Below are 90,764 nucleotides of genomic sequence, written 5' to 3'. Positions count from 1 at the left end.
TCCCCATTAAAAGCAGTAGGATCCACTTCTAAAGCACCGGTAGTTATATTTTGTACAAGTCCAGTTCCAGCTACATCCCCGTTAATAGTTGCAGCATTAACTGCATCAGCAGCAATATCCGCAGAAGCAATGGTTCCATCAAGAATCTTATCAGTGGTTACTGCATTGGCAGCAATCTCGGCATTCCCTACAGCACCAGCTGCAATCTCAAGCGTAACATCTCCAAGTAGTGCATTGACATCACCACCTACAGTTAAATCCCCGGAAGTAATGTTACCATCCCCATTAAAAGCAGTAGGATCCACTTCTAAAGCACCGGTAGTTATATTTTGTACAAGTCCAGTTCCAGCTACATCACCATTAATAGTTGCAGCATTAACTGCATCAGCAGCAATATCCGCAGAAGCAATGGTTCCATCAAGAATCTTATCAGTGGTTACTGCATTGGCAGCAAGTTTAATATTTGTAACTGCACCATCTGCAAGTTCAGCAGTTCCTACAGCACCAGCTGCGATCTCAAGCGTTACATCTCCAAGTAATGCATTGGCATCACCACCTACAGTTAAATCTCCGGAAGTAATATTTCCATCCCCATTAAAGGCAGTAGGATCCACTTCTAAAGCACCGGTAGTTATATTTTGTACAAGTCCAGTTCCAGCTACATCACCATTAATAGTTGCAGCATTAACTGCATCAGCAGCAATATCCGCAGAAGCAATGGTTCCATCAAGAATCTTATCAGTGGTTACTGCATTGGCAGCAAGCTCGGTATTCCCTACAGCACCAGCCGCGATCTCAAGCGTTACATCTCCAAGTAATGCATTGGCATCACCACCTACAGTTAAATCACCGGAAGTAATGTTACCATCCCCATTAAAGGCAGTAGGATCCACTTCTAAAGCACCGGTAGTTATATTTTGTACAAGTCCAGTTCCAGCGACATCACCATTAATAGTTGCAGCATTAACTGCATCAGCAGCGATATCCGCAGAAGCAATGGTTCCATCAAGAATCTTATCAGTGGTTACTGCATTGGCAGCAAGCTCGGTATTCCCTACAGCACCAGCTGCGATCTCAAGCGTAACATCTCCAAGTAATGCATTGGCATCACCACCTACAGTTAAATCCCCGGAAGTAATATTTCCATCCCCATTAAAGGCAGTAGGATCCACTTCTAAAGCACCGGTAGTTATATTTTGTACAAGTCCAGTTCCAGCTACATCACCATTAATAGTTGCAGCATTAACAGCATCAGCAGCGATATCCGCAGAAGCAATGGTTCCATCAAGAATCTTATCAGTGGTTACTGCATTGGCAGCAAGTTTAGTATTGGTCACTGCGTTGTCAGCAAGTTCATTGGTTGTAATTGCATTTGCACTTATCTCCAGGTCAATCTCATCATTCACAATATCATCTGTTACTGTAATTTTTCCAGAGGTCGAATTGATATTCTTAAACTCTAAGTCTACCCCGTTTTTTTGCTTGAAAGTACCTACACCACCTAGACCTACATTTACGGCATTATTATCTTCACCCGCAACCGCAGCAAAACCATCTACTTCGGTTTGTATTTCTTCAATAGCAGCTTGTACATCGGTACTGGTAGTATTACCGGTAGGAGTGAAGGCTACTTGAGCAGCGGTTTGGTTATCCGTTCCTGTTCCGTCTTGTAATCCAGCCAAGTCCACAGTAGTTGAAGTTCCGCCTTCGATATCAATTTGTAAAGATGTCCCTGTAAGAGTTGCACCTGTTAAGTTTTGGTCATCAGAACTTGTAGCAGCCAATGCATCGATAGCTCCTTGAACGTCTGTTGCACCTAATGTAGAAGCTGTGTCATCAAAAGAAACTTCAGCAGCTGTTTGGTTATCTGAGCTTGAAGCAGCTAAATCAGCAATAGCTTCTTCTACAGTAAGTTCATTTACTGTATCCCCATCTACATCGATAGGCGTATTCAAATTAACTTCTGTTGCGTTTTGATTATCAATAGCAGCAAGCGGTACTTGAAGTGTTCCTGCACTATCCGTTATTTCCAGATTGGTTCCATTAACAGCAAAAGCTATGTTGGTTTCATTAGTATCACTCGTATCACCATCAGCAGCATTACTAGCGGCCAAGGCATCAATAGCACCCTGTACATTTGTTGCACCTAAGGTAGAAGCTGTATCATCAAAAGCTACTTGAGCAGCGGTTTGATTATCAGTGCCGACAAAATTAATTGGGCTTCCATTGCCATTATCAAAAGTAAAGGTACCATCTCCATTATTAGTAAGAAAAGCCTTATTAATATTTACAGTAGTTCCAGCTTCGTTCGTATATGAGAAAGTACCGTCATTATTATCGAGCAACAAGGTTGTTGTTTCAATAATACTACACAAGGATTCCCAAGTGGAACCAGTATATTGATACACGCAATCTTGATCTGTATTATATACTAACGCCCCATTTAATGGAGCAATGGCGTTCATCTGAGTAGTATTTACTCGAGACAGTACCAGAACTTTATTTGAACTTTCAAGTTCCAGTAAGGAGTTAGCATCAATTTGATTTGGATTATCTCCAATTTTTACCTGAGCCACAGCTGCGGTAAGATTCAAAAAGATAAGTAGGAGTAGGGTAATTTTAAATTTCATAATGTAAGAAATTTCCTATATATGGATTAATAAAAGTGTATACGTTGATACTATAATCTCAACTATCTGTTTATTTAGCGAAAAATATAGTATTGGTAGCTAAAGTAGTCAACCAATTGATTATTACCACTTACGTCAACAAAAATAATGCTTTTTTTCGATTAAATGCAAATTTTATCGATGAAATTATACGGTTTAACCGTAAATGTACGCATATCAAGTAATAATTTTTGAAGAAATATTTTGATATTTCTTCAAAATGTATACTTTTGCCTTCGTCTTGCGGGAGTAGCTCAGTTGGTAGAGCGTCAGCCTTCCAAGCTGAATGTCGCCGGTTCGAACCCGGTCTCCCGCTCAAAAGCATCTTATAATCTAAGATGCTTTTTTTATGGTTCATGTTTTTTGTTTCCATAGTTCAGTAATTCTATGATTATATACGTAAGAACTTTAACTTCGGTTTTTTTTAAAAAATAGAAAATCCGGTAAGTGTAGTCAAGCGTTCTAACGCATACATCCCCAATTCAGAATTACCTTTTGGATTAAGAGGAGGGCTCCAGACGGATACGGTATACTGTCCGGGGTGTACAGAAGTAATGCCTCCGCCAACACCACTTTTGCCCGGTAGACCTACTCTAAAACTGAATTCTCCAGCTTCATCATAGAACCCACAAGTTTGCATAATGGCGTTAACACGTTTAACCCGTTCCGGGGATAGGATTTTTATTTGATCCACAAGTTTTTTTCCGCGATTGGCGTAAATCATAAAAGCTTGAGACAGCTCTTTGCAGGACATTTCAACTGAACATTGAAATGTATAAAAATCCAGTATAGTGTCTATGTCATTATACACGTTTCCAAAAGATTTCATCAAATTCAATAAGGAGGCATTGCGATAACTATTCTTACGCTCTGACTCATATACTGTATAGTTAACGTTTATAGACGATGAATCTGTGATTTTTTTTACAAAATTTAGAAATTCTTCTTTTGGATTTTCTAATTTAGAGACCAAAACATCTGCAACAATAAGGGCTCCGGCGTTGATAAATGGGTTACGCGGAATCCCTTGCTCATACTCTAATTGCACCAAAGAATTAAAGGGGTCCCCCGAAGGTTCAACATCTACTCGCTCAAAAAGTTCGTCGCCCAAAAGGTTCATCGCCATGGTTAGTGAAAAAACTTTTGAAATACTTTGTATGGAAAATCGCTGTTCACTTGCTCCAAAACTATAATGACCAGAATTGATGCAATACAAGTTCATTCCGAATTTGGTTGGGTCTACTTTTGCTAGTTCCGGAATGTAAGAAGCAACCACACCACTAACCGGTCTTTTCTCTATTTCTGATTCTATAGTGTCTAAAATTGATTGATAATCCATAGTCTTTAATATAGTTTCGATAAAGAGGTTCCGGCACTCATTTCATAGGGTGCTTTGTTTTTTTCAAAAATTCTGGCATCTGGCTTTCCTTCGAGAAGTATGTCATTGTCCTTGACACGTATCCAACTGCCTTCTCGCAGACCAATCACAGGCGGGGTGTTAATGGTGTGAAACTCTTTGATTCTTGTCTCTCTGGTTTCGCCTTTATGTGTTGATGTTGGATCAGGATCCAAATAGTGGGGATTTATATTGAAGGGTAGAATGCCCAAGGTTTTAAAACTGGGCGGGTAGACTATCGGCATGTCATTGGTTGTTTGCATGGTCAGTCCACAAATATTACTTCCGGCACTCGTCCCAAGATAAGGAGTGCCTTCTTCTATTGTAGTTCGCAAAACATCCATCACCTTGTTGCGATATAATTGGTCAACTAACAAAAATGTGTTACCACCACCTGTAAAAACACCTTGTGTTTTCTTAAAAGCATTTTCTATCGTATCGTATTCATGAATTCCTGTTATATTCTTTCCGATTTTGGAAAAAGCTTTTTTAGCTAAGTTTGTATAAGCCGCTAATGAGATTCCGCCGGGTCTGGCATAGGGTATAAAAAGAACTTCATTCGCATTTTTATAAAGTTCGATTAATTCTTTTTCTATATATTCCAAATAAGTACTTCTATGCAGCGTAGAAGTACTTGCTATGACGCAATTTTTCATTCTTTTTTTCAGTAAAGGTAGTTTAACGTTTTGTTATATCTAAATTCGACGAAAAATATAGAAATTGTATGTCAAACACAGGTAGCAATTATGAAAAGATTATACACACTATATTATATTACACTTTCAATATTCATTGGGTTTTCAGGCGTGGTAAATGCTCAAATTGATACCAGAAGTCTTATTTCTGGTGAAATCAATGTTCCTATTGGTGATAATAGTGAAGGTATAACTATTTACAACCGCACTACGAATAAAGGTACGATCACTAATGAAAACGGAGAATTTCAGATTTCAGCCGGTATAAATGATAGAATTGACGTCATTGCCATGCAGTATCAAAAGTTTACCGTAATTGTTGATAAAGGTATTGTTGCTCGTAAAACTTTAAAAATAGTACTTCATGAAGCTGTCAATCAATTGGACGAGGTGGTTGTTTCACCCTACGATTTGGCTGGTAATGTCGATGTCGATGTAAAACGTATTCCTGTAAATGAAGGTAATATCGCCGAGGTTGCAAACGAAACTTCGGGTAGAATAAATGATAGTGACTATAATTTTACGCCGGATCAGCTAACAACGCCCGAGAACGAGGTGATGCTGCAGAATAGGATGAAAAATGGTCTTAACTTTGTAAATCTTTTCAAATTGGTAGTGGGGGATCAAAATGAAGATGAGCAAAAGCCAACGTTTGCCACTGAGAATAGATTGCGTAACTTGTATAATGATGAATTTTTTAAGCAAGAGTTTGATCTCGAGTTAAATGAAATTAATGATTTTATCGCTTTCGCGAAAGAAAACGGACTTGATGATTCGTATCTTAAAGAAGGGAAAGAATTGGACTTGATCGAATTTTTAAGAACACAGCGACTTCAGTACAACGTTCAAAAGCAATAATACTAAAAGATTGCTTGTAACATGTAAGGGATTTTATGGTCTTTTTGTTACCATGAAAATAATTACTTTTTGCATATTCATTATAACATGCCAAGTCTATGGCCAAACAGAGAATTTTCATGGGCAGATACATGCAGATTCCCTAACAGCGTTCACGGTAAATATTATTAACCTAAATCAGTCAAAAGGTACGACAAATGATGAACATGGTTATTTTGATATTAAGGCTAAAACTGGCGACACCATACTTTTTTCATCTATTCAATATCAGCGCTATGAATACGTAGTTACAATAAATGATTTATTCAACAAGTTTACTAAAATTGAATTGATTCCTGCAGTTCAGTCCATGCATCCGGTAACCGTTCTCAGTTCCATGTTTTCAGGATATCTATCAGAAGATCTGACCGAAATTCCTTTACGGCCGACACTAACCGATGATATGCTGGGTGTGAAGCGGTCTTTTAAGAAGCAACCCACACCAATTGAACGTAAAATTTACACAGCCAAATCAGGAATATTAGATCTGCCCATTAATTTGATTAACGGAAAATTAAAACTTCTGCGCCATGTGGAGCAAATAGAAAAATTTGAGGCTTCACTGCAAAAAGTGGAAAAAACAATGGGAACAGAATTCTTTACTAAACAATTGGCTATTCCTGAACTTTATATATATGACTTTATCCGCTATTGCGCAGACGATCCTATCTTCAAAATTTTAAATAATACAGAAGACCGATTTAAATTGATCGAATTTTATAGACAAAAAGTTCAACCCTATAGACTTTGGAAGGATATTTGAAATAAATTAAAAATAATAAAAATTTACAAGTGTAAAAACAGTACTTTTTTATAATATTTGCTAGGTATGAAAAGATTAAGCGCATTACTAGTCCTTTTGGTTCTTTGTTCCTCCTTTATCACAGCGCATAAATTTTATGTAAGTGTGACACAAATAGAATATGTAGCTTCCAAACAGCATGTGCAAATTATCAGTAGAGTTTTTATCGATGATCTCGAAGATGTTTTACAGGCAAGGTATGATGAATCACTTATAATAACTGAAAAAGAAGCAGCGACTATCACACCGGTGGTTTCAAAATATTTCAAAAAGAAACTTAGTATTCAAATAGACAATCAAATTGCAGACTATAAATTTTTAGGCTTTGAGATTGATAACGATTTGATGTTGTGTTATCTTGAAATTAATAATGTCAAGGATTTTAATACAATCACCGTTGACAATCAGTTACTCATGGATCAGTTTGTCGAACAACAAAATATTGTTCATGTCAAAAAAGAAGAAGTCCGTAAGAGTGTAGTATTAGAAGACGGAAACCATAAAGGTATGTTAAATTTTAGTAATTAAATACTAATATTTTTTTTAATAATTAATTTGCATTTTTATCAATTATATCAATACTTCTAGAATGAAAAGAATACACATTGCACTTTCGATGTTGTTTCTTGGTGTTACTTTTACGATGTCGGCACAAGAACAGCAAACCAACAATACAACGCGTCAACTCGGACATACTAATCAGAATAAGTTCAAACAAATGTATGAGGAGTTTTCTACTCCAAATATGTATAGAACTGCTTCCGGAGCTCCGGGGTCGGCTTATTATCAGCAGCAAGCTGATTACGTAATGGATATCGAGTTGGATGACACAAACAAGAAGTTATCAGGTAAAGAAACCATTACTTATTCTAATAACTCTCCGGATAATCTAGAATTTCTTTGGGTACAATTGGATCAAAACATGCGTGCAAAAGATTCAAAAACACCATTGATTCAGCAAAATCCTATTGGGATTGCTGATTCTCCAGAGCGATTTGTAGGAACTCATATGCAAGAGCCTTTTAACGGAGGTTTTAATATTGAGGCTGTCAAAGATGCAAATGGTAAACCGTTGCCATATACAATTAATCAAACCATGATGCGCGTTGAGATGCCTAAGCACCTTAAACCGGGAGAAAAATTTGTATTCTCTATTGACTGGTGGTATAATATTAATGATCACGTGAATGGTCGCGGTAGATCGGGATACGAAGAGTTCGAAGACGGAAACCGTGCCTATGTAATCGCACAATTTTATCCTCGTATGGCGGTCTATAATGATGTAGAAGGATGGCAAAATTCTCAATTTTGGGGACGCGGAGAGTTCGCGCTACCTTTTGGTAATTTTGAAGTGAATATCACTGTACCTGCAGATCATATTTTGGATGGTACCGGTAAATTGACCAATCGTAATGAAGTGTTTAGCAAAGAAATGATGAAGCGTTTTGAAAAAGCTAAAAAATCATATGACACTCCGGTGATTGTAGTCACTCAAGACGAAGCAGACAAGGCATCAGCAGGATTTTCAAAAGACAAGAAAACCTGGAAGTTAAAAGCAGAGAACGTTAGAGATTTTGGATTTGCTACCTCAAGAAAATTTATTTGGGATATGATGGCTGTTAAGATCGGTAATAAAGATGTTATGGCTGTGTCTATGTATCCAAAAGAAGGAAACCCATTATGGGAAGATTGGTCAACAAAAGCAGTAGCAAGTACCTTAAAATCATACAGTCGTATGACCTTTGATTATCCATATCACAAGGCTATATCGGTACATGCCAAAAATCAAGGAATGGAGTATCCAATGATTTGTTGGAACTACGGACGTCCTAATCCTGATGGTACGTATAGTGACCGTGTAAAATATGGGATGATGAGTGTAATTATTCATGAGGTTGGGCATAACTTTTTCCCGATGATCGTAAATAGTGATGAGCGTCAGTGGACATGGATGGACGAAGGGTTAAATACTTTTGCACAATATGTAGCAGAGCAAGATTTTGGTGAGTGGTATCCGGCTGCGATAGCACCTTTAGAAAAATACCCTTCTCGTAGAGGTCCTGCAGATAAGATTGTACCGTATATGAGTGGAGATCAAACATTTTTGTCTCCAATTATGACACAATCTAACAATATACATCAGTTTGGGCCCAATGCATATTCAAAACCAGCTACCGGACTTAATATTTTGAGAGAGACGGTTATGGGTCGTGAGCTATTTGATTATGCTTTTAGAACCTACTCACAACGTTGGATGTTTAAGCATCCAACACCCGAAGATTTCTTTAGAACTATGGAAGATGCATCTGCTGTAGATCTAGACTGGTTCTGGAGAGGTTGGTTTTATACGACCGATTATACTGATATCGGTGTAAAATCCGTTAAGAAGTTTTATGTAAGTAATGTAATGAATGATAAAGTGAAAGCTTTTGTTAAGGAGAAAGGAATTACTGAAAGTGACCTGGGACCAAGAGTTTATATGGTTGAAGAAGGAGCCGAAGATTTTTCTGAAGACATGAAAAAAGGAAATACGACAGAAAACTCTGAAACATTAAAATCATATTTGATGGATAACTTTACACCAGAGCAACGTAAGTCAATGAAAACGCCTAAGTATTTTTACGAAATCACATTTGAAAAACCAGGTGGATTGGTAATGCCATTAATTGTAAAATATACATACAAAGATGGAACTTCAGAAATGATCACGTATCCAGCTCAGATTTGGAGAAAGAATGATGACGAAGTACAAAGAACGTTAGCAACAGATAAGGAACTAGCTCAAGTTATGGTAGATCCTAATATGGAAACAGCTGATATTGATGTATCCAATAATGCATGGCCTCAAGATAAGCAAATGAACAAATTTGATGAGTTCAAGAACAAAATGAAGAGCGAATAGTCCTTCAATCATAAAATAGATAAACTAAAGCCAACTTTTTAAAGTTGGCTTTTTTCTTGCATAGAATTGTTAGTATCTTTGTAGCCTATGATGACACCTTTTTTATTTATCAGTGCGACCGAGATTGCTTTTATAGCATTTATTTTGGTGATGGTTTTTGGAGCAGATAAAATTCCTGAAATAGCCAGAGGATTAGGGAAGGGTATGCGTACAATCAAGGATGCAACCAATGATATCAAATCAGAAATTACGCGTAGTGCACAGGATACGGGTCTAAATAAGGATACTACAGATGCCGTCACTTCAAATTTTAAAAAAGAAATTGATTCGGTGAAAAAAGATATCGAAGAGATAACGGGTCCGATCAAAAGAAAATTCTAATTTCCTAGTATAATCATTTGCTATATAGTTTGCTGTCATGAAGCAACAGCTATGCTGTTTGTTAAAGTTTAAAATTTCTCAATTTTTTTTAATCCCTTGCTTCCCTCAATATCATTGAGCTGAAGGTGCTATGCTTGCATAATACACGAACATAAAATATCTATAATGTAATTTTGAGTATCAAAAATTGATAATAATTTAATACTTTAGGTTAGAATTTATGAAATACTCATTTTAAAGGTATTTTTTAAATCTATCGAATTAACTATTCACAAACTCAAACCTAAGTAAAATGAAAAAAATTACATTGGCTGCAATCGCTCTGATGCTTGCGGCTTCCTGTTCAAACGACAAGGACATCATGGAGCAGGTAGAAACCGAAAACCTGGAAACACAAAAACTATTATCAATTGAAGAAGTAAATCGCTTTATTGAAGGCGAACTTAAACGAACCGGCGATGTAGATTGGACTACCGCTCCTTCTGTAGTGCTTTGGAGTGCAGTTATGCATGGAGACGAAGTATTGAGTGTTGGCTATGGTGACAAGGGCGAAAGCTTTACCGAGCAGCGCTCACCACGACTCAATTCGATCAAGGAGAATATTTACTCTTTGGTAGGTGCACAAGAGGGTGTAACCAAATCATCCACTACGGTGAATGAAGATGCAATTCTCAACGTTGTAGATATTAAAGTTACGCAATTAAAAACCATCAGTGCTTTGCAAAAGGCAGACGACATTCGCTATCTTGAACCTATTGGATATGGTTCATATTTACAAGAAGCTCCGGTAATGGAACGTTCTGGTTCAGGATGTGCACAAAATGGTGAAACTATCAATGCTGCCGACTACCGTGTGATTACACCTAATGCGTGGTTACCGTGGAACTACGATATTCATAATATCTCACAAGCTTGGAATTATAGTACAGGAGCCGGCATTACGGTTGGATTAATCGACACGGGCATTTCGTCTGGTCAATCACTTTTAGGTAGTGGTTTCAACGACGGAGCTTCTAACGGCAGAACTGTAGAGCGTTTCGGAACCTTTATTGATTCCCCTTGGTTTTGGTCAAACAATACTGATGGACCTAATGATAAATGTGGTCACGGTACTTCGATGGCATCTGCTATAGCCTCTCCTCGTAATGATGATTTTATGCCGGTAGGTGTTGCATACAACGCTAATCTGGTATCTTATCGTGGTACAGAGGATGTTGTTTTAAATGACTACCATGAGAAAAAAGGGGTGAGTAATGCGCTTAAGGCTTTGGGTAATAGGAGTAATGTAAAAATCATCTCAATGTCCGTAGGATATCCCTGGTCTATTGGCAATGTAAAAGACGCGGTACGTTATGCCTATAGTAAAGGTAAGATGATCATCGCAGCAGGAGGTACATCCACAACGTTTACCAACTGGTATGGTGTTATCTTTCCCGCAAGTATGAGTGAAACAGTAGCGGTGACAGGTATCAAGGATAATGGATATAGATTATGTGATATCTGCCATGATGGAAACAAAATTGATTTTACCATGGTTATGGAACGTTCAAGTGGATCACGTAAAAACGTACCGGTAATAGGATTTAATAACGGCGATCGCAGTTATGTAGGCGGGTCATCGGTGGCTACGGCAATGACAGCCGGAGCAGCTGCACTTGTATGGGCTACCAATCCTAGTATGACAAGAGATCAGGTGTTGGACAAACTTAAAAGAGCAGGAGAATTTTATCCGAATCGTAACGGCGATTTTGGATATGGTAATATCGATGTATTAAAAGCAGTACAATAGGGAAAATACTAATTAAAATACATATCAATTCAAAAAAGAGAGGCTTGCCTCTCTTTTTTTATGACTATAATTTTCGACTTATTGTCAAACCGTCCCGAATCGGTAAAATCACGGTTTCTATCCTTTCATCCGTTGCCAGTAAGGTGTTATAACGTAGTAATGCTTCAGTCGAGAAGTCATCTTTTGCAAGTTTTTCCAGTACTTTTCCGCTCCAGAGTACATTGTCAGACAGTATAATACCCCCGGAATTTAGTTTGTCAACAATCAATTCAAAATAAGTGGGATAGTTCGGTTTATCGGCATCAATAAAAACCAAATCGAATGTTTCAGTTAGCTGCGGAATTATCTTTGTTGCATCTCCGGTGTGTTGCGTAATTTGTTTTCCGTAAGGAGATAAATCAAAATACTTTCGTTGAAAATCAACTAATTCTTCATTGGTGTCGATCGTATGTAAGTGTCCGTCACGCTTCATGCCTTCCGCCAGACATAGTGCCGAATAGCCTGTATAGGTTCCGATTTCTAAAATAGTAGCAGGATTGATAATTTTTGCCAGCATACTCAATACGCGCCCCTGGTAATGTCCGCTAAGCATCCGGGGTTGTAAGATTTTTTGATAGGTTTCTCGCGTTAATTGCTTCAGTAACTCAGGTTCTTTCTCAGAATGTTTTACAACATAATCATCGAGTGCTTCGGGTATAAAATGCATGCGTTTATTTTTTTTCAAAATTAATTATAAACGCAATACTTAAGAGGGTTTTGGCTTTAGATTTATGTAGAATTGTATATTTTTACTGAAAAACCAGCATGTAGTAATTTATTTTAGCTCTATTAAGGTAGAATTTTTCAAAGACCTAATGATAGATAGGTTCTTCGAATGAAAGAGAAGAAAAAATAGAGTTTTTTTTATCGAATAAATATCCCCTCTCTTTTTAATTAATAATCTAAATAGTTTAGCAAACATTGCCACAAACACATATGTTTTTTGCTGGGCAATATGTTGATTGTTCGCAATTATCATAAATACCATTATCGCAATTGTGTCCACCTCGAATGGTTTTTTGATGGTTTTTACTTAGTTTTTGAACATTGCGTAGATCTAAAATTTTGTGTAACATATTGAACAATTTTAAGATTAATAATATCTGAATAAAATTTATATCCAGATTTGGTTATAGTTCTCAAAGTATTAATATCGTTTTGATTTTCCAAATTTTTGTATGTTTATATGTTTTTTTATCATTAGTAAATTTTGTTTTTGTATCGATTTATTTGCACAGAAGTGTAGTTGATTATTTTTCTCAAATCAACTCTTATGCGTACTTTTACTGAAAAACAAGCATGCAGTTTAAGAATACCAAAGCGTTTGCCGAAGAATTAGATAAAAATGATCCGTTGCGTTCGTATCGAGATCGTTTTTTATTTCCGAAACATAAGGGGAATGATGTCATTTATTTTACAGGAAACTCTTTGGGATTACAGCCCAAAAATGCACAGGAGTATGTCAATGAAATTATGACCGACTGGAGTCAGATGGCGGTCGAGGGTCATTTTTATGCTGATAAACCGTGGTGGGATTATCACGAGCTTCTTGCCGAACCTTTATCCAAAATTGTAGGTGCAAAGCCTTCAGAAATTACGGTGATGAATACCTTGACGATCAACTTGCATCTGTTGATGGTATCATTTTATCGACCCACAGCTAAGCGGTATAAAATTATATGCGAAGAAAAAGCGTTTCCCAGCGATCAGTATTTATTACAAAGTCAAGTACGTTTTCACGGCTATGATCCTAAGGATGCCATTGTCGAAATCAAGAAGCGAGAGGGAGAACATAATTTTAGAACCGAGGATATTTTAAAAACAATCAAAGAGACAGGGGATGCCTGTGCGCTGGTTTTTATTGGCGGAGTAAACTACTATACGGGACAGGTGTTTGACATGGAAACTATTACAAAAGCAGGACATGAGATCGGTGCTTTTGTAGGTTGGGATTTGGCGCATGCTGCCGGAAATATTGAATTAAAATTGCATGATTGGGATGCCGATTTTGCCGCCTGGTGTAGTTACAAATATATGAATAGCGGACCGGGCAATGCGTCGGGTTGTTATATCCATGAACGCTTTCATAACTCAAAAGAAATTCCGCGGTTTGAGGGTTGGTGGGGAACAAAAAAGGAAGATCGTTTCTTGATGAAACCCGAATTTGAACCCATGCCTAACGCAGATGCGTGGCAGGTAAGTAACGCACCCGTTTTGGCATTAGCTCCGTATTTGGCCTCGCTACAGCTGTTTGAAGAAGTAGGGGTGAAGCCGTTATTTGCCAAAAGAGACTTGATTGTCCGGTACTTAGAATTTATATTAAAAGACATCGATGCACAAGTAGCCGGTTCGTTTGAAATTATCACGCCCTCTGATCCCAAGCAACGCGGGACACAGTTGTCGGTATTCTTACACGGTTCGGGCAAATCGTTGTTTACCTATTTGATGGACAACGGGGTGGTGACTGATTGGCGCGAACCGAATGTGATTCGATTAGCTCCGGCGCCTTTTTACTGTTCGTTTGTCGATATGTACAATTTTGGACAACTGCTTAAAAAAGGGATCGAAGCGACTTCGTAGTTTTAAATTCAAGGAGAGTCTGCTTACTTATAGTCCCAAACAGGCACCAAAATCCGGACATATACACGGTAGTATTACCCAGATATGAAGAAAGAACAGTATGAGAAACAGGGCTCCGATCATGAGCGCATGGGTGATATAGATTTCGTCACCAATGGGCCTAATTATTGGCCATAGTAAACCAAAGCTACCGATCACGAAAAAAAAACGGAACGCCCGAAAAGAACACCAGAAATTCTAAGCTGAACTGCTCCTGTACATTCCCGTAAAACGTTGCACCGACTAGAACTGCCAGCATGATTAAGGTCCAGTAAATTCTTTTATTCGTGCCTTTTTTTGTAGTTGTATTCATGGTATGATGGTTTTATAAGAATTAAAGATAGATTGACGATAGGGCCTAAACAATGATATATGTCATCCGTAAAGCATTGATCTAGATGGAGATGTGTGTTAAAATGGTGTATATACTCCCTCAGAAACATGGTTTGAGTACACAGAAATACGTATGCACAGGACAGAAATACCCACTATAGGCACAACAATATCACCTTTAAGTAGAACAATATCGTCTTGAGGTGTAGCAATGCTATCTTTGGGTACAGCAATGTCACCTTTAAGTACAACAATATCGTCTTGAGGTGCAGCAATGTCATCTTTGGGTGTAGCAATATCGTCTTGAGGTGTAACCATATCATCTTTGAGTACAACAATATCGTCTTTAAATGCCGCAATGTCAGGTTGAGGTATAACAATGTTTATTTGGCTATCGAAGTTTTAAGATAGGGTGGGAAGAAGTGATATTTTTGGAATGTGTGGTGCTGAGCGTAACCTCAAAACTCTTATTTGTAGGAGGAAGTTATAAATTTTATGTAGCTTAGTAATCTTAAAACCCATTACCAACCCCACTTAGTATCTTTAGGGTAGTGCTTGTAAAAGAGAAATATAGTTACCAAAGATGACTATATAACATTGTTGTATGCCATATGAAAACAACCTATGAATAAATTTTCAAACATCCCTAAACCTAAAGGAAAAGGTAGGCTTTCAACCAATGATATACTTGGCGGTCAAATAACGCCTGCAATTGAAAGAATGAGAAGTTTATCTGAAGATGAATTCGAAGACTTAGTTCTTGAATGGGCGGACGGGTATTTGAATAACAAATATGACAAGATAAGACAATATGGTGGTTCGGGAGATAAGGGAAGAGATATCGTGGGATTTTATCAGAATGGGGATATTGATATTTATCAATGTAAACATTACTCTGCAATCTTATCGCCTTCTTTATTTTGGGTTGAACTAGGTAAATTATGTCACTATACCTTTTCAAACCAATATGAAATTCCAAAAGCATATTATATAGTAACTACGAAAGGAGTTGGAACAAAATTGTTAGATTATATAAACAATCCAACTGAATTCAATGATTTACTAATTTCAGAATGGAAAGATAAGTGTGAAACTAAAATAAAGTCTACAAAAACCATTCTAACTAAGGAATTTAAAGAATACATTGAAAATTTTGATTTTTCTATAATTAAAGACAAATCGCCTTTAGAGCTTATTAATGAGCATAAACAAACTACTTACTACCCACAGCGTTTCGGTGGTGGTTTAATCAAGTACAGAAATCTAATACCAAAACCAACAAAAACTATTCAAAAACACGAACTGAACTACACTACCTTATTATTTGATGCGTATTCGTCAAAAACGGGTGTAGTTATAAAAAATCAAAAAAATTTAGAAACCGCAAACAAGGATTTAGCTAAACATTTTGAAGAAGAAAGAACTTCATTTTATTGCACGGAATCTTTAGATAGATTTAGTCGCGATAATTTTGCTGATTTGGCAACACCGCCTTTTGAAGAATTGAAAGAAGACTCTTTATTAGTTATTAAATCCAAATTAAGACTAAGTACTTATGTTGAAGATTTAGAAAGACTAGAAGATGCTAAATTGGAAATACTTTCTCAGCAATTTTCTAGCAATCCTTTACATAAGGAAATTCGTAATCTTGACAAAGTAGGAATGTGTCATTATTTGGCTAATGAAAACAGCGTAAAATGGAAAAAGTAAACTCTAAAAACAAAGTATACAATAGTAACTTTGAAATTGCCATTAGGATACTTGTCATTCTTATAAATCTTCCATCTAAAAGAGCATCAACTTATCAATTGATGGTTTTAGACCATATTTCACTTAACACCTATGATGTTGGTGGTCCTGCAAGCCTTCACGCACCAATCCCTAACAGAGGTGTTCAAATATATTCTAGAAAGGAAATATTAAATGAAAGCATAAAGCTATTGATATCAAAAGACTTGATTACTATAAATCCAAATAAGGATGGATTACTTTATGAAATAACTGAAAACGGCATCAATTACTTAAAATATTTTGAATCGAAATATTTTAACCAATTAAAAAATAAAGTTGAGTGGACTTCTGAGAAATTTGGAAAATTCTCAGATAGTGAATTAAAAACTTATGTTAATCAAAATTTATCCAAATGGGGGGAAGAATTTATGACTGACGGCAACCAAGCAAATCAGGTATGAAAGGATTTTGGATTTATAAGATAACCGCAAGTGGTGAAGAAAAAAAGGATTCTTCGATAACACTAAAGAAAGGTGCAAATATTATTACAGGTCCTTCTGATACCGGTAAGTCATACTTGTTTTCAGTCATCAATTTTGTATTAGGAAGAACTAGTCCACCTAAAGACATTCCGGAAGGCATAAACTATGATGTTTTTACAATAGATATTGAGTCTTTTGAAACCAATGATAAATACAGACTTCAAAGAAAATTAGGCAAAAACAAAGTCTCGGTTTGGAATGCTAATGAACCTCAAAGCGGCTTAACTTTAATAGATGTTTTTAGTACTACAGTAAATTTATCTAGTGAAAACCATATCTCTAATTTTCTTTTAAATCTCTGCGGGCTAAAGGGTAGTCTTCTTTTGAAAAACAGAACCAAAGGTGAGAAAATTGCACTAAGTTTTAAAAATCTAATACAATTTACCAATGTTGCTGAAGATAGAATAATTACAGAAAGTTCACCTTTCTATTTCACTAATGTAAATTCTAATCACATACTTGAGCAGTCAATGATTAGTTTAATATTGGAGGGAACAGATTTTTCTAATGTTACAGCAATTGAAGACCCTAAAAAGAAAGAAACTAAAATTTCAGGAAAATTAGAATTTATAGATAAACAAATTGTCGGTTATTCTGAGCAAAGACAAAAGCTCATTGCAAAATATGAAAAGCTCGTTTCAAATAAAACTTCATTGGATAAAGCACTCATAAATGACCAAATCCAAAAACGTCTTGAGGATTCATATAATCTAGAATCCCAAGTAACTAAATATTTAAATGACGTTAACTCTACTACAGAAAAAAAAATCTATGCGTTAGAATTAATAAAAAGATTTGAAATACTCGAAAGACAATATTTGAGTGATTTAGACAGGTTGGCTTTTATACTAGAAGCTGAATCACTTACGTCACAGTTACCTAGTCAATTATGCCCTATCTGTTCTAATCCTATGCATGTTGATGAAATTCAGCATTTAAATGAGATAGAAAATTTTAAAGAAGGAGTAACTGCTGAGATAGCTCTTATTAAAGAAAAATTAGAAGACCTAAAAGAGAGTATCACTGAGTCCAAAGGAAATGTTTTAAAGTTTGAAGCTGAATCAAATGACCTAAAAAGAACTTTAGATAAATTAGAAAACCGCTTAGAAAGTATAAAACCGGAAATTGAAAATTTAAAGACCATTCTTAATGATTATATAGAAATTGAAAAAATTGGAAATTACATAGAGTTTATTGATACGGAAACTGCTACTCTTTATAAAATAAAAGATTCTCTAGAAATTTTAAAATCTGAAAAAGAATCAACAGACATAGTAAATGTTTGCGATTACGATATTTTAAAAAAGCTATCGGAATTTATTGAGCAAAGATTAAAAACTTGGAACTATAACGTTAACCCTAAAGTAGTATTTAACTCAGATTTTAAAACATTTGATATTGTCATCTCTAATAAAAGTAGAGGTAGTTATGGCAAAGGGAGAAGGGCAATTTCTTATACTGCTTGTTTGCTAGGTTTCTTAGATTATTGTTTAAAGGAAGAAAAGAACTTTAGCAACTTCTTAGTTATTGACTCACCTTTAACAACATTCAAAGACAAAGAAATTTCGGAATCTGAAGATGACTCGATTGAATTAGATGACTTATTTTTTGATGACATCAGAAAAACTTCTTTAGAAAGTCAATTAATAATATTTGAAAATAAGATTCCAAAAAAAATAGAAGGCATTAACATAATTGAATTTACAAAGAGTAAGCAACAAGGCAGATATGGATTTTTTCCGACTGAATAAAATACGGCATACAATAACTAAGCATTTATGCGGTCGGTACGACCGAGCATAAAGGCCGTGTTGACTAAACCGGGTCGATAAATGTTAGTATGGGGATTGCTATGTGTTTCTATAGATCTAGATGATGTTGAAGATGTTCAACATACCTTGTTCCTGTGGGTTTATAAACGTCTCTTTCTACTTGTTATAGAGGTTGTGATGATTTTATAACGCATTTGGATCCTTTTTTTGATATTTCTTTTGTTTTTGGACATAAGTATCCTATTACACAATAGTGGTGTTACTTTTTGGGGCAGTATGTTTATTCTTTATCTTTTTGAGCCAGTGATTTGGCGGTCCTCTGCTACCAAAAGTGTGCACCATTACCAGTATTCCTTTCCGCAAACATTGCGCCATAGCATTAAGTAACAACCGAAAAGTTTCTGTATTTTTGGTATGGGGCAATACTTTCGGAAAGAAAAATTCAGCAATCAATATGCAGAAAAAAATCGTCTTCAGACAACCATTTAAAAAAAAATGATCTCTATAAAAATAGTACTTAAATCAAACTCGATGCAAAAATTATTGATTTTAGGAGCTTTGACCTTTTTCCTTTCTTGCGAAACAGTAAAAAACCAACCTGACAAATTCAGCACGGGCTTTAATAAAAACATAGAAACATATTTTCTTGCCGAGATACTCTCTATAGAACATAGAAAAACTAACCAACAATGGGAGAAATACAAACTAAAAACTTGTAAGGTATATCAACCAATAGTAGCGAAAGTTTTAACTGATTTTGGAAACCTGACCCAAAGTGAAATTGCCATTGAAACAGCCAAACTCAATGATACACTCGGGAGTTTTGGGTATGGCAACGATGTTATGATGGGAATCTTATTGAAGCATCCAGAATTTGACCTTTTGCAAAAACCTTCGGACTTTAAATTTTCACAAACCCATTTGAAAAGCGACAAAAAAATAATATTGGAAAGTATAATCTCAAATTATTTACAAATACTTTACAATTTTTATCAAACTGAGAACATTGATAATTTCTATAATAAAAATGCAAATTTCTACAGAGGTTCTATTAACGAGGTCCATACTCACATACCAAAAGGATTTACGGATGCAATGGAGAAATACTATGGAGATAGTAGAGAAAAATACATTGCTTTGGTAAGTCCTATGATGATTTGGCCAATCGAAGACAATGAAGGACGTGGAATTGGAGCAACGGTCAAAAAGGACAACAAAAAAATTGTTTATGAAATTATGAGCCCTTATGTTCAAGTGCCAGTCGACTCAATTAAAAATGAGTATAACCAATTTGGATTTGATTATCAATACAGAACAAGAACTTTAACAATACACGAATTCGGACATTCATTTGTCAATTCAGAGCTTGAACCTTACCAAAAAAAAATTGAAAGCTCCTCCTATTTATTTACTGACCGTTTAAAAGAAATAATGACAACGAAAGGCATCCAAAATTGGAATGTCTATGTCATTGAAAGTTTTGTACGATTAGGTGAGATTAGGATAGCTGAAATTCAAAATGATAAAGAAAGAGCCGATTATCTGCGGAATTACCATACCAATTTGGAGCATTTTATTTTTCTTCAACAATTGGAGGAAAAAGTAATTGAATTCGAGAATAACCGAGAAAAATATCCGATGTGGAAAGACTTTATTCCCGAACTTTTGAATGTGTTTACGAAAAGCACACCAGAATTTGTAAATAACAAATTAAAATAAAAATGTGTCACAATAACTAAGCATTTATGAGGTCGGTACAACCCAGTATGAATGCCGTGTTAACTAAACCAGTCTGATTTGTTATTACTATGGGGATTGCTAAGTGTTTTTATAGGTGTAAAAACTTTAAGTCAGACGTATTAATGAAAGCGAATTACAAGCAGCTACTGTCACCTTTATATACCCAAAAATTAATATGCTGTTGGGTAGTTTCTTAATAAATTTGAATTACCTGTTACAATGTGTTACATTTATAGTCATTTGTAACACGTTGTGACATGAAAATCGAAAAGCCTCCCTTTATTAAAAGTTTAGACTTCAATAAATATATTGAATGTACTAATCAGAATGGAATGGATTCTTTTTTTCAAGAAACGGACAAAAGATATTTTTATTGGTCCGAAATAAAACATCGTCCGAACTTACCTTTCGACAGTCCCAAGAAGGTCTGGGAAATGATTAAAATACATAGATCAATCAGGGCTAAACGATTGGATTTTGGAAATCATAGATTTTTATATAATCTAACATCATTCATTCAAGAAGATTTACACAATTTTGATTTAAAACTCATAGGAGGTCTACATAAAAATTCAATTACACCTCAAGAACAACAGGAATACTTTAAAAATTCTCTTATAGAAGAAGCTATTGCCTCTTCACAAATTGAAGGAGCAGCTACCACTACTGATGTTGCAAGGGATATGATAAAATCTGGAAGAAATCCAAGAACGGAATCTGAACAGATGATTATTAATAATTTTAGAGCTATTAAAGAAATAGTAGACAGATTGGATGAGGATTTATCCATAGAATTAATATTAGAGATTCATCAACTAATGACTGTTAAGACTGATGCTTCAGTTTATGCAGGAACCTTTAGAAACCATCCAATATATGTCAAAGACCATATTGACGGAGAAATTGCTTTTACCGCACCTGATCATTCAGAGGTAAATGAAATGATAGAGCAACTTAGAAACTTTATAAATAAAGAAGATGAGTTTTATCATCCTATTATAAAAGCCTCTATACTTCACTTCATGGTGGGATACATTCATCCCTTTGGCGATGGAAATGGACGAACAGCAAGAGCTCTTTTTTACTGGTATTTAATGAAAAAAGGATATTCTTTACTAAGGCATATTTCCATTTCAAGAGCGATTCTTAATTCACGAACCAGTTATGACAAAGCATTTTTAAAAACGGAGAACGACGACAATGATTTGACATATTTTATAATGTATTCTATGAAAAGTTTGAGGGTGGCTTTTCAAAGTTTAGTAAGCTACCGAGATAAAAAGAGAGAAGAGCGTCAAAAAGCATCTAAAATAACTTTTCAATTAATTCAAAAAGGATTTAACAGACGACAAGCTGATTTGCTTGGTTATTTATTTATTAAACCGCACACAAAAATGACCGTACCAATGTACTCTGAAAGACACAAAATTGTTAGACAGACCGCGAGTAGAGATTTAATAGATTTAGAGCAAAAAGGAATTGTTATAAAAAGTAAAGAAGGAAAAACCATGGTTTATGAATTAGTAGGTGTAGAAAAAATAAAAAATTATTTAAAGCAATAAAACCTTGACTCAAATACTTTATGTAGATGTCAATCTTACTATGTTAAACGTTACCCTGATTTTATGATGTAACGACATGCAGCATGAAACCTCTACCAACAATAAATAATCCTCATTAAACATTATGAATCACACCATCAAAGACATTGCACCACACGAGACTTTACCGATTCGTCATAAGGTGATGTGGCCAGATAAGCCTTTGGAGTATGTAAAAGTACCCAATGACAACGAAGGAAGACATTTCGGTTTGTTTATTGACGAAAAGTTGATTTCTATCATCTCTCTGTTCGAAGAAAAAAAGGAGATTCAATTTAGAAAGTTTGCTACCTTACATGCCTATCAAGGTAATGGATATGGATCTCAATTATTAAAGTTTATTATAGAGTTGACAGCACAAGGGGGAGTACAAAAAATATGGTGTAATGCGCGCGTGGATAAAGCCGGGTATTATCGTAAGTTCGGCCTAAAGGAGACAGATAAGCGTTATGAAAAAGGCGGAATTCAATTTGTGATTATGGAAAAAATAGTTGCGTAAAACAGTTTGATGTGCCTCTTTAACTACTGCAAACTGTACTTAGCACAAGGAACGATTTTTAGAAGTATTAATTAGTAACGATAGGAATACCTAATTTTTAATGTCAAGTATTAACAAGAGATTTTCGAACCCTATTATAAAAGATGAAATAGAGATTCTCTATGAATCTGATGAAAAATTGGTATTTAGAACCTGTCTGCAAGCCGATGGAGGTCAGTCGGGACTGCATTACCACACCAAGATAAACGAAAGATTTAAAATAATCGATGGCGAATTAACTATTACCGTAAACAAAACTAAAAGTATAATAAAATCAAACGATGAGGCAACCATTCATCCCTTTGATGTGCATCGATTTGAAAATACATCAAACACAGCGGTAGTTTTTGAAGTAACCATTACTCCGCCGCTGGAAATAAAAAAAGCGTTACAAATATTTTATGGCTTAGCTAAAGATGGTAAGGTCTACAGCAACGGTTTGCCGAGAAATATCTTGTATATGGCCATCGGATTACATATGATGGACGCTTACATTCCGAATGTTTCAAGAAGTATGCAACGTTTAGGTATTACAACGCTTGCGGTAATGGGCAAAGCTTTTGGACTGAAAAAGAAGCTGATCCAGCGATACTGTTCTTAACTTGGTATCCAGATAAAAAGTAGCGTGTCACTACAGCGGTGCTAAATATATTTAAGAGCCAACCAAGAGACTACAATAAAATGCTACGCATTGCTACTTTGCGCTTTCCCAATGCTTTGAAAACCATCATAAATGTATCATGTGAAGTTTAGAATGCTAATTGAAACTGTAACAATTCACATAGAAATACATCTAATTACTAAACCTATTCCATATGATTACTATTAAAACCACAGCCATAAGCATACTTTTCTTTGTCTCTCTACTGTTCACAGGATGTGATAATGAAACCAAAACTTCGGCGCGCAATACTTCGAACTCAGAAGTGAAACCAGATACACTCTTTGTGATTAAAAACGTGAACATCATTCCGATGACGGTAGATAATACAGTTATTGAGAATGCAACTGTTATCATTGATGATAAGAAAATTGTAGGAATTAATACAACCATTCCAGATGGAGCAACAATAATTGATGGCAAAGAAAAATGGTTAATTCCGGGGCTTGTTGATATGCATGTGCATACGCATGCTGATATCAATTTCAAAGAAAATAAACCAACTCAAGGTGCTACAGTTTTTTTCAATACACAAGATGTAATGGGATTATATGTTGCGAACGGTATTACCACAACATTCAACCTTGATGCAAGAGTAGAGCACTTTGCTCAAAGAAATGAAATTGCTAGCGGAAAAGTTATGGGTCCGAGAATGGCATTGGCCGCTTTAATTGATGGTGGCGAAGGTTGGGGAAGAAAAGCTAATACAGCTAGTGACGGTCGTCAAGCTGTTAGAAGTGCAAAAGCAGAAGGCTACAATTTTATTAAAGTATACTCTTTTCTTAACGCTGATACTTTTAAGGCAATTGTTGATGAGGCAAATAAGCAAGGACTAAAAGTTGTGGGTCACATCCCAGATGTATTTAGAGGGAATCTGGAAGAAGTTTTTGTTCCACATTTTGATTTGGTTGCACACGCTGAGGAATATTCAAAACATTCAAAAAACAAAACTGTTGAAGATGCCCAATATTTTGCAAAGCTAGCGAAAGAAAACAATACGTGGCTTATTTCGTCATTAACAACAATGATTTGGATAAGAAGTCAATTGAAGTCGCTGGATGAAGTCCAAAATTCTGAATATATCAAATATTTGCATCCTATATTACAAGACAGATGGTTGAATCCAAGCACAAATCATTATTACAAAAGAACAAGTCCTGAATTTATAGCAACAATTGATGCTTATATTGATTTCCACAAGAAATTGATTAAAGCTTTTAACGATGCAGGAGTTCCTATTGTTGCAGGAACAGATTCAGGTATTCCAGTAATCATACCGGGTTTTTCATTACACGATGAACTAGGGCTGATGGTTGAAGCTAGTATGACAAATGAGAAGGTGCTTTTGTCTGCTACGCGCTTGCCCGCCGAGTGGTTGGGTATTGATAAAGAGACAGGTACTGTAGAGGTTGGAAAGTATGCAGATCTTATTTTATTAGATAAAAATCCTCTTGAGGATATAAAAAACACGCGTACTGTCAATGGGGTTTTTGTCAGCGGTACTTGGGTTGATAAAAAGAGACTTGATACAATGCTTTCAGGATTAGCACAGTACAATGAGAAAAATAAAGAAAACTTTAAATGGGAAAAGCGAAGAGAATATTAGTGAATAGGACTAAAAATATACTCTTGAATCCAAAACTATTTAGCATGAATACTTATAAACTCTTAAAAATTGGCTTTTTTTTCTTAGCAGTGTTGCTCTTCACAGGATGCACAAGTGAATCCAAAACTTCAGAAAACACAATTACGATTCCAGAAGTGAAACAAGCGTCACTTTTTGTAATTAAAAACGTAAATATCATTCCGATGACGGTAGATAATACAGTAATTGAGAATGCAACTGTTGTGATTGACAAGAACAAAATAGTTGGAATCAATACAGCTATTCCGGAAGGAGCAAAAGTGATTGATGGGACAAACCAATGGTTACTTCCCGGGCTTATTGATATGCATGTGCATACAAATGCAGATTTAAATTTCAGAGAAAATTCACCAACTCAGGGTGCTACCGTTTTTATGGATACGCAAGAGGTTATGACTACACATGTAGCAAATGGCGTAACGACAATTTTTGAGCTTGGAGCTAGAGTGGAGCATTTTGGACAACGAAATGAAATTGCAAAAGGAAAAGTAATCGGCCCTCGTATGGCATTGGCTGCACTTATAAATGGGGGTGACCCAAATGAGGGAGGCAGAACAGTAACAAATGAATCAGATGCGAGACAGGCTGTTCGAAGTGCAAAAGCAGAAGGGTATAATTTTATTAAAGTATATTCTCAGTTAAACAGAGAATCGTTTATCGCCAGTATCGATGAAGCTCAAAAACAAGGTTTAAAAGTGGTTGGGCATATACCAGATGCATTTAAGGGGGCTACTGAAAAGGCTTTTATCCCTAATTTTGGATTAGTAGCACATGCAGAAGAATATTCTAAACAAATAAGAAATAAAACCAAAACTAAGAAAGATGCTGAGGTCTTTGCTAGAATGACTAAAAAAAATAATACCTGGGTTACTCCCAATTTATTAGCTATTGTCAAGATTAGGGATCAGGTGCAATCCCTTGATTCGATTCGGTTAATGAAAACCTTAAAATATGTGCATCCCTTGCTACAGGATAAATGGTTGACTTCAAATAATTATCATAAGGATGCCAGTCCGGAATTTATAGCGTATTTGGATAGTATCATTTCTTTTCATAAAGAGTTGGTAAAAGCTTTTAAGAAAGAAGGCGTTCCCATGGTAGCGGGTACTGATGCAGGAACATCGGGCATAGTGACCGGTTTTGGACTCCACGATGAATTGGCGTTATTAGTAGATGCAAGTCTAACGAATGAAGAAGCATTGCTTGCGGCGACACGTCTACCGGCAAGCTGGCTTGGAATAAGTGATAAAATAGGAACCGTGGAAGCAGGTAAGTTTGCAGATTTGATATTGCTCGATGCCAATCCGTTGGAGGATATCAGGAACACCCGGCAAATTACAGGGGTCTTTGTAAACGGTCGATGGCTCAATAAAGAAAAAATAGACATGATGCTCTCAAATCTGGCTGAAAAAAATGAAGCGAATAAAGAGAAGTATGAGTGGAAGAAGCGAAGAGAATATTAATTATTAATAAATGTATTATTTACTTTTATCTAAAATATTTTCTTTAATTCAAATTGTAAGAAGGTAATAAAAAGGTGTAACTTTAGAGATAGTTACGCATAATTCATTGCAAAAAAGTATATAGAAATTGTCTTTTATAACTAGTTATGGAAACTTAGAAAGTAGCTTAAAAAAAATGATTGAAATAAAGAAATATAATGAACTATCTGAGGAGGTTAAAAATCAATTGAATTCATATATAGAAGATGAATTTGGGCATATTGCTATTGTGAAAGAAACGGAATGGGCAGCTCCCAATTGGACAATAATATATTATGACAATTTACAAATCGTTACTTTTTACAATATTGTTGAAAGAGAAATTACAATCGACACTAAAAATTATAGAGTTAGTGGAATTAACAACCTAATCACGCCAAAAGAATTTCGTGGAATGGGTTATGCTTCAAAGATTTTAAAGGAAACGGAAAATCTAATCTTTGAGGACTTAAAATGTGACATGGGGGTCTTACTTTGCGCTGATGATTTGATTCCTTTCTATGAAAAATTACATTGGTATCAAATAGATTGTCCGGTGTATTTTGAACAGTCAAACGTAGAAAAATTATGGAAAGGAAACATTATGGTTTTGACCAGGGATGAGAAAATGAATCCTGACAAAATTGAATTAAACGGATTGCCATGGTGAAAAATATCACCATAACACCTGCTATAGTTACTAAGTATTTAGGTGTTGACTCAATGTTGATAGTAAAATAGTCGTAATACGTATTAAATCATTATGAAATATAAACCTGAAGATGGCTTCCTATATTATTTTGATTTTGTAAAGAAGATGGATTGTAAATTTCTATTTTCTTCGTTATCTACAAGTGTATTTCTCGGTTCAATCAGCGAGAAAAAAGCTTTTTACCGCTACGAACCAACTAAATGGTGTATTAAACAAATTGTTGGACATATAACCGATCACGAAAGAATTATGATATTTCGTGCATTTTTAATGAGTAGAAAAGAATTGGTAGAACTATGGGGCTATGACCAAAACGTTTTAGTAGATAATAGTCGTTTTGAAGAGTTGACCTTAAAAGATTTAGTAGCTTACTTTATAAATGTAAGAAAGGCATCTATTAGCTTTATTGAGACATTGTCTGATAATCAATTAAAAATAAAAGGGTTGGCTAGGCACTGTGAAATTACTCTTGAAGATTTTCTAAAGTCTATAATTGGTCATGAAATACACCATATAAATATTATTAAAGAAAAATACATTCAATAAAATTGCGACTATTTTTATTGTGACTTAAACTTCCTAAATATTACTTTATACAAATATCAAACACCTTTGTTTCATGCTAAAATTTAATTAATGGAAATGATTAATAGCTATCAATCCATATAAGTCAAGACAAGGTTCAATTTTAATTCGTAGTTTAGTTTTAACATAACGTTCGGTAAATAGTGCTTTTTGAGTGGTTTGAAAAGAGATACATTTTAGGTGCCGACGCAATTACTAAGCATCGCGATTATGAAAAACTTGAAATCAAACATTTATTTTAAAGTAGGAATTATCATTTTCCTAATATTGATTCTGATGATCCCAACGTCTATGGTTGAGAACCTAATCCATGAAAGAGAGGGAGTGCAGCTAACAGCAATTCAGGAGGTAAGTGCAAAATGGGGGAAGGGTCAAACGGTTTCAGGACCTGTTCTTTCGATTCCATTTGATAAATATATAAGAAAGTATAATAAGAAAGATTCTATCGAGGAGCTAATCAAACTCAAAGAATGGGTTCATTTTTTACCGGAAACCTTAAAGATTACCGGACGCATAATGCCTGAGAAACGTTATCGAGGAATTTATGAGGTAGTAGTTTATGACTCCAAATTAAAAATTGAAGGGAATTTTTCGGATCTCGATTTTAAAAAACTTGATATTGCAACAAAGGATGTACACTTTGATAAAGCAACACTCAATTTTGGGATAAATGATTTAAAAGGCATAGAGAAGCAAGTAACGGTTAACTGGAATAATAAGAACATTTCATTTAACTCGGGAACAGCTACAAAAGAGGTTATTTTAAGCGGAATACATGCTGTTGTTCCAATAAGCACGGACAGTATATCTGCACACTCGTTTACAACTGAAATTGATTTAAAAGGTAGTCAGTATCTTTACTTTACCCCTGTGGGCAAAACCACAGATGTAAGTATTCGTTCGAACTGGAATACTCCAAGTTTTACAGGGACATACCTGCCGGATGAACGAGAGATCTCGGAGAAGGGTTTTACCTCTAGCTGGAATATACTGCATTTAAATAGAAACTACCCTCAAGAATGGATAGGAAGAACATATAACATTGATTCGAGTTCGTTTGGAACGGATCTACTGTTACCGGTCGATAATTATAAAAAATCTTACCGCGTAGCGAGATATGCAATTCTGTTTTTGGTGCTAACCTTTATTACTTTTTTCTTTGTCGAAGTCATGAAAAAGGTTTTTATTCACCCAATGCACTATTTACTAGTTGGAATAGCAATTATAGTTTTTTATACGCTCTTACTATCCATCAGTGAACATATCAAATTCAACCTGGCATATATTTTGGCGTCCATTTTGACCATATCTTTAGTGTCGCTTTATACCATTGCAATTCTTAAATCAAAACAGATCGGGTTTTTATTATTCGGAATTTTACTAATAATGTATTCCTTTATTTTTACAATCATTCAGCTTCAGGATTATGCATTATTAATTGGTAGTCTAGGCATGTTTGTAATACTGTCTATTATTATGTTCTATGCTCGTAAAATTGATTGGTATAATATCAAACTTGGTAAATAAATAGTCAAAAATCTAACAACTACTTGCGAACAGTTTTTTGACCTGATCTTTTATTATTTGATAGATTAAACATGCAATATCACTTAATGCACTCTTACAAATCAAGCCGAGCAGAAAATATAAAACTTCAGCTATGTAGTGATCTAAAAATGTAGTACCTTTTGTTTGCTACATGCTGTTTGCAAGAGCGTTATGTAGTGTTAAATCGATCACATGGATACGTTAAGAGGGTTTTTAGAATTTGAGCTGATTAGTGCAGGGGAGTATACAATACGGGTGTATACTATAGTTATTGTCTTATTAATTTACCTAACTACCAAATTGATTTTATGGGTAATTAAACAGGCACTCTTTAGAAAGCGTAGATTTAAAAAGCTTAATAAAGGAAGTGCGTATGCGTTACTCCAAATTATAAGATATGTGCTATGGATTATTGCCATCGGATTTATTTTGGAAACCGTTGGAGTCAAAGTAACTGTACTAATTGCAGGTTCGGCGGCTTTACTTGTGGGAATAGGATTGGGATTACAGCAAACTTTCAATGATGTGATATCCGGAATCATCTTACTTTCAGAACAGTCTATAAAAATAGATGATGTCTTAGAAATTGACGGAGATGTTGTGAAAATTCAAAGTATTGGTTTACGAACCTCCAAAGGTTTGAATACCAGTGATATCTCTATCATCATTCCAAATTCATTAATTACGACGAATAAAGTAATAAACTGGAGTCACCAAACAAGGAAGACTCGATTCAGAATTGATGTGGGGGTTGCCTATGGGAGCGATGTAGATTTAGTAATTAAAATTTTAGAAGAAAGTGCGTTCGAGCATCCGGACATTTCTGACAGGGAATTAACAGAAGCGCGGTTGGTGAATTTTGGAAATTCATCATTGGATTTTCAAGTGTTATTTTTCAGTAAGAATATTTTTAGAATCAATAAGGTAAAAAGCGATATCCGCAGAATTATTAACAAAAAATTTCTTCAAAACAAGATCGCTATTCCATTTCCGCAAATGGACGTCCATGTGAAATCAAAGCCAATTGATGTGGCTAAAGAGGACAGATGATACTGCTATATATACTATCTTTCAAAGCCTGTTATTGCCGTGAAACTTCAAACAAAATTCTCGATTTAAAGGGGAATTTTATGAGTTTTGTCAAAATAAAATCCATAAAAAAATGTAGTTTTGGGGACCTTGAATGATAAGAGAAACTAATCAGAATTTAAAAATTACTCTAGTATCGTATTAATTATGAAAAGAAATTTATTAGCAGCTGTTGTATGTGTCTATTGTATGCTTCCAAATATAGGAAATGCTCAAATTGATGAAGATAAATTGGGGGCATGGTATATGTACTTCTTTAATACGACTTTTAAAGAAAGTGCATGGGGAGTACAGGGGGATATCCAATATCGTAACTTTGATTTGGGTGGCGATCTTGAACAATTGTTGATTAGAGGAGGATTGACTTATGCGCCAAAAAGTGCTGCTATCAAATTTACGCTTGGATATGGTAATATTACCACAGGAACCTACGGATCACAGGATGCAACAAGTCAGGAAAGTCGTATCTATCAGGAAGCACTATTTCCGGTTCGTTTCGGAAAAAGATTTTATACGAATCACAGGTTTAGATTCGAACAAAGATTTGTAGAAGATCAGGACTTTAGAACGCGATACAGGTATAATATATTTTTAAATGTAGCCCTTAATAAAACGGAGATGGAAAAAAACACCTTGTATCTCGCATTTTACAATGAGTTATTTATAAATGGGCAACGTGATATTGGTAATGGACGATCGGTTGAGATTTTTGATAGAAATAGATTTTATGCTGCTATGGGATATATTATTAAAAAAGAACTCAAAGTGCAACTGGGTGTTATGAACCAAACTACAGATGGTTTAAATAAAAATCAATTGCAATTAAGCTTACATCATAGCTTTTAGAAGCATCAGTTAAGCATATAATTTAGTTGAATCAAACTGTTTTTAAGCAAAGCTTTAAAAAAAAGTTTTTTTTCATTAAAGCATGGGTCTCTTATTTAGTTGTCACAAAAAATAAATAACCGGATTTAAAATTTATAGATTGTTTGTGACCTGAAATACGGAGTACACAGCAAGTGAGAATAACAACGTCATTTTTGAGAACTTCTTTTGAATAAAATTCACAATTATACCTAGCTGTAATACAAACAAAAAAATGCCATAGCTATAACGCTATGGCATTCTCTTTTTAGAATAATTGGGTCTATTTTTTTACACTAATATTGGTAAAATATAATTTGAAAGAACCCGCTTCATTTTTATGCATGGTTGGGATTTTAATACCTTCAAAATCCTGTTCGTTTTCCCAAGTAGTTATCATAGAAGGCTCGTTACCATTTTTGGCTCGATAAACCCACTCTGTAATTTTATAGTCATCAGTATAGAAAAAATCGTATGCATCGCCTGGAGTATATCCACCGCTTTCATTGGCATACGTAAGTGTCAGTTGATTTAGCGTGTCTTTCTGTATCGGGGCGATTTTTTGGGTAGTGTAGTTTACCGTTGTTCCTTCATCTGTTGCGATATTAAAAGGGGTTAGCAACCAATACACGTCATTTACAAAAGCCTGATCTGTTTTCTGAGTTGTACTATCCACGCTAGCTCGATTGTAGGTGATGGTATCTGTTGCCGTGTGTGAGGTAACTTCGTTTTTTTTGCGATTCCAATGCCAGGAGCGTTCAAAGTGATTGCCGTCGCGATCTACATTAAAGGTAAAGGAAATTTCACGTACGTCATCCCATTGTTCATGACCATAGGCATTAGCGATTTTTTGAGCTTCTGTAAGTTCCTTAGGTGTTTCTACTGTCTCATTGCTTGTTTGAGCAGCATCACTTGCACTAGTGTTGTCTTGTTTTGTAGTAGTATTGCATGAAATTGTCAATGCAATTACTAGAATGGTTAAAAAAGTTTTCATAGGTGTGTTAGTTTAAAAGTAAAAGTACTGAACCTTATTGATATAGATCATAAAGACTCAGTACTTTCTTAAATTATTATAACTACTTCAAATTTTAGTTTAATGAAGTCATTTCCAATAGTTTCTCTGCTGCTTTCACAGAAGACTGCGGATTTTGTCCGGTAACTAAATTACCATCCAGGACCACATATTCATTCCAATCTTCAGCTTTGGTATACACACCACCTTCATTAATTAGTTCGGTTTCCAATAAAAAAGGAACTACATCGGTTAATTGAACGGCATCCTCTTCAGAATTGGTAAATGAAGTGACTTGTTTCCCTTTTACAAACATAGTTCCGTCATCATTCTTGATTCCTTTTAAAGCTGCAACACCGTGGCAAACGAGTCCGATTGGTTTTTGCTTACCATCAAAAGCTTTTACAATCTTGGCAATTTCGTCATTATCTCCCATATCCCACATAGGTCCATGTCCTCCCGGAAAGAATAACACATCATAATCCTCCGGTTTAACTTCGCTAATATTCAGGGTGTCTTTTATAGCTTCAGTAGCTGTGTCATCTTTGTAAAAACGTTGCGTATGCTCTGTTTGCCAATCTTCTTCCTCACTCTTTGGGTCTAATGGCACTGCGCCCCCTTTTGGTGAAGCGATAGTAACGTTGGCACCTGCATCTTTGAAGGTATAATAGGGTCCGGCAAGTTCTTCCAACCAAACTCCGGTTTTTTCTCCTGTTGAACCTAGGGTGTCATGCGATGTTGTTATAAAAAGTACATTTAATTTTTTCATAGTATTTCAGTTTTGTTTCTTTACAAAGATCGTAAAATACTAAGAGCTAAAGGGTTGATCTATGTTATCTTAGCCTGTTAATATTTGTTAAGATTATAGCTTTTAAAGATTTGAACCGGGTGTAACGAGCATTTTTCGTATCCTGCTCAAGCTTTCAGGTTTGATGCCTAGGTAGTTTGCAATAAGGTAATTAGGAATGCGTTGCTCAAGAGTAGCATATGTTTTCAAAAATTCGGTATACCGTTCGGTGCTATTTTTCTCAAGACTGGATAGAATACGATGCTGCATAGAAACAAAAGCATTGGTTAATTTGATTCTGAAAAACCGTTCTAATTTCGGGATTTCATGATACAGTGCTTCTAAATCTGTTTTCTTTAGCGCTAGTACTTCAGTGTTTTCAACACATTCTATCGTTAATTCTGCAGGTTGCTCATTAAAAAAAGCTCTAAAATCACTAATCCACCAATCTTCAATAGCAAATTGAACAATATGCTGATTTTCTTGTGCGTCTTTAGTATAAGCTTTGAGACATCCTTTAATTACAAAATACTCCTGAGCTACAGTGTCTCCAACGGTGATAAGTTTTTCCTTCTTCCTTAATGCAATATGTTCAAAAGCAGAAGAGAACTGATACCATTCTTCATCTGTCAAGGTTATATGAGAGAAAATATGTTTTTTTAAAGTAGAATTCATGTGAGCAGCACTTATTTTTAGATCGAAAGTATGACAAAAATAATGAAAAAATGAAGTGCAGAAGGAGCTCAACTTATTCTTTTACCATCTCAGGCTAATAAGAAAATTGATAACCTTTAAGGTTATCTAATAATTTAAAAAAGGTGTTTTATGAATCCAGTTTGATGAGGTAAACGCAGTGTTCAGAAACACGTAACCTACTAAATTAAATAAAAGAAAAACTCCCTTAAACAAAAAATGTATAAGGGAGTTGTTGTATGATTATTTAAGAATTAATCTACTGAATCCTCAATATCGTCAGCGACATCTTCAAGTTTGTCTTTTGTAGACTTATCTTCTCTACAGCTAATAAAGCTTGTACCAAGAATTCCCATTGCGAATAATACTAAAAATGTTTTTTTCATAATAATAAATTTACTAGTTAATGTTTATAATCTACGCCCGGTTGCCAATCTGTAAATGATGGCAATTACTGCCAGCACCAATAGTATGTGAATGATACTTCCTATGCTTGGGAAAGCAAAATATCCAACTAGCCATCCGATGATTAGTATTACCACAATTAGCCAAATTAAATCTCTCATATTGTTTATTATTTTGATTAGTTACATCTAAATTAGCTTTGATCTAATTATTTAAACTTACATTTAACGGTATTTAACGATAACAAGTTAAAGGATTGTTATACTAGTATTTATAACTTTTTTAAGGGGGTGTCAGGTTGCGCATAGCTAAGACGATATAACAGGTCAGGTATGGCATATCCATCCAATCCAAGGGTAGTCAAAGTTTTTGATTTTTCTAACAAAATATGTCCGCTGGCATCTACCAGATCATCCTCGAGATATAGGTGCTCTATACTGCCTATCATTAAAATAGTACCATTTTCTTTTATTTCATATTCATTGACATAATTGCATCCCAGTCGAATAGGACTATGTTTTACAAAGGGAGCATGAAAATCATGTAAATAATCTTCTTCTAAGGCTGTTTCAGAAAACTCGGACACATTATCCCCATACTTAGCAGCTGTTTGGTGCGCATCCATACTTAATGCTTCAGTTACATGGTTTACCGTAAAAAAACCGGTTTCTTTGATATTGTCATAGGTATGGCGTGCTACCGTAAGCGGCCTCATTATAAAGCCAAGCATAGGTGGATTGCTTCCAATATGCATTACGGAATTAAAAATAGCCGCATTCGTAATTCCCTTACTCGATTTTGTGGCAATGATATTGCATGATTTATATCCGGTGCAGGAATTAATTAAATTCGCGTTAAATCGAGAGGAGTTTTCGGATAGTTGAGCTTTAGAAAAATAGTTCATAGGATGTAGAGGCTTAACATTAGATATCTTAGATAAAAATACTATACTTATTTCAAAGTATCTTTATTCTGATATTTGCGTAGTAAAAAATTGATTTTTTCTAACAAAGTATCTTGTTTATCCTTCAGCTTTTTCAAGGTTCTAATTTTAAGCCTCATTTTATTCATTTTTGCAATCCCGTTTTAGCTGTCGATGGTTTCTTTATATTCCGGATAGTCTATATAGCCTTCTTTTGTAGAAGCATAAAACAAATCCTCGTTCCAATCTGCCATCGGAGCATTTAATGCGAAGCGTGTAGGTAGATCAGGGTTTGATATAAATAGCTTACCAAAAGCTACCAGATCTGCATGCTCATCTTGTATTACTTTATTACCTGTTTCTTGAGTGAAACCATTGTTGATCATTAATGTTCCCTTATAACGTGGACGATATCGTTCGGCAATGTTAGAAACCAAAAAGGATACGTTACTCACATCAGTAAAAGGTTCAGACAAATGTAAATAAGCAAGATCGTAGTCATTTAGCCGCTCTATAATATAATCGAAAGTAGGAATCGTTTCTTCTGTTGCAATGATGCCAAACGATTCGTGTAATGAAGGATTCAAACGGACTCCGATACGATTTTCAGGAAAAACATCTTTTACTTCTTCCAAAACATCGAACAGGAATCGAGCTCTGTTCTCCATACTACCGCCGTATTCATCGGTTCTTGTATTGGCATTTTTATTAAAAAATTGATGAAACAAATACCCATTTGAGGAGTGTATTTCAATACCATCAAAACCTGCTTCTTTGGCGTTGATTGCAGCATTCTTAAATTCTTGAATGGTCTCTTTGATCTCATCCAATGTCATTTCTTTAGGTGTCACGGTATCCTCAAATCCATCAACAGTGTAGGCCTGAGCATCCGGATTTACCGCACTTGGTGCAAGAGGTAAAGCTCCATCATGAAATTTTGGATGCGATATACGACCACAGTGCCATAATTGAATAAAAATTTTACCATCTTCTTGATGAACGGCTTTGGTGACTTTTTTCCAGCCTTCAGTTTGCTCTTTGGTATGTATGCCGGGAGTATTGATATAACCTACTGCCCGTTCTGATACTTGAGATCCTTCAGTAATTAATAAACCGGCTCCGGCTCTTTGTTGATAATATTCCTGATGAATTTCTGTCGGGACATTGCTTGAATTTGTTGCCCGATTTCGGGTCATCGGTGCCATGACGACTCTATTCTTAAGCATGAGATCTCCCATACGATACGATTCTAGTAACGGTTGATTTGTTTTCATAATAATTTTTCTCTAAGATTTATAGTATTTCCATTCAGCAGCATACTGGATTTATGAAATACCGAAAAGCAATTTAATTTTTGTTTAAAATTAGAGTATCATGGAGCCAACCTCTGTTAAGAACCTTATAAAATAAGAAAAAACGAACGTTATTTTCCTGTTAAAGCAAAGCGCTTTACTTTAAATTGTTATTTTTACTGAAGGTTTTAATGTTTGTATAGCTGTCTTTTTGAACTATCAATTTTTTTTTCGAAAGCATTAAAACTCGAATGCCTGTAGGGGATTCTTGTAAAGTTTCGAAAGTTAAGAATGTAGTTTTTATGCAAACAAAAAATATTGCAATCGTCGGAAGCGGTTTAGTAGGTTCATTATTAGCAATTTATTTACGTCGGCGTAATTTTAAAGTGACTGTTTTTGATCGCCGCCCCGATATAAGACAAATACAATTTAGCGGACGATCAATAAACTTAGCTATGAGCGTTCGCGGTTGGAATGCGCTGGATAAAGTCGGTATCGGAGACGAAATAAGATCGCTGGCCATCCCAATGCACAAGCGAACCATGCATATTACGGGTGAGGAAGCCTATCACCAGCCGTATGGAAAAGCAGGTGAAGCAATTTATTCCATCTCCCGCGGAGTTTTGAATCGTAAAATGATCACTCTGGCAGAAAATGAGGGTGTGGAATTCAAATTCAACGAAAAAGTATGGGATGTAGATCTTCCGTCAGCCAAAATATATACCGGGGAGACCGAAAAAGGGGAGTGGGAAGAGTATTCTTATGATATGATTTTTGGATGCGATGGTGCCTTCTCCAGAGTACGACATAAAATGCAACGACGTAGTCGGTTCGATTATTCTCAAGACTTTTTGGATGCCGGATATAAAGAATTAGGTATTCCGCCCAATGAGGATGGGACTTATAAATTGGATAAAAACTCATTGCATATCTGGCCCAGAGGTAAATTTATGCTGATTGCACTGCCTAATCTGGATGGCAGTTTTACCTGCACGTTGTTTATGCCACATGAGGGTGAAAACTCTTTTGAACAGCTGGATACAGAGCAGGCTATACTCAACTTTTGGAATATACATTTTCCCGATACCCTTTCACTAATGCCAACGTTGTTAGAGGATTTTGAAAACAATCCAACCAGTGCGTTAGTTACAATCAAATGTTATCCTTGGACGTATTGGAATAAAGTCGCCTTGGTTGGAGATTCTGCACATGCCGTGGTGCCATTTTATGGACAGGGAATGAACGCCGGTTTCGAAGATATTTTTGTTTTAAATGAGATCATTGAGGAATTTGAAGAAGGTAAGGAAGATTGGGAAGACATATTTGAACGGTATCAGGAATCTCGTAAGCCAAATACGGATGCCATTACCGAACTCTCCTATCGTAATTTTATGGAGATGAGTAGTAAAACAGCTGATGCTACATTTTTACTACGTAAAAAAATTGAGAAACATTTTTCAGATAAATATCCGGATAAATGGTTGCCACTATATTCTCGTGTAACGTTTACCAATAAACCCTATGCAGAAGCTTTGCATATCGGTAATCGTCAAGCGGAAATTATGGAGAAAGTGATGCAACTGCCCGAGATCGAGTCTACCTGGCAGTCTGCTGAAACGGAAACTTTTATTTTAGATCTGTTAAAGGATGAGAAGGGGTAAGTTATACTACAGGATACATAGCGCAACCCACTAAAACTAACCCAATAACCATTTAAGAATTTTAAGCTTTCCCTTAGAATACGGAGCATATTTAAGACTAGGTTCCAACCAGAAGGGTTTTTGTAGAACACTTTTTTGATGAGAAAACGCGTCAAACCCTGATTTACCGTGATAATTGCCAATACCACTGTTGCCCACTCCGCCAAATGGTAAATCATGTTCGGTAATATGCATTAAAGCATCGTTAATAGCACCACCACCAAATGAGATCTCGTTCAAGATAGCTTCTCTTTCTTTTTTGTTCTTGGTAAAAGCATAACAAGACAAAGGTTTAGGTAAATTCTTGATTGCCTTAATAGCTTCCTTTATATTTTGATAAGTAATGACGGGGAGGATTGGTCCAAAAATTTCTTCCTGCATCACCGGATGATCAAAGTCAATATCTGTTAATATAGTAGGATAAATTACTCGCTCGTTTTCGTCGATTTTACCGCCATAAAAAACTTTATCTTTCTCAATTAAATCGATAAGTCGCGTAAAGTTCTTTGTATTAATTATCTGAGTATAGTTATCATGTCGTACGGCATAATCGGCGCTTTTGATCTCTTCAATTACTGCATGCAAAAAAGCTTCTTTAACGGTATCTTTAACCAACACGTAGTCCGGAGCAATACAGGTTTGACCTGCGTTTAAGAATTTTGCCCACACTAAGCGTTTAGCCGTTGTTTTAACTTGAATAGTATCTGTAACAATTGCCGGGCTTTTTCCGCCAAGTTCGAGGGTAACCGGTGTAAGATGTTCGGCAGCAGCTTTGTAAATTATCTTACCAACAGCAACACTTCCTGTAAAAAAGATTTTATCAAATTTAATTTTAAGAAGTTCGGTAGTTTCTTCGACCCCACCTTCAATAACCTTAAAAAAACTTGGATCAAAATTTTCATTAATAAGCTTCGCCATAGCCGCAGAGGTATGTTTGGCTATTTCGCTAGGTTTCAGAATTACCGTGCATCCCGCTGCGATTGCCGGTACTACGGGAGCTAATGAAAGCTGATATGGGTAGTTCCATGCTCCGATAACCAAAGAAACGCCGAGGGGCTCTGGCATTATATAACTTTTAGCGGGAAAATTAGCTAGACTAGTAGATATTGACTTCTTAGCGGACCACTTGTTCAGCTTTTTTAGTGTCAGTTCTATTTCACTATAAATCAGTGCAAGCTCAGTGACATACGTTTCAAATTCAGATTTTTGAAAATCTTTAAAAATAGCCTCGTATAGAAAAGTTTCATTTTCCTTTAGTACTGTTCTTAGGCGCTTTAAAACTGTTTTTCTAAAGTGAATATCTTTGGTACTATTCGAATTAAAAAAAACATTTTGTGCATCAACTATAGCCTGATAATTCATAGGTTTTAAAATTAGTCACTAATATCACACAGTTTTTCCTTCTTTTAAAGCTTTTTGCATTTGTTTAACCGTTTGTGTACTTCCATCGTGGCTCCAGCCCGGAGGTCCAAAAATATACATAAATTTATGGTGCCAGTTCTTGGATCGCTTGGTATCGTTCCAGATGTCTTTATATTCATGCGTGAGTATTACCCATGGATTATAGGAGTTGGGAGCGTGAGTAACACCGTATTCAACTTTTATGTTTTCATCTAACTCTTTCCAGGTGCCAAATATCTTATCAAATATATTTAAGAATCCTCCATGATTCTTATCCATGTATTCTACATTTTTTGCGTGGTGCACCTGATGCATGGTATGGGTGTTGAACACTTTTTCGATGATTCCCATTTTTGGAATGTATACCGAATGTAGTTGAAACTGCCAAAGAGCCTCAATACCCAGACAAACTACAACCATCGCTGGGGGGAACCCAAGTGCAGGTAACCACATATAGAATAAAGGCTTGTACAAAATTGTAAACCAGCCATTACGAACGGCAGTTCCCAGATTAAAATTATCAGATGAATGATGAACGATATGAGCAGCCCATAGAGCTCTTACCATATGGTTTTGTCGGTGAAACCAATAATATGTAAAATCATCTAATACCTGACAAATTAGCCAAACATACCAGGCGTAGCCGAAAGACTCCCAACCCATAATGTTAGTTCTGATTCCGTTGATTTCTGGATTAAAAATCTCGTATACATAATTAAAAATTACAATAGCAGAGATCGTTTTTATTAGGGGCGCTAATAGCGCAGATCCTACACCCATTGTTAGACTGGCAGATAAATCTTTCCAGTCGTAAAGGTTTTTATGGTCATCATGCGTTTTACTGTAGGTTAGTTCTAAAAGAATCAAACCTAAAAAACAAGGTACTCCGTAGACGAGGGGATTTGTAAAGTCCATTTAATAAGTATTTTTCAAAATGTGGCAGAATATAAGTATAATTTTTAAGTATCACTGTGTTATAAGCAGGATTGCGTAGAAAGACAGCAATTTTAACGTTAGCAAGCCTTAAATTTTAGGGAATACCATGGGCTTCTAATGTACCTCCTAAAGATTCATAGAGACCCAAAATACGCTGTAAAGATTTTTTTTCTGATGAAGAAATTACACGTTCGTCCATCCTGCGTTTACCAATATATCTAATTTTTGTTTTTGAACTCATGGCGATGTCCTGAAGCATTTCAATTTCTTTTGTCGAACACCGCTTATCAAACCATTCTCTCATACCTCCTGATAATTCACTTGTTTCAAATGTTCCTAGTTTTTGTTCATCCAAATTGTAAATTTTACCGTCGGCATCAATGATTATATTTTGAATGAACAACCAATCATTTTTTGTATAATGATTTATGGCGTAATGTAATTTGGGGATAGCATGTTTTTGCTGTCCAACATAAGCGAAAAGTAAATTTTCTGTTTTATCCAAAGAGAATGACTTGTCATAATACCAATCCGTAGCACTTAGGATATCATGCTTCTTCACCATTTCTTCCAACGTATGTGCCAAACGCTCACCGGTTAATTGAGAAAACTGACCTTTTTGTTTAGTTATTTCTTTATTAACTCTCTTTAAAAGTGATCGAGCCTTTGTATTTTCATTCGCATTAGGATATTTTGTTAGAAGCGTAAGCAATTTTGTTTTTGATTCGATCAAATGTTGACCGTCGTAATACTCATTAGCTTGCATATAAAGTTCGGCCGGAGATAATCGGCATTCGGCAAGTTGAGATTTTAATGCTTCGATTTCTTGATATAGTGCTTCATTCTCTTCTTGAGAATCGCTACAACTAAAACAACATACACTAATTACTATACAAAGAAGGATTTCCCTTTTCATAATACTTTCTTTGTAGGGGTTTATACAATAAATGACAACAAATACATTTCTTTAAACTAAAGTGAAGAAAGTTTGTTGTTAAATACTGCGACTAAGATAGTAAAAATACTGTTGCTGAGTAAGATAGAGGATTGTCTTTAATCGGATAAAAGTTAACGTTATTCGAATTTATTTGGCAAAAATCTGAGATGTATCTTTAAATGATTTGAACTCTAACGCATTTCCTGAAGGATCATAAAAAAACATTGTTGCTTGTTCACCTACTTTTCCTTGAAATCTGATATGCGGTTCGATTTCGAATTTCACTTTTTTACTCTTAAGTTCTTCTGCGAACTTGTGCCAGAGATCCCAATCCATAACAATCCCAAAATGGGGAACAGGTACATGTTTACCATCAACCTCACTGTGATCTTTGCTCTTTTGAGGAGAGGTTATTGCAGCGTGATGAATCACCAATTGATGACCAAAAAAGTTGTAATCTACCCATTCATCACTACTTCGCCCTTCTTCTAACGCTAATGTTGTGCTGTAGAATGTCCTAGCGGCTTGGAGATCAGATACGGGTATAGCTAAATGAAAAGGGCTTAATGTGTTCATAGGTAGTGTTTAGTTGTTACGAAGTGCAGTAATTAATTCTTTTTTATCCATCTTTGATCTACCAGAGATACCAATCTCCTTTGCTTGTTGGTAGAGTTCTTTTTTTGTACGCTCCTCATATGGCTTGGCTTTACCTCCTTTTTTACCGGAATCAGGGGTATTAGCTATTCTTGCAGCTTTTTCTTGGCTATAACCTTTATCTCTCAACGCTTCATATTGCGCTTCATTTTTTATACGTGGACGGTTCTGAGGCATAGTACTTCAATTTATTAAGTAAACGTATTGCAAAATATAAATCTTCAGAATACAATGTATACTTTTTTGCAATTACCTAACACAGTTTTAAGAAAGCATACCTATTTTTTTGGTCTATCTCTGCGAGAACGTCTCGGATTGTCAAGTGATGTTTTCTTCTTGTCTTTAATCTGAAATCTCTCTTTACGGGATTGTTTTGATCGCGTATCGCGTGAGGGTGTTTTTTCTATAGAAAATTTTTCAGTTTTGCCCGATGCTTTAATATCTGACTGAAGCACTTTCATTTCTTCTTCAGTCAAATAACGCCATGCTCCCACTGGGGTGGTTAATTTGATATGCATGATTCGTACGCGTTTAAGTTTCATCACTTCGTACCCCAAATACTCACACATTCTACGGATCTGACGATTTAATCCCTGAGTTAGAACAATCCTAAATTCGTATTTACTTAACTGCTCGACTTCACATTTACGGGTCATTGTATCCAGGATCGGAATACCGTTACCCATTCTTTTAATAAAAAGAGGATTAATTAGTTTATCAACTGTAACAATATATTCCTTTTCATGGTTATTTCTGGCACGTAGTATTTTATTGACGATATCACCATCACTGGTAAGAAGAATAAGTCCCTCACTTGGCTTGTCTAAACGACCTATAGGAAAAATTCTTCTGGGGTAATTAATAAAATTGACAATATTGTCTTTCTCTTGTTCGGCTGTAGTACAAACAATTCCGACCGGTTTATTAAGTGCTATATAGATGTGATCCTCTTCTTTCTTGTGTACTGGTTCTCCATCTACTTTTACCTGGTCATCCTGAGTAATTTTAGTTCCCATTTCAGGGACTTTATTATTAACAGTAACCCGACCTTGATCAATCAATTTATCGGCTTCCCGACGGGAACAATACCCTATTTCACTAAGATATTTATTAAGCCGTATGTTTTTAGAATTTTCCACATGCAAAGGTGCTTATAAAATTTATAGTTTGCAAGATATCACCAGTTTTACCCGATGCTTGATGGAAAAATAAAAGTTTTATTTAGTGTTTAGAAAATCCACTATACGTTCATCTACTTCATTATAAAAAAGTGAGTGACCATAGTTTTCCGTGGTCATCAAGGTTCCGTTTGTCCAATTAGCATCTATTGCAGTTGCGGCAGCATAGGGTGCAATATCATCATATTTATCATGAATCAACAAACCGGAATTTTTTATTTTTTGAGAAAATTTTGCAATCGAAAATTCTTCAAAACTATATCCAAATTGAGCTTTAAAATAAGAGTCAAGCGCATTCATAAAAGCATCCGTGAGCTGTAATGTTTTTTGATAACCATTCATGATTACAGCTAATTCTGAAGGTGGTGCAAGTAATATGAGTTTATCTAATTCAGGATTTTGATAGGTATGCTGGTAAAAAGCAGTACACATACCTCCGACAGAGTGGCCGATGATGTGATTGGGGCGATATAAATCGGCAACTTTTTGTAAACATTCGGCATACAAGGGTACGTTTAAAATGTTGCCGGAGCTATAACCGTGGGCAGGTGCATCAAAAGCAATGATATTGTACTTGTGTTTTTGCAAAACCTGTATAAGACCTTTCCAGCGGTGGGTGTTACTCTCCCATCCATGAACTAATAAGATGGTTTCTTCACTACCTTTCCAGCGATAAGTTTGTAATAAAAGATCGTTGACTGCTACTACTTCATCTTCTGCAGCATCGAGAAAATCCATCTGATCCGGTGTCACTTGACCTTTGCGCGGCGTGCAAAACAAAAGAAATGCTTTTTGCAATGCTCTTTTTGGCGCTATTTTAAAGAGTAACTTTAATTGCTTACCGATGAGAATCGGCATGTATTCTTTAATCTTGTTATTCATCTTCTCTATGTACACTATCAATTGTGAATGCAGGGCGACATATAGAAATATATTCACAAGGCGAATCAAACGGATTGGCATATTGTATTTTAGTGCCTTTTTCAATTTTTATAGATTCACCGGCATTCAAAATAACCACTTCATCCTCTATGGTGAATTGTTTTTTACCTTTAATTATAAAGGTGTATTCGTCAAAATCCGGAGTTTGAAACGGTTCTGACCAATGAGGAGGTGCTATCATATGGGCTATACTAAGGTCGCTATTTTGATTGGTAGCCTCACCAAAATGTTCTTTGATAACCTTGCCATCGTCGGTGGGAACAGTAAAAGGTGTTCGTTGTATCGTGAATTTCTTGTTCATAATTTTTCTTATTTAACAGGGTTCCACTGAATCCAAAAATGTTTGATTGTAGCTGAATCGGGGATTACATTGGCTTCAATCTTTATGTCGGTATTATTTTTATAATTAGTGGGTAAGAATTTTTTGTCAATGGTAATATAGGCGTTCAAACTATCGACAAAAACAACAGCAGTACTCAACGTATTGTTGATTTTTGAAATAGGAAAGGTTTCCCTTACATCCTTAAATGTACTGTTAATTGAAATACCTTCTTCAGTTGAATATCGAGGATCAATAATCTGAATGCTTTTAATCATTGCACTGTTAGTGTCATCAGTGCTAGGTTCAATAATTAACAATTTTTTGCCTGATGAGTCATAAATCTCAATTTCATTAGTGTTGGATAGGAGCGCATTGGTATGATTTCTGTTTACAATAGAATCATTTTTGTATAACGAATCTATCGCACTAATTGAAGTCTGAGGGGTCAATTTTCCTACCTTGTTTTTTCCAAAATTAAATGGGTTAGTTTGTTCTGAGCTACTACATCCCCAAAGGAATATACAGCTAATTAGTATCAAAATTCTTGTAGATAGCATGTGATTCTATTTTAAAAGTTTATTAAGAACACCAAGGGCACCTCTGATAAAGGTAGCACTGGTAAGTACTTTGATGACTGCTTTTTCTGTCGCACTCGTCTTAGATGAAGAAGATCTGGAGGCAGTCTTTTCTAATTTTTTTCGTTCTTTCTTTGCGGCCGTTTTTGCTTCTTCGGCTTCAGCTAAAGCAATTTTTTCTGATAGAATTTCATAGGCACTTTCTCTATCGATAGTTTCATTGTACTTTTTAGTAAGCTTTGATGTTGAAATTAGTTTGTCAAGTTCAGTAGGAGTAAGTATATCCATTCTGCTCATAGGCGCACGCAACATAGTAGCCGCTAAGGGCGTAGGTCGTCCTTTCTCATCAAGTGCAGAAACCAAAGCTTCACCTATACCTAAAGAGGTTAAGATCTCTTTGGTGTCATAAAATTCGGATATAGGATAATTCTCGGCAGTCATTTTAATAGCCTTACGATCTTTTGCAGTAAAAGCTCTTAATGCATGCTGAACTTTTAAACCTAACTGACCTAAAACACCTTCGGGTACATCGGTTGGATTTTGAGTAACAAAATATAGCCCAACACCTTTGGAGCGTATCAGTTTTACGATACTTTCTATTTGATCCATCAATGCATTCGATGCTTCCTTGAATATCAAATGTGCTTCATCTAAAAAGATAATAAGCTCAGGTCGGCCAGAATCTCCTTGCTCGGGGAATGTACTATAGATTTCAGCTAAGAGGCTTAACATGAATGTTGAAAAAAGTTTGGGACGATCCTGTATATCAGTTAATCGCATAATGTTGATATAACCTCTGCCATCATCATCCACCCGACATAAATCTTGTACATCAAAAGAGCGTTCTCCAAAAAACAAATCTGCTCCTTGTTGTTCCAATGCTACAATTTTACGTAAAATCGCTCCGGTTGATGCTGTCGAGATTCGGCCATAATCTTTTTCTAATGCTTCCTTGCCTTCTCTGGTAGAAAATTGGAGTACCTTTTTTAGATCTTTAAGATCCAGTAATGGAAGGTGATTGTCATCGCAGTACTTAAAGATGATAGACATTATACCTGCTTGAGTCTCTGTTACATCCAAAATTCGAGATAGTAAAACAGGACCAAATTCACTAACTGTAGCCTTAAGACGAACGCCTTCCTGCTCTGAGAGAGATAGAATTTCTACGGGAAATTTTTTGGCTTCAAAAGGAATATTTATCTGGTCGTGACGTTGGTCAATTTTTATGTGTCCGGGACTTGGTGCAGCTATGCCACTGAGATCCCCTTTAATATCCATCAAAAACACAGGGATTCCTTGTTCACTCAAATTCTCTGCGAGTACTTGTAGCGTTTTTGTTTTTCCGGTACCAGTAGCACCCGCGATTAATCCGTGTCGGTTTAAGGTCTTCAACGGAATCTTTACGTGAGCTTCTCCTTCGGTATTTCCTTCATACATTGCTGCTCCTAGTGTTATATACTCACCCTTGGTGGTATACCCTTTATTTATGTGTTCAAGAAATGACGCTTTGTTACTCATAATGGATTTAAATTTTGATAAAAATAGGCATCTTAGTTCTTCTATCGAAATTAAAGATTAATTTTAATCCAGTAGCAGTTAGTGGTATTTTTTTAAAAACAACAGAAATATGAAACGATTATATTTTTTCTTAGTAGTTTTTATAAGTGGGAGTGTTTGGAGTTCTTATGCACAAGAAGAAGGACAACAAATTATATTTCATAAAACACATGAATTAAAAAAAGAACAGGCCCCGTTTTCTGATATCGTTGAAGTTGGTAAGCTGTATTTTTTATCGGGTCAAATAGGATTAGATCATACAACGCGTCAATTGGTGGATGGGGGAATCGAGGCAGAAATGAAGCAAACTTTAGAAAATATAAAGGCTGTATTAACACATCATCAGTTGAGTATGAATCAAGTGGTAAAATGTACAGTGATACTTAAAAACATAGATGACTTTAAGACGATGAATGAGATTTACAAACAATATTTCCCTCAAAAACCGGCCAGGACAACTTTTGCAGTTGCAAATTTGGCACTCGGAGCACAAATTGAAATTGAGTGTGTTGTAGCAAAAATGTAAATATTTCTATTCGTTACTTTTAGTGTAATATTTCTTTATTCTTACGTACCTTTGCAAACTTATGCAAGAGAGAGTACAAAAATTGGTTGATAAAGGGGAAATGCTCCCATTGATGGAGGAATTCTACACAATACAAGGAGAGGGTTATCACAAGGGAACTGCTGCTTATTTTGTTCGTATTGGGGGCTGTGATGTAGGCTGTCACTGGTGTGATGTTAAAGAGAGCTGGAATGCAGCGCTACACCCTCCAACCTCTACAGATATTATAATTTCTAATGCGCTCAAACATAGTAATGTTGTGGTGGTTACGGGGGGTGAACCATTAACGTGGGATATGACTGAGTTGACTAAAGGTTTACGCGCAAGCGGAGCCAAAACACATATTGAAACCTCTGGAGCTTATAAACTAACAGGTGAGTGGGATTGGATATGTCTTTCGCCGAAAAAAATGAAACTTCCTACTCAGGAGATTTACGGTAAAGCGCACGAATTAAAATGCATCGTATTTAATAAGAGTGATTTTGCGTTTGCGCAAGAGCAAGCCTCCAAAGTTTCAGATGATTGTATTCTGTATTTGCAACCAGAATGGAGTGTACGTGAAAAAATGATTCCTATGATCGTTGATTTTGTTATGAAAAATCCACAATGGAAGGTTTCTTTACAAACGCATAAGTATCTTAACATTCCGTAGTTAATAGGATATTTTACTTGAATGTTAATTTTTTAACGCTTTTTTATGTAGTTTTTTGTCAAAAACTTGCGTAAAGTGTAAGAATACACTCGCCATCATATTATTTATTTTCTGTTTTTCTGGTGATATAATCGTTCTTTTTGAGTGGTATATCTAAAAATGCTTTAAGTTGGGTAAATTGCTTGACTTCCTTAAAAAATGTGCTTAACTTATTGCAGTTAATTTATAATCAGTTTGTTATGCGATATTTTTTTACACATTTTGGGCTTAATTTTAGAGGTATTTTGAAATTTATTAAGGGCTTGCCCCGAGCATCGAGTTATGCGATGCGCAAATAGATTTTGAAGCCTTAATAGGAAAGGGTAATTGTTAAGATGATTTCTCGTAGGACTACTTTATCTGTCGTTTTTGATAGTTTTAGTAGTCTTTTTTGTTTTTGATTGGAATCATAAACTTACAAAATAGGGGCTTTTTCCCCTTCATTTCTTAACTTTTTTGTAAGTAAATTAAGTAATTTTTGTAGTATTTCGTAAAAGAATTGGGAGTTCGTCGAGTATTATTAGAACTGTATCTAAAAGTTGTGCTCTGCCTGTTAAAACGCTTTATATTTTAGGTGTTCTGAATTATCTTTGAATAACAAATTATAAATCAAAACATTATGAAAATTTTTTACGGAATATTAGTTGTGGATATAACTGCTTTGAGAAATTTTTTGAAACAATTGCCGGCAGCTTGCAGTAATGCAATACATAGATAACTATTGGCTTTTTTTTAATAAGAGGTTATATCTTACAGGATAACACAAAAAACTTTACTAATAATTTTCAAAACGAGTACTTAACGTAACATTTTAAAATCTAATTATGGGGCTATTTTACACTAAATTCAAATTAACATTTACCATCGTCATGAATTTCCTTAAGGAACTTCCTGGAGCGACGAGTCATGCAATTCACAGATAACAACATTTAGATTATGTTTTTGTGATAAGCAAAAAAAGCACCCTAGTGTATTTATTGACACTAGGGTGCTTTTTTATTGTTTATCTAATAGCTCTTAATTATAAAAAGGAACTTCTACACGCGTCGTATCCCATCCTAAAACCATATGATAGCCCTTGTCAACTTTTTTGAAAGCAATTGAAAAAGCTTCCAATGCTTCTTGATCTGTAGTAACAGGAACAGTAATCCTTGCTGCGTCCTTAGTCTTATCATAAGTATAAGCTCCCCAGCTATCTAAATCAGAGTTTAAAATAATCTCCCAATTATCTTTTCCGGGAATAGTGAATAAAGAGTATGTACCAGCTTTTATCATAGTATCTCCCATTTTGAAATCTTTGAATAATTTAATTTCAGTTGCTTCGTCTGCACCTGTTCTCCAAACTTTATCAAAAGGAACAAGCTTGCCAAAAATTTCACGGTCCTTTTTCTGCGGACGACTATAAATTACCTTTATATCGGGTTTAGCATTTTTTTCTGGAGATGCGTATACAATATCAGTTGGGCTTTTTTGTAATCCCGCGAATTTTTGAGCTGTACTATTTACTAAGGCCCCTAGGCAAAGTACAATTGTTAAGAAGAATGTTTTTTTCATGATATGTGTTTTTAATTTAATTAATGGACGTTTATTTAATAGGTACCTTACATTGTCTGTATAAATATAGGAAACTTATAGCTTATAAGTAAAAAACTATGATCCGACATAAAAAGTTTTCTTTTTGTATTAAAATGGGGTTTTTAATTCTTTATTAAAACTATAAATATGTATTCTATTTACAATAAACAATTTTTAATGAATATTTGCTTCATAATTATTAGTAAATAAAATATTATGTGCGGAATTGTTTGTGCTTTTGAATTAAAACAGGATAGTGAAATACTACGTCCACAATTATTGGAGATGTCAAAAAAGATTAGACATCGCGGACCTGATTGGAGCGGAATTTTTTCGAATAACGATGCGATTATGGCACACGAACGTTTGGCAATCGTCGACCCCGCATCAGGGAAACAGCCGTTATTTGATAAGGATAAAAAAGTTGTGCTCGCTGCAAATGGTGAGATTTATAACCACAAAGAGTTACGAGCCAAGCTCAAACAAGCGTATGAATTTCAAACAGCCTCAGATTGTGAGATCATTTTAGCGCTGTATAAAGAACAGGGAACTGCTTTTTTAGACCAACTTAATGGAATTTTTGGATTTGCTTTGTACGATGTAGAACGTAATGAATACTTTATTGCCAGGGATCATATGGGGATTATCCCACTTTACATGGGCTGGGATGAAAATGGAACGTTTTATGTTGCATCAGAATTAAAAGCGTTGGAGGGTGTGTGTACAAAAATTGAATTGTTTCCTCCGGGACACTATTTACATAGCGGTACAGGCGAATTGACACAATGGTATACACGTGACTGGATGGATTTTGAAGCGGTAAAAGATAATCAGACCAGCATAGATGAAGTTCGTGACGCATTAGAAGCAGCTGTACATCGTCAATTAATGTCAGATGTGCCCTATGGAGTTTTGTTATCTGGCGGATTGGATTCTTCGGTTACCTCGGCTATTGCCAAAAAATATTCAGAAAAACGAATTGAGTCCGGTGATATGGATCAGGCATGGTGGCCACAATTACATTCATTTTCTGTTGGATTAGAAGGATCACCGGATCTGGCCGCCGCACAAAAGGTCGCAGATCATATTGGAACAGTTCATCACGAAATAAAGTTTACCATCCAAGAAGGATTAGATGCTATTAGAGATGTTATCTACAATCTGGAAACTTATGACATCACTACTATTCGCGCCTCAACGCCCATGTATCTGATGGCTCGGGTGATAAAATCAATGGGGGTAAAAATGGTCTTATCAGGTGAGGGCGCCGACGAACTATTTGGAGGGTATTTGTATTTTCATAAAGCCCCTACAGCCAAAGATTTTCATGAAGAAACTGTACGTAAACTTGATAAACTACATATGTACGATTGTTTGCGTGCAAATAAATCCTTAGCAGCCTGGGGGATCGAGGGGAGAGTTCCTTTTTTGGATAAAGAGTTTATGGATGTGGCTATGCGTATCAATCCTCAGGATAAAATGATCAATGGGGAGCGAATGGAAAAATGGGTAGTACGTAAAGCATTTGAATCGTATTTACCCGAAAGCGTTGCCTGGCGTCAAAAAGAGCAATTTTCTGATGGTGTAGGATATGATTGGATAGACACGTTAAAAGCGATTGTTGAGCAAGAGATTAGTGATGATCAATTGGCTAATGCGAAATTTAAATTTCCAATTCAGACACCTACCTCAAAAGAAGAATTTTATTATCGAAGCATTTTTGCCGAACATTTTCCATCTGATGCAGCGGCATTATGTGTTCCATCCGTTCCCTCGGTAGCTTGTAGTTCTCCGGTAGCACTTGCGTGGGATGAATCTTTTAGAAATATGAATGATCCATCAGGTCGAGCTGTGTCTTCTGTTCATGAAGAAGGATATCAAAAGAAAGAAATAGTAACCATTTAAAAAATCATAGCCTTAAATATGCTTAAAAAAGAGAGTCCTTATAACGTCAGTTGTAAGGGCTCATTATTATATTACAGTTTTCGAATGATTTTGGAGACTTGTATCGCATTTTTTCAAGTATTAACTATTTTTAAAAATACTTCAAACAATCGAAAATTGAATTTAAGGCCAATAATAGATGTTTTAAGCCATCTTGGGTGATCTGTGGTCTTTTTGAATTAAAAAGCAAATAAATTGTTGATAACTCTTTAAATCAATCCTTAACAATTCCTTTGCACTTGGATACGATTTTTTATATTTGCTTGTTAAGCAAAAAACTTACATTAAACAGCACAGTTTTATGAGCGAAGAAGGAAAAAAGGATCAATATTCTGCCGACAGTATTCAGGCATTAGAAGGAATGGAGCATGTAAGAATGCGTCCATCTATGTATATAGGAGATGTGGGTGTTAGAGGTTTGCACCATCTAGTTTATGAAGTAGTAGATAATTCAATTGATGAGGCACTAGCTGGGCATTGTGATACTATCGAAGTAACTATCAATGAAGATAATTCTGTAACCACTAGAGATAATGGTCGTGGTATTCCGGTGGAGATTCATAAAAAAGAAGGCGTTTCTGCACTAGAGGTTGTTATGACCAAAATTGGAGCGGGAGGTAAGTTTGATAAAGATTCTTATAAAGTCTCCGGTGGACTACATGGGGTTGGAGTATCTTGTGTGAATGCTTTATCAGCACATTTGCATGCGTATGTGCATAGAGAAGGTAAGGTATGGGAACAGGAATATGAGAAAGGAAAACCATTGTATCCGGTAAAATCTACCGGTGATACTGATTTTAGAGGTACTGAAGTAACTTTTAGACCAGATCCAACAATATTTCAACAGACGCTGGAATATAATTATGATACGTTGGCAAGCAGAATGCGGGAGCTGGCATATTTAAATAAGGGAATAAAGATTACACTTACCGACAAGCGTCATCAGGATGAAAAAGGTGAAAATGTATCTGAAGTTTTCCATTCTGAAGAAGGATTAAAAGAATTTATACGCTTTTTGGATGCTAGTCGAACACCTATCATCGGAGATGTAATTTCTATGGAGGGTGAAAAGAATGACATTCCGGTAGAAGTGGCGATGATATATAATGATTCGTATGCGGAAAATTTACATTCCTATGTAAACAATATTAATACACATGAAGGAGGAACGCATCTTTCAGGTTTTAGAAGAGGATTGACTTCAACCTTAAAGAAATATGCAGATGCTTCAGGTATGTTAGATAAACTGAAGTTTGAAATCGCTGGTGATGATTTTAGAGAAGGTCTAACGGCAATTGTTTCGGTAAAAGTCCAAGAACCTCAATTTGAAGGTCAGACCAAAACTAAATTAGGAAATAGAGAGGTAACCTCCGCTGTTTCTCAGGCGGTTTCTGAGATGCTGGAGAATTATTTGGAAGAAAATCCAAACGATGCTAAAATAATAGTTGAAAAAGTTATTCTTGCGGCCCAAGCTCGTCACGCAGCCAAAAAAGCGCGTGAGATGGTACAGCGTAAATCGGTAATGAGTATTGGAGGCCTACCTGGTAAGCTTTCAGATTGTTCTGAGCAGGATCCTGCATTGTGCGAGGTATTTTTAGTCGAGGGAGATTCGGCAGGTGGAACAGCTAAGCAAGGTAGAGATCGTAATTTCCAAGCAATATTACCGTTGCGTGGTAAGATTTTGAATGTAGAAAAGGCGATGCATCACAAGGTTTTTGAAAATGAAGAAATCAAGAACATCTTTACAGCCTTAGGGGTGACTATTGGAACAGAAGAAGATAGTAAGGCGCTGAATTTATCAAAGCTGCGCTATCATAAAGTAGTAATTATGTGTGATGCCGATGTCGATGGTAGTCACATTTCTACTTTAATTCTTACATTCTTTTTCCGTTATATGAAAGAATTGATCGAAGCCGGTCATATTTACATTGCGGCACCGCCATTATATTTGGTTAAGAAAGGAGCTAAAAAGCAATATGCATGGAACGATGATCAGCGAGATGCGATTGTCAAGGAGTATGGAGATAATGCCAAAATCCAACGTTATAAGGGTCTTGGAGAAATGAACGCAGAGCAATTATGGGATACTACAATGAATCCGGAATATAGGACTATGCGTCAAGTTACGATAGACAGCCTTGCTGAAGCAGATCGTATCTTCTCAATGTTAATGGGGGATGAGGTTCCGCCACGAAGAGAGTTTATAGAAAAAAACGCTGTATATGCAAATATTGATGCTTAAGGTGAAAAATAGGTTTAATAGTATACCTTTTATACATTAAGATTGATCTATTTAAATTGACAATATTAAAAAAACCCGTGATCGATTGATTACGGGTTTTTTGTTAAAAATTTGTTAATTTAATTACAAAACCGTTTGTTTGCAGGCTAACTAAATATATTATGATAAATAAAAATACCTACTTATTAGTCTTCTTACTTTTTGGATGTACTATTATAAATGCGCAGCGAGCTAAGCAGCGTGTTGTTTATTTCCATCAATGGCATTTTCCAAGTTTAGCAGTGGATCCGTCATTCAAAACCTATGCTGTTGATAAGTTAGATGATGCAGAAAATGTAGAGAAGCTTTCTTTACGTATTGATGATGAAGTTTATGATGAATACGATCAAACTTTAAATTTTGAGAAATCAAAACTGATTGCTAATAGTTTAGAAAACTATTTTAACTTGAATGCGTTCCGTTACAATATGGACAAAGATGCAGAAGCGGATTTGAAGTTTATATTAGGAACGGATAAGTTTGAATTTTTGATTACAGCTAAAAAACTAAAAGGTCAGGATAGTGATGAGGAACCACGCTATAAAGGAGCTTTGATATTTAATTCTCCTGTAAAGTTGACTGTTTTAGACAAGAATAAGAACAATATTTTCACCAAGGTTATAGATGAGGAATTACTTATCGGAGAAGTCATGGTAAAGGATAAAGCTCCTATTACAGATAGAAGAGTAGCTGTTAAGGCTATGTTTGACGAACTTGTAGCTAATCAACGCTCGTATTTCACAAAGGCTCAAGAGAGGTATAATCAATATCTCTATAGGGTTGCTACGTTTGCTAAAGAAAAGCTGGATTTTTATAGAGAACAATCCAATAAAGGTGTTTTCTACAAAATTGGAAAGAAAAAAGGGTATGATGTAGAAGCTGTTAATCAAAGTATTGACGCTATAGAAGAATTTGAGAAACTAGCTGATAGCGAAGGTTATAATGATAAACTACGTGAAATGCTGATGGAGAAGATTAACTTTTGGAATGCAGAACAAGCGAAGTATGATGAAAGTGATAGTAAAGAAAAAAAAATAAAATGGGCTTTGCTTGCAAATATAGTTGGGGCGTATACGGTGCTGAACGAATATGATCTTGCGTTAGAGTTTTATGGTTACAGTGAGGATATAAATTACAAGGAGAAGTTTTTGCCAGGAGTTATCAATATGGGACAGTCGAGAAAAGAGCTGTTTTCTTTGCATCATGATGCTGATGGGAAACCTTACAGAAATTATGCGGAGGTAAGTTTTGGGAAAACCAATGAAATTATTAGAAAAAATAAAAATTTAGAAAACGACGGATACAGGGATGGATATGTTATCACAAAAGATAATGACTCCATTGCCGGAAAAGTTCAGATAAAAAGCGGCGAAAAACATCGTTCGTCAGGAGGTATCATGAGTTTGGATTTTGATAGTGGAATGGGGGAGTCTGTCAAGCTAATTGTGGTTAATAGTAAAGGCAAAAAAAGAATTAAAACTTTCTCGGCCAAAAAAAGTGATAAACTTGTTATTGGAGAAGATATTTATGAAAGCGTCAAGTTTAAAGAAGGCGGTATGGGTGGTAATGATGGCCTGGATATAGGCAAAATGGCTTTAGCTGGTGCTCATAATAAATTTGTCTTGTTATTGTACAAATCAGAGTATATTGCATTATATAGTCATGGTAAAGAATTTGTACTCAAAAAGACGGGAGTGGATAAAGGATATTCCACGTCATCTCCTGGTTTTGTTATGAATTTTGATAAAAAACTTGTGAAACTTTTTGGAGATTGTGATGATATTTCTGACAGAATATTAGGAGGAGAGTTTAATAATAATGAAGAAGATTTACTGATTTTTGTTGATGAGTATACAAATTGTAGATCGGAATAAACTAACATGCTTATTTTAAAAAAAAGGTTGTCGTAAGGCAACCTTTTTTAGTTAAATCTAGTGAGTAATTTAGATTCTAATCTTGTAATAATTTGTATTTTCGCAGGAGTGCTGAAAATTTCAGTCAAATAACATTCTATTAATTAAATTTAAATATATAATGAAAGTAACCGTAGTAGGAGCTGGTGCAGTAGGTGCAAGTTGTGCTGAATACATCGCGATCAAAGATTTTGCCTCAGAAGTTGTATTGTTGGATATCAAAGAAGGCTATGCTGAAGGTAAGGCGATGGATTTAATGCAAACTGCTTCATTAAATGGATTTGATACAAAAGTAACCGGAAGTACTAATGATTACACCAAAACTGCAAACAGTGAAGTGGTGGTAATTACTTCTGGAATTCCACGTAAACCTGGTATGACTCGTGAAGAGTTGATTGGGATCAACGCGGGAATTGTAAAAACGGTTTCAAGTAATTTAATAGAGCATTCTCCCAATACTATCATTATCGTGGTAAGTAATCCTATGGATACTATGACGTATTTGGTACATAAGACTACGAATTTACCAAAGCACAGAATCATTGGTATGGGCGGGGCGTTAGACAGTGCGCGTTTTAAGTACAGACTTGCTGAGGCATTAGAAGCTCCAATTTCTGATGTTGATGGTATGGTGATCGGTGGACATAGTGATAAAGGAATGGTGCCTTTAACTCGATTGGCTACTAGAAACAGTGTGCCGGTATCAGAGTTTATTTCTGAGGAGCGTCTTAATCAAGTAGCAGAAGATACTAAGGTGGGTGGTGCTACTTTGACTAAATTATTGGGGACGTCAGCATGGTATGCGCCTGGAGCTGCTGTTTCTGCACTAGTTCAGGCTATTGCATGTGATCAAAAGAAAATATTTCCATGTTCTGTTTTGTTAGAAGGAGAGTATGGGCTTAATGATTTGTGTATTGGAGCGCCAGTTGTTTTAGGTAAAAACGGAGTAGAGAAAATTGTTGAGATTAAACTTTCTGAGGCTGAAAAAACAAAGTTAGCTGATAGTGCAGAAGGAGTTAAAAAAACAAACAGTTTATTAGAACTTTAACAGAATACTAGTAAATTTACACAGAAAAAGATCGCTTTAAAGCGATCTTTTTTGGTTAAAAGCTATATTAAAATCATAGAAATTATTAATTTTCAGCGTTTTAGTTTCAAATATATAACTTCGCCTAAAAATCAGGCATTGAGGGTTGGCAAATGTTTTTTGAAATCCTATATTTGTCCGTTTTATAAAAATGACCAATAAATTTTAGAATAATGCAGAACAAAGGACTTGTTAGAGTATTTGCGATTTTATTCGGATTGGTATGTATTTACCAGTTGTCGTATACGTATTTAACCTACACCAAAGAAAAAGAAGCTGAGAATTATGCGCAGCAAAAGTTTCCGGGAGAGGATGCTTCCAAACTTAGAGAAATGGCAGAGCGTAATTATTTAGATTCTATAGGTAAGGATCCAATCTTTGCCGGGATTACGTATAATGATGCTAAAGATAAAGAGCTTAACAAAGGTCTTGACCTTAAAGGGGGGATTAATGTAATTCTTCAAATTTCTGTTAAAGATATTCTGAAGGGATTATCAAATAATTCAAAAGACCCAGCTTTTAATCAAGCACTATTAGCTACTGATGAATTACAAAAAAATAGTCAGAATAGTTATATCGAAGATTTCTTTACTGAGTTTGAGAAGATTCCGGATGCTAAACTTGCATCTCCGGATATTTTTGCAAATAAAAATTTGAGTGACGATATCAGTTTTGATATGACCAATGATCAGGTAAAGCCAGTGCTTACGCGTAAGATCGATGAGTCTATAACTTCGGCATTCGAGGTATTACGTAAGCGTATTGATAAATTTGGAGTTACACAACCAAATATTCAGCGTTTAGGAGAAACAGGTCGTATTCTGGTGGAGTTACCTGGAGCAAAGGATGTTGATCGTGTTAAGAAATTACTACAAAGTACAGCACAATTAGAGTTTTGGGACGTTTACAAGGCAGAAGAAATTTTCCCTTTCATTTTTGCAGCAAATACATTGCTAAAAGAGGAAATGGAGAAAAAGGAAGCTACGACATCTGAAGAAGCTACAGAGGTAGATGCTGCGCAGGTGGATTCTACAAAAACAGATGAAGATGCTGCCATTGACGATTTACTCGCAGATGCAGAAGATTCAACAGATCTTGATGCGCAAGTAAACCCAATTTTTGATTTAATAGCTAACCAAGGTGGACAAGGTGGCCCTGTAATTCTTTCAGTAAATAAGAACGACGTTGAAGAGTTTGAATCTTATTTAAATGACCCAAAGGTTAGAGCATTGTTATCACCGGAGCAACGTTATGTTCGTTTTGCCTGGGGTAAACCGGTAAAAGATTCAGACTTTGTAGATTTATATGCAATAAAAGGGAATCGTAATAATGAGCCGGAATTAAGTGGTGGTGTTATAACAGATGCAAGACAAGAATACAATCAAGTTGGTCAGGTAACTGTTACCATGCAGATGGATGGAAAAGGAGCTAAGGCATGGGAAGAGATGACCGGACGTGCTTCAACAAACCGTAGTCAAATTGCGATAGTTCTTGATAATGTGGTGTATTCTGCACCCGGGGTTTCAACGGGGCCAATTAGTGGTGGACGTAGTGAAATCACAGGTAATTTTTCTATCGAAGAAGGACAAGATTTAGCGAACGTTTTAAGAGCTGGTAAATTACCTGCTTCTGCAGATATTATTCAAAGTGAAGTGGTTGGACCATCTTTAGGTCAGGAGGCTATTGATAGCGGAATTATGTCTTTTGCTATTGCACTGGTACTCATTCTGGTATGGATGGTATTCTATTATGGTAAAGCGGGTATTTTTGCTGATGTTGCTTTGGTTGTGAACATTTTGTTCATATTTGGAGTATTAGCAGGGTTGAAAGCTGTGTTAACATTGCCTGGTATTGCTGGTATTGTTTTAACGATTGGTATGTCGGTAGATGCAAACGTGCTTATTTTTGAGCGTATAAAGGAAGAGCTTGCTAAAGGAAAATCTCAGGTAGACGCTATCAAAGATGGTTTCAATAATGCCTTGTCATCTATTTTGGATGCAAACATTACCACAGGTCTTACAGGTTTGATTCTATTGTTTTTTGGAACAGGGCCTATCAAAGGTTTTGCGACGACCTTATTAATAGGTATTTTGACTTCTTTATTTACAGCTATTTTTATCACAAGACTATTTATTGATGGATATGGTAAAAACGGAAAAGAATTAGCTTTCTCTACCGGAATGACCAAAAACCTATTTAGTAACATCAATGTAGATTTCTTAGGAAAAAGAAAGATTGCTTATATAATTTCTGGAGTAGTTATTGTTGTCGGATTAGGATCATTGTTTACGCAAGGTTTGGATCAAGGTGTGGATTTTGTTGGAGGACGTAGTTATACGGTTCGTTTTGCAAAAGATGTTGCTCCGACCGAAATTGAAAATGAATTAACAGGAGTATTTGGAAGTGCGCAGGCTAAAACACTGGGTGCAAACAATCAGTTAAAGATTACTACGAAGTATAAAGTAAATGAAACAGGTGAAGCTGTTGACGCTGAAATAGCGAATAAATTATACACTACACTTCAGCCATACTTAGGAGGCGATATATCATATGACGAATTTGCGAATGGTGATGAGGATAAGCAGATAGGTATCATGTCTTCTATGAAAGTAGGACCAACGATTGCCGATGATATTAAACAAGCGGCTTTTTGGTCTGTCTTAGGATCTTTAATAGTAGTGTTCTTATACATTCTATTACGATTTAGAAGATGGCAGTTTAGTTTAGGTGCTGTAGCTGCAGTATTTCATGATGTGTTGCTGGTACTAGGTGTTTTCTCACTTACATGGAAGTTTATGCCTTTTAATATGGAAATAGATCAGGCATTTATAGCTGCAATTCTTACAGTTATTGGGTATTCTTTAAATGATACCGTAGTAGTTTTTGATAGAATTAGAGAATTTTTCGGTGAGCATACTAATTGGCCATTGGCTAAGAACGTGAATGCAGCTTTAAACAGTACGTTGAGTCGTACATTGAATACGTCTTTAACAACATTACTTGTGTTAGGTGCAATTTTTATCTTTGCTGCGCCTCTTAGAGGATTTATGTTCTCTTTGATTATAGGTGTGCTTGTAGGTACGTACTCATCATTGTTTATAGCAACGCCGGTGATGTATGATACGGTTAAAAAAGTAGGACTCAAAACAAAGGTTAAAAAGGAAGAAGTAACCGCTTAATTCTTTTTATCAAGTATAAAAAAGCCCGTTATGAATTCTCATAACGGGCTTTTGATTTTTGTGCGCTATAACTTTTTGAAACTAATGGAATCTCCTTCTTTTAAATTCCATTTTTTAGACAAGCCTGCATTGACTTCTAATATGTATTTGGCAGGTAATCCCGAGGGTAAGGAAGTTTCGTCATTTGGCTTAGCATTACGTTGGAAACTTACTATTTTTTGATTTTCATCGATGTAAATAATATCCAGGGGAATTAATGTATTCTTCATGTAGAAGTTCTGGGGCTTACTTTCTTCAGATATAAAAAGCATTCCTTGATTTTGCTCCATAGTTTTTCTGTACATGAGTCCGGTTTCGCGTTCGTAAGGATTGTCTGCAATTTCTATAGAAAGTTGTTTCAATGTATCATTATCACGTAAAAGCTGTAATTCTCCTTCTTTTGTAAAAGATATCTCTTCGGTAATGCTATCTTTTATAGTATTGTTTTTTTTGTCTTGACATGCCTGAGATGCGAATAAAATTGCGAGGCAGCCGAGGAGTTTTGAAGTTGTTTTCATGTAGAAATATAGATAGTAGTTATTTAAATTTTCTGTATTTTATTTTACTGAACATATAAATTCCGTAGCAGATCAAACCAGCTGAGACTAATCCTAAAAGCCATGGGCCGCTGCTGTTTTGCTGAATGAATGAAAAGGCATCAGAGGTTCCTTTAACGGTGGTAGCACTATTAAACGCACCCAAACCTGCCCGTAGGAAGAAATATGCTATTATAGAGATCACGATCCCTCTAGACACTAATCCGGCATACCCCATGTTCTTAATGAATTTTCTTCTTTTAGGATCAGTAATAGATCTAAGATCAAATTGATCAAGAAAATCACCCTTAATGGCTTTAATAAATTGATATGCAGCCTTAATACCCATCGCTGCTCCGATTACAATAAGAATGTATTGACCATATTCTGAACTAAGTATACCATTTTTTGAAGTTCCGGAACTACTTGATTCATTAAAAATTTCCCATAAAGCAAATCCGCCAAGTCCGGTATATACTATGCCACTTATAAAAAAGCCAACTCTTTTAATACTACCTTTTGCATCCTCATTAATTCCTTCAGGGTTTTTTATACTTTGTATAAAGCGCCAAAAGGCGTAACAAAAAAGTCCTAAGCCCAGAACTGCTAGAATAATTTTGCCAAAGGACTGTTGTTCCAAAAATTCGATGACTTGAAGTTTTCCTGCCTTTTGGCCTCCTGCATTAAACGCTGCAAGCAGGGTAAGTATCCCTGTTAGTGCATACACGAGTCCCTTTGCACCAAAGCCAACTTTTGCTATTTTTTTAATTTTATGATCCATAAATGTAATTATTTCTATTAAAAATACATGGAGTACTTGGTATAGCGAACAGAAACTCTATAATTTATGCTGAGTTTAACGGAGCGGTATCTTTTTTAAGACTTTTTGAGATAAATTTTTAACATGATACCAGTTTATTTTCATAAAATAAAAAAGCTGTCTGAATACAGACAGCTTCCTAAAGTATTTTATTTTTTGTTTATAAGTTGACAATAGTTTGTCGTATAGAAACCAGGTTTGTAAGTAATTTTTCAAGATGTTTTAGATCCAACATATTGGCGCCATCACTTTTTGCATTTGCCGGATCAAAGTGTGTCTCTATAAAAAGTCCATCAACACCATTTACTACTCCTGCTCTGGCAATAGTTTCGATCATATCGGGTCGGCCTCCGGTAACACCACTGGATTGATTAGGCTGTTGTAGCGAATGGGTTACGTCAAGAACGGTGGTTGCGTATTCTCGCATGGTCGGAATTCCTCTGAAATCAACAATCATATCCTGATAGCCAAACATGGTGCCACGGTCTGTGATCATAGCGTTACTGTTACCGCTATCCTGAACCTTTTTTACCGCATGCTTCATAGCTTCAGGACTCATAAATTGACCCTTTTTTAAATTAACGGTTTTCCCTGTTTTAGCAGCCGCCACTACCAGATCAGTTTGACGTACTAAAAAAGCGGGAATTTGTAGAATATCTACATAAGCTGCAGCCATCACAGCATCTTCATTTGTATGAATATCTGTTACGGTGGGAACACCAAAGGTTTGTCCGACTTTTTGTAAAATTTTTAAAGCTTTCTCGTCTCCAATACCTGTAAAACTGTCAATTCGGCTGCGATTGGCTTTCTTAAAAGAACCTTTAAAAACATAAGGGATTTTAAGTTTAGAGGTAATGGTAACCACTTTTTCGGCGATTCGTAATGCCATATCTTCACTTTCTATGGCGCAAGGACCTGCGAGTAGGAAGAAATTATTTGCATCCAAATCTTTTAAATTAGGTATATTTTGTAGCTGCATTTTGCTATTTTTTTAATTGCAAAGATACTAGTTTTGGGGAGAATTAAATTTAAATAATAACCAGGTTTATTGTGCTAGTTTTAAGTAGATTAAAATAACCTGCATTTTATGTGAAACCTGACTAAATATCTTGTACATTTGCAGCCTTAAAAATAAGGCGCATATGAAAGCTATTAAAAATATCGCAATAATTGCACACGTTGACCACGGTAAAACTACCTTGGTTGATAAGATAATGTATCATTGTCAGCTATTTCGCGAAAACGAAAACACCGGAGATCTTATTCTAGATAATAATGATCTTGAACGTGAAAGAGGAATTACAATTACCTCTAAGAACGTATCGGTAATCTACAAGGATACAAAAATCAATATAATTGATACCCCTGGTCACGCCGATTTTGGTGGTGAGGTTGAGCGTGTATTGAATATGGCTGATGGTGTGTTATTACTTGTGGATGCCTTTGAAGGACCAATGCCGCAGACACGTTTTGTATTGCAAAAGGCGATTGATCTTGGACTGAAGCCTTGTGTAGTAATTAATAAGGTAGATAAGGAAAATTGTACTCCGGATGAGGTTCATGAAAAAGTTTTTGACCTTATGTTCGAATTAGGGGCAGAGGAGTGGCAATTGGATTTCCCGTCGGTATATGGTTCTGCAAAGAACAATTGGATGAGTGAAGACTGGAAAAATGAAACAGATTCTATCGAGCCACTTTTGGAAATGGTTATAGATCATATTCCTTCTCCGAAAGTTGAAGAAGGAACTCCGCAGTTATTGATTACATCACTTGACTTTTCATCGTTTACGGGGCGTATAGCGATTGGAAGATTGCAACGTGGTACCTTAGTAGAGGGTATGCAGGTCTCACTTGTTAAGCGAGATGGATCCATTAAGAAAACTAAGATTAAAGAGCTTCATACCTTTGAAGGGTTAGGAAGAATGAAAGTTGACCGTGTTGAGGCGGGTGATATATGTGCATTAGTTGGATTAGAAGGTTTTGAAATTGGAGATACTGTAGCAGATGTTGAGAATCCTGAGGGATTAAAAACGATTGCTATAGATGAGCCAACGATGAGTATGTTGTTTACAATTAATGATTCACCATTCTTTGGTAAAGATGGTAAATTTGTTACTTCTCGTCATATCAAGGATCGTTTAACTAAGGAGTTAGAAAAAAACCTGGCATTACGTGTTAATACCACAGATAGTGCGGATAAGTTTATGGTTTTTGGACGTGGGGTATTGCATTTATCTGTTCTTATTGAGACCATGCGTCGCGAAGGATATGAATTGCAGATTGGTCAGCCACAGGTTATCATCAAAGAAATTGACGGGGTTAAATGTGAACCAATTGAAGAATTGACGATCGATTTACCTGAAAATGTTTCTGGAAAGGCGGTTGAGATGGTTACCATGCGTAAAGGAGAGATGCTGAGTATGGAAGCAAAAGGCGATCGTATGGTTTGTGAATTTATGATACCATCACGTGGTATTATCGGTCTACGTAATCAATTGCTAACTGCTACTGCAGGGGAAGCTATCATGGCACACCGTTTTAAAGAATATCAACCACTTAAAGGTGATATTCCCGGACGTATCAATGGTTCATTAGTTTCTATGGAAAAAGGTTCGGCTATTCCTTACTCAATCGATAAGCTACAGGATAGAGGTAAGTTCTTCGTTGATCCGGGAGAAGATATTTACGAAGGTCAGGTAATCGGAGAGAACTCTCGTGGTGATGATATGGCTGTAAATATTACAAAAACTAAAAAGCTAAGTAATGTACGTTCTTCTGGAGCTGATGATAAAGCTAAAATTGTTCCGGCAATTAAGTTTTCTCTGGAAGAAGCTTTAGAATATATTCAAAAGGATGAATATGTAGAAGTAACTCCAAACCATTTGAGGTTACGTAAAATTTATTTAACTGAAACTGAACGTAAGCGTAATAAGATTGTATAATCAGTCTTAATCGCATTCCAATAATTAAAAAATCCCGAGTTTTGCTCGGGATTTTTTTTCAACATTTGGGGTAACTTTTGGTCTCGGGGATCAAATCTTAATACGGTTTATAGTGTCTAATTTTCTAATTTATAATTAAAAGGCAGCATCATGGATGAACTATTATTTACAGAACTAGTTGGGTACTTTGCATCAGCAATGGTATTAGCATCATTTTTAATGCGTAACATCAAAAAACTGCGCTTAGTAAACTCAGTGGGGTGTTTGGCTTTTATTGTTTATGGAGTGTTATTAAATTGGTCAATACCAATTATTCTAACCAATTCGGCCATCGTTTGTGTGAATATTTACTATTTATTTATCAAAAAACAATAAACTCTTTGTACCTATTCTTATCGCTAAGATAGAATTTAATATTGATTTCTGACTACGCTTTAACCAATCTTTAATTAAGTTATTTATAGATAGGAGATAGTTTAAATCTACGGAAGCATGTGTAGAGTTGGATATTATAGTAGATATTACCGTAGCTAGCAGGCGTAAGCTGCTGCTGATTTGTGTTATAATTCTTTAAAGTTTAACTTGCGTTGATCAGAAGAATTTTATAAGAATTATAATGACAAAAGAAAATGCACCACTAACATGGAACGAATTTATGCGGGTAGATATGCGCATTGGTACTGTGCTTACTGCAGAAGTCTTTAAAGAAGCTCGCAATCCTTCCTATAAATTTACCGTAGATTTTGGGGAGCTAGGAATAAAAAAATCGTCTGCCCAGGTAACTAAACGATACAAATTGGAAGAACTTGTAGGTAAACAAGTCATCGCAGTTGTGAATTTTCCTTCCAAACAAATAGCCACAATGATGAGCGAATGTTTGATCATGGGTGCTGTAGGAGATGAAGGCGTCGTAACCTTGCTAACCACAGATAAACCGGTTGACAATGGACAAAGAGTGGGTTGACTAAAGTGCTGTTGCCTATTCTTTTATCCTTTTCGTTGTACCACTTCAAAGACTTTACTGCCGTCACATTTCAAAGTTTTGGAAGGGTATTTTAATAGCAAAGCATAATCATGGGTTGCCATAAGGATGGTGTTTCCATTCTTATTAATATCTTGCAATACCTCCATCACTTCAACTGAAGTTTGAGGATCCAGGTTACCCGTAGGTTCATCTGCAAGAATAAGTTCGGGGTCGTTTAGTAACGCTCTGGCTATGGCAATACGCTGCTGCTCACCACCGGATAGTTGATAGGGAAACTTAAAGTCCTTGGTTTTCATGCCTACCTTATGTAATACATCGTCTATTTTACTATGCATTGCTTTTTGATCATTCCATCCGGTAGCTTTTAATACAAATAATAAGTTGTCGCGTACTGTACGATCATTTAATAATTTGAAATCTTGGAATACAATACCTAGTTTTCTTCGTAAGAAAGGTATTTGATTTTCTTTCAACTGTCTTAGGTCAAAATCTACAATATGTCCTTCGCCTTCAGTTAAGGGTAAATCACCGTATAGCGTTTTCATAAAACTACTTTTACCAGTTCCTGTTTTTCCGATCAGGTAAACAAAATCTCCCTTATTTACGTCAACATTGACATCAGATAAAATTAAACTCTCACGCTGATAGATCGATGCGTTTTTAAGATTTAATACAGAATTGGACATATAGACAATCTAAGTAAATTATTAATTACAGTAAAAGTATAAAGAATACCGATAAAACGGTGTATGGTTTAAAAATGTTTTATCAATGCTCATTTTTCTAGAGGTTGGTAAGAAATAAAAATTCTTATGATTACTGCTTATAAATTTGGGCATTTTTTAACTTTGGCTACGTACTTATCATTTCTTTTACTCGTTATTGAATGGAAGATTAGTCTAACTTTAACACAGACTTAAAAATAGGGGAACGATATTTACCTTTGAAATAAAACTTTTTTAATGAGACACTACATCACGGTACTTGCATTTATGACAAGCTTTTGTGGGATTATTTATGCGCAACAATCAGCAGCCTTTACTAATGATTTGATGCTTTATAATCAGGCTACAGAATTATATAATAACAAGCAATTTTTGGCAGCGCAACTACTTTTTGACAAAGTAAAAGACGCTGTGGATGATGAGAATATAGAAGCAGAATGTGCCTATTATATCGCCAATTGTGCTATTTGGCTTAACCAGAAAGGAGCAGATGATCTTATGGAAAATTTTGTGACCGAGTACCCTACAAGTGTCAAACGGAATGCCGCGTATCTCGATGTTGCAAATTACTATTTTGACAATGGTAAGTATGCCTACGCTCGCAAATGGTATGATCGTGTTGAGGTATATGCATTATCTGCTAAGGAAAAAGAAAAATTTAACTTTAATAATGGGTATGCATATTTTAAAATTCAGCGTTTCAATGAGGCTAAGAAGTTTTTTGAAGACGTACAAGAGTCCAGAACCTATGGTGCCAAAGCAAAATATTATTTAGGTTTTATAGCATATGAAGGAGATGACTATCAAGAGGCGAACCAACTTTTTGACGAAGTTAAGGATTTAAATGAATACAATAAGAATCTCTCTTATTTTCAAAGTGATATGAATTTTAAATCGGGAAACTTTGAAGAAGCTATTAAAGAGGGGCTCGTGCAATTACCTAAGTCAAAGCCTACAGAAAAATCAGAGTTAAATAAAATAATTGGAGAGAGTTACTTTAATTTAGAACAATATGGCAAGGCCATTCAATACCTTAAAGCGTATAGAGGGCGTAAGGGTAAATGGACTAATACGGATTATTACCAACTCGGCTATGCATATTACAAAGAAGGTAATTACGAAGAAGCGATCTCTGAGTTTAATAAAATTATCGAAGGACGTAATGCTACGGCTCAGAATGCATATTATCATTTGGCAGAATCTTACTTGAAAACAGATCAAAAACAGCAAGCACTCAATGCTTTCAAAAATGCTTCGGAAATGGATTTTGATGCTACAATAAAAGAGGATGCCTTTTATAATTATGCCAAATTGAGTTATGAAATTGGTAATTCATATCAAAGTACACCTAAAATTTTACTGGGTTTTATGGATCAGTACCCCGGTTCTGAGAAAAAGGAAGAAATGAAGGAACTTTTAATCAATTCATACCTGACTTCTAAAAATTACAAAGAAGCTATGGAGCTGTTAGAGAGTACACGTAATTTTACCGATAAAGTAGTATATCAAAAGGTAGCGTACTATCGAGCAATCGAGTTGTATACTTCCGGAAATTACGAAGAGGGACTAATCTATTTTACAAAATCACTATCTCAGCCAAGAGATCCGTCATATACTTCCAAGGCTACCTATTGGAAAGCAGAAACCTTATATATGCTCGGTCAATACGAAGAAGCGTTGGTGCATTTTAAGCAATTCAAAGGCTTTGATAATGCTCAAACTACTGAAGTATTTGAAAATATCGACTATAGCTTGGGGTATACGTATTTTAAATTAAAGCAGTACTTAAAATCGATAGAACACTTTTCTAAATTTATAAATACAGCGAAGTCGGATGATGTGAGGTTAGCAGATGCCTATTTGCGATTAGGCGATAGTAATTTTATATCCAGTAAATATTGGCCCGCGATGGAAGCTTACAATAAAGCTATTCAATTGGATGGTCCCAATGCAGATTATGCGCATTATCAAAAAGCAATAAGCTATGGATTTGTTGGTAAGAATGATAAAAAAATTAGTGATTTAGAGCTGTTTTTAACCACATACACTCGTTCGGTATATCGTGACGACGCTATGTATGGTCTGGGAAATACATATATCGCTGAAGGAGATGTGTCTCGTGGTATAGCTACTTATGATAGATTGATCGATGAGATGCCGAGAAGTTCCTATGTGCCAAAAGCCTTGTTAAAGCAGGGATTGGTATATTATAACAACGATCAGGGAGATCAGGCGTTGTCCAAATTTAAAAAAGTAGTTTCTCAATATCCAGGTAGTGAAGATGCGGTGCAAGCAGTTAAAACAGCGCGATTGGTATATGTTGATTTGGGCAGAACGGATGAATATGCATCTTGGGTAAAAGGCCTAAGCTTCGTAAATGTTACCGACGAGGATTTGGATAATACCAGCTATGAAGCTGTAGAAAAACAATTGGTAGATGGAAATGAAAATAAAGCTATTGATGAGCTTACTAAGTATTTAAAAGATTTCCCTAATGGAATCAATGCATTAAAAAGCCATTTCACCTTAGCACAACTATATGCAAAACGGAATGATAACGAAGCGGCGCTGCCACATTATCAATACGTGATTGCAAAGGAGCAAACGGAATATACAGAACAGGCCTTGCTAAAGGTCTCTCAGTTTTATTTGGAACAAGAGCAGTATGACAAAGCGTTACCTTTATTAAGTAGATTAGAACAAATAGCTGATTATCCACAGAATATCATTTTTGCACAATCAAATATCATGAAAGCTCATTATCAATTGGTGCACTATCCAGAGACTATCACTTATGCTGAAAAAGTTTTAGCCAATCCAAAAATTCAACAAGAGGTGAAGAATGATGCACAAATATTCTTGGCGAGGGCAGCTTTGCAAACTGCAGATGAATCAAGAGCTAGACAAGCCTATCAAAAAGTACAACAAACCGCTAGAGGAGAACTTGCAGCCGAGGCATTGTATTATGATGCTTATTTTAAGAATAAGGATGCAAATTATAAGGCGTCGAATGAAAGTATTCAAAGACTTTCCAAAGAATATTCGGGATACAAATTGTATGGAGCCAAGGGCTTAGTGCTTATGGCTAAAAACTTTTACGGACTTAAGGATGCGTATCAAGCTACATATATTCTAGAAAGTGTGATCAAGAATTTTACGGCATATCCAGACGTTGTAGCAGAAGCTAGTGAGGAACTTCAGCGTATTAAAAAAGAAGAAGCCAAAACGAATGCATCCATTCAAACTGAACAATAATATTTATTTAGAAAGATACATCTATGTCAATTCATAAATTGCTCATTATATCTACTTGTGCTGTATTGTACACCTTCAGTTTACAAGCTCAAGAAGAAAAAGACAAAACGATCGAAACCGATCGAGTCATCGTAGTAAAAGCATATACCCCCACAATCAGTGATGCTTTTAAAGTGAAAACCATACCAAAGCTTGGTGATTCTGCAACCTATCAGAAAAAAGAATTGCGCTACAGCATCTTTTCGGTTCCGGTAGCTTCGACTTTTACTCCTGCAAAAGGCAGGGCAGCAGATATTGAAAGACCTAAAGGAGTCGAATTGTATGATAACTACGCTACCTTAGGTTTTGGTAATTATACGTCTGTGCTGGCTGAATTTTACAGCAATTTCCAAATCAATCGAACCGATAATTTCGGTATGTATCTTCACCACAACTCCTCTCAAGGGGGTATTGAAAATGTAGCGTTGGATAATAAGTTTTATAATTCATTCTTAGATCTTAATTATACATCTCGTACCAAAGATTTCACCTATGGGTTTGAAGCGGGTATAGAACATCAGATATTCAATTGGTACGGTTTACCTGAAAACAATTTCTTAACTGAAGATCAAATTCTGGCGATAAACCCAGAACAGACATATTATGGCGCAAAAGTTGGTGGGAAACTTATTTTTAATGATGCTATTCTGGATAAAGCAATCCTAAACTATCGATTTTTTGGAGATGCGACAGAGAGTAGTGAGCATCACGTAAATTTTGAACCGACTATAACGTTGGACTTAGGAGATCAGAAGTTGCAAACCGTTCTGACTTTTGATTACCTTAATGGTTCTTTTGAGGATGACCCTAATCCGAATAATTTTATTGAAACCGGTATAAAGTATAGTAGATTTATTACAGGGATTAATCCAAACCTTATTTTTAACGGTGACAATTTTACCCTCAATTTGGGAGCTTCTATATTTTATAGTATGGATATAGAGAATGAAGAAAATGATTTTTTCATCTATCCCAATGTAACTGCGTCATATCGTTTGTTAGATGATGCCGTTATTGTTTATGCCGCATTAGAGGGCGAATTAAAACAAAATACCTATCGTGATGCAGTACAGGATAATCCTTACGTATCCCCAACACTAACTTTGCAACCTACGAACAAACAATACGAAGGGTTTCTAGGTTTTAAGGGAAGAGTGTCTGATATATTCAGTTATAATGTCAAAGGTGGATATGCCTCACAAAGTGAAGTGCCATTATTTGTTCTTAACACAGCTCAAATCCCTACGGTAGAAGCGTATGATAATGGAAATTCTTTTGCATATCGATATGATGACTTAACCACCGCATTTGCTTATGCAGAGTTGAACTTTGATATAAACACAAAATTTAAGTTAAGTACTATAGCAGAGTATTTTGATTACGATACCACAAATGAAGTAGAGGCTTGGAATCTACCTTCCATAAAAGCCTCCTTACGAGCAGACTATCAAATTACTGAGGCCTGGTATGCCGGAGCTCAAACGTATTTTGTCGGAGAACGTATGGATATAGTCTCCAATACTCCGTTAATTACAAAAACACTAGATAGTTATATTGATCTTAATGTAAATCTGGGTTATCGTTTTAATGATCAACTTTCAGCGTTTATCAAAGGCTATAATTTGATAGGAGATAACTACGAACGATGGAGTAATTATCCCGTTCAAGGGATTCAAGTGCTGGGAGGTATTACTTATAAGTTCAACTATTGATTAAACCGAATCCGAATTGAAGTATTAGATGGGAGACCTTAGCACATATTTGGAACAGACATATTACTTGGATTATACAGCATCCGCTATTCAAAAGCTTGTAGCCGAGGTTAAAGGCAGCGGCATGAGTGATGAGAACAAGGCTATTACGATCTATGATAAAATTCGTGATGGATGGTTGTATTTTCCTTATTATTTCAGTTTTACTAAAGAAAACTTTAAAGCAAGTGTTATTGCACAAAAGGATGAGGGACACTGTCTCGAAAAAAGTATTCTTCTCATCGCTTGTTTACGAGCCTTATCCATACCTGCTAGGCTGCATTTAGCAAAAGTAAAGAATCATATAGCCGTAGAGCGTTTAGTTGAAAAATTTGGCACTAACGAGCTGACTCCTCATGCTATGGTGGACGTATTTCTAAATGATACATGGTTAAAAATTTCGCCGGCATTTAACAAAGAATTATGTGTACTTTGCAATGTGGATGTACTGGGGTTTGATGGGAAAAATGATGCTGTTTTTCAAGAATATGATAAAGAAGGTGGAAGTTTTATGGAGTATCTTGAGGATTACGGTCATTTTGAAGATGTTCCTATTGAATTTATATTTGATTTAATTAAGTCCCATTATCCGCATATTATAGAACAAGCAGATGGTGCCACCGAGATTTACCTTTAACTTTAAATAAAAACAATACTACATGCAAAAATTATCCTTATTTATTCTAGGCGCTTTAGTAAGCTTTTCGTGCAGCAAGCCTAAAGAGCAAGCTGACTTATTAGTCTACAATGCCAATATTTATACAGTGGATCAAAATACCCCTTCTGCCGAAGCTTTTATCGTAAAAGATGGTAAGTTTTTGGCCTTAGGATCTACCGAAGCGTTAATGGAAGCGTATAAAGTAAAAGAGCTTTATGATGCCGAGGGCAAAGCAGTATTACCGGGTTTGATAGATGCGCACTGTCATTTTTATGGATTAGGAATGCAAAAACAACGGGTAGATCTCACAGGTACTAAAAGCTATGATGAGGTACTCGAGAGAATTGTTGAGTTTCAGAAAGATAAAAAGACTAGCTTTATTATTGGTAGAGGTTGGGATCAAAATGACTGGGAGATAAAAGAATTTCCGACCAAAGATAAGTTGGACAGTTTATTTCCTAATACCCCGGTTGCAGTGACACGTGTAGACGGTCATGCAATTTTAGCAAACCAAGCTGCTCTTAGTGCTGCAGGTATTACTGCTGCAACGCAAGTAGAAGGGGGAGAGATTTTACTTAAGAATGGTGAGCTTACGGGAGTTCTTATTGATAATCCTATGGAGCTTATAGAGAAAATATACCCTGAGCCAACCGTAAGAGAGCAAACTATTGCCCTACAAGATGCTGAAATAACTAATTTTAGCTATGGATTAACCACGGTAGATGATGCAGGACTCAGTCCCGATGTGATTCAACTAATCGATAGTTTACAACAATCAGATGCGCTCAAAATCAGAGTATATGCTATGGTTAGTAATGTTCCGGATTATGTCTCTTATTACTTAGATAAGGGTCCTCTGAAAACGGACCGTTTAAACGTGTCTTCCTTTAAAGTATATGCAGATGGCGCTTTGGGGTCAAGAGGAGCTGCTCTTAAAGCATCGTATAGCGATCAGGACAATCATCACGGCGCTATGGTAATTGGAATTGATGCGTTTAAAAAATTAGCAAAGCGAATCGCAGAATCACCTTTTCAGATGAATACACATGCCATAGGAGATTCGGCCAACGCGGTGGTAATTAATACATATTATGATGTATTAAAAGATGATACTAATCGAAGATGGCGGGTTGAGCACGCTCAGGTAGTAGCCCCTGAAGAATTTGATATGCTTAACGAAAATTTGGTTATGAGTGTTCAGCCAACCCATGCCACGAGCGATATGTATTGGGCTAAAGATCGCTTGGGAGCGTCTAGAATGGAAGGTGCGTATGCTTACAAAAAGTTATTGAACAAAACAGGAAAACTAGCTTTGGGAACGGATTACCCAGTTGAAAATGTAAATCCATTTTATACCTTCTATGCAGCGGTTGCAAGAAAAGATCTTGAACAATTCCCTGAAAATGGTTTTCAAAAAGAAGATGCACTAACACGCGAAGAAGCTCTAAAAGGTATGACGATTTGGGCGGCTTATAGTAATTTTGAAGAAAAGGAAAAAGGGAGTATTACTATTGGTAAAATGGCCGATTTTGTCATCCTGGAACAGGATATCATGAAAATCGATGAAGATAGCATACCCAAAACTAAAGTGAAAGCAACTTTTGTGGGAGGAGAAAAGGTGTTTGAGAATTCCTTATAGATTTTTTATAGAAGAGATATATAAAAAGGGATGTACCAGCGTACATCCCTTTTTTGTTATCTTGTAATAATAGTAGTGTTCGTAATGAGCTACTAGAATTAGGAATTATTTTCCTCCATTTGCTCTTAAATCATTAAGACATAGATCATCCAATTTTGGCACTGTATTATCAACCATATTGATTACACCGCTACCAAATTCAATTGCAGCAGACATCAAACAATCTTGAACATTGCAATGTCCTTCAGAATCAGTATCCTCATGCGGTGTCTGTTGAGGTGTTCCAATGTCAACTAAACCTATCAAGTGAGCGAATTCGTGATTCAAGGTAGCATTTTCAATGGTACTTAGATCGGGTGAATTTGGTCTGTTACTCACATTTCTTAGTGTTTCTTCATAAATAACAATTGAGGTGTTTAAATAAGCAGTTCCCAAAGTTACCTCGGTGTCCGTATCTGATTCTCGACTACCATCAGCAAAGTAAATGTAAACCGTAATCTCATCTCCGCTGTTGTAAATAGCTCTGTTATCATTTTCTATACGAGCGATTTCTTCGATAGTAAAAGGAGCTAGATTGGAAGAATTAACAACCCGGGTGTTAAAGGTGATCCCATCAGGTTTATTAAGTCTGTTTTCAAGAAATGTTTTAAATCCTTGAACCGCAGCGGCCTTGGGTTCGAAACCCTTAACAGAAATTAACTCTACCGTAAGACCATTAAATTGATCACTAGCAAGTAAATCTCTTGCTGAGCTTCCTAAAGGTTTTTGATTGTCAACTTTGGATATAGCAATTGGAGCGTCATCTTCACTAGAACAACTTACTAAGAAGGTAGCGGTAAAAATAAATAAAAGTAGAAGTTTGTGTAGTCGCATAGGATATTTTTGAAGTATTTAGAAATGTAAATAAACAAATTTCTGAAGTAATGGATGTTATGTTTAACGTAACTTTGATATCGATTCATGCTTGGTTAAGCTCTCCTGATTAGGCCAGTTTTATACGGGTTAAGAATTCATTTTCTGTCCCCTTATGTACTATTTCGCAAACAAAGCCATTGGCGTTTGCAGCATTCTGTAACGTATCATAATCAATATATAACCAGTCAAACCAATCGGTTTCTAAATTTTTATATTTCATTTTGTACTGCATCTCTCCATAATATCCTGCGTTAGCATCAATCCAAAAACCGCCATCGTCATCGGTGTATAGATACGATAAGTCTGATGAATCTAACAAGAGCTGACCGTTGGGTTCAAGTAAAGTCTTTATATGTGTAAAAAAGTGATCAATATTTGCCAATCGTCCAATAATACCGCTACCATTCATCAATAGTACGATAGTGTCGTATTTTACTTCTTTGAGATCGTATAGATTTTTTTGATATGCGTTTTTGACGCCACGCTCTTTGCAGACCGTTATAGCTCCTTCCGAAATATCGATGGCATCAACGCTGAGGTTGTATTTATTTTGCAATATCAAACTATGACTCCCTGCGCCACAGCCTACATCCAATACTTTTCCGTAGGCCAAATCCAGTGCTTGCTGTTCAATTATTGGCATCTGCTCAAGAGATCTAAAGAGATAGTGCGCAGGAATGATATCATCATCAAAATCAGGGGACTGTACTATGATATCTTGGTTATTCTTTTTTGTAAGATGGTAATCTTTTATTGCTTCTCCAAATACATCAGCCATTTGTAGTTTGCTTTTAAGTTCTTGATGACTCCTCAATTAATTTTTCAGAAAGAGACTCTAATTCTTTTAATCAACCGATAAGTGAAGTCAGAGTTATAGTAAATACCTATTTTTGCGGTATGCAAGATTTTATAAAACAGTTACCCCAACTCGCCAAAGATAAACATACGGAGAACAAAAAGTTCTTTGCCAAGCTTAAAAAAAAGCCGCCAAAGAATCTTGACCTCGTTATGGAGGAGTTGCATACCAAAGAATTTGAAAGAACGGACTGTTTGACGTGTGGAAATTGTTGTAAAACTACAGGGCCATTGTTTACAGATAAAGATGTAGATCGCATTGCTAAACATTTAAAAATGAAATCTGTAGATTTTGAAAAGCAGTACCTTAGAAATGATGATGACGGAGACTTTGTGCTGCAATCGGTGCCTTGTGTATTTTTAGGGGTAGACAATTATTGTAGCATCTATGACGTACGGCCCAAAGCCTGTCAGGAATTTCCGCATACAGATCGCAAAAAGTTTCAGCAAATTGCATCCTTGACCATGAAAAACATAGAAATTTGTCCTGCTGCATTTAATATTGTAGAAAAAATGAAAGAAAAACTACAGCTTAGTCACAAAACGAATAGAAGGCAATAATTTTTAGATCAGTCCAAAGGATACAAAGCGTACTTCTCTCTTCTTTTTTTATGAAGCTCTATTCCAGTCTTCCAACTTTCCCGAATAGCTGCTAATGGAATATTGTTTTGAATTTGCTGCTGTAACTTTTTTGTACCGGCATGTAGGGTAAAGGATTTCGTCTTAAAAAAGGCAGCGGGATTTGTTGAATTCCTGTATGCTTTGATCAGCCATTCCAGATTTACAGCATTCGTTGGAAAGTTTGAGGTGACAATTTCACCATAGCAAACATTGCCATTATGTTTTGGAGATTTTGAACCAAAATTGGGTTGTGGTATGTAGGCATATTCAAACTTATCCATAGCCAGATCAGGTGCTCCATACAATTGGAACTGCATTTCGGTACCTCTCCCTGCATTGATCGTCGTACCTTCAAACAAGCCCAGACTCGGATACAGATTTATTGCAATGTCATTGGGTAAATTAGGGGAAGGTCGAATAGGCAGGCTATACGTATCGCGATGTGTATAGTTCGCTACGGGAATAACCGTCAAATCACAAACTAAATTTTCTCCAAGCCATCCTTCCTTATTAACCATTGTAGCATATTCACCAATAGTCATTCCGTGTACTAATGGAATAGCATGCATACCTAAAAAGCTAGCGTGTTCTTCTTCAAGCGTGGGACCATCCACATAACTGCCATTTGGATTAGGACGATCCAGAATGAGTATCGGAATATTATTTTCTGCACAGGCTTGCATCATATAATGCAACGTAGAGATATACGTATAAAACCGAACCCCGACATCTTGGATGTCAAAAACAACGAGTTCTATCCCTTCCATAGCTTTCTTTGAAGGTTTTTTATTAGCGCCGTATAGCGAAATCACGGGTAATCCTGTTTTGGTGTCTTTGCCATCTTCCACTAATTCTCCGGCATCTGCCTTGCCTCTAAAACCATGTTCGGGGGCAAAAACTTTTACAAGATTTATGTTTTGTGATAAAAGCGTATCTGCCAAATGCACATATAAAGAGGCTTCGTCAATTGTAACCCCTGCAGGAAGCAAATGCTTTTGAAAAAAGGGAGTGCGGAATACTACGGATGTTTGATTGCTAACCAAAGCAATTTTTTTTCCCTTCAGTAGAGGTAGGTATTTATCAGTCTGGTTCGCTCCGACATATATGGGTGCTACCGCATCTAAAGAAGGTTGGGTGTCAATTTTTTTATGTGTCACCTCCGGAACTATAACAGGTGAAGTGGTTGCTTGAGGTTTTGTTAAGCTTCCGCAAGAAATAAAAAGGATGAGAGCGAATAAAAACGTATTTTTGAATACAATTTTGATAAAAACCATAAGTTAAGTTGAATTTCGAATATTTTATTGCCAAACGCCTAATCAAAGGTAAGGAACAAAATAATAGTATTGCAGCACCTATACTAAAAATAGCAATTTTTGCTATTGCCATCGGCATGATTATGATGTTGGTTACAGTGGCTACAGGGGTAGGGCTTCAGCATAAAATCAGAGAGAAAGTTGCCGCCTTTAACGGGCATATTAGTATCACGAGCTATGACAACAATAATAGTGTAGAATCATGGGCTCCTATCAGTAAAAATCAAGAATTTTATCCCAGGTTTAAAAACGTAGATGGAATCTCGCATGTACAGGTGTATGCTACTAAGGCCGGCATCATACGGACCGCTTCTGATTTTGAAGGAATTGTTGTTAAAGGCATTGATACAGATTATAACTGGAATGTTTTTGAAGATTATCTGATAACAGGACGGCTGCCTGTAATTGAGAAAGGTCAAGTTTCTAATGAAATCTTGTTGTCAGAACATATTGCCAATCGCTTAAATCTGAAAGTCGGAGGTAGGGCTATTACGTATTTCTTGAAACGAAATGCACGTGCTAATGATAAGCCTAATATTCGTGCGTTTGAGATCGTTGGAGTATATAGTTCAGGTTTTCAGCAGTTTGATGAGAGTTTTGCATTTACAGATATTGCCCATATCAGACGAATGAATAAATGGGAAGAGGATGAGGTAGGTGGTTTTGAGGTTTTTATCGATGACTTTGATGCGATTGATCAAAAAGGCGCCGAGGTGTATGAGGAGATTCCTTCTACGCTGGATAGTAAAACGATAGCACTTAAGTATGCCACCATTTTTGAGTGGTTAAAGCTGTTTGACCTCAATATTATTGGTATTATAAGTATCATCATTATAGTGGCGGGCATTAATATGATAACAGCACTGTTGGTCCTCATATTGGAACGAACTCCCCTGATCGGAATATTTAAAGCTTTGGGAACAACAAATTGGAGTATACGTAAAATATTCTTGTACAATGCGGCTTATTTAATATTGAAAGGATTGTTTTGGGGGAACCTTATAGGAATAGGATTATTGCTTATACAACAGCAGTACGAAGTGATACGTTTAAACCCTGCGACCTATTATGTGAATACAGCCCCGGTATATCTTAATGTGGGCTATATACTACTTCTTAATGCAGGAACTTTAATTTTATGTTTGATCATGTTATTAGTTCCTTCCTATATAATTTCCAGGATTTCTCCAGTCAAAGCGATTAGGTTTCAGTAGCTAGGGGATTATACGTTAAAAATTGTTAGTGGATAAACTACTTTGTATCTTTGCACCATCAATATACGGTGATTGGATCGTATAAAATTCAAAATATAAAGAGTGAAGTACGCAAAGAATATATTAGAGACAATTGGGGATACACCTATGGTAAAAATGAATGCCTTGGTGAAGGATGTTGATGCTTTGGTTTTAGCAAAATATGAAACGTTTAATCCAGGGAATTCTGTTAAGGATCGAATGGCGCTCAAAATGATTGAAGATGCCGAAGCCGATGGAAGATTACAACCCGGCGGAACTATTATCGAAGGTACTTCTGGAAATACCGGAATGGGATTAGCGTTGGTAGCTATTGTTAAAGGTTATAAGTTAATCTGTGTAATGGCTGATAAACAATCTAAAGAAAAAATGGACATTCTACGTGCAGTAGGAGCCAAAGTTATGGTGTGTCCAACCAATGTAGAACCGGATGATCCAAGATCGTATTACTCAGTTTCTAAAAGATTAGCGGAAGAAACTCCTAACTCATGGTACGTTAATCAATATGACAACCCATCAAATGCAAAGGCGCATTATGAAAGTACAGGACCTGAAATTTGGGAGCAAACTGAAGGTAAAATAACACACTTTATTGTTGGTGTAGGAACTGGAGGAACTATTTCTGGAGTTGGGAAATATCTCAAAGAAAAGAATCCAAATATTAAAATTTGGGGTGTAGATACTTACGGATCGGTATTCAAAAAATACCATGAAACCGGAGTTTTTGACGAAAACGAAATTTACTCTTATATCACAGAAGGTATTGGGGAAGATATATTGCCAAAAAATGTAGATTTTTCAATTATTGATGGGTTTGTTAAGGTAACCGATAAGGATGCAGCAGTTTACACCCAGCGCTTGGCAAAAGAAGAAGGTATGTTCTTGGGCAATAGTGCGGGCGCTGCGATCAAAGGTGTCTTACAGTTAAAAGAGAATTTTACCAAAGATGACGTAGTGGTCGTGCTGTTTCATGATCATGGAAGTCGTTATGTGGGTAAAATGTTTAACGATGACTGGATGCGAGAACGTGGCTTCTTAGAAGCAGAAGTTTCTACAGCAAAAGATTTATTAAAAACACACAAGAATAAAAGCTTAGTAACAGTAAAAACAGAAGAATTGGTATCGCATGCTATTGAGAGGATGCGTACCCATAACATTTCTCAAATGCCAGTTACCGATAGTGAGGGCTTCGTAGGATCAGTGGATGAAGGTGCATTGTTCTCAGCATTTATTGAGAATGGTAAAAATACTGATACGCCTATAAAAGCAATAATGAATGGTAAATACCCTGAATTAGAAGATACGGTTTCCATTGATGCAATTGCCAAACAAATTAAAAATGGCAATTCTGCGGTGCTTATAAAATCTGGTAATGCTTATCAAATCATCACCAAATCGGATATTATAAACCATATGAATTAATTTTATATATTTAAGACTTAATAGATTACCCCATTAGTATTCTTATCAAAGAGTAGTTTGGGGTTTTTTCATTTTTGATTTTGCAAAGTGAACGCAACTTTAAAAGGGTTAGAAACGTCCAATAATAAAGTAATCAACACGTTTACCATTCATGCAACAGTATAGTTTTGACTTTTCAGATTTAGATAAATTAAGTAATTACTTCAGGGACCAATTGGATCCTGAAGGGACTGATGTTTGTATTCATTTTCCTCCAGAAATAGGCGAGGGGTACCTATCATATTATAAAATTTCTCCAGACGTTTATTTGTTAATTAATAATTACAAAGCAAATGATGATCTGGAATTTATTAGAAATCCGATAAACGAGAATGACGTAATTCTACATTTCAGAAAATATGCACTAACACATTCCTTAGACAATGAGTCGATTGTTAGTAATTATAGTGATACGTATACACCCGGTAATATGCGATGTATGGATGCTACGCGAGGAGAACGTGTGTTAATACCAAAGGGGGCTGAGATTCGGTCAACGATGATAGTGCTTAAGAGCTCTTATACGAAGTCCTATTTTATGAAAAATAATACTACAGCTCAAAACTTGAACACGTACATACGGCATTCACACCAGTTTATTGATAAGTTTTATCTTTCTTACAGACAGTCCGTCCTTTTTGATCAAATTGTTACTCCCGCATATGATACGATTGAAAACGAGTTGTATTTTGTTGCTAGAGGGATCAATTTACTAGAAACCTTTTGGAAAGATATTATAAAATTTGATAGTGATAACAGTCCGTTTGCAATCAATGCTAACCAAGTAGGGAATATTTATAAAATTAGTCATTATCTTGAGAATAACTTATTCGAACCTTTCGTCGGAGTGGATCAGTTGGCGGTTATGGCACACATGAGTCGAACCAATTTTTTTAATATGTTTAAAGAAATTCATGATCAGACTCCCTTGGAATATTTTAATAATAAGCGTTTAGAATCGGCATATACGATGGTCTTTTCTGAAGGGTTGGCAGTAAAAGAAGTGATGAATATGCTTAATTATTCAAATTCATCCAAATTTAGAAAAGCATTTTACAATAAGTTCAATGTATTTCCTGACGGATTGTTGTCAAAATAAAATGGTTGCCATGTGGAATGGCAACCATCAATAACCTAACACAAACTCAACTAAGTATAGGTTGTATAAATCTATTTGTGACTTATATCAATTACTACAAAATTCGCAATTGTATTTATAATTTTGCATTCCAATAATACAAATTATCTTACCATTAGTACATTTTAACCGTAATTGAACGACGTTAAAACACAATTTTATAGGTCAGAATTAAAAAGGGGAACATTTAAAATATAAAATATTTAAAATAGTTGTACCTATGTAATAGCTGGTAATTAGATTTTTAGATGAAAGAAGATTTTCTGCATTACATTTGGAAGTATAAAAAGATTCGATCAAACGATTTAAAGACGACAGACGGGTCTTCGCTTCAAATTTTATCTGTAGGAAGTCACAATACTGAAAATTCTGGTTCAGACTTTTTTAATAGTTCTTTATTTATCGATGATCAAAAGTGGGCCGGCAATGTGGAAATTCACATTAAATCCAGCGATTGGTATATTCATGGTCATGAAACGGACAAAAACTATGACAATGTTATCTTGCATGTCGTTTGGGAGGATGATGTAGCAATTTATAGAAGAGATAATTCCAAAATACCAGCACTTGAACTAAAGGAGTTAGTTGATCCCGAGGTGTTTGCTGCCTATGAAAACTTGGTGCTTTCCAAAGAGAAATCTACATGGCTGACCTGCGCGAAATTATTGAGCCAAGTTCCCGAGTTTAATATTATTAGCTGGAAAGAACAAGTATATATAGAACGACTTCTTCAGAAAAGTGAAGTTATTTTTGCGCTGACTAAGAGTACACATAACGATTGGGAGGCCGTTCTCTACAAAATGATAGCAAAAGGTTTTGGGTTAAATGCGAATGGAGAAGCTTTTGCGGCAATGGTGAATTCCTTTCCATACAACTTGATTAAAAAATACAGTAAGCGTCCTATGCAATTAGAAGCTCTGTTCTTTGGGCAGCTTAAGTTATTGACCGTAGAGATTGAGGATGCATATTATCAGGAGCTCCAACATGAGTATGCATTTCTAAAGCATAAGCATAAATTATCTCAGGAAGGCTTGTTGTCTGCAGAATTCTTTAGACTACGTCCTCAAAACTTTCCAACCATTAGATTGTCGCAATTAGCCGCTTTGCTTTCAAAGCATGATCAATTATTTACTATAGTGACTACGTGTGATAGTTTAGAGCAATTCTATGATGCCCTTAGCGTAAAAACCTCTTCGTATTGGGAAACACATTATACCTTTGGAAAAGTTTCAAAACGAAATGTAAAGCAAACTTCCAAAAGCTTTATTGATCTTCTTGTGATGAATGTAGTGGTTCCCTTTCTATTTGCTTATAATAGAAGCCGGGGTGTAGAAGATCATTCCAAACTATTTTCGATTATGGAATCATTACAGCCGGAGAAAAATACGGTAATCAGGGAATTCGAAAAATCCGGAATGAGTATGAAGAATGCGATGGATTCACAAGCATATCTACAGCTTAAATCACAGTACTGTGTCAAAAAAAAATGTTTGCAATGTGCCTTTGGAAATTATTTTTTAAACCAGTATTCAGTTTGATAGATTATAATTATTTTGCGACATGCTATATAATCTTAGACTTTATTTAGAAAGAAATGGTTTTTATGTGTCCAGTCGATTAGCAGATCGTCTAGGGATACGTGCTAAAAATGTGCGTTTGTTTTTTATATATGCAACCTTTGCCACTGCGGGATTGGGATTTGTATTCTATCTTACAATGGCTTTTTGGCTCAAATTAAAAGATTTAGTGTACACTAAACGAACTTCAGTTTTTGACCTATAAGAATGATTAAGTATTTCAAATCAAGAATATATATCGCCATAACATTACTTATTGTAGTTGTTATAGTAGGAGTTTTTGGATTTCGTTTCTTTTCTAATTATACATGGATAGATGCGCTGTATATGACAGTGATCACGATGTCCACCGTTGGGTTTGGTGAGGTGCAGCCCTTGGATGCAACTGCTAAGTTGTTTACCGTCTTTTTAATCGCAACAAGTGTAACTATATTTGCGTATGCAGTCTCTGTAATTACTGAATATATTGTGAATAAGAGCGATCCTTATAATATGCAATACAGAAAACTTAAAAAAATGATACAAGCACTTAATGATCATATAATTATTATCGGTTACGGACGAAATGGAAAGCAAGCTGCTGATAAACTTTTGGCGTATAACAAACGCTTTATCATTGTTGAAAACGATCGGCAAGTTATTGATAAGTATCAGAGTGAGGAGCTTCTTTTTTTGGAAGGAAACGCCACAGAGGATGAAGTATTGCTAGAAGCAGGAATTAAAACAGCATCTACCCTTATTTGTACCCTGCCAGAAGATGCGGATAATTTGTTTATTGTCTTGTCTGCAAGGCAAATAAATAAAGATCTAAAAATAATTAGTAGAGCTTCTCAAGATACATCCTATAAAAAAATTAGATTGGCAGGAGCTGATAACGTGATCATGCCGGATCGTATTGGTGGAGATCACATGGCGTCCTTGGTTGTAGTTCCCGATTTGATAGAGTTTTTAGATAATTTATCCATTATAGGAAAGAAGTCCATTAATATCGAAGAGATTTCATTTGAAAAGATGTTCGACGATGAACAACCTAAAACCATACGAAGCATCGATATGCGATCTAAGACAGGATGTACAATCATTGGATATAAATCACCGGAGGGCGAGTATGTAGTGAACCCGGAGGCCGATACTTTATTGAAACCCGGCTCAAAAGTAGTAGTCCTAGGAAGACCGGAACAAGTCAATTTATTGAACAAACAATTTAATATTTAACAATATATAAACATTTAACTCCCTAAACGTTGTAAACAACTGTTTTTTTTAGCATCTTGCTCACTTCATTCATAAATAATTCTAAATTAATATACAGATCATGAAGAGAATTCTTCTTTCAATTCTAACATTTATTATTCCTTTTATAAATTTTGCCCAAGAAGAAAAGGTTTTAACTTTTTCTGAACAAATCGATGTAACTTTTTCAAAATATACCAGTTGGTTTGTTGATTTAATCTTCTACGAAATTCCGTTTTCCGAAGAGTTTCAAATTCCGTGGGTACTTATAGTGTTGATAGGTGGAGCAACCTACTTTACAGTTTATTTTAAGTTTATCAATTTTAGTGGATTTTTTACAGCAATTAATGTTGTTCGTGGTAAATATGAAGATATTGAGAAGCACGGTGCCAAAGAATTGTATGGAGAAGAAGGTATAGCGGCGGTAGCGGTTGATGGTGATATTCCTGATACTATCAGAGACGAAAGTGCTGATGGAGAAGTTTCACATTTCCAAGCCTTAACAGCGGCGCTTTCTGCTACTGTAGGTTTAGGTAACATAGCCGGAGTTGCTGTAGCATTATCTATTGGGGGCCCGGGAGCAACTTTTTGGATGATTTTAGCTGGATTGTTAGGTATGGCTTCAAAATTTGCAGAATGTACGCTTGGAGTTAAGTATAGAGATGTTGGTCCTGATGGAACTGTATATGGTGGTCCGATGTATTATCTTAAAAAAGGTCTGGCAGAAAAGAATATGGCAGGACTAGGTAAAGTGCTTGCAGTACTTTTTGCTATTTTCGTGATCGGTGGATCGTTTGGTGGTGGTAACATGTTTCAAGCAAATCAGGCTGCAGCTCAATTTGTAGAGTTAACAGGTTTGACAGGAGGTAACACGGGTCTTTATTTTGGTCTCGCTATGGCTGTTCTTGTTGCTGTAGTGATAATTGGAGGTATCAAAAGGATAGCATCCGTTACAGAGAAGATAGTTCCTTTTATGGCTGGGATTTATGTGTTAGCGGCATTGGTTATTCTTGCAGTTAATTATGTGCATATAGGAGCTGCATTCGGTTTAATTTTTGAAGGTGCTTTTTCAGGACTTGGAATTGCAGGAGGTTTGATTGGTGTAATGATTCAGGGTATTCGTAGAGGTGCTTTCTCTAATGAAGCAGGAGTGGGATCAGCGGCAATAGCGCATTCTGCTGTCCGTACTAAATATCCTGCAAGTGAAGGTATTGTTGCCTTATTAGAACCTTTTGTCGATACGGTAGTAATTTGTACTATGACTGCACTCGTTATCATAATTACTAACTTCGATGCAGGATTCTTAGAATATGGAACAGAAATTACTGAAGGGGTAGAGCTAACAGCGACAGCTTTTGATACTGTTATTCCTAACTTTTCTATAGTCTTAACAATAGCAGTAATCCTTTTTGCTTTTTCTACAATGATCTCATGGTCCTATTATGGGATGCAAGGTTGGATATATCTTTTTGGAAAAGGAAAAATTTCTGACTTAGTATACAAGTTATTATTTTTGGTTTTTGTAGTGGTAGGAGCATCTATCAGTTTAGGGTCTGTAATTGATTTTTCAGACGCGATGATCTTTGCTATGGTGGTACCAAATATCATTGGTGTACTGCTTTTAACACCAAAAGTGCGTAAAGAATTAATTAAATATAATAATGCAATTAAATTGAAAAAAGACGCGATCGAAGATGGTGTTGATGAATTCGAAGTGTAAATGACAATTCAATAAATCAATTACTACTATGCGTATCAAATCCCATTTCGAAATGAATTATCGTTTTCGAAATGGGATTTTTGTTTTTTCAGTAGTGCTCTTTGTATATAGTTTATTTATATACTTCTTCAAAACCACCAATGATTCCAACCTAAGTTTTACATTAGATAAAGAGCATCAATCATACATAGATTCTCTGAAATGCGTAGCTACACAGGAGAAGCAATCTAAACGCTGGTTAAAACCGTTTAATCCAAACTTTATATCAGATTATAAAGGATATGTTTTAGGGCTTTCTCCAGAACACTTAGAACGATTAAGAAGTTATCGCGCCAAGGGGCAATGGGTCAATTCTCCGGCTGAATTTAAAAAGGTTACGTTGATCCCGGATAGCTTACTCATTCAAATAGCACCTTTATTCAAGTTTCCGATTTTTAAGCATGTTCAGAAAAGAACTCAAAAGAGTGTTTTGAGTTTTGATCAGAAAAAAGAGCTCAATACGGTTACTTCAGAAACTTTAATTACCGAACTAAATATACCGGATTTTATCGCTGAGCGTATTGTAAAGTATAGGAAAGGAATTGGAGGCTTTGTTAGTGATAAGCAGTTAGAAGATGTACATGGATTATATGCCAGACAAAGAACTACTATTCTCAGCCACTATACGGTGAAGCAATCGCCTCTGAAAAAAAGAATAGTATTAAGTGGAGCTTCTGTGAAAGATCTTATGAAAGTACCTTACATCGACTTTGAGTCAGCCATTAGAATAAGAGACTATCAGAAAGCTAATGGTAATATTAAAGATTTTAAGGAATTAGAGAAAATAGGGGAGTTTCATTTCGAAAAAATAGATAAAATAGCATTATATTTGACTATAAAATAATAATCGGAAAAAATTGCTGTTTCCTTTGCAAATTTCACAATGATCTATTGGATATTTCTCAGATATTATCAGATTGAGAAGGTAGCATAGTTTACAGTAAAATTAATTACTTAAAGAAAGTCTTCAAATGAATAGTATGTATTTTACAGAAGAGCATGAGCTGTTTAGGCAAAGTCTTAAAGAATTTTTACAGAAAGAAGTTGTTCCTCATGTTGATAAATGGGAAAAAAGTGGAACGATTGAACGTTTTATCTGGGAAAAAGTTGGAGAAATGGGATATTTCGGTATCGCATATCCCGAAGAGTATGGGGGATTAGATCTGGACCTGTTTTATACAGTGATTTTTCTTGAGGAGCTTCAAAAGATTAATTCCGGCGGTTTTGCAGCTGCTATGTGGGCGCATGCTTATCTGGCGATGACGCACGTTAATAAAGAAGGGAACGCAAGTATAAAAGAAAAATATCTTACCCCAAGTATCGCTGGTGAAATGATTGGCTGTTTAGCTATTACAGAACCTTTTGGTGGGTCTGACGTAGCCGGAATGCGTACAACAGCTGTAAAGGACGGAGATAATTATATTATCAACGGTTCTAAAACTTTTATAACCAACGGGGTATATAGTGATTACCTTGTGGTAGCGGCAAAAACATCGCCTGAGCTAGGTGCTAAGGGAATGAGCATCTTTATCATGGATCGAGAAACTCCCGGTATTTCTGCCACCAAACTTGATAAACTTGGATGGAAAGCTTCTGACACAGGTGAGATTGCTTTTGATAATGTCAAAGTGCCTGCTGCTAATTTGATGGGTGAAGAGAATAAAGGTTTTGGGTATATCATGCAGCATTTTGCGCTAGAACGTCTGATAATGGGTGTCAACGCACATGCCCGTGCAGAATTTGCACTTGAGTATACATTGGAGTATATGTCACAACGTGAGGCTTTTGGTAAGACGATTGATAAGTTTCAGGCATTGCGACATAAAGTGGCCGAAATGGCAAGTCAAATTGAAATGAATAAAGAATTCAATTATTCGGTTACCAAGCGACTTAATGACGGTGACTATGTAGTTAAGGAAGCTAGTATGTCAAAACTTCTTGGTACCAAAATGGCTGATGAGGTAATCTATGAATGCTTACAGTTGCTTGGGGGATATGGTTATATGGAAGAATATCCATTAGCCAGATTATTGCGCGATAGTAGGTTAGGACCTATTGGAGGAGGTACCTCTGAGATTTTAAAAGAGATCATAGCTAAGATAGTCATTGATAAAAAGGAGTACAAAGCAGCTACATAGTTGTAGGATTCATAATACCCTATTTGTAATTCTGTATTTTAGATGTTAAAAAAATAGGATTTTAATAGTTTAACCCTGTTAAAATTAAAGTTTTAGTAAATGTTATCAACACGAAAACGTTTGAGTTAAATCTCAAACGTTTTCGTGTTTTAAGAATGTGTTACCTTTAAAATAACTAAAACACAAACACTATTTATTATGACAAACTTAAATGTAAAAGTAGCCGTATTTTTTCTGGCGTTCTTAACTCTCAGTTGTGAGCGAGAAGAAATAGAGATTGAAGAACCAGCCGCTGTTGAAAAAATGGTATCAGAACCCCTTAATAAAGCTGCCCTTAAACCAATAGGAACAGGGGTTATGATGCAAGCGTTTTATTGGGACGTACCTAGCGGAGGTAATTGGTGGAATACAATCAAGAATAAGGTGTCTGCCTGGAGCAATGCGGGGGTTGATGCAATATGGTTGCCACCGGTTAGTAAAGCTCAGAATGGAAAGTTTTCAATGGGTTATGATCCTTTTGATTATTACGATTTTGGTCAGTATAACCAAATGGGAAGTACAGAAACTCGTTTTGGGTCAAAAACAGAATTGGAACAGTTGATTAACAGTGCACACGCAAATCAATTGAGTGTTATTGCTGATATCGTTATCAATCATAATAGTGGAGGGGATTCAGAATTCAACATTTTCAAAAATTCAAATACCTACACCAAGTATACCCCCAAATCAAATTTATTTAATCGTACGCAATATGATTTTCATCCTAATGACTATCATAATAACGATTCCGGAGTTTTTGGAGGGTTTGCAGACCTGTGCCATCATAAGAGTTATGTGCAAGATTGGTTATGGAAAAAATCTAACTCAGTTGCAAAATATTACAAAAACACTATGAAGTTTGATGGATGGCGCTTTGATTACGTGAAAGGTTTTGAACCTTGGATAGCAAGAGATTGGAAAAATGCAGTCGGAGGCTTTTCGGTAGGTGAATATTGGGATGGTAATGCTGCTACGTTGCAGTGGTGGACAGATCAGGCACAAATGTCGGCTTTTGATTTTGCGTGTTACTATAAAATGCGGGATGCGTTTCAGGGCAATAACTTGAATGCGCTTCAGGGAGATATGCTTTGGAAACGTAATGCTTCCAGAGCTGTGACTTTTGTCACGAATCATGATACTGATGAGATACAAAATAATAAACTTCTTGCCTATGCATATATCTTAACCCATGAAGGATATCCGGCGCTTTTTTATAAGGACTATGAAGACTGGCTTGATAAGAATGCATTAAACAATTTGATATGGATTCATAATAATCTCGCAGCAGGTAATACCTCAAACCTGTATACGGATACAGATGAATATATTGCCCGGCGTAACGGGAACGCCTCAAAAAGTGGTTTAATTGTCTATATTAATATATCAAATTCTTATAAAGAACGATGGATACAGACGAATTGGAGTAACAAGAGGATAAAAGATTATACAGGACGGTCCAGTTGGGAGCCTGTTACTCAAGGAGATAAATGGGTTAAAATTCAAGTCCCTCCCAATAGTTATACGGTATGGTCAATCAAATAAATAAAATATATAAAAAAGGTTTGTAGGTTATACATTTGTATTATATTTGCACCTTAATTTCTAAAGAAAGGAGGTGATACTATGTTAATTATACCTATTAAAGACGGAGAGAATATAGATAGAGCGTTAAAGCGTTTCAAGCGTAAATTTGACCGAACAGGGACAATGCGTCAGCTACGTAAGCGACAAGCGTTTTCAAAACCTTCTGTTGAGCGAAGAGCTCAAGTTCAAAAAGCGCAGTACATTCAGCACTTAAGAGATCAAGAAGAAATCTAGTAGCAAATCGTGAGCGTGGTCTATAATGCTTTTTAAGCAGACTTCGTTTTTACTATATCATTTAAACCATTAGGGTCGTAAAAGTTTAGTACTTTTATACGCTAATGGTTTTTTTTATGCTTATTTCTAAATTTATTGAGTATCTCACCTTTGAGCGTAATTATTCTGTACATACGGTAAATGCCTACAAGACTGATATAACAGCTTTTCGGGACTTTGGAGAAGTAGCTTTTGACGAATTTGACTTGGTGCAGGTCGATTATGTTCAGATCCGAAGCTGGATAGTCGCTTTGGTGGAAGAAGGGAAAAGCAATCGTACCATTAACAGAAAGATTTCTTCCCTTAAAACATTCTACAAGTTTTTACTTAAAATAGAAGAGGTAAGTAGAAATCCTTTAGCGACCCATCGTGCCTTGAAAACTACTAAAAAATTACAAATTCCTTTTTCTGACGATGAGGTAGTGGATGTTTTGTCGTTATTAGGGGCAAACAAAGATTTTACAAGTGTACGAGATCGACTCATAGTTGAATTATTTTATGCAACCGGCATCCGACGTATTGAGTTAGTGAATTTAAAGATGTCAGATGTGGATGGTACTGCTCAAAAGATAAAAGTGCTGGGAAAACGTAGTAAAGAACGGATACTGCCTTTGTTATCTACTGTGTGTGTGACGCTTGATGAGTATCTTGAGCTTAGAAAACAAATCCAAGGTTGTGAAAACACCGACTTTTTGTTCATTACTTCAAAAGGAGTTAAAATATATGAAACGCTTGTCTACCGAATTATTAATACGTATTTTAGTAAGGCATCATCAAAGGTTAAAACGAGTCCGCATATTTTACGACATTCGTTTGCTACACAGTTATTAAGTGAAGGTGCTAATCTTAATGCAGTAAAAGAGTTACTTGGACATTCTAGTTTGGCAGCTACTCAGGTGTACACACATCAAAATGTAGCGCAATTGGCAAAAGCTTATAAAAACGCCCATCCCAGAAACAAGAAGACATAAGTGCGCTCTTGTAGTTACTGACATGAATTTTTGTTCAACTATTTTAATACCGATTACGTATGAAAGTAAACTTGCAATCTGTAAATTTTAACGTCGATGAAAAATTGATACAATTTACCCAAACAAAATTAGATAAGCTAGAGCACCATTTTAATCGTATTATATACGCCGATGTATATCTAAAAGTAATGAACACTAGTGGAAAGGAAAATAAAGTTACAGAAATTTTATTGACGGTGCCGGGGGATGAGTTTATGATAAAAAAGATCAACAAAACATTCGAAGAAGGTGTGGATGAATGTGTTAGTTCGCTGGAGCGACAATTGCAACGACGAAAGGAAAAATTAAAAGCACATATTTAATTATTTTTTTCTCTAAAAATGTTTTGAGAAAAGAATAATTTATATACATTTGCAGTCCGTTAGAAATAGCGGGCTTTTTTATGTCAAAAAAGTGGTTAAAAGCCGATGTAGCTCAGCTGGCTAGAGCAGCTGATTTGTAATCAGCAGGTCGTGGGTTCGAGTCCCTCCATCGGCTCTTTAAAAAGTTGAAATTTTGAAAATTTTTTAAACTTTTTTAAAATATTTTGAATTGTCAAAAAAATGTTTACTTTTGCCATCTCAAAATTACAAGGTTCATTAAAATAATGATTTGGGGAGATACTCA

The 90,764-nt window shown here is 35.8% G+C and carries 79 protein-coding genes and 2 tRNA genes; 51 read left to right on the top strand and 30 right to left on the bottom strand.

Features of this window, described 5'->3' with window-relative positions; genetic code table 11:
* On the bottom strand, positions 1 to 2,630 hold a 2,630-nt coding region (locus ACJRPK_RS17255), incomplete at its 3' end, for a beta strand repeat-containing protein (RefSeq protein ID WP_407141640.1).
* A gap of 282 nt (positions 2,631 to 2,912) precedes the next feature.
* On the opposite strand from ACJRPK_RS17255, the gene ACJRPK_RS17250 reads away from it, so the two are divergent.
* A tRNA-Gly gene (locus ACJRPK_RS17250) sits at positions 2,913 to 2,985 on the top strand.
* 108 nt (positions 2,986 to 3,093) lie between these two features.
* On the opposite strand, the gene ACJRPK_RS17245 is transcribed toward ACJRPK_RS17250, so the two are convergent.
* Both ACJRPK_RS17245 and pepE read right to left on the bottom strand, forming a co-directional pair.
* Positions 3,094 to 4,008 carry a glutaminase gene (locus tag ACJRPK_RS17245; protein WP_407141639.1) on the bottom strand — a complete coding sequence of 305 codons (915 nt, stop codon included), beginning with the start codon at positions 4,006 to 4,008 and terminating at the stop codon, positions 3,094 to 3,096.
* Between the two features lie 5 nt (positions 4,009 to 4,013).
* The gene (gene pepE, locus ACJRPK_RS17240) at positions 4,014 to 4,721 is read right to left on the bottom strand and encodes a dipeptidase PepE (RefSeq protein WP_407141638.1); all 708 of its coding nucleotides are present in this window, start codon (positions 4,719 to 4,721) and stop codon (positions 4,014 to 4,016) included.
* Between the two features lie 90 nt (positions 4,722 to 4,811).
* Between pepE and ACJRPK_RS17235 the strand changes: the two genes are divergently transcribed.
* The 6 genes from ACJRPK_RS17235 to ACJRPK_RS17210 all read left to right on the top strand — a co-directional run bounded on the left by ACJRPK_RS17235 (position 4,812) and on the right by ACJRPK_RS17210 (position 11,531).
* Complete coding sequence (locus ACJRPK_RS17235) at positions 4,812 to 5,618, top strand: carboxypeptidase-like regulatory domain-containing protein (protein ID WP_407141637.1); 807 nt, start codon at positions 4,812 to 4,814, stop codon at positions 5,616 to 5,618.
* Between the two features lie 10 nt (positions 5,619 to 5,628).
* Complete coding sequence (locus ACJRPK_RS17230; protein ID WP_407141636.1) at positions 5,629 to 6,420, top strand: hypothetical protein; 792 nt, start codon at positions 5,629 to 5,631, stop codon at positions 6,418 to 6,420.
* Between the two features lie 66 nt (positions 6,421 to 6,486).
* On the top strand, positions 6,487 to 6,987 hold the full coding sequence (locus ACJRPK_RS17225) for a DUF6702 family protein (protein WP_407141635.1): 501 nt from the start codon (positions 6,487 to 6,489) through the stop codon (positions 6,985 to 6,987).
* A gap of 61 nt (positions 6,988 to 7,048) precedes the next feature.
* Entirely contained in the window at positions 7,049 to 9,361 is a 2,313-nt protein-coding gene (locus ACJRPK_RS17220; RefSeq protein WP_407141634.1) for a M1 family metallopeptidase, read from the top strand.
* An 87-nt stretch (positions 9,362 to 9,448) separates the two neighbouring features.
* Positions 9,449 to 9,742 (top strand): twin-arginine translocase TatA/TatE family subunit, encoded by a 294-nt coding sequence (locus tag ACJRPK_RS17215; RefSeq protein WP_148783536.1) that lies wholly within the window; start codon positions 9,449 to 9,451, stop codon positions 9,740 to 9,742.
* Between the two features lie 292 nt (positions 9,743 to 10,034).
* The gene (locus ACJRPK_RS17210; RefSeq protein ID WP_407141633.1) at positions 10,035 to 11,531 is read left to right on the top strand and encodes a S8 family peptidase; all 1,497 of its coding nucleotides are present in this window, start codon (positions 10,035 to 10,037) and stop codon (positions 11,529 to 11,531) included.
* A 64-nt stretch (positions 11,532 to 11,595) separates the two neighbouring features.
* Here the strand turns inward: ACJRPK_RS17210 and ACJRPK_RS17205 are convergent, their stop codons facing one another.
* Complete coding sequence (locus ACJRPK_RS17205; protein ID WP_407141632.1) at positions 11,596 to 12,237, bottom strand: O-methyltransferase; 642 nt, start codon at positions 12,235 to 12,237, stop codon at positions 11,596 to 11,598.
* Between the two features lie 632 nt (positions 12,238 to 12,869).
* On the opposite strand from ACJRPK_RS17205, the gene kynU reads away from it, so the two are divergent.
* Positions 12,870 to 14,150 carry a kynureninase gene (gene kynU / locus ACJRPK_RS17200; protein ID WP_407141631.1) on the top strand — a complete coding sequence of 427 codons (1,281 nt, stop codon included), beginning with the start codon at positions 12,870 to 12,872 and terminating at the stop codon, positions 14,148 to 14,150.
* 450 nt (positions 14,151 to 14,600) lie between these two features.
* Here the strand turns inward: kynU and ACJRPK_RS17195 are convergent, their stop codons facing one another.
* The gene (locus ACJRPK_RS17195; protein WP_407141630.1) at positions 14,601 to 14,840 is read right to left on the bottom strand and encodes a hypothetical protein; all 240 of its coding nucleotides are present in this window, start codon (positions 14,838 to 14,840) and stop codon (positions 14,601 to 14,603) included.
* A gap of 306 nt (positions 14,841 to 15,146) precedes the next feature.
* Here ACJRPK_RS17195 and ACJRPK_RS17190 point away from each other — a divergent pair, with 306 nt between their 5' ends.
* From ACJRPK_RS17190 to ACJRPK_RS17125, 14 genes are all read left to right on the top strand, one after another.
* Positions 15,147 to 16,232, top strand: a complete 1,086-nt coding sequence (locus ACJRPK_RS17190; RefSeq protein WP_407141629.1) for an ABC-three component system protein — start codon at positions 15,147 to 15,149, stop codon at positions 16,230 to 16,232.
* Positions 16,220 to 16,714, top strand: a complete 495-nt coding sequence (locus ACJRPK_RS17185; RefSeq protein WP_407141628.1) for an ABC-three component system middle component 2 — start codon at positions 16,220 to 16,222, stop codon at positions 16,712 to 16,714. The genes ACJRPK_RS17190 and ACJRPK_RS17185 overlap by 13 nt, the downstream gene beginning before the upstream one ends.
* Positions 16,711 to 18,546 carry a hypothetical protein gene (locus ACJRPK_RS17180; RefSeq protein WP_407141627.1) on the top strand — a complete coding sequence of 612 codons (1,836 nt, stop codon included), beginning with the start codon at positions 16,711 to 16,713 and terminating at the stop codon, positions 18,544 to 18,546. The genes ACJRPK_RS17185 and ACJRPK_RS17180 overlap by 4 nt, the downstream gene beginning before the upstream one ends.
* A gap of 552 nt (positions 18,547 to 19,098) precedes the next feature.
* Positions 19,099 to 20,286 carry a DUF4932 domain-containing protein gene (locus tag ACJRPK_RS17175; RefSeq protein ID WP_407141626.1) on the top strand — a complete coding sequence of 396 codons (1,188 nt, stop codon included), beginning with the start codon at positions 19,099 to 19,101 and terminating at the stop codon, positions 20,284 to 20,286.
* A 278-nt stretch (positions 20,287 to 20,564) separates the two neighbouring features.
* Positions 20,565 to 21,869 (top strand): Fic family protein, encoded by a 1,305-nt coding sequence (locus ACJRPK_RS17170; protein WP_407141625.1) that lies wholly within the window; start codon positions 20,565 to 20,567, stop codon positions 21,867 to 21,869.
* 124 nt (positions 21,870 to 21,993) lie between these two features.
* Positions 21,994 to 22,407, top strand: coding sequence for a GNAT family N-acetyltransferase (locus ACJRPK_RS17165; protein ID WP_407141624.1), 414 nt, complete (start codon positions 21,994 to 21,996; stop codon positions 22,405 to 22,407).
* Positions 22,408 to 22,507: 100 nt separating this feature from the next.
* On the top strand, positions 22,508 to 23,047 hold the full coding sequence (locus ACJRPK_RS17160; RefSeq protein ID WP_407141623.1) for a cupin domain-containing protein: 540 nt from the start codon (positions 22,508 to 22,510) through the stop codon (positions 23,045 to 23,047).
* Positions 23,048 to 23,261: 214 nt separating this feature from the next.
* Positions 23,262 to 24,713 (top strand): amidohydrolase family protein, encoded by a 1,452-nt coding sequence (locus ACJRPK_RS17155; protein ID WP_407141622.1) that lies wholly within the window; start codon positions 23,262 to 23,264, stop codon positions 24,711 to 24,713.
* Positions 24,714 to 24,757: 44 nt separating this feature from the next.
* Positions 24,758 to 26,215, top strand: a complete 1,458-nt coding sequence (locus ACJRPK_RS17150; protein WP_407141621.1) for an amidohydrolase family protein — start codon at positions 24,758 to 24,760, stop codon at positions 26,213 to 26,215.
* Between the two features lie 127 nt (positions 26,216 to 26,342).
* On the top strand, positions 26,343 to 26,903 hold the full coding sequence (locus ACJRPK_RS17145) for a GNAT family N-acetyltransferase (RefSeq protein WP_407141620.1): 561 nt from the start codon (positions 26,343 to 26,345) through the stop codon (positions 26,901 to 26,903).
* 93 nt (positions 26,904 to 26,996) lie between these two features.
* On the top strand, positions 26,997 to 27,491 hold the full coding sequence (locus ACJRPK_RS17140) for a DinB family protein (protein WP_407141619.1): 495 nt from the start codon (positions 26,997 to 26,999) through the stop codon (positions 27,489 to 27,491).
* A 249-nt stretch (positions 27,492 to 27,740) separates the two neighbouring features.
* Positions 27,741 to 29,057: a cell envelope integrity protein CreD gene (gene creD, locus ACJRPK_RS17135; protein ID WP_407141618.1), complete on the top strand. Its 1,317-nt coding sequence runs from the start codon at positions 27,741 to 27,743 to the stop codon at positions 29,055 to 29,057.
* A 213-nt stretch (positions 29,058 to 29,270) separates the two neighbouring features.
* A complete protein-coding gene (locus ACJRPK_RS17130) occupies positions 29,271 to 30,128 on the top strand; it encodes a mechanosensitive ion channel family protein (protein ID WP_407141617.1) in 858 nt (285 codons plus the stop codon).
* Between the two features lie 186 nt (positions 30,129 to 30,314).
* Positions 30,315 to 31,013 (top strand): DUF2490 domain-containing protein, encoded by a 699-nt coding sequence (locus ACJRPK_RS17125; protein ID WP_407141616.1) that lies wholly within the window; start codon positions 30,315 to 30,317, stop codon positions 31,011 to 31,013.
* Positions 31,014 to 31,314: 301 nt separating this feature from the next.
* Here ACJRPK_RS17125 and ACJRPK_RS17120 read toward each other — a convergent pair whose 3' ends face one another.
* From ACJRPK_RS17120 to ACJRPK_RS17090, 7 genes are all read right to left on the bottom strand, one after another.
* The gene (locus ACJRPK_RS17120; protein WP_407141615.1) at positions 31,315 to 32,025 is read right to left on the bottom strand and encodes a hypothetical protein; all 711 of its coding nucleotides are present in this window, start codon (positions 32,023 to 32,025) and stop codon (positions 31,315 to 31,317) included.
* 94 nt (positions 32,026 to 32,119) lie between these two features.
* Positions 32,120 to 32,812 carry a type 1 glutamine amidotransferase domain-containing protein gene (locus tag ACJRPK_RS17115; protein ID WP_407141614.1) on the bottom strand — a complete coding sequence of 231 codons (693 nt, stop codon included), beginning with the start codon at positions 32,810 to 32,812 and terminating at the stop codon, positions 32,120 to 32,122.
* 102 nt (positions 32,813 to 32,914) lie between these two features.
* Positions 32,915 to 33,505, bottom strand: a complete 591-nt coding sequence (locus ACJRPK_RS17110) for a Crp/Fnr family transcriptional regulator (protein ID WP_407141613.1) — start codon at positions 33,503 to 33,505, stop codon at positions 32,915 to 32,917.
* 272 nt (positions 33,506 to 33,777) lie between these two features.
* Positions 33,778 to 33,909 (bottom strand): hypothetical protein, encoded by a 132-nt coding sequence (locus tag ACJRPK_RS17105; RefSeq protein ID WP_407141612.1) that lies wholly within the window; start codon positions 33,907 to 33,909, stop codon positions 33,778 to 33,780.
* Between the two features lie 24 nt (positions 33,910 to 33,933).
* Positions 33,934 to 34,089 carry a lmo0937 family membrane protein gene (locus ACJRPK_RS17100; RefSeq protein WP_148783516.1) on the bottom strand — a complete coding sequence of 52 codons (156 nt, stop codon included), beginning with the start codon at positions 34,087 to 34,089 and terminating at the stop codon, positions 33,934 to 33,936.
* 110 nt (positions 34,090 to 34,199) lie between these two features.
* Complete coding sequence (locus ACJRPK_RS17095; protein WP_407141611.1) at positions 34,200 to 34,832, bottom strand: flavin reductase family protein; 633 nt, start codon at positions 34,830 to 34,832, stop codon at positions 34,200 to 34,202.
* 182 nt (positions 34,833 to 35,014) lie between these two features.
* The gene (locus ACJRPK_RS17090) at positions 35,015 to 36,124 is read right to left on the bottom strand and encodes an alkene reductase (RefSeq protein WP_407141610.1); all 1,110 of its coding nucleotides are present in this window, start codon (positions 36,122 to 36,124) and stop codon (positions 35,015 to 35,017) included.
* A gap of 320 nt (positions 36,125 to 36,444) precedes the next feature.
* On the opposite strand from ACJRPK_RS17090, the gene ACJRPK_RS17085 reads away from it, so the two are divergent.
* On the top strand, positions 36,445 to 37,803 hold the full coding sequence (locus ACJRPK_RS17085; RefSeq protein ID WP_407141609.1) for an FAD-dependent oxidoreductase: 1,359 nt from the start codon (positions 36,445 to 36,447) through the stop codon (positions 37,801 to 37,803).
* 36 nt (positions 37,804 to 37,839) lie between these two features.
* Here the strand turns inward: ACJRPK_RS17085 and ACJRPK_RS17080 are convergent, their stop codons facing one another.
* The 10 genes from ACJRPK_RS17080 to ACJRPK_RS17035 all read right to left on the bottom strand — a co-directional run bounded on the left by ACJRPK_RS17080 (position 37,840) and on the right by ACJRPK_RS17035 (position 46,305).
* Positions 37,840 to 39,204, bottom strand: a complete 1,365-nt coding sequence (locus tag ACJRPK_RS17080) for an aldehyde dehydrogenase (RefSeq protein ID WP_407141608.1) — start codon at positions 39,202 to 39,204, stop codon at positions 37,840 to 37,842.
* A 24-nt stretch (positions 39,205 to 39,228) separates the two neighbouring features.
* Entirely contained in the window at positions 39,229 to 40,158 is a 930-nt protein-coding gene (locus ACJRPK_RS17075; RefSeq protein WP_407141607.1) for a sterol desaturase family protein, read from the bottom strand.
* A gap of 115 nt (positions 40,159 to 40,273) precedes the next feature.
* Positions 40,274 to 41,095 carry a hypothetical protein gene (locus tag ACJRPK_RS17070; protein WP_407141606.1) on the bottom strand — a complete coding sequence of 274 codons (822 nt, stop codon included), beginning with the start codon at positions 41,093 to 41,095 and terminating at the stop codon, positions 40,274 to 40,276.
* Between the two features lie 168 nt (positions 41,096 to 41,263).
* Complete coding sequence (locus ACJRPK_RS17065; protein WP_407141605.1) at positions 41,264 to 41,692, bottom strand: VOC family protein; 429 nt, start codon at positions 41,690 to 41,692, stop codon at positions 41,264 to 41,266.
* 9 nt (positions 41,693 to 41,701) lie between these two features.
* Positions 41,702 to 41,947: a Rho termination factor N-terminal domain-containing protein gene (locus tag ACJRPK_RS17060; RefSeq protein ID WP_407141604.1), complete on the bottom strand. Its 246-nt coding sequence runs from the start codon at positions 41,945 to 41,947 to the stop codon at positions 41,702 to 41,704.
* Positions 41,948 to 42,048: 101 nt separating this feature from the next.
* Positions 42,049 to 42,909 carry a 23S rRNA pseudouridine(2604) synthase RluF gene (rluF, locus tag ACJRPK_RS17055; protein ID WP_407141603.1) on the bottom strand — a complete coding sequence of 287 codons (861 nt, stop codon included), beginning with the start codon at positions 42,907 to 42,909 and terminating at the stop codon, positions 42,049 to 42,051.
* A gap of 78 nt (positions 42,910 to 42,987) precedes the next feature.
* Positions 42,988 to 43,830, bottom strand: coding sequence for an alpha/beta hydrolase (locus ACJRPK_RS17050; protein ID WP_407141602.1), 843 nt, complete (start codon positions 43,828 to 43,830; stop codon positions 42,988 to 42,990).
* Complete coding sequence (locus tag ACJRPK_RS17045) at positions 43,823 to 44,191, bottom strand: cupin domain-containing protein (RefSeq protein WP_407141601.1); 369 nt, start codon at positions 44,189 to 44,191, stop codon at positions 43,823 to 43,825. The genes ACJRPK_RS17050 and ACJRPK_RS17045 overlap by 8 nt, the downstream gene beginning before the upstream one ends.
* 8 nt (positions 44,192 to 44,199) lie before the next feature.
* Complete coding sequence (locus ACJRPK_RS17040) at positions 44,200 to 44,769, bottom strand: hypothetical protein (RefSeq protein ID WP_407141600.1); 570 nt, start codon at positions 44,767 to 44,769, stop codon at positions 44,200 to 44,202.
* A gap of 6 nt (positions 44,770 to 44,775) precedes the next feature.
* Positions 44,776 to 46,305, bottom strand: a complete 1,530-nt coding sequence (locus tag ACJRPK_RS17035; RefSeq protein ID WP_407141599.1) for a helicase HerA-like domain-containing protein — start codon at positions 46,303 to 46,305, stop codon at positions 44,776 to 44,778.
* A gap of 109 nt (positions 46,306 to 46,414) precedes the next feature.
* Between ACJRPK_RS17035 and ACJRPK_RS17030 the strand changes: the two genes are divergently transcribed.
* Positions 46,415 to 46,870, top strand: a complete 456-nt coding sequence (locus tag ACJRPK_RS17030) for a RidA family protein (protein ID WP_407141598.1) — start codon at positions 46,415 to 46,417, stop codon at positions 46,868 to 46,870.
* A 61-nt stretch (positions 46,871 to 46,931) separates the two neighbouring features.
* Positions 46,932 to 47,561 carry a 7-carboxy-7-deazaguanine synthase QueE gene (locus ACJRPK_RS17025; protein ID WP_407141597.1) on the top strand — a complete coding sequence of 210 codons (630 nt, stop codon included), beginning with the start codon at positions 46,932 to 46,934 and terminating at the stop codon, positions 47,559 to 47,561.
* Positions 47,562 to 48,617: 1,056 nt separating this feature from the next.
* Here the strand turns inward: ACJRPK_RS17025 and ACJRPK_RS17020 are convergent.
* On the bottom strand, positions 48,618 to 49,154 hold the full coding sequence (locus tag ACJRPK_RS17020; protein WP_407141596.1) for a DUF2911 domain-containing protein: 537 nt from the start codon (positions 49,152 to 49,154) through the stop codon (positions 48,618 to 48,620).
* Between the two features lie 237 nt (positions 49,155 to 49,391).
* Between ACJRPK_RS17020 and asnB the strand changes: the two genes are divergently transcribed.
* From asnB to secDF, 5 genes are all read left to right on the top strand, one after another.
* The gene (gene asnB, locus ACJRPK_RS17015; RefSeq protein ID WP_407141595.1) at positions 49,392 to 51,080 is read left to right on the top strand and encodes an asparagine synthase B; all 1,689 of its coding nucleotides are present in this window, start codon (positions 49,392 to 49,394) and stop codon (positions 51,078 to 51,080) included.
* A gap of 340 nt (positions 51,081 to 51,420) precedes the next feature.
* Positions 51,421 to 53,361 carry a DNA topoisomerase (ATP-hydrolyzing) subunit B gene (gyrB, locus tag ACJRPK_RS17010; RefSeq protein WP_148783499.1) on the top strand — a complete coding sequence of 647 codons (1,941 nt, stop codon included), beginning with the start codon at positions 51,421 to 51,423 and terminating at the stop codon, positions 53,359 to 53,361.
* Positions 53,362 to 53,522: 161 nt separating this feature from the next.
* A complete protein-coding gene (locus ACJRPK_RS17005; protein WP_407141594.1) occupies positions 53,523 to 55,274 on the top strand; it encodes a hypothetical protein in 1,752 nt (583 codons plus the stop codon).
* A gap of 160 nt (positions 55,275 to 55,434) precedes the next feature.
* The gene (gene mdh, locus ACJRPK_RS17000; RefSeq protein ID WP_407141593.1) at positions 55,435 to 56,361 is read left to right on the top strand and encodes a malate dehydrogenase; all 927 of its coding nucleotides are present in this window, start codon (positions 55,435 to 55,437) and stop codon (positions 56,359 to 56,361) included.
* Positions 56,362 to 56,573: 212 nt separating this feature from the next.
* Positions 56,574 to 59,579, top strand: a complete 3,006-nt coding sequence (secDF, locus tag ACJRPK_RS16995) for a protein translocase subunit SecDF (RefSeq protein WP_407141592.1) — start codon at positions 56,574 to 56,576, stop codon at positions 59,577 to 59,579.
* A 65-nt stretch (positions 59,580 to 59,644) separates the two neighbouring features.
* Here secDF and ACJRPK_RS16990 read toward each other — a convergent pair whose 3' ends face one another.
* The 3 genes from ACJRPK_RS16990 to kdsA all read right to left on the bottom strand — a co-directional run bounded on the left by ACJRPK_RS16990 (position 59,645) and on the right by kdsA (position 61,953).
* On the bottom strand, positions 59,645 to 60,136 hold the full coding sequence (locus tag ACJRPK_RS16990; protein WP_407141591.1) for a DUF192 domain-containing protein: 492 nt from the start codon (positions 60,134 to 60,136) through the stop codon (positions 59,645 to 59,647).
* Between the two features lie 19 nt (positions 60,137 to 60,155).
* On the bottom strand, positions 60,156 to 60,935 hold the full coding sequence (locus ACJRPK_RS16985; RefSeq protein ID WP_148783495.1) for a DUF1206 domain-containing protein: 780 nt from the start codon (positions 60,933 to 60,935) through the stop codon (positions 60,156 to 60,158).
* A gap of 199 nt (positions 60,936 to 61,134) precedes the next feature.
* Positions 61,135 to 61,953, bottom strand: a complete 819-nt coding sequence (kdsA, locus tag ACJRPK_RS16980; protein ID WP_148783494.1) for a 3-deoxy-8-phosphooctulonate synthase — start codon at positions 61,951 to 61,953, stop codon at positions 61,135 to 61,137.
* Between the two features lie 163 nt (positions 61,954 to 62,116).
* On the opposite strand from kdsA, the gene typA reads away from it, so the two are divergent.
* Together typA and ACJRPK_RS16970 are read left to right on the top strand one after the other, a co-directional pair.
* Entirely contained in the window at positions 62,117 to 63,916 is a 1,800-nt protein-coding gene (gene typA / locus ACJRPK_RS16975) for a translational GTPase TypA (protein WP_407141590.1), read from the top strand.
* A 616-nt stretch (positions 63,917 to 64,532) separates the two neighbouring features.
* Positions 64,533 to 64,880, top strand: a complete 348-nt coding sequence (locus ACJRPK_RS16970) for a tRNA-binding protein (protein ID WP_407141589.1) — start codon at positions 64,533 to 64,535, stop codon at positions 64,878 to 64,880.
* Positions 64,881 to 64,903: 23 nt separating this feature from the next.
* On the opposite strand, the gene ACJRPK_RS16965 is transcribed toward ACJRPK_RS16970, so the two are convergent.
* On the bottom strand, positions 64,904 to 65,587 hold the full coding sequence (locus tag ACJRPK_RS16965) for a cell division ATP-binding protein FtsE (RefSeq protein WP_148783490.1): 684 nt from the start codon (positions 65,585 to 65,587) through the stop codon (positions 64,904 to 64,906).
* 276 nt (positions 65,588 to 65,863) lie between these two features.
* Here ACJRPK_RS16965 and ACJRPK_RS16960 point away from each other — a divergent pair, with 276 nt between their 5' ends.
* The 4 genes from ACJRPK_RS16960 to ACJRPK_RS16945 are packed head-to-tail and all read left to right on the top strand — an operon-like array spanning position 65,864 to position 72,968.
* Positions 65,864 to 68,881 carry a tetratricopeptide repeat protein gene (locus ACJRPK_RS16960; RefSeq protein ID WP_407141588.1) on the top strand — a complete coding sequence of 1,006 codons (3,018 nt, stop codon included), beginning with the start codon at positions 65,864 to 65,866 and terminating at the stop codon, positions 68,879 to 68,881.
* A 23-nt stretch (positions 68,882 to 68,904) separates the two neighbouring features.
* The gene (locus ACJRPK_RS16955) at positions 68,905 to 70,632 is read left to right on the top strand and encodes a TonB-dependent receptor (protein WP_407141587.1); all 1,728 of its coding nucleotides are present in this window, start codon (positions 68,905 to 68,907) and stop codon (positions 70,630 to 70,632) included.
* A gap of 28 nt (positions 70,633 to 70,660) precedes the next feature.
* Entirely contained in the window at positions 70,661 to 71,308 is a 648-nt protein-coding gene (locus ACJRPK_RS16950; protein WP_407141586.1) for a transglutaminase family protein, read from the top strand.
* A 22-nt stretch (positions 71,309 to 71,330) separates the two neighbouring features.
* Positions 71,331 to 72,968, top strand: a complete 1,638-nt coding sequence (locus tag ACJRPK_RS16945; protein WP_407141585.1) for an amidohydrolase — start codon at positions 71,331 to 71,333, stop codon at positions 72,966 to 72,968.
* A gap of 105 nt (positions 72,969 to 73,073) precedes the next feature.
* Here ACJRPK_RS16945 and ACJRPK_RS16940 read toward each other — a convergent pair whose 3' ends face one another.
* Together ACJRPK_RS16940 and ACJRPK_RS16935 are read right to left on the bottom strand one after the other, a co-directional pair.
* Entirely contained in the window at positions 73,074 to 73,841 is a 768-nt protein-coding gene (locus tag ACJRPK_RS16940) for a hypothetical protein (RefSeq protein ID WP_407141584.1), read from the bottom strand.
* 109 nt (positions 73,842 to 73,950) lie between these two features.
* Positions 73,951 to 74,661 carry a class I SAM-dependent methyltransferase gene (locus ACJRPK_RS16935; protein WP_407141583.1) on the bottom strand — a complete coding sequence of 237 codons (711 nt, stop codon included), beginning with the start codon at positions 74,659 to 74,661 and terminating at the stop codon, positions 73,951 to 73,953.
* A gap of 119 nt (positions 74,662 to 74,780) precedes the next feature.
* On the opposite strand from ACJRPK_RS16935, the gene ACJRPK_RS16930 reads away from it, so the two are divergent.
* Positions 74,781 to 75,299: a YkgJ family cysteine cluster protein gene (locus ACJRPK_RS16930; protein ID WP_407141582.1), complete on the top strand. Its 519-nt coding sequence runs from the start codon at positions 74,781 to 74,783 to the stop codon at positions 75,297 to 75,299.
* 8 nt (positions 75,300 to 75,307) lie between these two features.
* Here ACJRPK_RS16930 and ACJRPK_RS16925 read toward each other — a convergent pair whose 3' ends face one another.
* Positions 75,308 to 76,633, bottom strand: a complete 1,326-nt coding sequence (locus ACJRPK_RS16925) for an exo-beta-N-acetylmuramidase NamZ domain-containing protein (RefSeq protein ID WP_407141581.1) — start codon at positions 76,631 to 76,633, stop codon at positions 75,308 to 75,310.
* Positions 76,634 to 76,641: 8 nt separating this feature from the next.
* On the opposite strand from ACJRPK_RS16925, the gene ACJRPK_RS16920 reads away from it, so the two are divergent.
* From ACJRPK_RS16920 to ACJRPK_RS16855, 14 genes are all read left to right on the top strand, one after another.
* Complete coding sequence (locus ACJRPK_RS16920; RefSeq protein WP_407141580.1) at positions 76,642 to 77,886, top strand: ABC transporter permease; 1,245 nt, start codon at positions 76,642 to 76,644, stop codon at positions 77,884 to 77,886.
* A gap of 102 nt (positions 77,887 to 77,988) precedes the next feature.
* The gene (locus ACJRPK_RS16915; protein ID WP_407141579.1) at positions 77,989 to 79,347 is read left to right on the top strand and encodes a pyridoxal-phosphate dependent enzyme; all 1,359 of its coding nucleotides are present in this window, start codon (positions 77,989 to 77,991) and stop codon (positions 79,345 to 79,347) included.
* A 151-nt stretch (positions 79,348 to 79,498) separates the two neighbouring features.
* On the top strand, positions 79,499 to 80,485 hold the full coding sequence (locus ACJRPK_RS16910) for a helix-turn-helix domain-containing protein (RefSeq protein WP_407141578.1): 987 nt from the start codon (positions 79,499 to 79,501) through the stop codon (positions 80,483 to 80,485).
* Between the two features lie 287 nt (positions 80,486 to 80,772).
* Positions 80,773 to 82,062, top strand: a complete 1,290-nt coding sequence (locus ACJRPK_RS16905; RefSeq protein WP_407141577.1) for a DUF2851 family protein — start codon at positions 80,773 to 80,775, stop codon at positions 82,060 to 82,062.
* A 22-nt stretch (positions 82,063 to 82,084) separates the two neighbouring features.
* Positions 82,085 to 82,306 (top strand): PspC domain-containing protein, encoded by a 222-nt coding sequence (locus ACJRPK_RS16900; protein WP_148783477.1) that lies wholly within the window; start codon positions 82,085 to 82,087, stop codon positions 82,304 to 82,306.
* Between the two features lie 2 nt (positions 82,307 to 82,308).
* Positions 82,309 to 83,316 (top strand): TrkA family potassium uptake protein, encoded by a 1,008-nt coding sequence (locus tag ACJRPK_RS16895; RefSeq protein ID WP_148783476.1) that lies wholly within the window; start codon positions 82,309 to 82,311, stop codon positions 83,314 to 83,316.
* A 100-nt stretch (positions 83,317 to 83,416) separates the two neighbouring features.
* Positions 83,417 to 85,054 carry an alanine/glycine:cation symporter family protein gene (locus tag ACJRPK_RS16890; protein ID WP_407141576.1) on the top strand — a complete coding sequence of 546 codons (1,638 nt, stop codon included), beginning with the start codon at positions 83,417 to 83,419 and terminating at the stop codon, positions 85,052 to 85,054.
* 28 nt (positions 85,055 to 85,082) lie between these two features.
* Positions 85,083 to 85,937, top strand: coding sequence for a helix-hairpin-helix domain-containing protein (locus ACJRPK_RS16885; protein ID WP_407141575.1), 855 nt, complete (start codon positions 85,083 to 85,085; stop codon positions 85,935 to 85,937).
* A 127-nt stretch (positions 85,938 to 86,064) separates the two neighbouring features.
* Positions 86,065 to 87,231 carry an acyl-CoA dehydrogenase family protein gene (locus ACJRPK_RS16880; protein ID WP_407141574.1) on the top strand — a complete coding sequence of 389 codons (1,167 nt, stop codon included), beginning with the start codon at positions 86,065 to 86,067 and terminating at the stop codon, positions 87,229 to 87,231.
* Positions 87,232 to 87,429: 198 nt separating this feature from the next.
* Positions 87,430 to 88,812, top strand: a complete 1,383-nt coding sequence (locus ACJRPK_RS16875; RefSeq protein ID WP_407141573.1) for an alpha-amylase — start codon at positions 87,430 to 87,432, stop codon at positions 88,810 to 88,812.
* A gap of 81 nt (positions 88,813 to 88,893) precedes the next feature.
* Positions 88,894 to 89,088: a 30S ribosomal protein S21 gene (gene rpsU, locus ACJRPK_RS16870; protein ID WP_148783471.1), complete on the top strand. Its 195-nt coding sequence runs from the start codon at positions 88,894 to 88,896 to the stop codon at positions 89,086 to 89,088.
* A gap of 116 nt (positions 89,089 to 89,204) precedes the next feature.
* Positions 89,205 to 90,098 (top strand): tyrosine-type recombinase/integrase, encoded by an 894-nt coding sequence (locus ACJRPK_RS16865; protein WP_407141572.1) that lies wholly within the window; start codon positions 89,205 to 89,207, stop codon positions 90,096 to 90,098.
* Between the two features lie 59 nt (positions 90,099 to 90,157).
* Positions 90,158 to 90,460, top strand: coding sequence for a ribosome hibernation-promoting factor, HPF/YfiA family (hpf, locus tag ACJRPK_RS16860; RefSeq protein WP_148783469.1), 303 nt, complete (start codon positions 90,158 to 90,160; stop codon positions 90,458 to 90,460).
* Positions 90,461 to 90,561: 101 nt separating this feature from the next.
* A tRNA-Thr gene (locus ACJRPK_RS16855) sits at positions 90,562 to 90,635 on the top strand.
* Positions 90,636 to 90,764: the final 129 nt, after the last annotated feature.

Source organism: Aquimarina sp. 2-A2 (genome assembly GCF_045505135.1).
In the GTDB taxonomy this organism is placed as follows: domain Bacteria; phylum Bacteroidota; class Bacteroidia; order Flavobacteriales; family Flavobacteriaceae; genus Aquimarina; species Aquimarina intermedia.
The sequence above is the reverse complement of the archived record's forward strand: the minus strand, read 5'-3'. Positions and strand labels throughout refer to the sequence as shown.

What these genes read in the sequence shown, in the direction of transcription:
- secDF (WP_407141592.1), top strand. Translation starts at nt 56,574, where the DNA reads ATGCAGAACAAAGGACTTGTTAGAGTATTTGCGATTTTATTCGGATTG.
- ACJRPK_RS17060 (WP_407141604.1), bottom strand. Translation starts at nt 41,947, where the DNA reads ATGCCTCAGAACCGTCCACGTATAAAAAATGAAGCGCAATATGAAGCG.
- ACJRPK_RS17045 (WP_407141601.1), bottom strand. Translation starts at nt 44,191, where the DNA reads ATGAACAAGAAATTCACGATACAACGAACACCTTTTACTGTTCCCACC.
- ACJRPK_RS17180 (WP_407141627.1), top strand. Translation starts at nt 16,711, where the DNA reads ATGAAAGGATTTTGGATTTATAAGATAACCGCAAGTGGTGAAGAAAAA.
- ACJRPK_RS17235 (WP_407141637.1), top strand. Translation starts at nt 4,812, where the DNA reads ATGAAAAGATTATACACACTATATTATATTACACTTTCAATATTCATT.
- ACJRPK_RS17220 (WP_407141634.1), top strand. Translation starts at nt 7,049, where the DNA reads ATGAAAAGAATACACATTGCACTTTCGATGTTGTTTCTTGGTGTTACT.
- ACJRPK_RS16965 (WP_148783490.1), bottom strand. Translation starts at nt 65,587, where the DNA reads ATGTCCAATTCTGTATTAAATCTTAAAAACGCATCGATCTATCAGCGT.
- asnB (WP_407141595.1), top strand. Translation starts at nt 49,392, where the DNA reads ATGTGCGGAATTGTTTGTGCTTTTGAATTAAAACAGGATAGTGAAATA.
- ACJRPK_RS17070 (WP_407141606.1), bottom strand. Translation starts at nt 41,095, where the DNA reads ATGAAAAGGGAAATCCTTCTTTGTATAGTAATTAGTGTATGTTGTTTT.
- ACJRPK_RS16875 (WP_407141573.1), top strand. Translation starts at nt 87,430, where the DNA reads ATGACAAACTTAAATGTAAAAGTAGCCGTATTTTTTCTGGCGTTCTTA.
- ACJRPK_RS17170 (WP_407141625.1), top strand. Translation starts at nt 20,565, where the DNA reads ATGAAAATCGAAAAGCCTCCCTTTATTAAAAGTTTAGACTTCAATAAA.
- ACJRPK_RS16935 (WP_407141583.1), bottom strand. Translation starts at nt 74,661, where the DNA reads ATGGCTGATGTATTTGGAGAAGCAATAAAAGATTACCATCTTACAAAA.
- ACJRPK_RS17150 (WP_407141621.1), top strand. Translation starts at nt 24,758, where the DNA reads ATGAATACTTATAAACTCTTAAAAATTGGCTTTTTTTTCTTAGCAGTG.
- ACJRPK_RS17215 (WP_148783536.1), top strand. Translation starts at nt 9,449, where the DNA reads ATGATGACACCTTTTTTATTTATCAGTGCGACCGAGATTGCTTTTATA.
- ACJRPK_RS17105 (WP_407141612.1), bottom strand. Translation starts at nt 33,909, where the DNA reads ATGAAAAAAACATTTTTAGTATTATTCGCAATGGGAATTCTTGGTACA.
- ACJRPK_RS17245 (WP_407141639.1), bottom strand. Translation starts at nt 4,008, where the DNA reads ATGGATTATCAATCAATTTTAGACACTATAGAATCAGAAATAGAGAAA.
- ACJRPK_RS17050 (WP_407141602.1), bottom strand. Translation starts at nt 43,830, where the DNA reads ATGAATAACAAGATTAAAGAATACATGCCGATTCTCATCGGTAAGCAA.
- ACJRPK_RS16905 (WP_407141577.1), top strand. Translation starts at nt 80,773, where the DNA reads ATGAAAGAAGATTTTCTGCATTACATTTGGAAGTATAAAAAGATTCGA.
- ACJRPK_RS17205 (WP_407141632.1), bottom strand. Translation starts at nt 12,237, where the DNA reads ATGCATTTTATACCCGAAGCACTCGATGATTATGTTGTAAAACATTCT.
- typA (WP_407141590.1), top strand. Translation starts at nt 62,117, where the DNA reads ATGAAAGCTATTAAAAATATCGCAATAATTGCACACGTTGACCACGGT.
- ACJRPK_RS16945 (WP_407141585.1), top strand. Translation starts at nt 71,331, where the DNA reads ATGCAAAAATTATCCTTATTTATTCTAGGCGCTTTAGTAAGCTTTTCG.
- kynU (WP_407141631.1), top strand. Translation starts at nt 12,870, where the DNA reads ATGCAGTTTAAGAATACCAAAGCGTTTGCCGAAGAATTAGATAAAAAT.
- mdh (WP_407141593.1), top strand. Translation starts at nt 55,435, where the DNA reads ATGAAAGTAACCGTAGTAGGAGCTGGTGCAGTAGGTGCAAGTTGTGCT.
- ACJRPK_RS17020 (WP_407141596.1), bottom strand. Translation starts at nt 49,154, where the DNA reads ATGAAAAAAACATTCTTCTTAACAATTGTACTTTGCCTAGGGGCCTTA.
- kdsA (WP_148783494.1), bottom strand. Translation starts at nt 61,953, where the DNA reads ATGCAGCTACAAAATATACCTAATTTAAAAGATTTGGATGCAAATAAT.
- ACJRPK_RS17120 (WP_407141615.1), bottom strand. Translation starts at nt 32,025, where the DNA reads ATGAAAACTTTTTTAACCATTCTAGTAATTGCATTGACAATTTCATGC.
- ACJRPK_RS17160 (WP_407141623.1), top strand. Translation starts at nt 22,508, where the DNA reads ATGTCAAGTATTAACAAGAGATTTTCGAACCCTATTATAAAAGATGAA.
- ACJRPK_RS17190 (WP_407141629.1), top strand. Translation starts at nt 15,147, where the DNA reads ATGAATAAATTTTCAAACATCCCTAAACCTAAAGGAAAAGGTAGGCTT.
- ACJRPK_RS17030 (WP_407141598.1), top strand. Translation starts at nt 46,415, where the DNA reads ATGAAACGATTATATTTTTTCTTAGTAGTTTTTATAAGTGGGAGTGTT.
- ACJRPK_RS16950 (WP_407141586.1), top strand. Translation starts at nt 70,661, where the DNA reads ATGGGAGACCTTAGCACATATTTGGAACAGACATATTACTTGGATTAT.
- ACJRPK_RS17035 (WP_407141599.1), bottom strand. Translation starts at nt 46,305, where the DNA reads ATGAGTAACAAAGCGTCATTTCTTGAACACATAAATAAAGGGTATACC.
- ACJRPK_RS16940 (WP_407141584.1), bottom strand. Translation starts at nt 73,841, where the DNA reads ATGCGACTACACAAACTTCTACTTTTATTTATTTTTACCGCTACCTTC.
- ACJRPK_RS17130 (WP_407141617.1), top strand. Translation starts at nt 29,271, where the DNA reads ATGGATACGTTAAGAGGGTTTTTAGAATTTGAGCTGATTAGTGCAGGG.
- ACJRPK_RS17095 (WP_407141611.1), bottom strand. Translation starts at nt 34,832, where the DNA reads ATGAACTATTTTTCTAAAGCTCAACTATCCGAAAACTCCTCTCGATTT.
- ACJRPK_RS17185 (WP_407141628.1), top strand. Translation starts at nt 16,220, where the DNA reads ATGGAAAAAGTAAACTCTAAAAACAAAGTATACAATAGTAACTTTGAA.
- hpf (WP_148783469.1), top strand. Translation starts at nt 90,158, where the DNA reads ATGAAAGTAAACTTGCAATCTGTAAATTTTAACGTCGATGAAAAATTG.
- ACJRPK_RS16990 (WP_407141591.1), bottom strand. Translation starts at nt 60,136, where the DNA reads ATGAAAACAACTTCAAAACTCCTCGGCTGCCTCGCAATTTTATTCGCA.
- ACJRPK_RS17090 (WP_407141610.1), bottom strand. Translation starts at nt 36,124, where the DNA reads ATGAAAACAAATCAACCGTTACTAGAATCGTATCGTATGGGAGATCTC.
- ACJRPK_RS16910 (WP_407141578.1), top strand. Translation starts at nt 79,499, where the DNA reads ATGCAACAGTATAGTTTTGACTTTTCAGATTTAGATAAATTAAGTAAT.
- ACJRPK_RS17115 (WP_407141614.1), bottom strand. Translation starts at nt 32,812, where the DNA reads ATGAAAAAATTAAATGTACTTTTTATAACAACATCGCATGACACCCTA.
- ACJRPK_RS16865 (WP_407141572.1), top strand. Translation starts at nt 89,205, where the DNA reads ATGCTTATTTCTAAATTTATTGAGTATCTCACCTTTGAGCGTAATTAT.
- ACJRPK_RS16925 (WP_407141581.1), bottom strand. Translation starts at nt 76,633, where the DNA reads ATGGTTTTTATCAAAATTGTATTCAAAAATACGTTTTTATTCGCTCTC.
- ACJRPK_RS16895 (WP_148783476.1), top strand. Translation starts at nt 82,309, where the DNA reads ATGATTAAGTATTTCAAATCAAGAATATATATCGCCATAACATTACTT.
- ACJRPK_RS16930 (WP_407141582.1), top strand. Translation starts at nt 74,781, where the DNA reads ATGCAAGATTTTATAAAACAGTTACCCCAACTCGCCAAAGATAAACAT.
- ACJRPK_RS16955 (WP_407141587.1), top strand. Translation starts at nt 68,905, where the DNA reads ATGTCAATTCATAAATTGCTCATTATATCTACTTGTGCTGTATTGTAC.
- rpsU (WP_148783471.1), top strand. Translation starts at nt 88,894, where the DNA reads ATGTTAATTATACCTATTAAAGACGGAGAGAATATAGATAGAGCGTTA.
- pepE (WP_407141638.1), bottom strand. Translation starts at nt 4,721, where the DNA reads ATGAAAAATTGCGTCATAGCAAGTACTTCTACGCTGCATAGAAGTACT.
- ACJRPK_RS17155 (WP_407141622.1), top strand. Translation starts at nt 23,262, where the DNA reads ATGATTACTATTAAAACCACAGCCATAAGCATACTTTTCTTTGTCTCT.
- ACJRPK_RS17195 (WP_407141630.1), bottom strand. Translation starts at nt 14,840, where the DNA reads ATGGTTACACCTCAAGACGATATTGCTACACCCAAAGATGACATTGCT.
- gyrB (WP_148783499.1), top strand. Translation starts at nt 51,421, where the DNA reads ATGAGCGAAGAAGGAAAAAAGGATCAATATTCTGCCGACAGTATTCAG.
- ACJRPK_RS17025 (WP_407141597.1), top strand. Translation starts at nt 46,932, where the DNA reads ATGCAAGAGAGAGTACAAAAATTGGTTGATAAAGGGGAAATGCTCCCA.
- ACJRPK_RS17140 (WP_407141619.1), top strand. Translation starts at nt 26,997, where the DNA reads ATGAAATATAAACCTGAAGATGGCTTCCTATATTATTTTGATTTTGTA.
- ACJRPK_RS16985 (WP_148783495.1), bottom strand. Translation starts at nt 60,935, where the DNA reads ATGGATCATAAAATTAAAAAAATAGCAAAAGTTGGCTTTGGTGCAAAG.
- ACJRPK_RS17080 (WP_407141608.1), bottom strand. Translation starts at nt 39,204, where the DNA reads ATGAATTATCAGGCTATAGTTGATGCACAAAATGTTTTTTTTAATTCG.
- ACJRPK_RS17225 (WP_407141635.1), top strand. Translation starts at nt 6,487, where the DNA reads ATGAAAAGATTAAGCGCATTACTAGTCCTTTTGGTTCTTTGTTCCTCC.
- ACJRPK_RS17175 (WP_407141626.1), top strand. Translation starts at nt 19,099, where the DNA reads ATGCAAAAATTATTGATTTTAGGAGCTTTGACCTTTTTCCTTTCTTGC.
- ACJRPK_RS17085 (WP_407141609.1), top strand. Translation starts at nt 36,445, where the DNA reads ATGCAAACAAAAAATATTGCAATCGTCGGAAGCGGTTTAGTAGGTTCA.
- ACJRPK_RS16960 (WP_407141588.1), top strand. Translation starts at nt 65,864, where the DNA reads ATGAGACACTACATCACGGTACTTGCATTTATGACAAGCTTTTGTGGG.
- ACJRPK_RS17065 (WP_407141605.1), bottom strand. Translation starts at nt 41,692, where the DNA reads ATGAACACATTAAGCCCTTTTCATTTAGCTATACCCGTATCTGATCTC.
- ACJRPK_RS17125 (WP_407141616.1), top strand. Translation starts at nt 30,315, where the DNA reads ATGAAAAGAAATTTATTAGCAGCTGTTGTATGTGTCTATTGTATGCTT.
- ACJRPK_RS16890 (WP_407141576.1), top strand. Translation starts at nt 83,417, where the DNA reads ATGAAGAGAATTCTTCTTTCAATTCTAACATTTATTATTCCTTTTATA.
- ACJRPK_RS16880 (WP_407141574.1), top strand. Translation starts at nt 86,065, where the DNA reads ATGAATAGTATGTATTTTACAGAAGAGCATGAGCTGTTTAGGCAAAGT.
- ACJRPK_RS17110 (WP_407141613.1), bottom strand. Translation starts at nt 33,505, where the DNA reads ATGAATTCTACTTTAAAAAAACATATTTTCTCTCATATAACCTTGACA.
- ACJRPK_RS17100 (WP_148783516.1), bottom strand. Translation starts at nt 34,089, where the DNA reads ATGAGAGATTTAATTTGGCTAATTGTGGTAATACTAATCATCGGATGG.
- ACJRPK_RS17210 (WP_407141633.1), top strand. Translation starts at nt 10,035, where the DNA reads ATGAAAAAAATTACATTGGCTGCAATCGCTCTGATGCTTGCGGCTTCC.
- ACJRPK_RS16970 (WP_407141589.1), top strand. Translation starts at nt 64,533, where the DNA reads ATGACAAAAGAAAATGCACCACTAACATGGAACGAATTTATGCGGGTA.
- ACJRPK_RS17075 (WP_407141607.1), bottom strand. Translation starts at nt 40,158, where the DNA reads ATGGACTTTACAAATCCCCTCGTCTACGGAGTACCTTGTTTTTTAGGT.
- ACJRPK_RS17165 (WP_407141624.1), top strand. Translation starts at nt 21,994, where the DNA reads ATGAATCACACCATCAAAGACATTGCACCACACGAGACTTTACCGATT.
- ACJRPK_RS17040 (WP_407141600.1), bottom strand. Translation starts at nt 44,769, where the DNA reads ATGCTATCTACAAGAATTTTGATACTAATTAGCTGTATATTCCTTTGG.
- ACJRPK_RS16885 (WP_407141575.1), top strand. Translation starts at nt 85,083, where the DNA reads ATGCGTATCAAATCCCATTTCGAAATGAATTATCGTTTTCGAAATGGG.
- creD (WP_407141618.1), top strand. Translation starts at nt 27,741, where the DNA reads ATGAAAAACTTGAAATCAAACATTTATTTTAAAGTAGGAATTATCATT.
- ACJRPK_RS17005 (WP_407141594.1), top strand. Translation starts at nt 53,523, where the DNA reads ATGATAAATAAAAATACCTACTTATTAGTCTTCTTACTTTTTGGATGT.
- ACJRPK_RS16900 (WP_148783477.1), top strand. Translation starts at nt 82,085, where the DNA reads ATGCTATATAATCTTAGACTTTATTTAGAAAGAAATGGTTTTTATGTG.